111 protein-coding genes, 2 tRNA genes and 2 pseudogenes (2 of these 115 only partly in view) are annotated in these 115343 nt (G+C 29.8%); 42 read left to right on the top strand and 73 right to left on the bottom strand.

Annotated features, from left to right (window positions below; all coding sequences use genetic code 11):
• On the top strand, positions 1-152 hold the 3' portion of the coding sequence (gene mer / locus ABM4_RS07055; protein ID WP_016358989.1) for a 5,10-methylenetetrahydromethanopterin reductase. It extends 814 nt beyond the left edge of the window; the window shows 152 of its 966 coding nt (coding positions 815-966); its start codon lies beyond the left edge, outside the window; the stop codon is at positions 150-152.
• Positions 153-403: 251 nt separating this feature from the next.
• Here mer and ABM4_RS07060 read toward each other — a convergent pair whose 3' ends face one another.
• On the bottom strand, positions 404-1318 hold the full coding sequence (locus ABM4_RS07060) for a radical SAM protein (RefSeq protein ID WP_016358990.1): 915 nt from the start codon (positions 1316-1318) through the stop codon (positions 404-406).
• Between the two features lie 171 nt (positions 1319-1489).
• On the opposite strand from ABM4_RS07060, the gene ABM4_RS07065 reads away from it, so the two are divergent.
• Both ABM4_RS07065 and ABM4_RS07070 read left to right on the top strand, forming a co-directional pair.
• Complete coding sequence (locus ABM4_RS07065) at positions 1490-2584, top strand: archaeosine biosynthesis radical SAM protein RaSEA (RefSeq protein WP_016358991.1); 1095 nt, start codon at positions 1490-1492, stop codon at positions 2582-2584.
• A gap of 118 nt (positions 2585-2702) precedes the next feature.
• Positions 2703-3188, top strand: a complete 486-nt coding sequence (locus ABM4_RS07070; protein WP_016358992.1) for a DUF308 domain-containing protein — start codon at positions 2703-2705, stop codon at positions 3186-3188.
• Positions 3189-3360: 172 nt separating this feature from the next.
• On the opposite strand, the gene ABM4_RS07075 is transcribed toward ABM4_RS07070, so the two are convergent.
• From ABM4_RS07075 to ABM4_RS07100, 6 genes are all read right to left on the bottom strand, one after another.
• The gene (locus tag ABM4_RS07075; protein ID WP_016358993.1) at positions 3361-4200 is read right to left on the bottom strand and encodes an NAD(P)-binding domain-containing protein; all 840 of its coding nucleotides are present in this window, start codon (positions 4198-4200) and stop codon (positions 3361-3363) included.
• A 107-nt stretch (positions 4201-4307) separates the two neighbouring features.
• Positions 4308-5183 (bottom strand): DUF89 domain-containing protein, encoded by an 876-nt coding sequence (locus ABM4_RS07080; RefSeq protein ID WP_040682029.1) that lies wholly within the window; start codon positions 5181-5183, stop codon positions 4308-4310.
• A 161-nt stretch (positions 5184-5344) separates the two neighbouring features.
• Positions 5345-5545 carry a sulfur carrier protein ThiS gene (gene thiS, locus ABM4_RS07085; protein ID WP_016358995.1) on the bottom strand — a complete coding sequence of 67 codons (201 nt, stop codon included), beginning with the start codon at positions 5543-5545 and terminating at the stop codon, positions 5345-5347.
• A gap of 185 nt (positions 5546-5730) precedes the next feature.
• Positions 5731-6663 carry a TIGR00269 family protein gene (locus ABM4_RS07090; RefSeq protein ID WP_016358996.1) on the bottom strand — a complete coding sequence of 311 codons (933 nt, stop codon included), beginning with the start codon at positions 6661-6663 and terminating at the stop codon, positions 5731-5733.
• A 134-nt stretch (positions 6664-6797) separates the two neighbouring features.
• Positions 6798-7964: a VWA domain-containing protein gene (locus ABM4_RS07095; protein ID WP_016358997.1), complete on the bottom strand. Its 1167-nt coding sequence runs from the start codon at positions 7962-7964 to the stop codon at positions 6798-6800.
• A gap of 102 nt (positions 7965-8066) precedes the next feature.
• Positions 8067-8915 (bottom strand): MoxR family ATPase, encoded by an 849-nt coding sequence (locus ABM4_RS07100; RefSeq protein ID WP_016358998.1) that lies wholly within the window; start codon positions 8913-8915, stop codon positions 8067-8069.
• Between the two features lie 288 nt (positions 8916-9203).
• On the opposite strand from ABM4_RS07100, the gene ABM4_RS07105 reads away from it, so the two are divergent.
• Together ABM4_RS07105 and ABM4_RS07110 are read left to right on the top strand one after the other, a co-directional pair.
• Complete coding sequence (locus ABM4_RS07105; protein ID WP_016358999.1) at positions 9204-9725, top strand: hypothetical protein; 522 nt, start codon at positions 9204-9206, stop codon at positions 9723-9725.
• A gap of 142 nt (positions 9726-9867) precedes the next feature.
• On the top strand, positions 9868-10242 hold the full coding sequence (locus tag ABM4_RS07110) for a hypothetical protein (protein ID WP_016359000.1): 375 nt from the start codon (positions 9868-9870) through the stop codon (positions 10240-10242).
• A gap of 363 nt (positions 10243-10605) precedes the next feature.
• On the opposite strand, the gene ABM4_RS07115 is transcribed toward ABM4_RS07110, so the two are convergent.
• From ABM4_RS07115 to ABM4_RS07125, 3 genes are all read right to left on the bottom strand, one after another.
• Positions 10606-12243: a dihydropteroate synthase-like protein gene (locus tag ABM4_RS07115; protein WP_016359001.1), complete on the bottom strand. Its 1638-nt coding sequence runs from the start codon at positions 12241-12243 to the stop codon at positions 10606-10608.
• 260 nt (positions 12244-12503) lie between these two features.
• Positions 12504-14705 (bottom strand): polyphosphate kinase 1, encoded by a 2202-nt coding sequence (gene ppk1, locus ABM4_RS07120; RefSeq protein WP_016359002.1) that lies wholly within the window; start codon positions 14703-14705, stop codon positions 12504-12506.
• A gap of 194 nt (positions 14706-14899) precedes the next feature.
• A complete protein-coding gene (locus ABM4_RS07125) occupies positions 14900-15808 on the bottom strand; it encodes an exopolyphosphatase Ppx (protein WP_016359003.1) in 909 nt (302 codons plus the stop codon).
• 821 nt (positions 15809-16629) lie between these two features.
• On the opposite strand from ABM4_RS07125, the gene ABM4_RS07130 reads away from it, so the two are divergent.
• The 7 genes from ABM4_RS07130 to ABM4_RS07160 all read left to right on the top strand — a co-directional run bounded on the left by ABM4_RS07130 (position 16630) and on the right by ABM4_RS07160 (position 21469).
• Positions 16630-17151: a pyruvate ferredoxin oxidoreductase subunit gamma gene (locus ABM4_RS07130; RefSeq protein WP_016359004.1), complete on the top strand. Its 522-nt coding sequence runs from the start codon at positions 16630-16632 to the stop codon at positions 17149-17151.
• Between the two features lie 20 nt (positions 17152-17171).
• Entirely contained in the window at positions 17172-17417 is a 246-nt protein-coding gene (porD, locus tag ABM4_RS07135) for a pyruvate synthase subunit PorD (protein ID WP_040682039.1), read from the top strand.
• 21 nt (positions 17418-17438) lie between these two features.
• Positions 17439-18593 (top strand): pyruvate synthase subunit PorA, encoded by a 1155-nt coding sequence (gene porA, locus ABM4_RS07140; protein ID WP_016359006.1) that lies wholly within the window; start codon positions 17439-17441, stop codon positions 18591-18593.
• Between the two features lies 1 nt (position 18594).
• Positions 18595-19461: a pyruvate synthase subunit PorB gene (porB, locus tag ABM4_RS07145; protein ID WP_016359007.1), complete on the top strand. Its 867-nt coding sequence runs from the start codon at positions 18595-18597 to the stop codon at positions 19459-19461.
• Between the two features lies 1 nt (position 19462).
• Positions 19463-19966: a 4Fe-4S dicluster domain-containing protein gene (locus tag ABM4_RS07150; protein ID WP_369751277.1), complete on the top strand. Its 504-nt coding sequence runs from the start codon at positions 19463-19465 to the stop codon at positions 19964-19966.
• A gap of 8 nt (positions 19967-19974) precedes the next feature.
• Positions 19975-20409: a 4Fe-4S dicluster domain-containing protein gene (locus ABM4_RS07155; RefSeq protein ID WP_016359009.1), complete on the top strand. Its 435-nt coding sequence runs from the start codon at positions 19975-19977 to the stop codon at positions 20407-20409.
• Positions 20410-20626: 217 nt separating this feature from the next.
• Positions 20627-21469: a fumarate hydratase gene (locus ABM4_RS07160; protein WP_016359010.1), complete on the top strand. Its 843-nt coding sequence runs from the start codon at positions 20627-20629 to the stop codon at positions 21467-21469.
• Between the two features lie 521 nt (positions 21470-21990).
• Here ABM4_RS07160 and ABM4_RS07165 read toward each other — a convergent pair.
• The 9 genes from ABM4_RS07165 to ABM4_RS07205 form a co-directional block, all read right to left on the bottom strand.
• Positions 21991-22725 carry a phosphate uptake regulator PhoU gene (locus ABM4_RS07165; protein ID WP_016359011.1) on the bottom strand — a complete coding sequence of 245 codons (735 nt, stop codon included), beginning with the start codon at positions 22723-22725 and terminating at the stop codon, positions 21991-21993.
• Positions 22726-22794: 69 nt separating this feature from the next.
• Positions 22795-23550: a phosphate ABC transporter ATP-binding protein PstB gene (pstB, locus tag ABM4_RS07170; protein ID WP_016359012.1), complete on the bottom strand. Its 756-nt coding sequence runs from the start codon at positions 23548-23550 to the stop codon at positions 22795-22797.
• A 1-nt stretch (position 23551) separates the two neighbouring features.
• Positions 23552-24433 carry a phosphate ABC transporter permease PstA gene (gene pstA / locus ABM4_RS07175; protein ID WP_016359013.1) on the bottom strand — a complete coding sequence of 294 codons (882 nt, stop codon included), beginning with the start codon at positions 24431-24433 and terminating at the stop codon, positions 23552-23554.
• Complete coding sequence (gene pstC / locus ABM4_RS07180) at positions 24430-25308, bottom strand: phosphate ABC transporter permease subunit PstC (protein ID WP_016359014.1); 879 nt, start codon at positions 25306-25308, stop codon at positions 24430-24432. The genes pstA and pstC overlap by 4 nt, the downstream gene beginning before the upstream one ends.
• Positions 25309-25538: 230 nt before the next feature.
• Positions 25539-26372, bottom strand: coding sequence for a phosphate ABC transporter substrate-binding protein (locus ABM4_RS07185; protein ID WP_016359015.1), 834 nt, complete (start codon positions 26370-26372; stop codon positions 25539-25541).
• A gap of 472 nt (positions 26373-26844) precedes the next feature.
• On the bottom strand, positions 26845-27735 hold the full coding sequence (locus ABM4_RS07190) for a PhoU domain-containing protein (RefSeq protein ID WP_016359016.1): 891 nt from the start codon (positions 27733-27735) through the stop codon (positions 26845-26847).
• Positions 27736-28107: 372 nt separating this feature from the next.
• The gene (locus ABM4_RS07195; protein ID WP_016359017.1) at positions 28108-28992 is read right to left on the bottom strand and encodes a hypothetical protein; all 885 of its coding nucleotides are present in this window, start codon (positions 28990-28992) and stop codon (positions 28108-28110) included.
• A 192-nt stretch (positions 28993-29184) separates the two neighbouring features.
• Positions 29185-29257, bottom strand: a tRNA-Thr gene (locus tag ABM4_RS07200).
• Between the two features lie 31 nt (positions 29258-29288).
• Positions 29289-29371: transfer RNA gene (locus ABM4_RS07205), tRNA-Leu, on the bottom strand.
• A 269-nt stretch (positions 29372-29640) separates the two neighbouring features.
• On the opposite strand from ABM4_RS07205, the gene ABM4_RS07210 reads away from it, so the two are divergent.
• The 3 genes from ABM4_RS07210 to ABM4_RS07220 are packed head-to-tail and all read left to right on the top strand — an operon-like array spanning position 29641 to position 31952.
• On the top strand, positions 29641-29817 hold the full coding sequence (locus ABM4_RS07210) for a 4Fe-4S binding protein (protein ID WP_016359018.1): 177 nt from the start codon (positions 29641-29643) through the stop codon (positions 29815-29817).
• Positions 29818-29828: 11 nt separating this feature from the next.
• Positions 29829-30614, top strand: coding sequence for a hypothetical protein (locus ABM4_RS07215; RefSeq protein WP_016359019.1), 786 nt, complete (start codon positions 29829-29831; stop codon positions 30612-30614).
• Positions 30615-30665: 51 nt separating this feature from the next.
• Positions 30666-31952 carry an oligosaccharide repeat unit polymerase family protein gene (locus ABM4_RS07220; RefSeq protein WP_016359020.1) on the top strand — a complete coding sequence of 429 codons (1287 nt, stop codon included), beginning with the start codon at positions 30666-30668 and terminating at the stop codon, positions 31950-31952.
• A gap of 162 nt (positions 31953-32114) precedes the next feature.
• Here the strand turns inward: ABM4_RS07220 and ABM4_RS07225 are convergent, their stop codons facing one another.
• Positions 32115-33200, bottom strand: a complete 1086-nt coding sequence (locus ABM4_RS07225; protein ID WP_048200908.1) for a metallophosphoesterase — start codon at positions 33198-33200, stop codon at positions 32115-32117.
• Positions 33201-33455: 255 nt separating this feature from the next.
• On the opposite strand from ABM4_RS07225, the gene ABM4_RS07230 reads away from it, so the two are divergent.
• The 4 genes from ABM4_RS07230 to ABM4_RS07245 all read left to right on the top strand — a co-directional run bounded on the left by ABM4_RS07230 (position 33456) and on the right by ABM4_RS07245 (position 37258).
• Positions 33456-34649, top strand: coding sequence for a pyridoxal phosphate-dependent aminotransferase (locus ABM4_RS07230; protein WP_016359022.1), 1194 nt, complete (start codon positions 33456-33458; stop codon positions 34647-34649).
• 365 nt (positions 34650-35014) lie between these two features.
• A complete protein-coding gene (locus tag ABM4_RS07235; protein ID WP_016359023.1) occupies positions 35015-35545 on the top strand; it encodes a YIP1 family protein in 531 nt (176 codons plus the stop codon).
• Positions 35542-36288, top strand: coding sequence for a hypothetical protein (locus tag ABM4_RS07240; RefSeq protein ID WP_016359024.1), 747 nt, complete (start codon positions 35542-35544; stop codon positions 36286-36288). Before ABM4_RS07235 ends, ABM4_RS07240 begins: the two co-directional genes overlap by 4 nt.
• 235 nt (positions 36289-36523) lie before the next feature.
• Positions 36524-37258, top strand: coding sequence for a 4Fe-4S ferredoxin iron-sulfur-binding domain-containing protein (locus ABM4_RS07245; protein WP_016359025.1), 735 nt, complete (start codon positions 36524-36526; stop codon positions 37256-37258).
• 226 nt (positions 37259-37484) lie between these two features.
• Here the strand turns inward: ABM4_RS07245 and ABM4_RS07250 are convergent, their stop codons facing one another.
• Positions 37485-39260, bottom strand: a complete 1776-nt coding sequence (locus ABM4_RS07250) for a ribosome biogenesis/translation initiation ATPase RLI (RefSeq protein ID WP_016359026.1) — start codon at positions 39258-39260, stop codon at positions 37485-37487.
• Positions 39261-39536: 276 nt separating this feature from the next.
• Between ABM4_RS07250 and pth2 the strand changes: the two genes are divergently transcribed.
• The 5 genes from pth2 to ABM4_RS07275 all read left to right on the top strand — a co-directional run bounded on the left by pth2 (position 39537) and on the right by ABM4_RS07275 (position 42369).
• A complete protein-coding gene (gene pth2 / locus ABM4_RS07255; protein ID WP_016359027.1) occupies positions 39537-39875 on the top strand; it encodes an aminoacyl-tRNA hydrolase in 339 nt (112 codons plus the stop codon).
• 26 nt (positions 39876-39901) lie between these two features.
• Positions 39902-40573 carry an aspartate/glutamate/uridylate kinase gene (locus ABM4_RS07260; protein WP_016359028.1) on the top strand — a complete coding sequence of 224 codons (672 nt, stop codon included), beginning with the start codon at positions 39902-39904 and terminating at the stop codon, positions 40571-40573.
• A gap of 2 nt (positions 40574-40575) precedes the next feature.
• The gene (locus tag ABM4_RS07265; protein ID WP_016359029.1) at positions 40576-40737 is read left to right on the top strand and encodes a zinc finger domain-containing protein; all 162 of its coding nucleotides are present in this window, start codon (positions 40576-40578) and stop codon (positions 40735-40737) included.
• 60 nt (positions 40738-40797) lie between these two features.
• On the top strand, positions 40798-41064 hold the full coding sequence (locus ABM4_RS07270; protein WP_016359030.1) for an elongation factor 1-beta: 267 nt from the start codon (positions 40798-40800) through the stop codon (positions 41062-41064).
• Between the two features lie 516 nt (positions 41065-41580).
• On the top strand, positions 41581-42369 hold the full coding sequence (locus tag ABM4_RS07275) for a sulfide-dependent adenosine diphosphate thiazole synthase (protein ID WP_016359031.1): 789 nt from the start codon (positions 41581-41583) through the stop codon (positions 42367-42369).
• Between the two features lie 251 nt (positions 42370-42620).
• On the opposite strand, the gene ABM4_RS07280 is transcribed toward ABM4_RS07275, so the two are convergent.
• The 7 genes from ABM4_RS07280 to glp form a co-directional block, all read right to left on the bottom strand.
• Positions 42621-43376 carry a carboxymuconolactone decarboxylase family protein gene (locus ABM4_RS07280; RefSeq protein WP_016359032.1) on the bottom strand — a complete coding sequence of 252 codons (756 nt, stop codon included), beginning with the start codon at positions 43374-43376 and terminating at the stop codon, positions 42621-42623.
• Between the two features lie 21 nt (positions 43377-43397).
• Complete coding sequence (locus ABM4_RS07285; RefSeq protein ID WP_016359033.1) at positions 43398-43931, bottom strand: flavodoxin family protein; 534 nt, start codon at positions 43929-43931, stop codon at positions 43398-43400.
• Between the two features lie 124 nt (positions 43932-44055).
• On the bottom strand, positions 44056-44592 hold the full coding sequence (locus tag ABM4_RS07290; protein ID WP_016359034.1) for a flavodoxin family protein: 537 nt from the start codon (positions 44590-44592) through the stop codon (positions 44056-44058).
• Positions 44593-44762: 170 nt separating this feature from the next.
• Positions 44763-46148 carry an MFS transporter gene (locus ABM4_RS07295; protein WP_016359035.1) on the bottom strand — a complete coding sequence of 462 codons (1386 nt, stop codon included), beginning with the start codon at positions 46146-46148 and terminating at the stop codon, positions 44763-44765.
• A gap of 378 nt (positions 46149-46526) precedes the next feature.
• The gene (locus ABM4_RS08810; protein ID WP_016359036.1) at positions 46527-47456 is read right to left on the bottom strand and encodes a CPBP family intramembrane glutamic endopeptidase; all 930 of its coding nucleotides are present in this window, start codon (positions 47454-47456) and stop codon (positions 46527-46529) included.
• A 297-nt stretch (positions 47457-47753) separates the two neighbouring features.
• Complete coding sequence (locus ABM4_RS07305) at positions 47754-48209, bottom strand: GyrI-like domain-containing protein (RefSeq protein WP_016359037.1); 456 nt, start codon at positions 48207-48209, stop codon at positions 47754-47756.
• 18 nt (positions 48210-48227) lie between these two features.
• A complete protein-coding gene (gene glp / locus ABM4_RS07310; RefSeq protein WP_016359038.1) occupies positions 48228-49448 on the bottom strand; it encodes a gephyrin-like molybdotransferase Glp in 1221 nt (406 codons plus the stop codon).
• A 326-nt stretch (positions 49449-49774) separates the two neighbouring features.
• Between glp and eif1A the strand changes: the two genes are divergently transcribed.
• From eif1A to ABM4_RS07360, 10 genes and pseudogenes are all read left to right on the top strand, one after another.
• Positions 49775-50089, top strand: coding sequence for a translation initiation factor eIF-1A (gene eif1A / locus ABM4_RS07315; protein WP_016359039.1), 315 nt, complete (start codon positions 49775-49777; stop codon positions 50087-50089).
• A 70-nt stretch (positions 50090-50159) separates the two neighbouring features.
• The gene (locus ABM4_RS07320; protein ID WP_016359040.1) at positions 50160-50954 is read left to right on the top strand and encodes a serine protein kinase RIO; all 795 of its coding nucleotides are present in this window, start codon (positions 50160-50162) and stop codon (positions 50952-50954) included.
• Between the two features lie 265 nt (positions 50955-51219).
• Positions 51220-51819 carry a KH domain-containing protein gene (locus ABM4_RS07325; protein ID WP_016359041.1) on the top strand — a complete coding sequence of 200 codons (600 nt, stop codon included), beginning with the start codon at positions 51220-51222 and terminating at the stop codon, positions 51817-51819.
• Between the two features lie 555 nt (positions 51820-52374).
• Positions 52375-54171 carry a DNA topoisomerase VI subunit B gene (top6B, locus tag ABM4_RS07330; RefSeq protein ID WP_016359042.1) on the top strand — a complete coding sequence of 599 codons (1797 nt, stop codon included), beginning with the start codon at positions 52375-52377 and terminating at the stop codon, positions 54169-54171.
• Between the two features lie 2 nt (positions 54172-54173).
• Positions 54174-55289, top strand: a complete 1116-nt coding sequence (locus ABM4_RS07335; protein WP_016359043.1) for a DNA topoisomerase IV subunit A — start codon at positions 54174-54176, stop codon at positions 55287-55289.
• Positions 55290-55581: 292 nt separating this feature from the next.
• Positions 55582-57320, top strand: a pseudogene (top6B, locus tag ABM4_RS07340) (DNA topoisomerase VI subunit B).
• A gap of 89 nt (positions 57321-57409) precedes the next feature.
• Positions 57410-57666: pseudogene (locus tag ABM4_RS07345) on the top strand (DNA topoisomerase VI); the annotation flags it as partial.
• 292 nt (positions 57667-57958) lie between these two features.
• On the top strand, positions 57959-58972 hold the full coding sequence (locus tag ABM4_RS07350; RefSeq protein WP_016359044.1) for a phosphorylating glyceraldehyde-3-phosphate dehydrogenase: 1014 nt from the start codon (positions 57959-57961) through the stop codon (positions 58970-58972).
• Positions 58973-59038: 66 nt separating this feature from the next.
• On the top strand, positions 59039-59872 hold the full coding sequence (locus tag ABM4_RS07355; protein WP_016359045.1) for a TIM barrel protein: 834 nt from the start codon (positions 59039-59041) through the stop codon (positions 59870-59872).
• A gap of 316 nt (positions 59873-60188) precedes the next feature.
• The gene (locus ABM4_RS07360; protein WP_016359046.1) at positions 60189-61316 is read left to right on the top strand and encodes an AAA family ATPase; all 1128 of its coding nucleotides are present in this window, start codon (positions 60189-60191) and stop codon (positions 61314-61316) included.
• A gap of 287 nt (positions 61317-61603) precedes the next feature.
• Here ABM4_RS07360 and hemA read toward each other — a convergent pair whose 3' ends face one another.
• The 16 genes from hemA to ABM4_RS07440 all read right to left on the bottom strand — a co-directional run bounded on the left by hemA (position 61604) and on the right by ABM4_RS07440 (position 76492).
• Positions 61604-62842 (bottom strand): glutamyl-tRNA reductase, encoded by a 1239-nt coding sequence (gene hemA / locus ABM4_RS07365; RefSeq protein WP_016359047.1) that lies wholly within the window; start codon positions 62840-62842, stop codon positions 61604-61606.
• Between the two features lie 116 nt (positions 62843-62958).
• Entirely contained in the window at positions 62959-63630 is a 672-nt protein-coding gene (locus tag ABM4_RS07370) for a bifunctional precorrin-2 dehydrogenase/sirohydrochlorin ferrochelatase (protein WP_016359048.1), read from the bottom strand.
• A gap of 52 nt (positions 63631-63682) precedes the next feature.
• Positions 63683-64174 (bottom strand): methanogenesis marker 9 domain-containing protein, encoded by a 492-nt coding sequence (locus ABM4_RS07375; protein ID WP_016359049.1) that lies wholly within the window; start codon positions 64172-64174, stop codon positions 63683-63685.
• A gap of 318 nt (positions 64175-64492) precedes the next feature.
• Positions 64493-66103, bottom strand: a complete 1611-nt coding sequence (gene atwA / locus ABM4_RS07380; RefSeq protein WP_016359050.1) for a methyl coenzyme M reductase system, component A2 — start codon at positions 66101-66103, stop codon at positions 64493-64495.
• Between the two features lie 503 nt (positions 66104-66606).
• A complete protein-coding gene (locus ABM4_RS07385; RefSeq protein WP_016359051.1) occupies positions 66607-67317 on the bottom strand; it encodes an MJ0144 family RNA dihydrouridine synthase-like protein in 711 nt (236 codons plus the stop codon).
• Positions 67318-67446: 129 nt separating this feature from the next.
• Positions 67447-68208, bottom strand: coding sequence for a GTP cyclohydrolase III (locus ABM4_RS07390; RefSeq protein ID WP_016359052.1), 762 nt, complete (start codon positions 68206-68208; stop codon positions 67447-67449).
• Positions 68209-68374: 166 nt separating this feature from the next.
• A complete protein-coding gene (gene cofD, locus ABM4_RS07395) occupies positions 68375-69286 on the bottom strand; it encodes a 2-phospho-L-lactate transferase (RefSeq protein WP_016359053.1) in 912 nt (303 codons plus the stop codon).
• Positions 69287-69423: 137 nt separating this feature from the next.
• Positions 69424-69918: a hypothetical protein gene (locus ABM4_RS07400; RefSeq protein WP_016359054.1), complete on the bottom strand. Its 495-nt coding sequence runs from the start codon at positions 69916-69918 to the stop codon at positions 69424-69426.
• A gap of 27 nt (positions 69919-69945) precedes the next feature.
• Positions 69946-70416, bottom strand: coding sequence for a hypothetical protein (locus ABM4_RS07405; protein WP_016359055.1), 471 nt, complete (start codon positions 70414-70416; stop codon positions 69946-69948).
• Between the two features lie 146 nt (positions 70417-70562).
• Positions 70563-71327 (bottom strand): coenzyme F420-0:L-glutamate ligase, encoded by a 765-nt coding sequence (locus ABM4_RS07410; protein WP_016359056.1) that lies wholly within the window; start codon positions 71325-71327, stop codon positions 70563-70565.
• A 198-nt stretch (positions 71328-71525) separates the two neighbouring features.
• A complete protein-coding gene (locus tag ABM4_RS07415; RefSeq protein WP_016359057.1) occupies positions 71526-72158 on the bottom strand; it encodes an IMP cyclohydrolase in 633 nt (210 codons plus the stop codon).
• 270 nt (positions 72159-72428) lie between these two features.
• Positions 72429-72857, bottom strand: a complete 429-nt coding sequence (locus ABM4_RS07420) for a biopolymer transporter ExbD (RefSeq protein WP_016359058.1) — start codon at positions 72855-72857, stop codon at positions 72429-72431.
• Positions 72858-72884: 27 nt separating this feature from the next.
• Entirely contained in the window at positions 72885-73724 is an 840-nt protein-coding gene (locus tag ABM4_RS07425; RefSeq protein WP_016359059.1) for a MotA/TolQ/ExbB proton channel family protein, read from the bottom strand.
• Positions 73725-74019: 295 nt separating this feature from the next.
• Complete coding sequence (gene rnhB / locus ABM4_RS07430; RefSeq protein ID WP_016359060.1) at positions 74020-74643, bottom strand: ribonuclease HII; 624 nt, start codon at positions 74641-74643, stop codon at positions 74020-74022.
• Positions 74644-74766: 123 nt separating this feature from the next.
• Positions 74767-75840, bottom strand: coding sequence for a rod shape-determining protein (locus tag ABM4_RS07435; RefSeq protein WP_016359061.1), 1074 nt, complete (start codon positions 75838-75840; stop codon positions 74767-74769).
• A gap of 1 nt (position 75841) precedes the next feature.
• A complete protein-coding gene (locus ABM4_RS07440; protein ID WP_016359062.1) occupies positions 75842-76492 on the bottom strand; it encodes a hypothetical protein in 651 nt (216 codons plus the stop codon).
• Between the two features lie 560 nt (positions 76493-77052).
• Here ABM4_RS07440 and ABM4_RS07445 point away from each other — a divergent pair.
• The 4 genes from ABM4_RS07445 (at position 77053) to ABM4_RS07460 (ending at position 80557) form a co-directional block, all read left to right on the top strand.
• Positions 77053-77739: an archaetidylserine synthase gene (locus ABM4_RS07445; protein WP_016359063.1), complete on the top strand. Its 687-nt coding sequence runs from the start codon at positions 77053-77055 to the stop codon at positions 77737-77739.
• A 57-nt stretch (positions 77740-77796) separates the two neighbouring features.
• Complete coding sequence (locus ABM4_RS07450; protein ID WP_016359064.1) at positions 77797-79374, top strand: archaetidylserine decarboxylase; 1578 nt, start codon at positions 77797-77799, stop codon at positions 79372-79374.
• Positions 79375-79455: 81 nt separating this feature from the next.
• Positions 79456-80178: a class E sortase gene (locus ABM4_RS07455; RefSeq protein WP_016359065.1), complete on the top strand. Its 723-nt coding sequence runs from the start codon at positions 79456-79458 to the stop codon at positions 80176-80178.
• Positions 80179-80182: 4 nt separating this feature from the next.
• A complete protein-coding gene (locus ABM4_RS07460; RefSeq protein WP_016359066.1) occupies positions 80183-80557 on the top strand; it encodes a dihydroneopterin aldolase family protein in 375 nt (124 codons plus the stop codon).
• A 300-nt stretch (positions 80558-80857) separates the two neighbouring features.
• Here ABM4_RS07460 and mfnA read toward each other — a convergent pair whose 3' ends face one another.
• From mfnA to rplJ, 3 genes are all read right to left on the bottom strand, one after another.
• Positions 80858-82021, bottom strand: coding sequence for a tyrosine decarboxylase MfnA (gene mfnA, locus ABM4_RS07465; RefSeq protein ID WP_016359067.1), 1164 nt, complete (start codon positions 82019-82021; stop codon positions 80858-80860).
• Between the two features lie 210 nt (positions 82022-82231).
• Positions 82232-84514 (bottom strand): phosphoenolpyruvate synthase, encoded by a 2283-nt coding sequence (gene ppsA / locus ABM4_RS07470; protein WP_016359068.1) that lies wholly within the window; start codon positions 84512-84514, stop codon positions 82232-82234.
• A 170-nt stretch (positions 84515-84684) separates the two neighbouring features.
• Positions 84685-85173, bottom strand: a complete 489-nt coding sequence (gene rplJ, locus ABM4_RS07475; RefSeq protein WP_304412215.1) for a 50S ribosomal protein L16 — start codon at positions 85171-85173, stop codon at positions 84685-84687.
• A 428-nt stretch (positions 85174-85601) separates the two neighbouring features.
• On the opposite strand from rplJ, the gene ABM4_RS07480 reads away from it, so the two are divergent.
• Positions 85602-85835 (top strand): KEOPS complex subunit Pcc1, encoded by a 234-nt coding sequence (locus ABM4_RS07480; protein WP_016359070.1) that lies wholly within the window; start codon positions 85602-85604, stop codon positions 85833-85835.
• Positions 85836-86215: 380 nt separating this feature from the next.
• Positions 86216-87190 carry a hypothetical protein gene (locus ABM4_RS07485; protein ID WP_016359071.1) on the top strand — a complete coding sequence of 325 codons (975 nt, stop codon included), beginning with the start codon at positions 86216-86218 and terminating at the stop codon, positions 87188-87190.
• Positions 87191-87624: 434 nt separating this feature from the next.
• Here the strand turns inward: ABM4_RS07485 and ABM4_RS07490 are convergent, their stop codons facing one another.
• Entirely contained in the window at positions 87625-88362 is a 738-nt protein-coding gene (locus tag ABM4_RS07490; RefSeq protein ID WP_016359072.1) for a peptidylprolyl isomerase, read from the bottom strand.
• Positions 88353-89492 (bottom strand): nucleotidyltransferase family protein, encoded by a 1140-nt coding sequence (locus ABM4_RS07495; RefSeq protein ID WP_016359073.1) that lies wholly within the window; start codon positions 89490-89492, stop codon positions 88353-88355. The genes ABM4_RS07490 and ABM4_RS07495 overlap by 10 nt, the downstream gene beginning before the upstream one ends.
• A gap of 168 nt (positions 89493-89660) precedes the next feature.
• On the opposite strand from ABM4_RS07495, the gene pyrC reads away from it, so the two are divergent.
• Entirely contained in the window at positions 89661-90920 is a 1260-nt protein-coding gene (gene pyrC / locus ABM4_RS07500; protein ID WP_016359074.1) for a dihydroorotase, read from the top strand.
• Positions 90921-91543: 623 nt separating this feature from the next.
• Here the strand turns inward: pyrC and ABM4_RS07505 are convergent.
• The 22 genes from ABM4_RS07505 to mcrB form a co-directional block, all read right to left on the bottom strand.
• Positions 91544-92791, bottom strand: a complete 1248-nt coding sequence (locus ABM4_RS07505) for a 4Fe-4S binding protein (RefSeq protein ID WP_016359075.1) — start codon at positions 92789-92791, stop codon at positions 91544-91546.
• Positions 92792-92804: 13 nt separating this feature from the next.
• Complete coding sequence (locus ABM4_RS07510) at positions 92805-94229, bottom strand: Ni/Fe hydrogenase subunit alpha (RefSeq protein ID WP_016359076.1); 1425 nt, start codon at positions 94227-94229, stop codon at positions 92805-92807.
• Position 94230: 1 nt separating this feature from the next.
• Positions 94231-95160 carry a F420-non-reducing hydrogenase subunit MvhG gene (gene mvhG, locus ABM4_RS07515; protein ID WP_016359077.1) on the bottom strand — a complete coding sequence of 310 codons (930 nt, stop codon included), beginning with the start codon at positions 95158-95160 and terminating at the stop codon, positions 94231-94233.
• A 16-nt stretch (positions 95161-95176) separates the two neighbouring features.
• Positions 95177-95596: a hydrogenase iron-sulfur subunit gene (locus ABM4_RS07520; RefSeq protein ID WP_016359078.1), complete on the bottom strand. Its 420-nt coding sequence runs from the start codon at positions 95594-95596 to the stop codon at positions 95177-95179.
• Between the two features lie 656 nt (positions 95597-96252).
• The gene (locus ABM4_RS07525) at positions 96253-97521 is read right to left on the bottom strand and encodes a SufD family Fe-S cluster assembly protein (RefSeq protein ID WP_369751279.1); all 1269 of its coding nucleotides are present in this window, start codon (positions 97519-97521) and stop codon (positions 96253-96255) included.
• Positions 97469-98224 carry a Fe-S cluster assembly ATPase SufC gene (gene sufC, locus ABM4_RS07530; RefSeq protein ID WP_016359080.1) on the bottom strand — a complete coding sequence of 252 codons (756 nt, stop codon included), beginning with the start codon at positions 98222-98224 and terminating at the stop codon, positions 97469-97471. Before sufC ends, ABM4_RS07525 begins: the two co-directional genes overlap by 53 nt.
• A 363-nt stretch (positions 98225-98587) precedes the next feature.
• The gene (locus ABM4_RS07535; protein WP_016359081.1) at positions 98588-98857 is read right to left on the bottom strand and encodes a PRC-barrel domain-containing protein; all 270 of its coding nucleotides are present in this window, start codon (positions 98855-98857) and stop codon (positions 98588-98590) included.
• 141 nt (positions 98858-98998) lie between these two features.
• Positions 98999-99619 (bottom strand): NTP transferase domain-containing protein, encoded by a 621-nt coding sequence (locus ABM4_RS07540; protein WP_016359082.1) that lies wholly within the window; start codon positions 99617-99619, stop codon positions 98999-99001.
• Between the two features lie 38 nt (positions 99620-99657).
• On the bottom strand, positions 99658-101133 hold the full coding sequence (locus ABM4_RS07545; RefSeq protein ID WP_016359083.1) for a methanogenesis marker 14 protein: 1476 nt from the start codon (positions 101131-101133) through the stop codon (positions 99658-99660).
• Between the two features lie 397 nt (positions 101134-101530).
• The gene (gene mtrH, locus ABM4_RS07550; protein ID WP_016359084.1) at positions 101531-102472 is read right to left on the bottom strand and encodes a tetrahydromethanopterin S-methyltransferase subunit H; all 942 of its coding nucleotides are present in this window, start codon (positions 102470-102472) and stop codon (positions 101531-101533) included.
• 18 nt (positions 102473-102490) lie between these two features.
• On the bottom strand, positions 102491-102742 hold the full coding sequence (mtrG, locus tag ABM4_RS07555; protein ID WP_016359085.1) for a tetrahydromethanopterin S-methyltransferase subunit MtrG: 252 nt from the start codon (positions 102740-102742) through the stop codon (positions 102491-102493).
• Positions 102743-102753: 11 nt separating this feature from the next.
• On the bottom strand, positions 102754-102960 hold the full coding sequence (mtrF, locus tag ABM4_RS07560; RefSeq protein ID WP_016359086.1) for a tetrahydromethanopterin S-methyltransferase subunit F: 207 nt from the start codon (positions 102958-102960) through the stop codon (positions 102754-102756).
• Positions 102961-102977: 17 nt separating this feature from the next.
• Positions 102978-103703: a tetrahydromethanopterin S-methyltransferase subunit A gene (gene mtrA, locus ABM4_RS07565; protein ID WP_016359087.1), complete on the bottom strand. Its 726-nt coding sequence runs from the start codon at positions 103701-103703 to the stop codon at positions 102978-102980.
• Positions 103704-104030 (bottom strand): tetrahydromethanopterin S-methyltransferase subunit B, encoded by a 327-nt coding sequence (locus tag ABM4_RS07570; RefSeq protein ID WP_016359088.1) that lies wholly within the window; start codon positions 104028-104030, stop codon positions 103704-103706.
• Positions 104031-104041: 11 nt separating this feature from the next.
• Complete coding sequence (gene mtrC / locus ABM4_RS07575; protein ID WP_016359089.1) at positions 104042-104833, bottom strand: tetrahydromethanopterin S-methyltransferase subunit MtrC; 792 nt, start codon at positions 104831-104833, stop codon at positions 104042-104044.
• Entirely contained in the window at positions 104834-105535 is a 702-nt protein-coding gene (gene mtrD, locus ABM4_RS07580; protein ID WP_016359090.1) for a tetrahydromethanopterin S-methyltransferase subunit D, read from the bottom strand.
• Between the two features lie 12 nt (positions 105536-105547).
• Positions 105548-106429 carry a tetrahydromethanopterin S-methyltransferase subunit E gene (gene mtrE, locus ABM4_RS07585; RefSeq protein WP_016359091.1) on the bottom strand — a complete coding sequence of 294 codons (882 nt, stop codon included), beginning with the start codon at positions 106427-106429 and terminating at the stop codon, positions 105548-105550.
• A gap of 280 nt (positions 106430-106709) precedes the next feature.
• Positions 106710-108365 (bottom strand): coenzyme-B sulfoethylthiotransferase subunit alpha, encoded by a 1656-nt coding sequence (mcrA, locus tag ABM4_RS07590; RefSeq protein WP_016359092.1) that lies wholly within the window; start codon positions 108363-108365, stop codon positions 106710-106712.
• Between the two features lie 14 nt (positions 108366-108379).
• Positions 108380-109129: a coenzyme-B sulfoethylthiotransferase subunit gamma gene (gene mcrG / locus ABM4_RS07595; RefSeq protein WP_016359093.1), complete on the bottom strand. Its 750-nt coding sequence runs from the start codon at positions 109127-109129 to the stop codon at positions 108380-108382.
• A gap of 2 nt (positions 109130-109131) precedes the next feature.
• Complete coding sequence (mcrC, locus tag ABM4_RS07600) at positions 109132-109728, bottom strand: methyl-coenzyme M reductase I operon protein C (protein WP_016359094.1); 597 nt, start codon at positions 109726-109728, stop codon at positions 109132-109134.
• Positions 109729-109733: 5 nt separating this feature from the next.
• Positions 109734-110189 (bottom strand): methyl-coenzyme M reductase operon protein D, encoded by a 456-nt coding sequence (gene mcrD, locus ABM4_RS07605; RefSeq protein ID WP_016359095.1) that lies wholly within the window; start codon positions 110187-110189, stop codon positions 109734-109736.
• A 54-nt stretch (positions 110190-110243) separates the two neighbouring features.
• Entirely contained in the window at positions 110244-111575 is a 1332-nt protein-coding gene (gene mcrB, locus ABM4_RS07610) for a coenzyme-B sulfoethylthiotransferase subunit beta (protein ID WP_016359096.1), read from the bottom strand.
• 806 nt (positions 111576-112381) lie between these two features.
• On the opposite strand from mcrB, the gene mmp10 reads away from it, so the two are divergent.
• A complete protein-coding gene (gene mmp10, locus ABM4_RS07615; RefSeq protein WP_016359097.1) occupies positions 112382-113653 on the top strand; it encodes a methyl coenzyme M reductase-arginine methyltransferase Mmp10 in 1272 nt (423 codons plus the stop codon).
• Between the two features lie 65 nt (positions 113654-113718).
• Here the strand turns inward: mmp10 and ABM4_RS07620 are convergent, their stop codons facing one another.
• Both ABM4_RS07620 and ABM4_RS07625 read right to left on the bottom strand, forming a co-directional pair.
• Entirely contained in the window at positions 113719-114870 is a 1152-nt protein-coding gene (locus tag ABM4_RS07620; RefSeq protein ID WP_016359098.1) for a metallophosphoesterase, read from the bottom strand.
• A 182-nt stretch (positions 114871-115052) separates the two neighbouring features.
• A protein-coding gene (locus ABM4_RS07625; protein WP_016359099.1) for a methanogenesis marker 7 protein crosses the window boundary here: on the bottom strand, positions 115053-115343 show its final stretch. It continues 627 nt past the right edge of the window; 291 of the gene's 918 nt are visible here — the last part of the coding sequence; its start codon lies off the right edge, out of view — the gene reads right to left on this strand; its stop codon occupies positions 115053-115055.

Consider the following 115343-nt stretch of genomic DNA (forward strand, 5'->3'; position numbering starts at 1 on the left):
CATTCGCTGTAGCTGGTTCCCCAGAAGACTTTGTACCAAAAATTGAAAACTTAGCTGAAATGGGAGTAACCCAATACGTAGCTGGTTCACCTGTAGGTAAAGACGTAGAAGAATCTATTAAATTATTAGGAGACGTAATTAACAGTTTCTAAATTTAATTTATTCTTTTTTCTTTTTTTTACTTTTTTTAAATATTGCTTTTACAATTTAATAACTATCTAAACTATTTTTATAAATAACACATTATCTAGAATTAAATCTTATTTTAAACTAATTACTAAAATTCAGATTATTTAATAAAAATATAAAATCATTAAAAATTAATAAAAAAACCTTAAAAGATCCTGTTTTATATTTAAGTATTATTTAATCTAAAATTGAATTTTATCCAATTTTCAACCAATTAAGAAAACATTGAAGTTTTAATATTATACTCTTCAGCAATCTTTGAGATTCTTCTTAAAAGATTATTTTGATATGATGTTGGAGGGTAATTATTGTATTTAGAAGTTTTCTTATTAAAGAAAAGATCCTTAGTATCCTCATAATGTTCTGGATAATATCTCTTAATCAAATTAAAATATTTAACTCTTGAATCATTTAACCCGTTACCAAATAAGGACATTGAACCTGGAACAATATAATCAATTCCAATATCCGAAAAAATAGCCATAGTTTTGTTTAACTCATTATTAGAATCAGCTATAAACGGTAAAATGGGCATAAAGGATACACCTACCTTAAAATCATTATTTTTCAAAATCTTAATAGCATCTAATCGTCTTTTAATAGAAGGAGCACTTGATTCAAATATCTTTCTTTGATTTTCATCTAATGTAGAAAAAGAAAAGGAAACATAAACCTTAGTATCCAAGTCAAGGTCATCCGGTAAATTAGTTGATGGCTGGTTAATTTTTTTTAAGATATCAGTATCCCTCAATACCAAATCAGATTTTGTAAGAATATGTACAGGAAAATGAAATCTATTAACTAATTTTAATAAATCACGGGTGAGATATAGTTCACTTTCAATATCCTGATATGGATCCGTTGCAGAACCAAAACAAACAAATCCCTTTTTATTATTTTTAACCAATTTCTTTAACTCGGATTTTGTGAGTTCTATTGCATTAGATTTAACATAATAAGAATCAGTACTACCGGCATATTTACTGCCATTAATATAACAATAACTACAATTAAAAGAGCATCCCAAATATGGGTTAATTGTAAAATCTTCAAGAAACAATTTCCTTTCATTATTTCTTTTAGTAAAAATTGATTTTACCTCCCTGGATTTAAAACCATATTTTTTCAATACCTTTGATATATCATCAAAATAACCAATAATAATAACACTACCAATTTTGCTTAAAATTTAATATTTATTAAATACTAAATAAATTATATAACAATTAATATCTATAAATATATTATTTAATTATAAAAAATATAAAATTTATTTTGATTTATTATTTAAGTGGTTTATATGGAGATTCAACAATTAACTAAAGAGATAAGAGACAATGCTACAGCAAGAGCAAAACCTAAAGTACCTGAACAAGTATCTACCAGTTGGTATAATGAGGATTTATTATATTCAGGCCCTGGTAAAACTATATTTTTAATACTTGCAACGGAAGGATGTAGTTGGGCATTAGGTCCTAGTGGCGGATGTACAATGTGCAGTTATATTAATGATTGTACTTTAGAACCTGTTACAAGTGACAAGATTGTTGAATTATTTAAAAAAGAAATGGAAAAACACCCTTACAAAGAAGATTATAGAAATGGGGATAAAATAGCTATAAAGATTTTTGCATCAGGTAGTTTCTTAAACCCTAAAGAAGTTCCAAAAGAAGCACGTGATGAGATTCTCCAAATATTAAAGAACACTGATGAGATTAGCGAAATTGTTATTGAAACACGTCCGCAATATGTAACTGAAGAGGCCATTGATGAAGTATTTAATATTATTGGAGACAAATTATTTGAGGTAAGTATGGGTCTTGAAACCTATAATGACCATACAAGATTATACAATATCAATAAAGGTTTTACAAAAGCAGATTTTGAAAAAGCAGTAAACATTATTAAAAAAGCAAGGAAAGAGAAGAACTACAATATTAAAGCAAAACCTTATATCTTTGTAAAACCGATTCTTTTATCTGAAAAAGAGGCAATAGATGAGGCAATAGAAACTGGAATCTATGCTGAGAGCATTGGTGTTGACAGACTGTCATTTTGTCCTGCAACAATACATGGAGGAACATTAATTGAGAGATTGTGGAGAAAAGGATCATATCAACCACCATGGATTTGGTCTACTGTATACATAATCAACACAATAAGAGATGAAGTCTCCATACCTTCCTTAATGGACACATCAGCATTTGGTTCTAGAAGGGGACCATACAATTGTAAAAAATGTAGTAAAGACCTTAAAAATATGATTATAGAATCCAACATCGCCCAATCCAAGATTGAATATGATTGTGACTGTAAAAATCAATGGTTAGCAGAGGTTAAAACTGGAAATATTAATAGATCAGAAAATAGAATTAATCACTTACCATTATACTAATTTATAAAACTTATAAAAAAATTAGTAATAATTTTAAATTAATAAAAACAAATAAATAGTTTAAATCATTGAATTTAATCTCATAGATTATAATTTTTTAAAAGATTGGAGGAAAAAAATGAAGAATGAAATCATGAGTATTATAGCATTAATACTTGGGATTATTTTAATTGCCTTTCCAATACTTGGATATATTGGTGTAAATTCAATATGTGGCTTATCTATCCTTTTAATTGCAATATATTTACTTCTAAGTGGAGTAAATGAAGTAGATTATCAATTTGTAAAGAGCATACTTAATACAATAATCGGTTTAATATTATTAATTATAAGTATATTTATATTATTTAATCCAAATTTAATAAGTTCCTTTAATGGAATAATCCCATATCTTGTTGGAATATTCCTAATAATAATTGGATTGATAGGAATAATTAGTGATAGAGAAAGTAAATATGGATTTTATATAGGAATCCTTGGAATAGTATTAGGTTTAGTATATTTAATAATTGTATTATTCATGTCAAATCAAATTATTCTTGGTTCAATTGTTGGAATATGGTTAATTATTTGTGGATTATTAAAATTTATAGATAGATATTAATCTTTAAATTTTATAATCCTTCAATGATTATCATATATTAATTTACAGAATAGAAAAAACTCTTTTTAAAACTTTTATAAAATGTTGTTCAAAATTATAAAACTCATTTTACAGATCAAAATTAAAAAAAAATGATTTAAAAAAAATAGAAATTAAATTAATAGATTTTACATTATTTTACATCATTAAACTTATCCCTTGCTGCTTTTGTCATGAAATTCTTTTTGCCCTTAGGGGAAATTTTATCTAAAAACTCCAAAGCCTCATCCATCTCTTCCACCTTTCTATTGGAATTTTTATAGGAATTTCTAATTCTTGATTTTGATTTTTCCTCAAATGTCTCCCCCTCGGTTAAGGATAGAATTTCAAATAGCTGATCCACCATACCGATTTCCTTAGAAGCCTCATAAGCCTCCATTAAAACAGCAGAAACCCCTTTAGTATATAAGCTTCTTAAAGTTTTTAATGTAGAAACATCACCTGGTTTATTACTTACAATCATTATATTCAAACCATAATTATTTAGAATAGCTAAATCCCCACTACGTTGACCTGAGAAAAGTATAGTTGTAGAATCATTAGACACTTTGCCTATAATTGCACCGTCAACAAACATGTTTCTCATATCTACATCCTCTTGTTTTTTAAAAAAACTATGTTTCTCTTCTATTTTAGGCAATGTTTCCTGAGGTTTTTCAAATAATTGTGACATTTTCAATGTTGTATCTGGAGATACATTATTTAGATCAATATAAATTCCATTATCCATTAATTTAGAAACTTTTTTGGCAACATTCAATGCATTGGCAGGTGAATTAGCGGAAATGACTACATCAGAACCCTTCACTAAAGCATCATATGAATCTATAATCTGTACATCGGATTTAATAGCCCTAATATTAGTTTTCTCACTTCTACCTTTAACAACTGTTACTGTTTGAATGCCATTTCTTGAAAGTATATTGGATATTGTTGATGATACTTCACCAAAACCTATAAATCCAACAATCAATTTTAAACCTCCACAATCAATTTTAATCCTAATAAGTTAAATTTCCAATTAATCTTATTAAAGTTCAAGATATAAACAAATCAAACCATTAACCCCATAAAAACAGATTAAAGTTTAAGATAATCGGATTTAAGTAGAAACATCTCCCCTAAATTTATACCAATTAAGTTAGCGGATACGGGACATTTAGCACAGGCAAGATAAAATACATCTTTATCCTTTAAATCCAATTCAGTTAGACCCTCAAAATTTCCAAGACCTTTTGAAATAATAAAATCTGCATCATCAAAGATTTCTCTAAAATCATCTGAGAATTCATGATATACCACTCCAACTGTATCCTCACCGGTACTTACTATATCTGCATATTCATCTAAACCTGCACTAAGTGCATCTTCCATACATGCATCATTTACTATTGGTTTCTCCTTAACTGCAAGTGTAATATTCACCCCGTAAGATTTAATTTTCCAAAGTAATATCCTATCAAATACAATCTCACCTGCATTATCTACCAGATATAAAACATCATCATGTTTGTTTAATGCTTCCTCCAATAAATCTGTTTGATTAATCTTAAGGTCCTTCTTTAAACTTTCTTTAATTAATGATTCAAAATCGGTATCCAAGCCATATGCACCAAAATCAATTATATTTCCTACAATAGCTATCTTTACACAGGTCTCCAGTGAATCGTCTTTTTTTAAAATATTTTCCACATCATCCATGAAACTTAATGCCATTTCATTAGACTGCTTTTTCTGTAGTTTATAAGGGTCCTCACATCCTGTGAGTTCTTTAATTAATCTGTGAACTTTAGAACCGGTCCAGTTAGAATTAGCACCCCTTTTATATTCCTTTGCCAATAGTTTAAATACTTCAGAGATAATATCCAATTTAAAATCTTCATCATTAGTTATTACATCTAAGGCATCCTTAGATTGACGTAGAAAACAAGGCCCACATTCATAATTAACTTTAATATTATCACCATAATTTTAATTATGTTATATGGTATATTATTTAAAATATTAAAAGTTTAATAAAATGTGAAAAATTAGAGAATAATTAAGAATAAAATTAGATAAAAATAGCTAAATTATATGCATTTATAAAATCTAAGAAGATTAAAGATAATATGGAATTATCCCCCATAAATGATTTGGATAATCTTTATTTCATCACCATCATGAATCTCAGATTCTTCAACTACAATATCCCCATTTTGTTTTGGAACAATTGTTTCTGAAGAAATGTCTAAATCATCCAAAAGATTCTGAATTGTATATTTACCATTTAACTCTCTTTCTTCTTTTTTATCTTTATATATAACAGTATATGACATCTATTAATTTCTCCTTATAGATAATAATTCTAAATTATAATAACAATAGTTAATTTATTTTTCTTTTTATATAATAATTATTAGGCAGATTTCAGTTTAGGAATATTCAAGTAATAAAATAAGTTATTTAAAAACTTAAAAAAAAGGTTTAGATTATAAGATAATAATTAAAAAACTAAAAAATATTATAATTGAACCCTATGACCTAACTCTTTTAAAAAAGTACAAACCCTACAAAGTTCATTAGATGACGGCTCGCCACAAATGGCACAATCACCCTGATGAAATTCAGGAGGATAATTCTCCTTTACAAGGGGTTTAAGTTTATCATAACCTTTAATTACAGAATACATCATGGTCGGATGATCTTTAGTTAAGTCTTTTAAAATATTTCCGACTTCCATTCTAAAAGATTCCTGAGCATATGGACATCCTGCAAGATGAATATCCAAACCTTTCGCCAAAGCATACAAACCTACTTCCTTTTCCGGGATTTCCCTTAAAGGTTTAATCTTAGGTGTAAATTTAGGACTTTTAGAAGTGGTAAGAGCACCTAATGAAGATAAGTTATTAATGTTACCCTCCAAATAATTCATTAAAACGGCTTGGGACTCATCATCAAGATTATGACCTGTTGCTATTTTATCAGCCCCAAACTCCCTTGCAGTACGATTAATAATCCAACGTCTAAACACACCACAATAAGTACATGACCCCCTATGATTGTCGGTTTTCATTATCTCATCCAAATCAATACCAAAACAATCCTTAAATGAGACAACCTTATGTTCAATTCCTAAACGTTTGGCATGAGATATGGCAATGTCCACACCTTCATTCCTATAACCTTTAATCCCCTCATCAATAGTTACAGCACATAAATCAATAACATGTCTTTCCCTATAACTATTTAGAATATCCAAAGTTACCACACTATCCTTACCACCGGATAATGCAACCATAACTTTATCACCTTTATTAAGTAATTTTTCACGCCTAATTGTTTGTTGAACCTTTTTGTCCACACTTTTAATGAAACAATCAGCACATAAAGATTGGCCTGACTGTTTACGTGTAATTATAACATTAGGATTTCCACATTTTGTACATACACTCATAATTATCACAGAATTTTTAAATAATTTGATAAGTTAAAATGTTTCTATTAAATATAGATTTTTATATGTTTTAGTTTATTATTAAATATAGTTTTAGAAGATTAAACTTTAAAAAAAGTTAAAAAAGACCAATATTAATGCATATCCATTACAAAATCTGCCAATTGATTTAAAGTATTTACTTCATATACCTTAGCACCAGCATCCTCATATAATGATACACAACTATCTGCAATATCCCACTTATTTCTATCTTCTGGATTCAATATAATAACTTTCTTAGAAAGTTTAACCATTTGACGTACTAAATCGGTACTAGCTTGAACGCCATTTACCTTAGGACCTGCCCAATCACGACAATCAGATAATATAACAATATAAGTTTTGTTTGAAATATCAGCCTGTTTTATAAATGAATTAAAAGCCCTATACATATCTGATGTACCATGTACCATAGCATTTTTAATACGAATATCTTTAACCTTTACAAAGGCATCAAAAAGGTAATTTGATTTTAAAGCTTCAGTGGTTTCAACGGTTTTATTATCAAATTCAAATGTTCTTGAATCTTTAAATGCTGTTTGGCATGAATACATTAACATGAAAAACCAACTACTGATCCACTCACATGATCCACTAATGTCATCCAGGAAAAGATGCTGATTTTTATGAGGTCTTGGTTTAGCTTTTACTAAATCTATTGTTGTACCGCCATATTTTAGATTGGTCCTAATAGTTCTTCTAATATCAATCTTATTAGTTTTAGCCTGATTTTCTCGTCTTGAACGTTTATTAGCAATACGACGTCCTAATTCTTGACATAATTCCAACATACGTGGTTCAAATTGATTAATTTTTGTTAAGTCCTTATTAAGCAGTTCAGAATCACGTTCCAAATCGTCATCACTTTCATGAAGTGGAGGGGTACCCAGATACTCCGCCATTTCTAATTTATTTTTAAATTTACTATTTACATGAGCTTTTGGAGCTTTCTTATTCTTAACAACTCTCATTTTATTAGAGCCAGAACGATAATTCCTAGGCATTTTAGTGGATTCCTGCTCTACAGATTTTAAAGATTTCTTCTCTTTAAAGACTTCATCAAATTGTTTATTGAATTTAGGAATATCATATTTATTTTTAACATAAACAGATCTAAGAGCTTGTTTTAAAAGTTCCTTATTGTTTGTATCTAATAAATCACAGGTATCCATTGCTGTTTGAGTAGTACGAATACTTACAGCCATGCCCTCATCTCTTAAATTATTAGATAATTCAACAATTTGATCTACTTCTATCATAGCAACCACATTACAATAAATTCTAATCTCATTATAAAAAAAAATATTAAATAAAGAATTACTAGATTAACTTTCCTATTCTATACTAAGTTAAATAAAAAATTAATCTTTTAAGACTTCTTTTAATACCTTTTCCTTATCAGATTTATTTTTAACTACTGAACCAATACTCTGTTTAAGTGCTTCATCCTGACTGTCCATATTTAAATTAAGAACGGATCTTACCCAATCAACACTACCCCTTACAGAAGGTTTCTTTAAAAGATTTAATTTTCTAATTCTATGTACCAACTCTACAACCTTAGTGATTAAATCATCATCTGCTTCGGGGACTTTTCTTTTAACAATCTTAACTTCCCTTTCCACAGAAGGATATGAAATATATAAGAATAAACATCTGTCTTTTGTTTCATCAAGTAACATTCTTTGAGAGTTTGAAGTCAAAATAACTATTAAATCATTTTTAAGGGGAAATGTTCCCAAATCATTAACAGTGATCTCCTTTTCACCTAAAGCTTGAAGTAAAAAACTTTCAACTTCCTCGTCTGCTTTGTCTATCTCATCAATAAGTAAAACTGAATCCTTTTCAGTGGAAAAAGCAGAAAGTAAAGGTCTTTTTATAAAATATTCGTCCTGGAATATATCTGTAGAAATATCCTTGGATTTGCCCTTAATGGCTTCCAATTCTAACAATTGTTTCTGATAATTCCATTCACCAACAATCTGTTCAAAAGTTATACCTTCATAACATTGGATTCTGAAGAAGTTTCTGCCTAAAGATTTTGCAACGGTTTTTGCAAGTTCAGTTTTTCCAACACCTGGAGGTCCTTCAATTAATATAGGTTTATTTAAAGCCAATGATAAATAAACAGTGGTGGTTATCTCAGAATCTGAGACATAGTTGTTTTCCAATAAACCTTTGTTTATATCGTCAATGTTTATATTTTCCATAGAATAACCTTTAATAAAAATAAATTAATACAACAATAAATGATTTATAATTTCTATTTAATATAATATTATTAAAATAAAATTTTTAAATAAAATTAAAATCATATTTTATAATAATAATTATATTCTAAATCTTAAAAACTTAATGAAAAATTTAAAAGAAATTCAAAATATTAAGAAATGGATTTAATATTCCAATCCTAAAAACTTAATGAAAATTTGAAAAATAATCCGATGAAAGTTTTAAGAAAAATACAATTTACAAAAATAAATAATTAAAGGTATAATATGAATAGAAAGACATTGATGAGTGGAATTATTATCTTAATAATCATCATTGCAGGACTTATTGTATTTACAGTTAATAATAATGATCAAAGTGTAAGCAATAATAATACTGCAAATCTTACAGGTAAAAATACAACTATTAACGGTTACACTTGTATGATACCTGATAATTATCAGAACGGTTGTGTAACTAGTAAAACAGGTTATGATTTATATGGGACTAGTAATGACAGTCTATATATAACGGTTTACAATAATGATGGTGATGGAGATAATATGTATAATAATGACTATGCATATTTTGCAGAGGGAGAAAACAATCAGGATACTGGGTTAAGTACTGAAAACACGACAGTTAATGGTCACAATATATATTATGTAAGCTTACACTCCAATACAAGAGGGGATTATAGATTGGCATTCTTTTCAGTCAACAGCAAAAGAGTTATGATTGAATGGTTAGGCAATAATATAAACCCCGATATTCAAAATATAATCAACAGTTTTTATGCTTTAAATTAATTTAAATAATTTATTAATAAATTTAAAATCAATTAAAATTTTAAAAAAAGTAAAATTTCCAAATAAAAGATTAACAAAAGATTAATATTATATTATACATAAAAAATATAATAATAAAATAATAATTAAGGGAATGAAAAATATGGAAAATGAAGACATTATCATAATTGTTCTCGTAATTGCAATTATAGCTGTTGCTGGTGCTACAGTATTTGCTATGAACTCCCAAGGAGACATGGAAGTTAATAATACTACTAACAGCACAACAAGCAATTTAACCGTTAATAATACAACTAACACTACTCCTGACACAACTAGTGGTTCTAGTGATTCCGGTTCTGTATCAAGTGATAATGGTTACTATAGTACAGATAGTTCTAGTTCAGGTTATGAATCTGGAAGTAGTTACTCAGATTCCGAATCAAGTGATTACAGCCAAGACAGTGGTAGTCAATCTTCTGATTCAGGATATGAACATGGTCATGGAGATACCTACGACCAGCCATATACTGGTTAATTAAATTATTCATTTAGAGTAATCTTACTCTAAATTTTTTAACTATTTTTTAAAATTTTCTTTTTATATACAATAACAACTATTTTTAACATCTTTAAAATCAGTTTTAAATCTTAATGGATTTTCAATACTTAAAAAATATATTAAAAAATAAGTAATTTTAAGGTTTATCTAAATAAAGAACATCTTTAAATTTAAAACCTAAATAAAAAAAGTATATGAGATTTAAATAAAAGAAATTCCCAAAATATTGGTAACTATTTAAATTTCAATATATACCCCATAAGACAATTTAAAATATTCTAAAAATAAGTTATTTTGAACTAAATTGAATATATAGAGAAATAAATATGAATAAATCAATTAATCTTCATTAAAATTAATTGGTTTATCGAATAATTCGAAGTCCTGAACATACTCCTTTCCTGTAATCATTGCTATTTGGGCCTTCTGTAACTCAGAACCTAAATAAGCTGCATGATCCATTCTAGAAACCAAACCCTGTTTTACAAGCTCATCATAAATTTCTTTAGGATATTTACCTTCTACAACAATATCCGGAACTGTTTTCTTAAAATGAGTAACAATAATACTTCTATCTTCAAGATTTTCAGCATAATTAACCCTTATTTTAAAACTACCTGCACGGTCAAGTATAAAACGTTTAGATTCCTTAGCAATTATATGTTTAATATTTGATTGATCCTCATACATTTCTTCACCCAATATATCCGCTCTTTGTTTTTTATCTTTAAATCTTAATAGATTAATTCCTAAATCCTTAGGTATTGAAGACCTATGCTTTGCAAGAAACATCATCTTGCTTGCAATAGCTAACTCATATACACTACCCTCATTTTTACCACTCTCCTCAGGAGTGAACAAAACAGATGCACCTATTTCCATTGCAATACCTGCAAGTAATGCATTGGCTCCAGTTGAATCAGTATCCAATAACTCAGTTACATTTCCTACACCGAAAAATAAGGGATAGGGATTATTTTCCTTAAATTTTTTACATGCAATAAGTGAATCAGTAATACTGCTACTGTTTACAGGATCCAATATTAAGTCTGCAATGAAATCAATAGGTTCGTCTTCAGGGGAATATTTGCTACAATATCCAATTAACTCATCAATATATTCAAGTCTCTCATCAACTGTATGTGGAACCTTATTTACAGCAAAATTAGTTGGAAGAAGCACAGCCGGAACATCATATTTCTTAAGTAAAGGTACAAGTTCCTTAGCATGACCTAAATCCACACTTAAAACCAAATCAATACCATTTTCAACGGCAACCTTAATTTCATTAGGGTTTAAAGTATCTATACTTAAAGGTCTATCTCCAACAATAGGTCTTAAAGTTTTAATTAAATCAGGAATCATATCAGAATTATCTTCACCAGCGGCCATTCCAATGTCAATCATGTCGGAACCGCTTTCAACAAAGTGTTTTGCCTTTTTAATCAAACGTTCTTTTGGAAGAGATGGAGCATTTGCAATCTCGGATAACACCCTAATAGGAAAATCTTCACCTACAGCCAATTTACCTACCAATATGTTATTAGGCTTTTTAAGTAATTCCTCCCTTTTTTGAGAATCGCTTTCGAAATCTTTAATAAAATTAAATGCTCTTTTTCTTTTTTCCTCTTCAATTAAACGATCTGCAGGTTTATCAGTGGCGAGATTTAGATTATCTATTAAATCTATAACCACTCCTAAGTCAGCACAATCGGTAGGTCCTTTAAAAGTAGGAATATTCAATTCTTCAGCGATTTTATCGGTAGATCTTCTAATTAAACCTGGAACTAAAATCACATCAACAGTATCTAATTGATCTTGAATATTATTTTTTATTTCTTTAATAATTTGATTAGGTGTTAAAAAGGCCGCTATTTGAGTATTTGCTTTATGGACAATAACTTCTTTATTTGAATCTTTAACAATATCCAAAATTGCAGGATAAGCTAAATTTCCAGTTATAATGAGTATTTTCATAATATAACCCCTTAATAAATATAATATTATTATTTTAGATTACAAATTATATAACTTTTTTTAAATAAACCAACAATTTATGAATCTAATTAAAAAATTCTGGTTCTAATATTTTAATTTTTTCCAGATAAAAGAAAATAGAAAAATCTAATTTTAAAAATTAAAATAGACTTGAAAAATAAAAATAAAGATTATTAAAAATAGAATATTTAAATTTTAAAAAAAAAACAATAGAATTAAAAAAAAACAAAAACTAGTGATTAACTATTTCTTCTAAAGAGATTGTTAAAGAATCCTTTAATTTTATCTGATGTGGATAAAACCTCCTCAGGATGTACATCGTCATCAGCATGCTTCATAAAGTAATCTTGAGCTGAAAGTAATTCGACACCCCTCATTACTTTAGAATAATTGCCATTAGAGTCTATGTAACAAGCTTTAACATTATCCTGAAGATAAATATTTAAATCATTTAAAATTCTCTGTTTTATATTAGGATCATAGATTGGAAATGCAATTTCAACCCTTTTATTCATGTTCCTAGTCATTAAATCTGCACTTGATAAATAAATCTCAGTATTTTCAGGATCTCTGAAACAATAGATTCTTGAATGTTCTAAAAACCTACCTACAATACTAATAACCTCAATATTATCCGTTGAACCAGGAATTCCTGGAACAATACAACAGATACCACGAATAATCATTTTAATTTTTACACCTGCTTGAGAGGCCTCATGTAATTTATCGATCATCTGCCTATCTGTTAGGGAATTCATTTTCATAATAATGGTAGTGGGAACATTCTTATTTGCAAGTTCAATAGACCTATCAATTTTTTTAATTAGATTCTGTTTAAGTGATGTTGGAGCTACCAGGAAATGATCATATTTACCGTCTAAATTGGAAATAGCTAAATTCTTAAAGAATAAAACAGCATCCTTTCCAAATTCCTCATCGGCAGTAAGTAATGCATAATCGGTATAGATTTTACAGGTTTTCTCATTATAGTTACCTGTACCTAACTGAGTTATGTAATGGATTTTATTATCCTCATCTTTTCTGACAATAAGACAAATTTTTGAGTGTACCTTATATTTCTCATAACCATAGATAACCTTTGCACCTGCATTCTCTAAGAGCTCAGCATAATAAATATTATGGCTTTCATCAAAACGAGCTTTTAATTCCATCAAAACTGTAACATTTTTACCATTTTCAATAGCTTCAAGTAAATATTTTATAACCTTTGAATCATTAGCTAAACGATAGATAGTCATTTTAATGGATAATACATTTTCATCATTTGCAGCCTCTTTTAATAATTTTAAAAATATATCAAAAGATTGGTATGGATAATTAAGTAGAATATCCTTATGTTGGATAATATCCATTAAACGATTATTCTTATACAAAGAGTTAAATTTGGATTCATATGGGGGATAGGAAATTTGATCAAATATCTCAGGCTCCACATGTTCAAGCTTATCATAAACATCCCTTACATAAGTCATTTTAAGAGGTGACTGGGATATAAAAACCTGCTCCTTTGTAATGTTTAATTTTTTGATTAAAAATTTTTCCAGATCATCATCATGGTATCTATAAAATTCAAGTCTAATAGGTGCAAGACGATTCCTCTTTTTAAGAATCTTCTTCATATAACCCCTGTAATCTTCATCCTCATCAGGCTTATTTGTAGACAAGTTTATATCTGCGTTACGTGTTACACATACAACTGTCTTAAAATCAATCTGATAGGTTGAGAAGATTTCATTAGCATATTCATAGATTAAATCCTCAATCAACATATATCTCATAGAGGATTCCGGTGAGAATACAACATTAGGTAAACTATCAGGTATTGGTATAATACCATATACCTTATTTTTTTTACCATCAGTACTTGTCATTGCAATAATAATATTTAATGAATTATTGACTAAATGAGGAAAAGGATGTTGAGGATCTATTATCTGTGGAGACAATACGGGAAATACATAATCAAAGAAATATTTATTATAATAGGTAGTTTCTTTCTCATGTAAATCTGCAAATCTTAATAATTTAATATTGTTTTTCTCAATAAGCTTAGTTTCAACCTTATTAAAGATATCATCTTTTCTTTTATATAGTCTCCTAGTTTCTTCATAAATATGATCCAATTGTTCCTGTGGACTCATTCCTGACTTATTATCAATATCATTCTTCTTAACCAAGGTCAAATCGTAAAGTGAACCACACCTTATCATATAAAATTCATCTAAATTACTAACAAAGATAGAGATAAAATTTAATCTTTCAAATAAAGGAACAGTGTTATCGTCAGCCTCTTCTAAAACCCTTTCATCAAATTTAAGCCAGGATAATTCCCTGTTTTGGGTAAAACTGTAATCTCTCATTTTTTTACCTTTCTTTGAATGTTTTTTATTCTTTTTATTCTTCTTTTCATCTTTGGACATTTACATTCCTCTATAAATTATATATAAATAAATAAATCGAATTCAATAGAATTCTGTACGAAATATGACTAGTTGATATTCTCTAATCAAAGAATTATTAAATTGATATAACATTATATCATCATAACTAGTTCAGTGAAAATAAATCTCAGGATTTTTTATAGCATTACAATAATTAAGTCAATAATTAATAATTAATTATCTTGATATTTTTTAAAAACGTTTTCTATAAAGAATCCTTCCCTTACACCACATTTACTAACATGTATCTCTTTACAATTAAAATATTGAGTTAAAACTTTAAATATTAACAAACCTGGAACAACAGTATGAATCCTACTTGGTTTTGTATGTAAAATTATATCATAGGTAGACCTATCATTATAGGATAAATCCTCCTCCAAGCTAGGAAGTAGATTAACATCAATAGAATCCTTTTTATCCTTTAAATCCAAATCAATTAAAATATTGTTTATAGCCCTAATACTTCCACCTACACCACACATGCAAGGAATTTCTTTATCATATTTGATATTAAGTTTCTTGATTTCTTTTAATATTCTCTCTTCAATCTTAATTTTCTCATCTTTATTTGGAACAATCTGAGAAACATATTCATTAAACAGATTTAAAGAACCTATTGGCATACTGTATTCTTCGAGAACATCACCATGTTCAAATATAATAATCTCAGTACTGCCTCCTCCAGAATCAATCAGAACCCCATCCTTAAGATCATAATCCTGCTGGGCTCCAATATAACTTAATTCCGCTTCATCTTCAGAAGGCAGAATTTGTATTTCAATTCCTGTTTTATCCTTAACATATTTTACTATTTCCTCAGAATTCTTAACATTTCTAATTGAAGCCGTTGTAAATGCAGTGAAATCCGTAATGTTCAAAACATTTAAATCCTTTTGCATTCTTTCCAAAAGATGAACAAGCTTATTAATTGCATGTTTAGGTAACTTATTTTTTTTAACATAAGCAATTAAACCTAAAGTTTCCTTCTCAGAAAAGATTTTCTTAAAACGTTCCTTATTATAAGAATAAACATTCATCCGAACAGTATTTGAACCAATATCTATAACTCCATATAACATTCATACACCTAAAAATTATTTATATATAATATATTATTATATAAGAAAATTTCAATATTTAAAACTATACTTTTTGTGAATAAAATTTCAATTAATGAGAAATAAATGAAAGTCAATCCTAAAAAGCCACAAATCAATTTAATATATATTTCTATAAATTAAAAAAATTTACTAAATAATTAGAAAGATAACACACTAACTAAAAAGTGTATAAACATCATACAAAAGATTACTCAAAAAAAATATTATTTTCAAAAATATTAAAAAAATCACAATATTTGAAATTCTATTAAGTACATAATTAAATAAAGTTTCTAAAAATAATTAAATAATTAAAAAAATGCCATTAAAAATAAGTTCTCTTCATTAAAAATCATATCAGGACATATGAAAATTGCAGATTATTCTTCCCGAAATTGTAATGGAGAAAATTAAGAATCATCCTTTTAAATTAAATTATAATTATAGATTAAGTATTTAAATAAGGTAAAAATTAGATTATAAAAACTGAAATATTAATTAAACAGCAATAATATTTCTGAATAAAAACACATATAAATTCCAATTTTCAAATACTATTTTTATACAATATAGAAAAATTTTAGACACCCGACTTAGAAAAGATTTAAATAGAAAATTTAGAAATTTATATATTTATAACGATTATACATGATAAATCTAAATATTTATATACTTTGAATTTATAATGATTATACATGATAGATATACTAAGTTTATCATGAAAAAAATTATTTTTATATGAATTATCTTGTATTAGATAATTTTTATTCAATCATCATAAATAAAATGGAGGAAAGATAATGATTGAAATTCGCTTTCACGGACGTGGAGGTCAAGGTGCTGTAACTGCAGCTGAAATTTTAGCTAAAGCAGCATTTGAAGATGGTAAATATAGTCAAGCATTCCCATCATTTGGTGTAGAAAGAAGGGGTGCACCAGTATCTGCCTTCACAAGAATCGACGAAAAACCAATTGAACTTAGATACCAAATTTATAATCCAGATCATATTTTAGTTCTTGATGACGGATTAGCAAACGTAGTAGACATTTACTCAGGTATTAAGGAAAATAGTGATGTTGTAATCAACACACACAAGGATATTAGCAGTGATAAAATACCTGTACATAAGATAGATGCAACTAAAATTGCATTAGATGTTTTAGGAAGACCAATTGTAAATACAATTATTTTAGGTTACTTTGCTAAAAAATCTGGTGTTGTAAGTATTGAATCATTAGAAAAAGTAATTAAAGATGTTTTCCCAGGTAAAGTTGGAGAAAAAAACGTAAGAGCTGTAAGAGAAGCTTACGAAATGGATTAAATTTAAGGTGATTGAAAATGATGACCTCAGTAGGATGTACTAATAACCAACCTGGAAGTACAGTTAAAAATAAAACAGGTAGTTGGAGAACATTTAAACCAATATCTGACAGAGAAAAATGTGTTGAATGTTTCAATTGTTACATATTCTGTCCAGAAGGTTGTATTGATACAGAATTTAATATTGATTATGATTATTGTAAAGGCTGCGGCATATGTAAAAATGAATGTCCAGTTAATGCTATTGAAATGGAAATTGATGAATAAAAAAATTAAGGAGAATCATTAATGACTAAAAAAGTTATGACTGCAACAGCTGCAATTTCTAATGCAGTAAAATTAGCAAAACCAGCTGTTATTCCCGTTTATCCTATTACACCAATGACTACAGTAGCTGAGTATATTGCAGATTACGTAGCAAATGGTGAACTTGATACTGAATTTATTAGAGTAGAATCAGAACACAGTGCAATGAGTGCTGCTATAGGTGCAAGTAGTACAGGAGTTAGAACATTTACAGCTACTTCATCACAAGGATTAATGTATATGCATGAGGTTTTATTTGCAGCAGCAGGTATGAGAGCACCTATCGTTATGGGTGATGCAAATAGATCTATCTCAGCACCATTATGTATTATGAATGATCAACAAGATTCAATTGCTCAAAGGGATTCTGGTTGGATGCAAATTTATGCAAAAGACGGACAAGAAGCATTAGACATGACATTAATCTCATATAAAGTTGCAGAGAATGAAAATGTCCTATTACCATCCATGGTATGTATTGATGGATTTATTATTACACATACTAACGAGGCAGTAGATGTTCCGGAACAAGAACAAGTAGATAAATTCCTACCACCATATGTTCCAAAATACTCATACCTAGATCCAGAAGATCCTGTAACAGTCGGAAGTTTCACAGATTCAAACTATTATATTGAAGCAAGACATGCAATTCAAGTAGCTATGGACAAATCTGAAGAGGTATTTGAAGAGGCATTTAAAGAATTTGAAGAAATATTTGGAAGAAAACACGATTTAATTGAAACCTACAAAACCGAAGATGCAGATATAATATTTGTAAGTTTTGGTTCTGTATGCAGTACAATTAAAGTTATGATTGATGAAATGCGTGAAAAAGGAGAGAAAGTAGGGCTTGTAAGAGCAGTTACTTACAGACCATTCCCTGCTAAAAAAATCCAAGAGGCAATCAAGAATGCTAGTAAAGTAGCAGTTGTTGAGAAGGATATAAGCTTCGGAATTGGTGGAGCTTTATATGAAGACATGAAATCAACAATGGACTGTGATACTGAGATTTATGATTTCATTATTGGATTAGGTGGTAGAGATATTACTCCAGATACAATCTACGAGATTTTAGAGAAAACTAAAAATCCAACAGAAAAAGTTAATTGGATAGGATTAGAGGAGGATGAGTAAAATGGATATACCTAAAGAAGAACTCTTTGCACCAGGACACAGAGGTTGTGCAGGTTGTGGAGCAGCTATTGGTGCAAGACTTGCACTTAAAGCATCAGGTAAAAACACTGTAGCTATCTGTGCAACCGGATGTCTTGAAGTTATGACTACACCATATCCGGAAACAGCTTGGAGAGTACCATTTGTACATGTTGCATTTGAAAACGCAGGTGCAGTAGCAAGTGGTGTTGAAAGAGCACTTAAAAGCCAAGGAAAAGAAGACACTCATGTTATAGCATTTGGTGGAGATGGAGGAAGTGTAGATATTGGTTTACAATCCATTTCTGGAGCTATGGAAAGAGGACATAACATTACCTACATCTGTTATGATAATGAAGCATACATGAATACAGGTATTCAAAGAAGTGGAGCAACTCCATGGGGTGCATCAACCACTACCTCACCTGCAGGTAGTGAAAGTTTTGGTGAAGATAAACCTAAGAAGAATATGCCTATGATTATGGCTGCCCATGGAATTCCATATATTGCAACTGCCTCAATCGCATATCCTGAGGATTATATGAAAAAAGTTAAAAAAGCAGTTGAAACAAAAGGTCCTGCTTACATCCATTTAAACCAACCATGTACTACTGGTTGGGGATTTGATCCTTCAAAAACAATTGAATTAGGTAGATTAGGTGTAGAAACAGGATTCTGGCCATTATATGAAATTGAAAATGGAGAATTCAAAGTAACCTACAGACCAACAGAAAGAAAACCTGTTGTAGAATACTTAAAAGCTCAAAAAAGATTCAAACACTTAGACGAAGAACATGTCCAAATGATACAAGATTATGTTAACAACCAATGTGAAGAATTAGGAATCTGAGGTGAGAAAATTGCAGAAAATAATAGTACAAAGAGATTTATGTGATGGCTGCAAAGACTGTGAAAGGTCCTGTGAAGCATTACATGGTACTAGTAGAATCAATATTATAGAATTTGATGGTTCTTATTACCCAATCCTTTGTCAACAATGTCAAGACCCTGCTTGTGAAGTTATCTGTCCAACAGGTGCAATGACAAACACTGGAATTGACTCAGACAAATGTATTGCATGTGGTTTATGTAGTCTTGCATGTCCATTCGGATCAATTATAATCTATGATAAAAGCTCAGAAAAATGTAATAGATGTGCAGATCGTCCTGAAGGACCTGCATGTGTACAAGCATGTTCCAAAAGAGCAATATCATTAGTAGATACAGATAAACTTGTTGATAAAAAACGTGAAGAATACATTGCTAAAATTGCAGGTAAAAGCAACAAACAGAACAAGACCATGTTAAATGTATTAACAAGTGGCAGTAGAATTAGTAAAGCATTCGAGGACTAGGTGATAGAATGAGAGAATTAATATTGGATCCAAAGGAATGTGTTGATTGTGGTAGATGTGAACGCTCATGTCCAAATAATGCAATCCACGTATATGAAGGGGTACCTTTATTCTGTATGCATTGTAGTCCTGATAAAGCACCATGTCTTTTAAGTTGCCCTGAAGGTGCAATTGAATATCTTGGTGGAGCAATCACCATTAACCAAGAAAAATGTATCGGCTGCGGAATCTGCAGAGACGCTTGTCCAATAGGTGCAATAAATATGGATAACACACATGCAAAAAAGTGTGATTTGTGTATAAATAAGGATACACAGTATTGTATTGAAGCATGTCCTACTGGAGCTTTATCAAATAATTCACAAAACTTAATCAATAAGAAACAAGAAAAGGTAGCTAAAGAATTTAACTACTTGAAAAAAATATCAGAAAAACTCCACTGATATTAAAACGAGAATAATTAACTACTTAATTATTCTTTCCTCTATTTTTTTACAGCCTATTATACTTATATAAATATCAAATATTTTTTAAATGATTAAATTTATTTTTTCTAAAAAAGAAAAATTATTATATTAATTTTAATAAAAAACTTAATGAATAATTTTAGAAAATTAAGATAAATTTAATGATTTAATTAATTCTACTTTAGATGATAACATGATTAGTGAAAAAACTATTGAAGATACAGTTTACCAACTATATAAAAAAGCGGCAATAGACTTAAATGAAGATGTTGTTAAATCACTTGAAGATGCATTGGAAAACGAAGAGGATGAACTTGCAAAGTTAAACATCAACAACATATTAAAAAATATTGAATTAGCCCATAAAAACCAAATACCAATGTGTCAAGATACAGGTTTAGGAGTGATATTTGTAAAGCTAGGTAATGTTGAAGTGGAAAATTTAAAAGAGGGAATTGAAAAAGGTGTTAGAAAAGCAACCAAAGAAGTTCCACTTAGACCAAACATTGTAGATCCAATAACAAGAGAAAACTCTGGAGACAATACTGGTGTTTATATTCCCTATATTTCTATTGAACTTACAGACACTGATTACCTTGAAATTACAGTTCTTCCAAAGGGTTTTGGATCTGAAAACAATAACAAACTTAAAATGGCGCTTCCCGCAGAAGGAAAAGAGGGAATCAAAGATTTTGTAATTGAGTCAGCACTTGCTGCAGGTGGAAAACCTTGCCCACCAATGGTTGTTGGAGTTGGTATCGGTGGTACATCAGACCTCGCAATGAAACTAGCAAAAGAAGCTTTGATTGAAAAAGTAGGCCAACCAAATCCTGACGATGAATTAAATCAAATGGAAAACGAGATTTTAGAAAGAATCAACAAGAATGGTAAAGGTCCAATGGGTCTTGGTGGTAAGACCACAGCTTTAGATGTTAAGATTAAGAAAGCCTCAACACATACTGCAGGTTTACCTATAGGAGTATGTATTCAGTGCTGGGCAAACAGACATGCTACAAGCATATTAAAAGATGAATAAATTATATTTATATTTTAATATTTTTATTTTATTTAATTAATTCTAATTTTAATTTAAACTATAAAATTTTATTTTGAATTTTTAATTTTTTATCATCCAATACTGTTTTTATAACTATTTAAAAAACCAAAGTAAACTAAGTTAAATTCTATTTTTACACTTAAAAGATATGACTCGAGAATATAAGATCCCATTTAAAATATTTTTAGATTATAATCTAGATTAAATTCCATTCGACACCTAAAATAATACTTAACTAGTATTGAATACTTTTTTTATGAAAATCTACATGATTTTAGAAAGAACCTTTACAAAAATTAGTTACAATGTTTTTAAAATCATATTGGAAAAATTAGAAATCATATCTTTAGGATTTAGATAAGGATTATATAAGATTCAATGGATTATTATTAATTTATAGTTAAGAATTAAAATTAAAAAAAATAAAAAAGAAATCTTTAGATAAAGAATTTCAACTGATTATGAAAATAGATAAGAAGTGAAAATAATAGGATTTTTATTTACTTTTCCTCATCTAAAGAAAATGGTTCATCCTCATCACGGTGAGGTAAATTATCAGGTCTTTTTAAAGTGACCATAAATATTGTTCTGGAACCAATAGCTACAGCCCTATCAGCAATACGTTCAAGATGTCTTGCAATGAAAATGATTTCAATGAAACATTTTGTATCATAATCTGAATCATCGGAAGCAAGATATTTAACAGCGGAATCTAATATTTTATCAAATAAATCATCAATCTTATCATCATCTTCACTTAGTTGTGAAGCTAAATCAACATTAGCATCTAAAAATGCATGAATAGCTTTTTGAATCATTAATTGAACATAATCCGCCATATATGATAGATTTTTAAATAACTCCTCAGGAGCTTCAAAATCTTGTAAAGTTGCTATAGCCTCAGCGATATTAGCATCAAGATAACCCATTCTTTTAATGTGACTTATTACCCTAACAGTAGATTGAACATACAATAAATCACTTGCAACAGGCTGTTCAGAAGCTAAAAATTTAATACATTGCCTTTCTAAATCAAATACCTCTAAGTCTATTTCTTCACTATTGGCAAGTATTTCAGTTTTAATATTTTCATTATAATCTTCTAACAATTCCCTTGTTAAATTTGTGTTATCCAAAGTTAATTGGCCTATTTTTTTTGTTTCACTTTGGATTTCTTTAAATCTTTCTTCAAAGTTTATTGAAGGAAAATCTTTAATTTCATAATTTTCAGCCATTATTTAACCCCATTTTTAATAATATATTATAAATTAATTTGTAATTAAGATATTAATAATCTTATTAATCTAACCAAATCTTCCTGTAATATATTCTTTGGTTTGTTCTTCTTTAGGATTAATAAATAAGTCCTCTGTAGGTCCATTTTCTACAATGACTCCATTTAAGAAAAATTGAGTATAATCTGAAACCCTTGTTGCTTGTTGCATATTGTGAGTTACAATAACAATGGTATAATCTTTCTTAAGTTCCGTCATTAAATCTTCGATTTTAAGAGTGGAAATTGGATCAAGTGCAGAACAAGGTTCATCCATAAGAATTACTTCTGGTTCGATTGCAATGGTTCTTGCAATACATAATCTTTGTTGCTGTCCACCAGATAAACCAAGAGCAGATTCATCTAATTTATCTTTTACTTCATCATATATTGCTGCACCTTTAAGGGATTCAATAACCTTTTCCTTAATAAAGTCCTCGTCTTCTATACCATGAATCCTAAGACCATATGCAACATTTTCAAATATTGTTTTTGGAAATGGGTTAGCTTTCTGAAATACCATTCCAACTCTTTTTCTTAAATCAACAACATTTACATTATCATCATAGATTTCCTGACCGTCTAAATATACATCTCCATCATGATGAAATGTAGGAATTAAATCATTCATTCTGTTTAATGTTCTAAGGAAAGTAGATTTACCACAACCGGAAGGACCAATAAGTGCGGTAACTGCATTTTCTGGAACATTCATATTAATATTATGAAGGATGTGTGCTTCATCAAAGTACACATTTAAATTATTAACTGTAAATTTATCCGCCATTTTAACGTTCCCCCATCATTTTTGCTTGATATCTATTTACTAAGTAATTGGTTAATAAAGTAATTATTAAAATAATAAATACTAAAACTGCTGCAGTACCATATGCATTTTGTAATGAAACACCTTCAGTTGCAAGAACATACAAGTGTAATGGTAATGGCCTACCTGGATCCATAATGGATATAGGAGTGGTTACTGCAGAACCTACACAGAACATTACTGCTGCTGCTTCTGAAATAGCACGAGTTAAACCCAAGATAATACCGGTAATGATACCAGGTAATGCTGCAGGTAAAACAACACCAGTAATAGTTTGCCATTTAGTTGCACCTAAACCTAAACTACCTTCTTTGTATAAACTTGGAACAGAGGATACGGTTACTTCTGCAACTTGGAAAATAGTTGGAAGTGCCATGAATGCCAATATAATACCACCACAAAGGACAGAATATCCTAAGTTTAATGTAATAACTAACAATTGTAAACCAAATAAACCAAAAATAATTGATGGTATGGATGCTAATGTTTGAGCCCCGAATCTGATAACCTTTTTAATCTTTTCATTTTTAGCATATTCTGAAATATAAATTGCAGCCCCAACTGCAAGAGGACTTGCAATAATAAGTGCAATTGCTGTTACATATAAACTTGAGATAATCATTGGAAAGATTCCACCGGACCTACCTGAATCAATAGGATCTGAGGTTAAGAATGTCCAGTTTACAGCAGGTAAACCTTCAATTAAAATATATCCAATAATAACAACTAAAATCAAGATTGTGATTAATCCTGATAATAAGAAAATACCATTCATAATTTTTTGGGTAGTCAAGGAAGACATTTTATGACTGGATTTATCGATTTCTTCTTGAACACTATTCATAAAGTTCCTCCTCCAACATCCATTTTATATTTACTTTGTATGTAATTTGTAATGATTAATAAAATCATGATTATAATAAATAATACTACACCAGTTGCAAATAAAGCGTTGTAATGAAGACCCGTAGCATAACCCATTTCTAATGCAATGTTAGAAGTTAAGGTTCTTACTGGAGAAAATATTGAGTTTGGAATTTGACTTACATTACCTGCAACCATAATTACTGCTAAAGTTTCACCGATTGCTCTACCCATACCTAAAATAATACCTGTTACAATACCAGGTAAAGCAGCAGGGAAAACAATTTTTCTAATTGTTTGCCAATTTGTTGCACCTAATCCATATGATGCATACCTATATTCATTTGGAACAGCTTCAAGTGCATCCTGTGAAACAGATATAATTGTTGGTAGAATCATAATTGCAAGAATAATACCTGCACAGAATATACTGAATCCAGTACCTCCAAACCATGATCTGAATAATGGAACCAATACAGTTAAACCAAAGAAACCATATACTACAGATGGAATACCTGCTAAAGTTTCAATAACCGGTTTTAATGATTTAGCAACTTTTGTATTAGCTACCTCAGCCATATATATGGAACATAATAAGGATAATGGAACAGCTAAAAGTAATGCAAAGAAAGTTACACATAAAGAACCAACAATCATTGGTAAAACACCAAATACATTCTTAGTTGGATCCCATTTAAGACCAAATAAGAATTTGAAGAATCCATAATCTGCAAAAGCTGGCCATCCTTCAATAAAAATAAAAGCCATTATAAGAAAGATTATGAATATAGAGAACAAAGCAGCAACTAATAATATTGCTTGAATTCCAGTTTCTTCTGAATTTTGATTAGCCATATTTAACCTCTCTTTTAAAATCTAATCTATGATTAGATTATTAAAAAATCTTTAAGCTATGTAAGAATTAAAATATAAAAAAATAAGCAATATAATAATAATTTATTTAAAAAAATATAAAAATTAAAAATCTATAAAAAGATTATAGATTAAATTAACTGCCAAAAATTTCTTAAACATGACAGTTAATTGTTTAATAAACATTATTAAATGCTAATACTTTTAACTATCTATTGAGATGAATTAGTATTGTTACTAGCTTGAACAATTTTTTCATCTTTAAGAACTTTTTGACCTTCGCTACTGTTTACGAAGTTAAGGAAATCTTGAGTAGCTTGGTTTGGAGTACCTTTAACTAAGAATAAGAATGGTCTTTGTAATTTGTATGAACCATCTGCAATAGTATCATCTGAAGGTGATACTCCATCAATCTTAAGAGCTTTAACATCTGAGGACATATGTGCATAGGATACAAATCCAATAGCATTTTCATCAGTTTTTACAGATTGTTTTACAGCTTCAGTTGAAGATTGAACTACAGCGTCAGATTTAATTTTAGTATCTTTACCCATTACAATGGATTCAAATGCATCTAAAGTTCCAGAACCATCTTCACGACGAATTACATTAATTTTACCGTCTGAACCACCAACTTCTTTCCAGTTAGTAATTTTTCCAGAGAAGATATCCTTTAATTGTTCTGAGGTTACTCCATCAACACTGTTTTTGGTGTTAACAGCAATGACAATTCCATCCTGACCAAGAGGAATTTGGGTTAAACCTTGAGACTCATTATCCTTTAAAGCTTTAGAACTTGTACCAATATCAGCAGTTCCGTCTTGAGCACTTTTGATACCTACACTAGATCCTCCACCTTGAACGTTGATTTGTGTATCAGGGTGAGTTTCCTTGTATTTTTCTACTAATTTTTCTGCTACAGGTTGTACAGAAGTAGACCCTACAATTTCTACCTTACTGGATCCACTGTTAATTGCCAAATAAGCACCTGCAAGCACTAAAATTATAACAATAACTAAAATAATCCTTTTTGTATTTTTTTTCATTTTTTAACACCGAACATAAAATTAAAATGAAAGTTTAAGAGGTTTTAGAGGAATTTTCAACGAAAATATTTAAAATATAAAGTTAACATAAATTTAAATCTTAAACTTCATTTAGATTTTAAAAATGAGATTGGTTTTTTATTAAAAAAAAATTTTTTTCAACCTCAAATAAAGATTAGTTTACAGAGTATATAAAGGTTATCTTTTTGTGTATAAAAATTCTCATTATGTGAAAAAAATAAAAGATTAGTGGAAAAATTAGGAAATCTATTCTCATTTTAGGAAATTATGAACAAAATCCAAAAAATCATATTTGAACAAGATAAATTAAAAAATAATTAAAATAAAAAAAATATATAAAAAATAATAAAGAATGTATAAAAAATCTAAAATTAATGATAAAATTAAACATAAAAATAGCTAAAAAAAATATGCAAAAAGCATTAATAAAAAAAATAAAAAGAGAGAAATATTATTCCCTAAATGTACGTGGGGTAATAGAACGTGGAATATTATTGTGGAATTCACCTGCAGTATCAACAATCTCTACAGAAATATCTCCAATTCTCTCAAATGCTTTAATTACTCTGGAAATATAAATATAATAATTGGAACGCTCTTTATCATCAAAAGAAGTTTCAGCCATCTGAGTTGCAATAGTCCCCATGGATTTTTTCTGCATCTCATGCATTCTTTCTTCCAAATCCATTACTTCCCCTTTAAGCTCAATAGTACCATCTAAAAATGCAGTCATGGAATCTTCAATCATTTTGTCGCTGATTTTATACATTTTTTTAATGTTTACAACAATATCATCATCTGCCTCATAATAATCATTTACAACAAATTTAGCTATATGACCACAGTAATCACCTATCCTTTCAAGATCATAGGCAACTTCATTATAAATAACTGTTTTTGAGAAGTGTGATTGCTGATTAATGCTAACAACTGTTTCTACAGATGTTCTTACTTTTTCACACATATTATTTGTAGTATAATCCATTTTTAAAGCTTCTTCTGCCTTATTATCATCATTTTCTATAAGAGATTCAACTGAAAGTTTCAATTCATTTTTTACATGATTTTTCATACTAACTAACATACTGGTAATTAAAAGATTACTTGAATGTAATGGGGAATTAACATTTGACTCAAAGTCATCTGCTATTTTCTCATAATTCTCCATATCAATCATATAAGCCCTTTTAACTACACCTTCCTTAATCAATGGTTGTATCAATTGAGTAACATAACGACGTGTTATGCCCAATTTATCAGCAATCTCTTGTTGAGTAGCAGGATTTTCATATAAGATTATATCTAAAATATCTTTTAATGTTCTATTTCCTTTACTCGGCATTTAATCACCAATTTATAAAAATATAAAAATTTATAAAAATTTTTCTTGACTTCCTATTTTAGGAATAATAACATATATACTACTTTAGTTATCAAATCATTTAAAGTTTACCTAAAATTTATAAAAAAAATACCAAAAAACAAAAAATTAATATAAAAATTTACAAAAAACAATAAAAATTTTTAAAAATGAAAATTTTAAGACAAAAATTGAAAAAATAAAAAAAATGTATAAAATCAATAAAATTTCACATAAGGAAAAAAAGTTTAATTATTCTTTAATTTAAATTTAATAATTCAAATAAATTACCATATATAAAACAGCTTAAATCAAATTTTAAAAAAAAAATAAAAAATAAAAGAAAAGAGAAGATTATCTTCTTCGTCTTCTATTAGATACATATTTTAAAGAATCTGAAGAGGAATTTATACCACCATTACCTTCCCGTGGATTATTTTCTCTCATGTTCCTATTATCAAATTCCCTATCCGGTCTGTAATTATCATATCTTCCATAATTTTCATATTGATTATAACCATCATTTCCATAATTATAATTCCTTCTTTTAAATCTAGAAGCCCTATTAAAATCATCTGCTGGAGGATAATCATACTGTCTTTTATCATTATATTTAAACATCCTTCCTGTAGAATGTGGTTTTGTTGAAGTATTAGTGGATTTTCTTACAAGAATTGAGAAGATCACATATATTAAAATTAAACTAATAAATGCAGCTAAAAAGAAATCAACACGTTGTAATACATCTCCAAGAACATTTGATACCGGATTATTTAAATCTACAAATCCCCATCCTAGAAGAATTAAACCAATGAAGACAAGTAATGAACCATTGATTTTTTTAACAGTTTTTGAATCAAACATAGGATAAATACCCATAATAATTAAACCGAATCCCATGACTCTAAATAGATTATTACTGGTTACTCCCTCCAATCTAGAGAACAATAATGAGAAATCGGAGCTGAAGAATGTTAACATATAACAGAGTTCAATTAACAGGATTACAACTAAAGGGAATATGTAAAATAACTCAAGATCTAATCTTGGTTTGGATAAATTAATATCGATTCCGCCTCTTTCTTTCTTTCTCTCTTCTAAATAACCAGTAAGAGCACTATACATAACAGAGGAAAATACTGAACCAATAACAGTACCAGTTAAACCTAAAACTGATGTTAAAATAACAACGACAAAGGAAACTATCCCTGCTATAGCCACTTTGGAATATTCCACCATTAAATCACTTCCAATCTAATTTAAACAAGTCGAATAAAATTAACCTAACTAAAAACAAACCAAAATTTCTAAAAAATAAAAAATTAAAATAAACTAAGACAGATGTTAATAAAATTAAAATCTAACAATACTTTTAAAAATAGACAATATAAACTAAATTCTATAAAAAACAAGAAAAATAGTATAGAACAAAGCTTTAGGGGGGATTCGGACCCCCGACTTCCACCTTACCAAGGTGGCGCTCTACCAGCTGAGCCACTAAAGCATGAAAAAAAATAATAATATAAAATAGATAGTGCAGGGGAAGGGATTCGAACCCTCGAAGGCCTACACCAGAGGATCTTAAGTCCTCCCCCTTTGGCCACTCGGGCACCCCTGCATACAACATAATTATTTTTGTTTTCATAGTATATAAAGGTTACGGAAAAACTATGAAAAATTTTGAAAAAATTAAAAATTTTAAAAAATAATTCTTACAATAAAATATATTGTCAAAAACACTATATAAATTTAAAGATAATTTAATAAATATATTTTACAAATATTATATAATATATTATAATGTAATATTATTTAAAACTATAAGGAATAATAAAAACTCATTTTAAAAAGATTGATATGAGATTATGAATTAGTGGTAGTGTTAATTTGAAAATAGATTCTGAAGAGTGCGGAGTTTGCTTAGATTGTATTGATGTTTGCCCAAACGAGGCAATTGAAAAAATAGCATACACAATTAAAATCCATGAAGACTTATGTGATGATTGTGAAGAGTGTATGCTTGTATGCCCTACCGGTGCAATCTATAATGAAAAAGACGAATAAAGGTTATAAATATGAAAAAACCGGATTTTCTAAATAAGATAACTTGGATTGATATAATAATAATCATAGTTATTATATTAGTCGCATGTGTTGCAGTTCTACATATTTCACCAGGAACTAATCAGGAAGATTCCTCTTCATTTGATTCATCAACACTTGATAAGGTTTATCAAAAATATATTGATTTTTACAATGAAGGAGAAATTGTAAGTACTGACATACAAGGTACGAATGCTAGCACTGGAGAGAATGTAAGTATTTCAGGTAACGTTCTATGGTGTTATGATGATAATACTAAAAATCTGTTAGTGTTAGTTAATGATAGTGGAAATACACTACTTGCAGGAACATATAAAGACAATCCTAATGCAGAGATTTACATTGATCAAATGACCTTAAAAGTTGACGGACAAAAATATGGAAACGTTACAGAGATTACTATAGCCCCAATAGAGATTAATAGCTTCTCATCCCTCTATAAAGGTCTTGAAAAATACAATAATTACGAGGTTTCCACAATCATATCTTTAAATAGCCTCGACGGTATTTCCCTTGAAAACATTAATAACGATTTATTTAAAATCACAAAAAGACCATCTATAAAAATGGACGGAAATAAATTCCAAATTAAAGTTTCAAGATCAAAATATGAGGATTTAAAAATAGCTAATCAGGATTATAAATCTTTCAGTGGTAAAACAGAACCAATCAAAATAAGAATCTATAACTGTACCGATGATGAATTAAATATTATTAAGAACAATTACAATGTTACCAACATTAAACACATTAATTAAACAATATACAGAAGTAGTAATAAAGGATTATTTAAAGAATGAGGATTTGAAATGAGTTATATCTATTCTATAATATGTAAAATATGTAGAACAATTGAAAGAGAATTTAAAGAATCATTATTCTTTACAATTATCCATACCATTTTTTTATTTTTCGACAGACAATGGACCAATTCATATTTATTTAAATTCTATCCATCAAATCATAGGATTAATCTTAAAAGCAGAATCTTAAATGACGATTTATTTAATCCAATGATTATAATCCTTTTGTTCAGTCTATTTTTAATATTTGGACTTAAAGCAGCATCTAATTCCCTAGTTATAACCATCATCATTGGTTTGATCGCATTTACAATAGGCGCACTTTACCTTCCGAAATTCTTTTTAAACAATCAAAACAACAATAAGAGGATTATTGATTTTAATCCCAAGGACATTTATTCTGTAGGGTTCACACTATTTTTAATTGGATTAATATTCTTTTTTATAAATATAGGATATGTTAAAGGAATTCCTTTATTTACCCCCTCATTAAGATATAAATTAATAGCTGCACTTACAATGCCAGTGTTTTTAATGATACCTGGAATAGGAATTATGGAATCCTATTATGTTTGTTTAATGAAGGAAGGAAAATTAACAAGAAGCCAAGTAAGATTTAGATTCCTTTCATTAAGTTTAACTGGGATTGTTCTCTTATTGTTTTTAGCCTATAGAACTCCAATACTTGCAATATTACTTTTAATGATCATTATAGGTTATTATGGAGATAGTGTTTCTATTGGAGAGGTAATCGTCCTTGCGTTAATAGGTTTGGCAGGTATTATAGGAATCGGATATTTAAGATCAGTAAATGAGATGTTAATTACAACAAGTACAAATCCATTTTACACATTACAAAGTAGAGCGGATTTTACAATCCATGTTCTTGATTTATTAAATGCATTATCAGGAAATCTTGGATTAATGCATGGAGGATTTATACTTAAAAGTATTCCAGGTAGTGATTATGGTCCTAGAATGATGGTGGGAAAATTAATTTCATGGAGAAGCGGAGTTACAATTACACCGACAATAATCGGACCTATGTTAATAGACTTTGGAAGGATAGGTGTTGCAGTTGGCATGTGTTTAATTGGTTTTATTCTTGGGATCGGATATAAACTATTAAAAATCACTGAAAATTATTTCTACATAGGCCTTTACAGTTTACTTTTAACCTACACAATCTTAGGAATTGAAACTGGAATATTGGATATTCAAGTATTGATATATTTCTTTGTAGGGGTTTTGGTTTATCTTGCAAATATCGTATATACTAGAAAAAATAGCTAATGATTATTAAATATTATAAAAAACAATGAAAAACCCCATTTCTTTTTAAATCTTTAAAATAAATACAATCATAATTTATCTTACAGATATCATGTATAATAGAAAAAATAGCCAAAATTATTGAAATAGAAAAATATTGATTATTTCAAAAAAAAAAAAAAATTAATTAGAATTTCTCAATTTTAATACAACTATTTCCGAGTAGGTTCCCCATCTTCCAGGATAATCCATTACACCGACACCAGCACTAACTGACAGATAATGATTACCTTGGGGAGTTTCTTTTGTAAATAAACCTTTATTATATTTAAAAATCAATTCCGCAAAGAGGATTATTGGATAGAATTGACCCCCATGGGTATGACCAGATAGTTGAATATCGAAACCTAGATTAGAAAATTCCTCAAAATAATAAGGCGTATGATAAACAATTAAATTAAGCTTATTAGGATTAATCATATTATCCAATTCCTCAAAAGTTAAATTAGGAATATCACCAAAACTAAATGAATTGCCTACAATATTTAAATCACCAATTTCAATATTTTCATTATCTAAGACAATTAAGCCTGCCTTATTAGCTGCCTTGTATACATTCTCAATTCCAGGATAATAATCATGATTACCTGGTGTAAATATTATTGGAATATTAACATCCTTTAATGGTGAAAAGTCATCTTCCTCAATTAAACAGGATCCGTCTGCCAAATCACCAGAGATTATAACTAAATCACAGGTATTGGATAATTCTTTTAATTTGTCTGCAAGTTTATTTAAATATCCCTTATTATTTAAAAATCCAAAATGAATATCTGAAATATGTATAATATTTAAATCATGAGTTATTTTATTAACATTCAACTGATATTCTTTAACTTTAAGTTGATGGGCATGATAATAAGCATATATTCCAATCATTAGCACCAATAAAATTAGGATACATTTAATTGTATAGGGAACCCTAATAAAAACACCTAAGAAATAAATGATTATAATATCCATCAGTAGGAACAATGAACAAAACGCCCAAAAACCATAGAGTTTAGCCAATATCCTTACGGATTTTCTTGATTTTTTCTCCTCCAATAAAGTAGGCACACAAGCAAGCAAACCTAATATAACTGTAATAGACAATGTATAAAAGTCATTTAATCCACCAAATAGTAAAAATGTATATTTCAAAAGGAAAAAGTAAAATAACATGTAAAATGGTGTAAAAAACAACACTCTTCTAGTTCTAAAACTCAAAATATCACCATTTTCAAAAAGATATTAAAATTATCTCTGAGATTAATATAATATAAATACAGCTAAAAAAACAATAATTCCCAGATTTTTAATTTTAATTTTAATACTTTAAAAAACATAAGTTAATAAAAAAACCAATTTATAAATAATTTTATTAATAACTAAAGATAAATATTAAAAAGTTAATTATATACTTTATAATTATTATTAAATTTATTCATAATTATTATTTTAAAAAGCTAATTTTGTGGTAAAATGAGGAATAAAACAAAGATCAAAAAGGAACATAAGATTAATATTCCTGAGAAAAAATATAACAAGAGACCTAAAATCCCACCAAAAGGATTTAAATCATCTAATGATTTTTTTAACTACACCTTTGAAAATAAGGATCTTATTTGGATGGGTCAAAACACAAACCATTTACATGATGAGGACGACATTTCCGATGCAATGATAGAGTGTCTCAAGGAGAAAGAATATTGTAAATATCCTGCTCCAGATGGTTTTCCAGAATTAAAAGAACTTATTTTAAAAGATTTAGACCTTGAAGATATGTCTGTATATGTTACAGCAGGAGCAACTGAATCCTTACATTTATGTATGCACAGTATTTTAGAACCTAAAGACAATGTAATTACATGTGATCCTGGTTATTTAATCATTGGTTCATTTGCTGAAAGATTTGCAAAAGAAGTGAAATATGTTCCAATTTATAACAAAGAGTGTAACTATAAATTAACACCGGAACTTATTAGGGAAAACATCGATGAAAACACAAAAATCATTGTATTGATAGATCCGCTTAATCCACTTGGAACCGCATATACTGAAGAAGAAATTAAAGAAATTGCTCAAATTGCAATAGAAAATGATATCTATTTAATTCACGATGTAACTTATAAAGACTTTGCAAGAAAACACACACTTGTAGCTAAATATGCACCAAACAACACCTTAACAATATTTAGTTTCTCAAAAATATTTGGAATGGCAGGAGTTAGACTTGGGGCAGTAGTTGCACCGGAGCCACTTATTGCAACTATTAAAAATGTGGTTGTTAATGACTTAGGAGTAAACATTATTGCACAGAAAGGTGGAATAGCTGCACTTAAATCCAAACCAAAATGGATTAAGAAAATAAGAGAAACAACCTTCCATAATCAGGAATTAATTAAAGATATGGTTGATACTGTTGATGGTGTTTACCTACCTGTCTATCCTGTAGATGCGAATATGATGGTGATAGACTTAACCGGCGCAGGCATTAAAGCCAAGGACATGTCCAGTTATCTTCTAAAAAAGGACATATTCACAAGGGAGGGAAACTATACAAGTAAATTATATGGAGACGATTATTTACGTATAAGTTTCTCAATACCTACCGAAGAGATAGAAGTATTTTGCCAAGAGTTCCCAAAAGCGGTCGAAGCTTTAAGAACCAAATAAATACTTAAAACATACCAACAATAGGTGAAAACTTTTTATTCCTTTTTTTATACTTTTTTCAATTTTTAACATTTAATACCCTTTTTTTACAACAATCAAATATCAAAGACCAGATTTTAAAAAACAGCTATTTCTAAATCAATCAGATAATATATCTACAATATTTTATTTTCAAAATATGGAACAAGCTCCAAAACAGTTATAACTAACTAATAACAATTGAAAATTCTATTTTTCAACTTTACAGATATATTTATCTAGAAAAATTAAAAACAATCTCCCAATATTTGTTTGTTAATTTACTAATTAAGTTTAGCTAGAAAAAAATAGATAAACATAAATATAAAAGTGTTTAAAATAAGCATATGAAATCCAGAATTGAGAATTTTTTTATAAATTCTGCTAAAGTATTAATAGATCCAGATACTTTATTTAAAGAGAAGGATGGACAAAAAGATTATGAGGGAATTGTCTCTTTAATCTTTTATGTGGCTATCCTGGGACTATTAATAGGAATGGAAACACAAAGTGCAGTGATAACAATATTGCTTATCCTGGTTTCCATAATAGGTTTGATGGTTTTTAAATTAATTCATTGTGGATTAACATATCTATTTGCAATGATTTTTAAAGGAAAAGGGAAATTCAGCACATTATACAATTTAATGTGTTATGAATATGTGACAGACATAATCCTAATTATTGGAATAGGACTCTTTGCTGCTACAGGTAAATTTTTAATATTAATACCTATTTTATTACTTGTATTTTTAATGAAAACAATCATTACAGTCTCCGCAGTAAACAATGTTTATAAATTTGGTTATGGTAAATCATTCCTAAGCGCATATGGTATTCTTATTCTAATTGGAATTGTAGTGGGGTTATTATTATGAACAACTATAAAATATTAGGTATAATCATAGTAATTGGGATAATTCTATCTATCTGTGCAGTTACGATTAGCGCAAACATTTCAAGTAATGATAATGAGGACAATGAAAAATATAATATTGCCACATTAAATGCCAAAGATTTAAACCACAGTACAAACACCACACATATAGTGAATTTAAATATCAATCAAATCAGTGGTGGAACAAACATTAAATTTGCAAATACAGACAGTTATTACAACGTTTCAAGTAGCATGCAGAACAATACGAAAGTAAGTTATGACAACAACAATGATTCCGTTAATGTGAATGTTAGTTCAAACAACACCGATAACAGCATTGTGTTAAGTGACAAATACACTTATATCATTAACAGCAATATTACTGCAGGTGGAATTAATATTAATGCAACAGACGGAAACATTCTAAGATTTAATAATCACATAGTGGCTGGTGGAGCGAATATTGATTTAAGTAATGGAAGTGTTTACCTAATAAACAATACTATAAACACTGGTGGAATGAATGTTATAGGAACACCTTTAGTTATCACAGATATCGATTCAAATATTAATGTAGGTGGATTAAATATCCAATCAGACAGTCTCGAGGTAAAATCCAATAATATTGAATTAGGCGGAACTACTTTGAGAAATATAAGCTCCAATGACACACATAATAAGGTTAGATTAAATAGTGATATTCAAGTAGGTGGAGCAAATTTAATATCCGCCAATCATTAAACCATCCTTTTAGAATTAAACTTTCCTATTATATAATTTTTAATTATGCTTTTACTTTTTTTAACAGATTTAAAATACCCTTTATTGTTTTTACAAAACTAAATTTAAGTGGAAAATAACATCAGATAATATTTTAAATAAAAATAAATTATATGAAAGATATAGTAGTACTAATTGTGATAAGTAAATATTTAGATAATAAATTTTTTAAAAAAAAATTTAGAGATCTGAGATTATGTTTGGAAACTTGAATATTGAAGATAAATCAGAAGTGGAAAATCCCGAAGGGTTTAAAAGTGAAATAAGCGACGAACTATTTGAAAAGTTTGATGAATATAGAAAAGAGTTAAATTTCAATGGAATCAGTTATGGCCTTATTCACTATAGACTTAAAGACAAATTTCCCGAGAATGCAAAGGATATAATTCTACTTAGAACACCAATGGACCCTGAATTTTTAAGATTAAATCCGGAATATTATGAATCTGAAGGTCTACTTGACAAATTCGATGAAATTATTACAAGGGTTTACAAATTATCCGATTTTTTAAGAGAAAATGGTTTCTTTAGTGAAGTAGTGGATCCATTAGAACTTGAGGAAGAAATTAAAAAATGTGCAGAGGATTCAAAAACCGGAAGGATTGGAAGAAATAAAGCGGTAATTTTCAAGGAAGGACCTGCACCTAAAATCTTTGCAATAGCTACCTCAATTACCAATTTTCCTAAAGTAAGAGCTGATGATTTTAAATGGATTGTGGAATACTGTCTAACCTGTGGTAAATGTAATATGCATTGTCCTGAGAAAGCATTTGACCATAAAGGCAATCTTATTGAGGAAAAGTGTACCGGATACCATGAAGGCTGCGAAATATGTATTGAAAAATGTCCCTTCTTTAGTAAGGATTATTCAACCATTAAAAGAAAGTATGACTTAAAAATAGATAAGATGACTAGAAAATCCATTTTCTAAATAACCCTCATTTTCAATCTATAAATAAACCATAATATAAAAATAGAAAATCTATTTTTATTAATTATTTTACTAAAAAATTTATAAATTTATTTAAAAAATACATGATTTTTAAAATCAGATAAATTATAAGATCATTCAAAAAAATAATTATTATTCAAACACAAAATTAAAAGTTGAATTCTAATAAGTTTCAATAAATAAAAAAAGAAAAGATTAAAGGTAATTAATCTTTTAAGTAATAATATTCTCCAGCTTCTTTTTGTTCACGGTCAAGATAACTGTCCAACTTATTAACACGTGGACGTTTAGTTTCTTTATCACGTCTAAATGTAATATTTAAATCGGATAGGAAAGTATTCATTGAAGTTCTTAAATCCGCAGGGGATGTTGCATGACCTTCAATACCCGGTTTTCCTTTAAATACCATAGCCCTATCAGATATATAATCAATAAATACAATATCGTGATCTATTATCAAACTTGCAGCATTTCTACTTTCCACTATTTTCCTTATAACTTTACCTGCAACCAGTCTTTGCTCCACATCCAAAAATGCAGTAGGCTCATCGAAAAGGTATAACTCTGCATCCTGTGCTAAAGTAGTTGCAATAGCTAAACGTTGGAGTTCCCCACCACTTAAGTTTTTAACATCCTTATCAAGTAACTCCTTTAATTGTAAAGGTTCACCAATTTCGCTTTCAAAGATATTTGAGCCAAAGTTAGGGGCATTCATATATAGATAATCCTGAACCCTACCTTCAAAGTCGGTTACAATATACTGTGGTTTATATGCAATTTCCACCTCGGTATCCACTTGACCCTCGGTAGGCTTAATTTCACCTGCAAGCATCTTTGCAAAGGTTGTTTTACCAATACCATTAGAACCAAATGCAGTTACAATCTCATCATTAAATATTTCACCTGCCTCTGCCTCTACTTTAAAACCACCATAATCCTTTTTAATAGTTTCATATCCTGTCAATACATCACCGTCGTCCTCAGGAGTAGGCGGACGAATTGTAAATTCGATAGGTGTTTTTCTCATTCTGACATTTTCTTCTTTCAAGTAACCATTAATATAGGCATTTATTCCGACCCTTACACCTTTCATACCAGATACAACACCATATCCTCCAGGTTTACCATATAAGATGTGGATATTATCAGATAATGCATCAAGTGTTGCTAAATCGTGTTCAATTACAAGAACGGATTTGCCCTCCTCTGCAAGTGAACGGATAACCTTAACAGCATTTAATCTTTGTCTTACATCCAACCATGATGTAGGTTCATCGAAATAATAGAAATCCCCTTCACGGAGTATTGACGCTGCAATAGCTACTCTTTGAAGTTCACCACCACTTAATTTAGACATTTCCCTATCAATAACAGATTCTAAATTAAGATTTTCAATTGCATAATCTAGTTTACCCCTCTCATCAACATTAGTAAGCAAATCGCGAACATTTCCCTTCACAACTTTAGGAAGTACATCTACGGCCTGAGGTTTATGGATAACCTTTATATCACCTGCAGCCAACTTCTTAAAATAGGATTGAAGTGCAGAACCACTATAATAATCAATGACCTTATCCCAACTTGCTTCACTTTCCCAGTCACCAAGGTTAGGAATAAGTTCACCAGATAGAATTCTCATTATTGTGGATTTTCCAATACCATTCTGTCCAAGTAAACCAACCACACTACCTTCCTTCAAGGTTGGAAGATGGAATAATTCGAACATGTTCTGACCATATCTGTGAATAGGATCATCTAATTTCTCAGGTAAATTGATTACTGAAATAGCATCAAATGGACATCTATTGGTACAAATTCCACATCCTTCACATAATTCCTCTGAAATAAGTGGTTTTTTAGTATCCTCATCAATAATTATAGTATCCTCTTCCATTCTTACTCCAGGACAATAATCAATACAAACATAATTACATTTTTTAGGTTGACATTTCTCCTTATCTAATATAGAAATACGGCTCATACTATCTCCTTAATATAAAAATAATTCTAAATAAAATAATAATCATTTAATCAAATAATTATAATTAGATTAATAAAAAAGATTTTAATAAATTAAAATTTTTTAAAATAATTTAAGAAACAACTTAAATATAATATATTATTTATATCAATCATCATATAAAAAATTTATAAAAGATAAATTAAAAGCACATTAAAAATTCATAAGATTAATTAAATAATAATTAAGATATATTATAATAACTATTTTTCAAATATAAGAATTGGACGAATATAAATGAAACAAGCAATTGTAGTTAGAAATGATTTAAAAATGGGAAAAGGAAAGATTGCCGCACAATGTTGCCATGCAGCAATTGGGTCCTATAAAAAAACAGACAAAGAAAAGATTAGAAAATGGGAAAATTCCGGTAGTGCCAAGGTAGTTTTAAAGGTTCAATCCCTTGAGGAATTATATGAACTTAAGGAAATAGCTAAAAGAAACAATATCTCAAATTGTTTAATTACCGATGCTGGAAGAACACAGATACCCTCCTCAACAATTACCTGTTTAGGCATCGGTCCTGATGAGGATGAGATAATTGATAAAATAACTGGAGATTTAAAACTACTTTAGATTTGCTAATAAAATCAAAAAACAAGATGGGTGATATTATTATTGAATGGGTAGTGAAGATTGGGGGTAGCCTTTTTCCAACTGATGCCATAAAGGTTGCAGAAAAAATAAAGGGTACTAAATCACTTATTGTTACAGGTGGGGGAGAATTTGCCAATTTAATTCGAAGATATGATAAAAATAAAGGATTTTCTGCCGATGTAACCGATGAAACAGCTATAGAATGTATGACAATAATATCAAAATTATTAAACGATAAAATAGAACATACAGAAATTGCATACACTCTTGAGGAAGCTAACAAAATATCAGATTTAGGAAAAATCCCCATATTAATATGTAGTGAAATATTAAAAGAAAATGAACCATTCAAACACTCATGGGAAGTAACCTCCGACTCAATTTCAGCATACATATCACACCTTCTAAATGCAAAGCTTTTAATAGTTACAAATGTAAATGGTATATATACCCGAAAACCAAATACGAAAGGTTCAAAATTTATTAATGAAATTGATGCAAAAAAACTACTAACTTTTGATGAAACATCAGTTGACTTAATGCTGCCTTCGTTGCTTATAAAATTCGGGACTGATTGTTTTATTGTAAATGGGAAATATCCTAATAGAGTATACTCTATAATTCAAGATAAAGACCATAATTACAATTTTAAATATACATTAATTAAAGGTGTTTAAAGATGGAAAAAGTAATATGTCAATCTTGTAAACAAGAAATTCCACTTACTGAACCATATGTACAATTCAAATGTCCAGTATGTGGTAAAGTAATCGCAAGATGCGAAAAATGTCGTACCTTTGGTCACACTTACACATGTGATTGTGGTTTCCAAGGACCATAAGATTAAAATATTAAAAAATCAATACTAAAATTAAAATTTATTATTAAAGAGGAGATTATAATGGGAGAAGTTTTAGCAACTTTAAAAGTAATGCCTGAAAGTCCGGAAGTAGATTTAGAAGAATTAAAAACCAACATCACTAATGTTATTCCTAAAGAAGCAAAATTACATGCTATTGAAGAAGAACCAATTGCTTTTGGATTAGTAGCATTAAATGTAAAATTTATTGTTGACGATAGCGAAGGTGGAACTGAACCTACCGAAGAAGCTATCAGAAACCTTGACAATATTAACAGTGCTGAAATTACAGATGTTGGATTAATTTAAATTCCTTAACTGGAATTTAATTACTCTTTTTTAAATTTTATTTTTATTTTTAAAAGCTTTATACTGCTTTTCAATGACATAATCTATTAAAATACTGTTTTTTAAAAAAATACCTTGTTTTAAAAAAAAACTTATAGTTTATTGAACTAATTTAAGACTTGTTTTCTGGGATTTTATCAATCAATAACAAAATTATTTTGAATTTTGATAAATGATAATTTAAACTTTATTTTTAAAATAATCAGTTTCAAACTAATTTAAAGTTAATTATAATAAATTAAATTCGTTTTTTAAAAATCAATTTCTAAAAACATTTCAAAAAAACCATTAAACAAAATAGAATTAATTGTTAAAATTAAATTAATTAAAAAAATTAAGGTTATTTTAGAGCGTAGATTTAAATTATTAAATAAATTCTAAGATAAAAAGGGAATAATAGAAAAAAGCTTTAACTATTAAAATTAAATAACTATTGTGAAGCAATTGATTCACAAAAATTTTAAAGGTTTTAAAAAAATGGTAAAACTAGATGATATAACAGTTACAAAAGGAATTGTTAAAGAATATATGGAAGATCTATTAGACTATACAGATATGGACGTAGCTATTGGTGGAGGAGGTCCATCAGGAATTGTAGCAGGATATTATCTTGCAAAAGCAGGATATAAAGTAGCATTATTCGAACGTAAACTCAGCATTGGTGGCGGAATGTGGGGTGGCGGAATGATGTTCAACAAAGTCGTCGTTCAAGAAGAAGGAAAAAGAATCCTTGATGAATTTGGAATCAGATCCAAAGAATATGAGGAAGGATATTATATAGTAGATTCCATTGAATCAACCTCAACCCTAACATCAAAAGCTACACAAGCAGGTCTTAAAATATTTAACTTAATGTCTATTGAAGATGTTTTAATTAGAGAAAACGGAATCAATGGAGTAGTATTAAACTGGAGTTCTGTTGAAATGGCAGGATTACATATTGACCCATTGACCATGAGATCAAAAGCTTTAATTGATGCTACAGGACATCCAACCGAAGTAACTAAAATCGTTACCGAAAAATTAGGTAGGAAAATTAAAACCCAGACTGGAACCGTCATGGGAGAAGGTTCTATGTGGGCTGACCGTGCTGAGGGTAATATTTTAAAGAATGTTACTGAAATTTACCCTGGATTATATGTTACAGGAATGGCTGCAAATGCTGTACATGGTTCTCCACGTATGGGTCCAATATTTGGTGGAATGTTACTTTCAGGAGAATATGTAGCTAAAAAAGTTGCGGAGGATCTTGAAAATAGAGAATAGATAATAATATAGTTAAAGATAATCTCTTTAACTATTCTAAAATATCTATTAAAAAAAGAAAAAATATACCAATTTTTAAAATATACTATTTTAAGCCATTAAAAATAAAAAATAGTCAATAATAAAACTTATAAAATAAACTACTTTTAAAACAATTAATTAAAAATAAAAAAAGTATCATAAGATTTAATAAAATTAAGAATGTAAAAAAGAACTTTAAAAGCATACTTTTTTTATTAATCCGGAAAAGATTAATCTGAGCAAATCTCATTGACAATAGCTACAGCATTTAAAGTTCTTGGAAAACCTATAAATGGTAACATAATTGTTATAGCCGAAATTAATTTATCCTTATCATTACCAACAGCCAAATTACCAGCAGTATGACCTCTCAATTGATTTTCACAACCACGTAAATTGGCAATGAAAGTGAAGGTTATTAATTCCCTATCCTGATCTGATAAACCTTTACGGGTATAGAAATCTCCAAAACAGTAATCTGCTAAAAATTCATTAAAATGTTCTTGACCTTCAACAGCATTATTAAACATAGCATCAATGTTTTCCTTTCCAAAATAATCACATTGAATCCTATAACCTTCATCTCTTCTGTTTTCAAAATTAGTTGTTGATTGACTTTCTAAGGGCAAGCTAATATTTTCATCTTTAAATATTTTATTGGTCAAATCTAAAAAATCATAGACTTTTGACATACCTATATACGCGGTGGATTGATATAACACTTCTTTAATTTCAACAGGTTTAATTCCATTATTCAATGCTGTTTTAACTACTTTCAAATAAAGTTTATATGATTGGTTTGTAATAAGTGTAGCAAGTATTACAAGAAATTTACTTCTTTTATCCAATTTACTTTCAACATTAGCCTCACCAAATAAAAAATTTCTAAAAAGTTCAATGAATTCCTGATCTGTGGTTTCCAGTTCTAAATTAAAATCAGGATTTAACTCTTTAATGCTTTCCAAAGCCTTTTCATTATAATCCATATAATTACCTCCAAACAATATTTATAAATTTTTTCCTAACTCATAAGCCTGATTAGGATAATCAGTCATCTCAATATCACTTCTTACATTACATCCTGTTGCAAGAATAATTCCCCTATTTTCATATCCCAGATATTTACATATAGTCTCATAATGATACTCAAGTGAACTCATGGTCCAGTCAAGATTATCTGCCGCAGTTGCTAATAAAACAGCTTTTTTATCATTCATTAGTTTTAAATTATTAGCATAAAATCTATCTATGACCATTTTAATCTGTGCAGTCATTCCAAAATAGTATAACGGAGTACAGAATACAATCAAATCTGCCTCTATAAGTTTCGGGTTAAGTTCCCTCATATCATCCTCATGTATACATATAGAGTTATGGCGTAAACAATGATTACAACCAAGACAAGGATTTAAATCTTTAAATGCTGAATCAAATCTATAAACCTCATGACCAGATTCCTCTGCACCCTCAATGAATTTATCTGCAAGAAGAAAACTTGTACCATTTTTATGTGGACTACCTGTTAACACAACTATCTTCATGTACTCACCTCAAAGATATTATATTTTTTAAAATTATAAAGACTATAACGATTTTCTCAAATAAGTTGATGATTAAATTATTTAATAAAGTTATTTAAATTCTTTAACTTTTTAACTTTTTAAACTACACCTTTTTGCCAATTTCATAAATCTCATCATATACAGGACTATTTAACACAGCACCTTTCTCGGTAATGCCAGTTGCTGCGATTTTATCCTTAGGGATTGAACCAGGCAAACAATCAGTAAATGCCCTAAGGGGCCTAAATGTATTTTTTAAATATTTCTCATCCTCAATAGATGCAGTTACAATATAGTAAAATTCTTTATTAGTGATTTCATCATATCTTGTAATTGTTCTATCAATCAATGTCTTCATAATGCTATTCATACTAAAGAAATAAACCGGAGTTGAAAGTACAATTACATCTGATGCAATCATTCTATCTAATATCTTAGATACATCATCGTCTATTATACATTCCCCATTTTTTACACACTCCATACAACCACGACAATAACCCATATTTTTATCTACAAGATATAATTTGTCTACAGTATTACCAGATTCCTCCGCACCTTTTATAAATTGATCTGCCAATAAATCCGAATTTCCTCCTTTACGAGGACTTGATATAATATATAAAATATCCTTTCCCATATCTACACCACACTTAAGCCATTAATTATAATTATGTAATAAATATATATAAATTTTTATTTATTTTAATATATATATTAAGTTTTGTAAAAAAAATAGAAAACCCCACTAGGATTTTCCACATCTAAAGAAACCCATACTTCCCCATAAAAAAAATAGAAAAGATCCCGTTAAGGATTTTTCATATTTAAAGAATATTTATATCCGATTAAAGATGCAAACAAAGCAAATATACAAAGGATAGTACCTATTATACATGTCCAGTGAATACTTAAAGATAATAAACCATAGTATTTAGGAATAATCTCCACACTTCCCATTATCATAGTAAATATAATAATTAGCAGTGAAGAACTTGTTGATTGACCTATAACCCTAATAATCGTTACTGAAACAGATGCTGTTGGAGTATCCTCCGGTTTTACAGAACTCATTATCACATTCGTATTAGGTGATGTGTAAACTCCCATACCTACACCTAAAAAGATCATGGATAAAACTATAATAACAAGTGAATCAGGCAATCGTATTAGGAGGTCAAGTGTTACTAATGAGAATACTATTAATATTATACCTAATGATGCAATTTTTAAAGGATTTGCTTTATCAGAAAGTCTACCCATGTATGGGGAAATAACGATCTGTATAATTGGAGTAACCATTAGCAACAATCCTGCCATCTCCGAATTCCATCCTAAGATATACTGTAGATGATAACTTAAAACATAGGTTACAAAGTATGAACCGATATAAATTAGAAATGAGGATAAATTTGCATATTTAAATCTTTTATCTTCAAAAACTTTTACATCATATACTGGATTTTTAACACGTAATTCTAAATAATTCCATAGAACTAAAAGAAAGATACCTGAAATTAACATTACAATTCCATCAATATGGTTAATTGAAGTAAATCCATAGATTAAAAGAAATATTGTAATCATCCAAAGGATTCCGCCCCTAACATCAAATTTATCATTTTCCCCTATTTTCCACTCTTCGGAAATAAGAAGGTAAGTTATAGGAATGATTAATAAAAGAAATGGAACTGTAAATAAGAATATACTTTCCCAGCCTAAGTTATAAGTTAATATACCGCCTAAAGTTGGAGCAAGCACCAAACCTAAATTAACACCAGCAACAACAATACCAATTGCCTTTCCCCTATTTTCCTCAGGAATGGCTACAGCAACAATATTCATAACGGTATTATAAATAAGTGCTGCACCAACACCTTGAAAAGCCCTAAATAAAATCAATGACATTGGTGAAAATGCAAAGGACGTGATTACAGCACCAATTAAGAAAATGATGTTTCCCAATAAAAATGATTTTTTAAGACCCCACTTTCCAGCCAAATTACCTGTCGGAACTGCAAAAATAGCTACAGAAAATAAAAACGCATTAATTACCCAGTTTTGCATAAAGTTATTTAAATTAAATGCCTTTGCAATTGAAGGTAACGCAAGTGCTGGAACAACTGAGGTATAAGCCACAATAAATGAAGCCATGGTAGTAGTTAAAACCACAGTTATAAACTTTCTGGATTCCATTTTAAACCCCTTTAAAAATTATAATCTTAATTAAATATAAGTAATATTAATAATTAATACTTTCTATCATAAAAATAAAACCATATACCCTAAATTGATTGAGAAATTATTTTTTTAAATAAAAGGGAATTAAAAGTGAAATGGGACAATAAAAACCAAACATTAAAAAATATCCTCAAATAAAAACTATAACCCATGTTTTAAATTTGATTAATACTTAATAAAATTAAAAAAAAGAAAAAATAAGATATTAAAATCTTATTTTGATAGAAAATATTCCAAAATTAGTTAAAATTTAATAGGAATGTTAAAATCTTATAAAAGTTTTATCAAACCTTAGGATCTAGAATGTTTACTATAAATTATAAGAATTTGAAATTAGGCAAAAACGCCTAAATTCAAAACTCCTATAAACAACCCAAATATAATAAAAGCACATACAGATGCATTTTTAAAGAAAAACCCAAATGTTTTATTTTCAGGTATCTCGATATCCCCAGAATCATATTTAACTGTTAAAATTAAATATGCAGATAATATAACAGCTAAAAACATTATAGCAATACAGAAATAATTAAATATTCCTGCATAAACACTTGTTCCAATTAACATCGGAACAAACAATCCGAAGAAGTTAGCTAATTGGTGTAAAGTAATTGTATACTCAATCTTTCTAGTTTTAACATAAACATGTCCTAAAACTACCCCCATTAAGAACACGCCAATAAACTGATAGAAATTCATATGGTAGATCATAAACATAAATGCAGATACTAAAACTGCAAACAATTCCCCATATCTACTTATTTTGTCAATTAAAACCTTTCTAAAGAAATATTCTTCAAATATCGGTCCAAGCAATATTGCATATAAAAAGGTTACAATCATATTTGAAGATTCGAAAGTTTGAATTGGATTAAAGGCATTATTAATAAACAATCCTTGAATAAAGCTTGAAATACTATACCCCAAAATCATTAATCCATAACCCATAATAAAATATGCAATATACTTTAATAGACTTAAATCATGCTTTTTAGAATTTTTTGAATTAGGAATACCTTTACTTGAATAATGTAAAACAATTGCCCCTACAACAAAACCGATGAAATTGTAAGCTAAAACTAAATCATTGCTTGGATTATATGTAAAAGACAATAATATTGATGGAATAAAGAACATTATCAAAAGCAAGAAGAAATAACTAAATCCAACTTTTGATAATATCCCCTTTTCCACATTATAATCAAAATTTTCTTGATTATCATTTTCAGTAAAGACATTATCTAAATTCGAGTCATTTATCAAAATAATCCTCCTTCAATCTAATGTAAAAAATATCTTACAACTAATTTAGATTCTTATCATATATAATATTTATTAGAAAATTTATAATAATGAAATCTTAAAACCTGATTAAAAAGCATATTTCCAATAAAAATATAAACAAAATATCAATCTATAGAATTGAGGTTTAAAAAACCAATAAGAAAAAATGAGAGCGAAGATTAGAAATCCGTGAATCAAAAAAATGTATGTTGAAATAAAAATAAGTTTAAAAAGGCAATAAAAACTAAAAAAGGAAAAAAGATATTTGAAATAAATTTACATTTTAATTACTGGAAGCTGAATTTCAGTAAGTTTATCATCAGTTTTTTCAAGAAAACCCTTAATATAAACTTCTTTAGGTGAACCAATAATATCATAATTATTATCCACCGCATATTGAGCTAAAGCAGTATATGTTTCCTTGATATTCTCCCTTCCACCTTTATGGATAGTAGTTAATACCTTATGACCAATCATATTTGCAGTATTTATTAAATCATTACCTTTAACCAATTCCTTAATAGGTACTCCAACATCATATACAACCTTATCAGGTTCCGTATTTTCAGGAAGTTTATAGAATATCATGAAAGGATCTCCGGCAGTTTCAACTTCCTCTTCCTCTAACCATCCTGCTAATTTTGCAAATAATACTTCCGCAGCCTCAAGTGTTCCTTTATTACTGATTACTGCTATAAATTGATCGTCAATTGTCTTTTCCTCAAATTCCATAGTTTATTCTCCATTGATTTAATTAAATAAATTTACCTCAACTATTTCTCCTTCTTCAACAAGTTCAGTATTTTTAGATACATTTACATATCCATCTGCACGGGCAAGAGAGAAAATAGCTCCAGAATCTTTAAATATAGGTTCTACTTTACCATCATCATATTTAACTAATTGATATTGTTCCCTTCCAATGGCAGAGTGGATTCTTTTAGTAAGTTTGCCTTCCACCTTTTTAAGAGAGGATTCTTTTAAACCCAATAAAGAACGAATCGCAGGTGCAACAAATACATTGAATATTACAAGTGAAGATACCGGATTTCCCGGAAGTCCAATAACCAGTTTCTCACCTATAACCCCTAATATAGTAGGCTTACCTGGCTGAACTGCAATACCGTGAAGTTTAACCTCACCAATCTCATCTAAAACATGTTTTAAAACATCCCCAACACCTGCAGATGTTCCTCCAGAACATATTAAAATATCATATTCCTCTAAACATTCCAAGATTTTAGATTTTAACTGATTGTAATCATCTTTTACAATACCTTTAATGGTTCCACTAGCACCAATAGATTCAGCAGCATTTTTAATCATATAACTGTTAACATCATATATTTTAGAAGGTTTTAATTCCTCCCCTAATTCAGTTAATTCATTTCCTGTTGAAATGATTGAAATATTAGGTTTCTTATAAACCTTAACAGTTGTAAATCCCTGAGCTGCTAAAACCCCAATTTTACTAGCGGAAAGAACAGTGCCTTTTTTAATAAGTAAATTACCTTCTTTAACATCAGACCCTTTCTTACCAACATCCTGGGTAGGTGTTACACTAGTATACAACTCTACCTCATCACCATTTTTTAGTGAATATTCAAACATCAGAACAGAATCTGCACCTTCCGGTAAAGGTGATCCTGTACTTATCTCTACAGCCAAACCATTTTCAACAGTTTTTTTAGAATAAGAACCTGCCTCAAGAGCATCTATTACCTTGAGTACCTTAGGATTTTCCTCAGAAGCACCGAAACTATCCTCTGATTTAATTGCAAACCCGTCTTTTAATGCCCTGTCAAATGGAGGAAAGTCAATTTTAGCATAGATATCCTCAAATACCACACGGCCATTACTATCTTCAATAGGAATTTCCTCGCCTTCTGGTTCATAATACTTATTAAAATACTCTTGAATCAAATTTTTAGCATCTACTGAATCTTTAATATTTAAAAACTCAGTTCCCATTATCACACCTCTAAAATATTATCCAAAATAATTAATAGATTTATTATTTAATATAGACTTATAAAAATAAAACTTCTAAATAAATTATTTACACTACATACATATTATTAAGAATTAATTAATAAATTTTTATATATAAAAATAAATTCAAAACATGATTAAATTTCAATTAATTGAATATTTTAATTAATTATTAAGATTAATATTATTTAATATAGTAACTTTTTATAATATAAAGAACATAATATTAATACTATATATTTAAAATTAAATTGATTTTTATATGAATTATTAGGAAAAATTATATTTGAAATGGAGGAAAATACTTGGCAAATAAAAAGAACAATAACAATAATCAGCAACAAAGTTACAGAAGGGTTAGAACACCTAAAAATGGAGAAATAGCTGGTGTTGTTGAACAGATTATGGGGCATGGAAAACTTAAAGTTAGATGTGCAGACGGTTTTATACGTACCACACGTATTCCTGGAAAAATGAAAAAAAGAATATGGATTCGTGAAGGTGACGTTATCCTTGTAAAACCATGGGATTTCCAAAGTGAAGAAAAAGCTGATGTTATTTGGAGATATACCAAAACCGAATCCAATTGGCTTGAAAGAAAAGGATATTTAAAAATGTAAATATCTCTTTTACTCTTTTTTATAAAAATATTTTTCAAACTACCTAACTATTTTTAAATTATGTGATTATATGAAAGATAAAATAGCCAAAGCAGACGATGACGTCCAGAAAATCATCTCCAGAAAACGTAGAAAAGGAGATGAAGATCGAAAAGTAGGTAGTGACATATTTGATAAAAGAACCCTTGAGACCTTATATAAACTAGCCAATCAAAATTATCTTGATATTTTAAATGGTGAGATAAGCACAGGAAAGGAGGCTAATGTATTAAAAGGCATTAAGGGTGACGAATATTATGCTGTAAAAATCTATCGTATTGCAACTTCTGATTTTAAAAAAATGAATTTCTATGTAGATGGAGATCCTAGGTTTAAAATAAGACTTAATAATAAACATCAATTAATCACAGCATGGGTAAATAAAGAATATAAGAACCTTGAAAGATTATACAAGGCAAAGGTCAATGTTCCAAAACCGATAACTTCCTTAAATAATGTGCTTATTTTAGAATTTATTGGAGATGAGGAAGGAAATCCCGCTAAAACTGTAAAATACCAAAAACCTAAAGATGTAGATAGATTTCTAGATGACCTGCTTAAAGAAACCTACAAATTTATCAATGATGCGAAACTAGTACATGGAGATTTATCTGTATACAATGTAATGAACTTTAATGAAAAACCAGTTATAATAGATGTTTCACAGTCTGTGACATCAGACAATCCTATAGCAAATGAACTATTAAAAAGGGATATTGGAAATCTATATAATGATTTTAGGAAACTAGGTTCACAGATGAGCAAGGAAGAGATTGAAACTGCCATTGGAGTTGAAGATGGTAAAATACTATCCCTAAAAAAATGATTTTTTTAAACTATAAAATATTATCATTGAAGATGTTTTTTTACTTAAGTTACTTATTTTCAATAATTTGGAATCATATTTAAAATTAAAATCCGATTAAAGAATTTTAAAATTCCAAATATGATCAGCATTTTAAAAATGAAACTTTAAACCCATATTAGATTGATAAATTTAATAGATGGATTTTGAAACAATTAGAAATTAATAAATATAACAATAAATAAATCTAGATTTGATTAATTTTATATTAGAAGAGGTGTATTAAATGGCAGAAACTGATTATTTAAAAATCCCGCAGGAACGTGTTGGAGTTTTAATTGGAAAAGACGGTTCTGTTAAAAAAACAATCGAAGATACATTAAACACAATACTCGATATCAATAGTGAAGAAGGTACAGTGACCATATATCCTCAGGAAAGTATGGAAGATCCTTTAGGTGTTTGGAAAACCAACTACGTTGTTAAAGCTATTGGACGTGGTTTTAACCCAGAAACAGCATTAAAACTTAAAGAAGATGACATGTATTTAGAAGTCTTAAAATTAACTGAGGCTGTTGGAAAAAATAAGAAGGCATTGGCAAGACAAAAAGGAAGAATAATTGGTAGAGGGGGAGTTACCAAAGATATTATTGTTGATATGGCTGATGTTGATATGGCTGTTTATGGCAAGACCGTTTCACTAATCGGTAAACTTGAAAATATTATGATTGCAAAAGAAGCGATCGAAATGATATTAAACGGTTCAAGACATAAGTCCGTTTACAGTTTCCTTGAAAATAAGAAACGTGAAAGAAAAGTCAAAGAGTTCAAGGAATCAATAGGCATTAGCCAAGATAAAATTGAACTTAGAGACGATTTAGACTGAATATAATATTCTTATATTCACTATTTTTTTAAAATTAATCAACAAGAATTAGATTTTTTAAATTAAAACAAATAAACCTACTATTTTTAAAAACAGCGAAATCTCAACTCTAAAAACAATTTTAACAGGAATTATCGATTTAAATATTAGTTTTCATATACTCTTGGAAATATTCTTTATATATAAAAGTTGATAGAATATTTTATCTAAAAACTAATAAAAAAAATCTAAACATACACAAGAGTAATAATTTTTATTATAAATAAATTCGATACCATAATTAAAATAGTAATAGTAATATCATCTATTATTTATAATAATTATAAAACTAAAAATATTAAAAATATATGAAAAATATTATATATAAAAATCAATATATGTATATGTAAGAGTAAAATAACACAATTTTTCATAATTTTTTAATGATTTTTTTTAGATTTTATTTAAATTTAATTTTTTTAAATAAAAAGATTACTTTTTTATTGGATTTTATGACTTATCGAAAAATTAGATACTCTTTTGTTTAGATAAATAATTTTTAAAAGGAGGTTCAATTTGTCTCAACAAGCATCAGAACTCTTTGAAAACTTTCAAGAATTAACTCCATCAGAGTTCTTTAGGAAAAATAAACAGATGTTAGGATTTTCTGGAAAAATCAGATCTTTAACCATAGTTTTCCACGAATTAATTACTAACAGTTTTGACGCAGCTGAGGAAGCAGGTATATTACCTGAAATCAATATTGACTTAAAAAGAGTCAGCAAAGAACATTATATTTTAAGACATGCAGATAATGGTCCAGGTATTCCGGAACCATTTATTATGAAGGTATATTGTACCATGTTTGCAGGTTCTAAATTCAGAAACATCCAATCCAGAGGTCAGCAAGGTTTAGGATGTAGTGGTTGTGTACTTTTATCACAAATGACTACAGGTAAACCTGCAAGAGTTATCTCAGGATATATGGAAGACGGTGAACTTAAAGGGGTTAAACTTAAATTTAAAATGGATGTTAAAAAGAACGTTGGTCTTTTAATGGACAGGGAAGAAGTGAAATTAGATCATACTGGTGTATGTATTGAACTTCAATTTAAGGATGTTTCCTATTCCATGGCCGAACAAGGAGCATTTGAATATATTCGTAGAACAATGATTGCAAACCCACATGCAAAGATTACATTTAGGGATCCATCTGGACACAAATACATATTCAATAGGGCAGCAGATGTTGTTCCTGTACTTCCAAAAGAGGTATTACCACATCCAAAAGGAGTAACTGCAGATGATATTCATTTCATGGCAAAACATACCGACAAAAGAAGTTACAAAAGTATGTTAACCAGTTCCCTTTCAAGAATGTCAAGTAAAAGAGTTAAAGAAATTGAAGAAATGACTGGAATTGACATGAAAAAACGTCCGAAAGATATGAAATGGGAAGAAGCAGAGGCTATTGTAAAATGCTTTGATAAAATGAAATTCATGGCTCCTCCAAGCAATGGACTTATACCTATTGGAAGTGAACAAATTGAAAAGGGTATTAGACAAATCTTAAAGCCGGAATTTGTAGAAACCATTACAAGAAAACCTGTAACTTATAAGGGTGGCGTAGCATTCATCATTGAAGCAGGTATTGCTTATGGTGGAGAAGCCGGACGTCTAGTTAATGATCAGAGAAAATCCGAAATTATGAGATTTGCAAATAGAGTACCTTTAACCTTTGATCAGGGAAGCTGTGCTATTACAGAAGCATTAAAAAGTATTGATTGGAAACGTTACGGAATTAAGGATTTTGAAAATTCACCAATTACATTATTTGTAAACATGATTTCCACACAGATTCCATACCTATCAACTGGAAAACAAAGTATTGCCCCTGAGCCAGAAATTTTACACGAGGTAAGACAGGCTACAATGACTCTTGCACGTAAGTTACAAAAACATATTAAACGTAAAAAGGCAGATAAGGAAAAAGCAATGCGTTCAAAAATATTTGAAGAGATTGTACCGGTTATCATTGAAGAATCTGCGGCACTTGGTGAGGTTGAGGTTCCAGACTACACCAAGGTTCTATCAAAAGTTACTAAAAGGGCTATTGCAGAGTTACTTGGTGAAGTTCCTGAAGAGGAAGAAGAGGAAGAGGAAGACGAAGCTCTTATCATGGAGGAACTTGATGAATACGGATATGCAGTAGATGAAGAGCAATCAAACCTCAAAAAAGAAAAATCTTCCCAAAGATTTGCAGTTTCAGAAGATGATCTGATCTATGAAGAAAGAATGAGAGAACAGGAAGAAGCTAAAGAAGCAGCAAAACAAGCTAAAAAAGCTAAAAAAGCTAAAGAAGAAGGTGAATAAATATGGCTGATGAGGAAAGACAACCACTAAAGAAACATATGCCTAAGGAAAAACGTAAAGAATACACCTATAACAAACTCAAATATCTTGGTCAGGATATTATCGATGATGTTACAAAGGATAAGATTCCTACATTAAAAGTACCTTCTAGGGGAACTGGTAATATCCACTATGACCCGGATAAAAGATACTATGTATTAGGTGATAGATACAGTAAAAGATCTATGGGTAATGTTAAGCAACTTAGAAAATTAGGCCAGATGGTTTGTACTGCTAACTTCTGTAAAGATCTTGTTCAAAGGGAAAAGACCGCTACCATCAGGGAAATGTATTATATTAGTGAAGGTTGGGGTGTTGAATTTAACACACAACAAGAATCCAACACCGTTGGAGAAGATTTGGAAGTTATGTTAGGTACCACCCGTGAAGAGTTAGGGCTTATGCCAGAAGAGGACGGTGCATCAGTTTATGGAGACATTACCTTAGAAGATGATGGCGTAGAGATTAACGCACTTAGAGCTGGAAAATCCGGTTATACAATTTCACCTACCATTGATGAAGTTGAATTTACAGCTTTAGGAGACAATGTGAAAAGGGTAATGGCTGTAGAAACCATGGGAATGTTCCACCGTATGGTCCAGGAACATGCATATGATAAATTTGATACATTAATCATAGGACTTAAAGGTCAAGCGGCTCGTGCTACAAGAAGATTCATTAAAAGGGTTAATGAGGAATTAGGTCTTCCAGTCTATATTTGTAACGATGGAGATCCGTGGGGTTTCCACATTGGACAGGTAATTATCTCAGGTAGTGCTAAGCTTGCACATGTAAACCATGAACTTGCAACACCTAATGCTAAATTCATGGGAGTAACTGCCAGTGATATTATTAAATATGATCTTCCAAGTGATCCTTTAAAAGATGTGGATGTAATGAGACTTAAGGAACTAGCAAAAGATCCGAGATATCAAACTGATTTCTGGCAGACTGAAATCAAAAAAATGCTTAAAATCGGGAAAAAAGCAGAGCAGCAATCTTTCTCCAAGTATGGTCTTGAATATGTTATTGATGAGTATTTCCCAACAAAACTTAGAGAAATGGGTGCAGATTTATAATTGTAGGATTACAGCATAAATACAATATTAAACCCAACTAATAAGTTTATAATTTAGCAAATAGCTAAAGAACAAATAAAAACACGATTTTTAAATCCATAATAATTTATATTATTATGGAATACTATTTTTTAAAGATGACAATCTTCATTTAAAAGCAATCTAATTTTTCTACAATATTATCAAAAAATATTTTAATTAATTTATTAATAAAATATAATATTATTAATTAATTTTTAAAGCTTTTTTAATACAATATTAAAAATAGTTTATAATTTAGGACTGATAAAAAATGGAATTAACTCCAGCAGAGTTCTTTAGGAAAAATAAACAGATGTTAGGATTTTCTGGAAAAATCAGATCTTTAACCATAATTTTCCACGAATTAATTACTAACAGTTTTGACGCAGCTGAGGAAGCAGGTATATTACCTGAAATCAATATTGATTTAAAAAGGGTCAGCAAAGAACATTATATTCTAAGATATGCAGATAATGGTCCAGGTATTCCAGAACCATTTATTATGAAAGTATATTGTACCATGTTCGCAGGTTCTAAATTCAGAAACATCCAATCCAGAACTCAACAAGGTTTAGGATGTAGTATTTGTGTACTCTTATCACAAATAACTACAGGTAAACCTACAAGAGTTATCTCCGGATATATGGAAGACGGTAAACTTAAAGGAGTTAAACTTAAATTCAAAATAGATGTTAAAAAGAACGTTGGTCTTTTAATGGACAGGAAAGAAGTAAAATTAGATCATACTGGTGTATGTATCGAACTTCAATTTAAGGATGTTTCCTATTCCATGACAGAACAAGGAGCATTCGAATATATCCGTAGAACAATGATTGCAAACCCACATGCAAAGATCACATTTAGAGATCCGTCTGAACACAAATACATATTCAATAGAGCAGTAGATGTTGTTCCTGTACTCCCAAAAGAGGTATTACCACATCCAAAAGGAGTAACTGCAGACTATATTCATTTCATGGCAAAACATACCGACAAAAGAAGTTACAAAAGCATGTTAACCAGTTCCCTTTCAAGAATGTCAAGTAAAAGAGTTAAAGAAATTGAAGAAATGACTGGAATTGACATGAAAAAACGTCCTAAAGACATGAAATGGGAAGAAGCAGAAGCTATTGTAAAATGCTTCGATAAAATGAAATTCATGGCCCCTCCAAGTAACGGACTCATACCTATTGGAAGTGAACAAATTGAAAAGGGTATTAAACAAATCTTAAAACCAGAATTTGTAGAAACCATTACAAGAAAACCTGTAACATATAATGATGGTGTAGCATTCATCATTGAAGCAGGTATCGCTTATGGTGGAGAAGCCGGACGTTTAGTCAATGATCAAAGAAAACCCGAAATTATGAGATTTGCAAACAGAGTACCATTAACCTTTGATCAGGAAAGCTGTGCTATTACAGAAGCATTAAAAAGTATTGATTGGAAACGTTACGGAATTAAGGATTTCGAAAATTCACCAATTACATTATTTGTAAACATGATTTCCACAGAGATCCCATACCTATCAACTGGAAAACAAAGTATTGCCCCTAAGCCAGAAATTTTACACGAAGTAAGAGAAGCTACAATGACCCTTACACGTAAATTACAAAAACATATTAAACATAAAAAGGCAGAAAAAAAGCAATGCATTCAAAAATATTCGAAGAAATTGTACCTGTAATCATCGAAGAATCTGCAGCACTTGGTGAGGTCGAGGTTCCAGACTACACCAAGATCCTATCAAAAATTACTAAAAGAGCTATTACAGAGTTACTTAGTGAAGTTCCTGAAGAGGAAGAAGAGGAAGAGGAAGACGAAGCTCTTATCATTGAAGAACTTGACGAATACAGATATGCAGTAGATGAAGATCAAACAAACCTCAAAAAAGAAAAATCCCCCCAAAAATTTACAGTTTCAGAAGATGATCTAATCTATGAAGAAAAAATGAGAGAACAGGAAGAAGCTAAAGAAGCAGCAAAACAAGCTAAAAAAGCTAAAGAATAAGATAAATAAATATAGATGATGAGGAAAGACAACCACTAAAAAAACATATGCATAAAGAGAAACGTAAAGAATACACCTATAACAAACTCAAATTCATAGGAATAACTGCTAGTGATATTATTAAATATGACCTCCCAGTAATCCTTTAAAAGATATGGATGTAATGAGACTTAAGGAACTAGCAAAAGATCCGAGATATCAAACTGATTTCTGGCAGACTGAAATCAAAAAAATGCTTAAAATCGGGAAAAAAGCAGAGCAGCAATCTTTCTCCAAGTATGGTCTTGAATATGTTATTGATGAGTATTTCCCAACAAAACTTAGAGAAATGGGTGCAGATTTATAATTGTAGGATTACAGCATAAATACAATATTAAACCCAACTAATAAGTTTATAATTTAGCAAATAGCTAAAGAACAAATAAAAACACGATTTTTAAATCCATAATAATTTATATTATTATGGAATACTATTTTTTAAAGATGACAATCTTCATTTAAAAGCAATCTAATTTTTCTACAATATTATCAAAAAATATTTTAATTAATTTATTAATAAAATATAATATTATTAATTAATTTTTAAAGCTTTTTTAATACAATATTAAAAATAGTTTATAATTTAGGACTGATAAAAAATGAAATCAATTGCTGTAAATGGAATTGGAACAATTGGAAAAAGAGTAGCTGATGCAGTTTCAGCTCAAGATGATATGAAAATTGTCGGTGTATGTAAAACAAAACCTGATTTTGAAGCTCATGCTGCTATAGAAAAAGGTTATGATTTATATATGGCCATACCTGAAAGAGAACAATTATTTAAAGATGCAGGAATAGAAGTTGCAGGTACTGTTGATGATATGATTGAGGAAGCAGATCTTGTAGTTGACTGTACACCAGGTAAGGTCGGAAGAACCAATCTTGAAAAATATAAGAAAGCAGGTACAAAGGCAATATATCAAGGTGGAGAAGACCATGATCTAACTGGAATATCATTTAATTCATTCTCTAATTATGAGGAGTCATATGGTGCAGATTACTCACGTGTTGTATCTTGTAACACCACCGGTCTCACACGTACATTATATCCGATAAGCCAAATTGCAGATATTAAAAAGGTTAGAGCAGTTATGGTAAGGCGTGGAGCAGATCCAAATGAAGTTAAAAAAGGACCTATTAATTCCATAGTACCAAACCCACCTAAAGTTCCTTCACACCATGGCCCTGATGTTGGAACTGTAATGAAAGGCATCGATATTACCACCATGGCCCTTCTTGTACCAACAACATTAATGCATGAACATAATATTATGGTGGAGTTGAATAATGAGGTTTCCACCGATGATATTATTGATGTTCTTGATAAAAGATCAAGGGTTATTCTTGCAGAGGCAAGTATGGGACTTGGCTCCACTGCAGAATTAATGGAATATGCAAAAGAACTTGGAAGAAGTAGAAATGATTTATATGAGATTCCAGTATGGAAAGAATCAATTAATGTAGTTGATAACGAGCTTTACTATATGCAAGCAGTACACCAAGAATCAGATGTTGTTCCTGAGAATGTTGATTGTATACGTGCAATGCTTGAGATGGAATCCGATAATGAAAAATCTATTAAGAAAACCAATGAAGCTATGGGAATTCTATAGATTTTTTAGTTTTTCAATTTTTAATTAATTCTTTTTTTTCAATTTTTAAACAATTTAGTGATTTTTATGGATAAAGTAATATTTGGACCTGCAGGAAAACCTAAAGGATATAAAGGCAAGGCATATGAGCCATGCGGATATCTTAATGAGCGAAGACTATATGCATATGAATATCAATCAGGCCGTGGACTTAGAATTGGCGAGGAGAGTTCTAAAAAACTTAAAGCAGACTCTAAAAGAAATAAAGTAAAAATCTCAATGCATTGTCCTTATTACATAAACATGTGTGCTAAAGAGGATGAGAAAATCCAAAAATCCATTGAAAGTCTATTTAAATGCGGACAAGTTGGGGAATGGATGGGAGCATATAGATTAGTTTTTCATCCAGGATACTATACAAAACAAAGTCCTAGTTTAGCTCTTGAAAAGGCAGAAAATGGGTATAAAAGATTACTTAAAAAATGCGAAGAGGAAGGACTTGAAGATTACACATTTGCTCCAGAAACAACTGGAAAGAAATCACAGCTTGGAAATGTTGATGAGATAATCCACATGTGTGAAAATCTCGAGCATTTCGAACCAACTATAGACTTTGCACATATTCATGCAAGAGGTGAAGGAATATTAAACAAAAAAGAGGATTATAATTCAATCTTCTCAAAACTAGAGGACCACCTCAATATTGAAAGATTACATTGTCATTTTACAACAATTGAATATACTAATAAGGGAGAAAAAAGACACCACACTCTAGAGGAGAATGACAAATATGGTCCTAATATTGAGGATTTACTTCAAAACCTAATTGACTATGGATGGAAAGCTACAATAATATGTGAAACACCAAAATTAGATGAAGATGCAATTAAAATGAGAGAAATCTATGAAAGTTTACTATAAACTTTCCATATCCCTATTTAAATATAAACCCCATAATTAATAACAAATAGCTAAAATAATAGATAATTCAAATTTTTTAATTTTAAATAACCTGATAAACAATCTATTTAATATAAATATTTTAATAAACCCCTAATTTTTCAAATTTAATCCTTTTTATAGATTATTAAAAAAAAATTTAAGAATACTAAACCATTAAGTTTAATAGATAAATAGCATAAATAATAATTTTTATAAAAATATTTTAAATCATACAGAAATTAAAATAGAATTTTTTGATTTAAAATTTAAAAATAGAAATTAGTAGGTGTATTTTTTGAAATCAAAAAGTAAATCACAAGAAATAAAGGTTACTAATGTTAAAAAAGTTAACACTCCTACATTAGATGAAATTGAAGCGGAAAAAATTAAAATACAACCTGTAGGATACCCATTTAACTTTAATTTACTTGATGCTACACCACTTGAAATTTCTGATGAAAAATTATTTGAAGAATACGCTAAAGAACAGTGGTTAGGTTTAGAAGTTAAAAAGAATTCATATTTATTTGATCAAAAAATAATACCAGATTATGGATTTAAAATTATAGAGGCTCAGCCAGATAATTCAATTATTACTGAGAAAACACATATTAAAGTAATTGATGAGATAAAAACCTCACAGGAAATTAAACCTCAGAAATATCATATAAATTTTGATGACATCATAGGCCAGGAAAATGCCAAAAACAAGGTGAAGATTATTAAGAAATATGTCGAGGAACCTGAAAAATTTGGTCAATGGGCACCAAGAAACATATTATTTTATGGACTTCCAGGTACTGGTAAAACAATGCTTGCAAAGGCACTTGCATCAAATCTTAATATTCCATTATATCTAGTTAAAGCAACAAGTTTAATTGGTGATCATGTTGGAGATGGTGCACATCAAATACATGATTTATTTGAAAATGCTTCAAAACATGCTCCTTCATTAATATTTATTGATGAAATAGATGCAATAGCACTTCACAGACAATACCAATCACTAAGAGGAGATGTTTCCGAGATTGTTAATTCATTGCTTACTGAATTAGATGGAATTAATCCAAATACTGGCGTAGTTACAATTGGTGCCACCAACAATATTCAATTTATTGATAATGCGGTAAGAAGTAGATTTGAAGAGGAAATCGAATTTAAATTACCTAATCTAAATGAAAGGAAAAGAATTCTGGAAAACAATATTACAAGCATTCCCATCAACATAGATATTGACATTGACAAAGTTGCCAAAATGAGTAAAGGAATGTCCGGAAGAGATTTGAAACAAAAAATCTTAAAAACCGCATTACACCATGCAATTGCAAATGACAAAACCACAATTGACATGAGGGATATTGAATATGCATTTAAACAATCAAAAATAAAAACAGTAAATGAAGTTAAGAATATGTATGAATAAATACATATCTCATCCTTTTTTTAATAATATCCATTAAATTAAAAACGTTAACAATTAACTCATCTTTTTTTTAACTTATAGTATTCTAATAATAGGAATCTTTTAGAATTATGATAGTATCCTAGAAGTAAATTTATGCTTTTTTTAAAATATAAAATTTAATGATAATAAATAAAATTTAAAAATAGAAGTTTTATAATAAATACAATTATTTTAGAATTAATAAAAAAGGATTAATCACTATTGATTCCCTTTTAAGAAGAATATTCCTGCAGCAATATTAATAACTACTGATTCTCTTTTAAAAAGAATATTTCCGCAGCCCTTATTAGATCCTCATCACCATTACGGGCAGCCTGTTTAATACTCTTTGAAATATCAAAAAATATTTTATTAACTATTGAATTTGTTAAATTATCAATGATTTTTACACTACCATCTACATCAGCTAACTTAACAATAGCCTTTTCAGATTCACGTTGACGTATCTCTTCCATAGATGACCTTAAATCAGCAAGAATATTGTCAACTTCCATTAACTTAAATGAATTTTTAAGTAAATCAAATTCATAATCGATTATTTTTTCTGCCTCTTCAACTTCTTTCTTCCTCTCAAGTTTAGTCCTTTCAGCAATTCCCCTTAAGTCATCAATATTAAACAATTTAACTCCAATATCTTTCACATCCTCTGAAACATCACGAGGATTAGCAATGTCAATAATTACCGTTTTATGATTAGAATAATCCTTACCAGTATCCTCTTTAATCTTGTTTGTAGCATCAACAATTCTTTTCTTATCAATCAAGGTATGTGGAGAACCTGTTGCACTTATAATTACATCGGAAATAGGAAGATACTGATATAAATCATCAAAGAAAATAGCGTTTCCACCTAATTCTTTAGCTAGTTTAGTAGCACTGTAATAAGTCCTGTTTGCAACAACAATAGCTTTTAGGTTCTTTTCTGCCAATGCCTTAGCTACAAGTGAACCCATTTTACCTGCACCAATTATAAGAACAATTTTATCCTGAAGATCTCCTAGATTTTCCTCTGCAAGATCAACTGCAGCTGAACCCATTGAGATATGGCCTTTATTGATGTTCGTCTTCTGCCTTACCTCCTGACCTACATGTATTGCCTTTGTAAACAAGGTATCTAAAACCTTGCCCAAGTGACCTTCCTTCTCTGCTTTCTTTTTAGAATCTTTGATTTGGCCTAAAATCTGATCTTCACCAACAATCATAGATTCTAAAGAGGAACTTAACCTAAATAAATGAAAAACTGAATCCTCACCAGTTTCAATTATAAGATTACTATCTACAGAGTTTGAATCAATTATATCTTCAATGCCAAAAGCATCAGAGTGTATATAAAATTCATGCCTATTACAAGTAGAGATTTCAACATATTCTGTAATAACAAATCTGTCTTTGAATTTATTGAAAAGTTCTTTTAAATCGGTATAAACACTTTCCATTGTTTGAATATCTGTTAACTTATAATCTACACGAATATTAATAATCAATAAAATTCCCCATAAAATTGATTTTAGAATAAAATAAAAAAAATATAATTCTATTTTTGAAAAAATATATTAAAAAACTTTATTATTTTAGTTTATAAATAAAAAGGATAAAAATATTATAAACCATCTATAAAAGATTCAACCTCAATTTTAGCCTTATCCAATTCTTTATTCTTTAATAAATCCCTGATTTTAGGATTATCTAGAATTTCATATAGGATTTTTCTACGTTTTTTTGAATCGCTTACCTTGGATTTGAGAAGCCTTCTTGCGAAATCCTGGAGTTCAATCTCCATTATATCCTCGTCACTGACAATAGATTGAATCTTTTTACGTAATGTTTTAGCCATGAGAGGACTTTTACCACCAGTATAGATAGAAAATTCAATATCCCCAATGAAAAAACTAGTGGGAACTATAACATTTCCAGAACTTGGATTGTCTGCCCTATTAAGAAGTTTATTCTGTGATATTGAGGAGGTATAATCTGCAAGAGCATAATCACCAGTTGCTATAATTACAAAATCAGCTTTATTAACCTCAGACAGTACAATATTCTTATTTTCTAAAAAATATCTATCATAATCCTCGTCATCATCAATATTTGTATGAATCTTAACAAGTCGAGCCCCTTTATCAAGAATTTCAGAATTTAAACTGTCACCTGCCAAAACAACATTAGCATTATTATCCAAAAAACTATTGGCTCTACGGCAAGCCACCTCACCAGTTCCTAAAATAAAAACATTCTTATCAGAAACATCAAAATAAAGACTCAAATAAGCCATAACAAACACTTAATATAAAATTTTTTTAAAAAGTAAAAAAAAATTAATATAATTAATCTTCAACTTCATCCTTTAATTCTTTAACCCTTAAAACTTTAACGGCCATTCTTAAATCATTGTTACAATCATTTAATACTTTTTCAGCCTGATTAGAATCTATGTTAAAAGCATGAACGAGAGCTTCCACATTTTCATTATCATTGGATTTATTGCCTTTTCCAACAATTTCCTCCGCCATCTGTTTTTTCAATGTAAGATATTCATCTACACTCATGTCAATGCTACGCATAGACATATCCCTTAAAGGACATGGTTTGGAAGGTTTACAACACCAGACTAAAGAACCGAAACAGGTTCCCGGTCCTTCCCCCAATCTAGTTTCCTTTGCATATTTATTTTTTATCTCAATATATTCCTGTGGTGTAATACCTACCTCATTTAATGCATTTAAAATTGGGCATGGTTTAACTGGAGGACAACAAAAAGCTAATCCTCTTACATCTCCTCCCCTACAAATATGTGACGGTGCATTTTCCCAAGTCATTTAATTCCTCCAAAAAACTATTAACAATCATTAAGATAAGATTTATTTAATTAATTTAAATTAATTCATCATATAATTTATAATTTATTAAAACAATAAACAATCCACTAAAAGATTACCTAGATAAACTCTATTTATCTTTATTAAAATTTCTAATAAATAATCTACCAAGCAATCATTCATAATATTAAAAACATAATTAATTATATTTTAAACTTATTTATAAAATTATTGTTAAATTTCAAGTTATTAATTAATTTCAAAAGAATATAAAAAATAGTAATAAATTAAAAAAGTAAAAGTTAAAAATTAAACATTCTATTCTTGATTTCTTAACATGTCCTCTTTTTCAGATGAAGTAAGTTCTCCGACAATTTCTTTAGGAGTTCCTTCACTTATTATTTGACCATTTCTCATTAAAACCGCACGGTCACATACATCTAAAACAAAGTCCATATCGTGAGAAACAATTACAAATGTTTGTTTAAGTTCATCTCTTGCTTTTAATATAGAATCAGTTACAATAACCCTTGTAATTGGATCCATAGTACCTGTAGGCTCATCAAGAATAATTATATTAGGTTCTTTAATAAGTACTTGAGCAATTGCTACCCTGTGCTTTTCACCAGCACTTAATTCATCTGGATATTTATTTAATATTTCTGCAGATTGCTCTTGTGAAAATCCTACAGATTCAAGTACATGAAGTGCTTGCATCTTAGCAAACTCTGCAGGCAATTCTAAACTAATAGCATCGGACAAGTTTCCAAGAACATCCCTATAAGGATATAATGAAAATTCCTGATGTAATAGACCGATATATGGAACAGCACGACCTCTAGCCATTGGACCTGGTTGACTCATATCTACCCAATCATCACCAACTTTGATTTCAACTTTACCAGAACTTGGATCAGTTAAACCAGCAATCATTTTGGTCAAAGTAGTTTTTCCAGAACCACTTAATCCTACAATACCCATAATTTCTTCCTGGTTAACTTCCAAAGTCACTCCGTCAACAGATTTAACTATACCCCTATCAATTGAATAATAATGTTTTTTAATATCATCAATCTTTATAATTGGACCGCCAATTTCATGATCCTCGACTTTTTGAGGTAAAGGCACAATCTTTAAGAATTCCTCAACAATTTCTGTAGGTTCTCCGGATTTATAGATTTCTCCGTTTTCTAGCCAGATAACTTTATCTGCTAATTTTTCCATAACTTCCGGCCAGTGAGAAGTAATTACCATAGTAATTCCATTTTCTTTAACGGATTCCTTTAAGTTTTCATGGAGTGTTTCTGCTGTTTGTGGATCAAGAGTACCTGTAGGTTCATCAGCCAAGAACAACATAGGATTTTTAGCAATCTGTCTTGATAATACTACCCTTTGTTTTTCTCCACCACTTAAATCACGTGCAATATGGGTGATTCTGTGACTCATTTCAACTTTATCTAAGATATCTATAGCCCTGTATAAATTCTCCTCATAATGTTCATTGTCATCATCATCCATAGCCTTAAGTACATTTTCGATAACTGTTGCCTCATCATATAAAGCAAAGTTTCTTTGTAACATAATAGCTATACGTCTTTTAAGGGCATGATATTGTAACCTATCAGTATCCCACATATTAATGTCTTTTGATTCAAGTGTTTTTCCACATTTAGGACATTTTTCACCTGCTTTTGAAGGGGATTCGACATGTAAACAATCAGGACATACTGCAACATGGAAGATTACATCTCCATCATCTGGAGCATATTCTTTGGTACCACGTAACATATTAATTAAAACAGATTTACCTGAACCACTACGTCCCAAAATTCCAAGTGTTTCACCTTCATCTATTTCAACATTAATATTTTTAAGAACTTGAACACCATTAAAGGATTTGTTTATATTTTTAAGAGTAATAAACTTCATTGATTCACCTTTTAATACCTATAATTATTAAAATAATCATCACTAGAAAAAAATATATATAATCTATAATAATTTCTCTTACATATACTTTAAATATTCTTATTTATAAAAATTTCTAAAAATCGAAAAAATTAAAATTTCTAAAAATTGAAAAAAATAGGAAATACAAAATATACATCAAGATATAATTAAATTAAAGAATTTAAAATATCTTATAAAAGATTTACAATAGTATTATTAAAATTTAAAAAAATCAATTTAATATAACCCCGTTATAAAATTTTGAAAATTGACAAATTAATAAAAATTTTAATTATTTTTTAAAAAAAAGTTCGTTAAATATCAAATAAATAAATTTAAAATAATAAATCAAAGATTAAATAAAAACAATAATTCTTAAGAAAAATAAACAAAACAAAGCAAATAAAAAGATATCAAAATAAAATAGAGTCGAATTTATAAAAAGATGTTAAAGTTAGAATATAATAGTGAATCGAAAAACCTTAAAGATCTTTTAGATTAAAATCCATTTTACCATTAATAGCTGCACGAGCAATGGAAAAACCATCGGCACCTGCATTTAACATTTCCCTTGCTTTTTCTAGACTATCAATAGAATTATTTCCAATCAAATAAATATTAGTATTTTCTGATATATCTTTAACCAAATCTAAATCTGCCTTGAAAACACCATTTTTCATAGCATCCAAATGAAGATAATCCGCACCTGCATCCTCTATTAACTGAGCAATTTCTAGATTATTTACCCCATCAACATTTCCCCTCATTTTTACAGAGACTTCTGATTTACTTTTAGATGAGATCTCTTTAATATAATCCTTTAAATCTGGTCTTTTAAGCATTGCTTGACCACAGGAAATATTCTGCAATTCTTCTTGTCTGCAATGACAATTTATTTCCACTATATCAACAGAAGGTATTTTACTAATATCTATAATATTCTTGGTCTGGGTAGATCTTAGATTAACGGAAACCTTGATGTTATCATCATATTCTTTAATTTTTAAACTCTCTTTTTCAATGTACTGATAAACCTGATTAAGAGGTATATTAAATTCAGCCCTTCCCCTTTGAATTATTTTATAACCTGCATCAATCGTTTTCTCGTCAACATTAAATCCGCCTAATGTTACCGTATCAAATCCATAGGGGATTAATTTTAATGCAAAGTCACCATCATTAATTCCTGCCATCGGTGCTAGAACCTTAATAAATAAAACGCTCCTAAAAAAAATTAGTTTATTAATTGAATTTAAAAATTATTTAAAAAAAGCCATATGAAAAAAATAATAATATAATGGAATAATATGACATAGGTTTAATTAGCAACCTTTTTCAATAACTTCAGTCCATTTTGCATTATTACCTTTTCTAATTTTTCTTAAACCTAAATCAGCCATATATGCTGCATCTTCAGCATTTTTACCTCGACCAATTCCTGCTTTAAGTGTAATTCCTATTTCCTCATCAATCTCTTTTAATATATCAATGATATCTTGTTCAGATAATCCATTACATGGAGCCATAAAATTATCTCCACCAATGAAGAACAATAAAGATCCCCTTTTAATTAACTTAGTCATTAAATAATGTTGTGCTTTATTTACCATAAAGTTAGTGTCAAAAGCAGATTCCTTATCTGTTAAGGTTTCAGTGACACTATTAATATCAACATGTGCAACTTGAACATAACCCTCATCCTCATTAGCAAGGGAATCGATAGCCAATATCTCTTTTCTATCGGAAGACTGTGCCCCACCTTCTTTTTGTAAAGCCATAGTTGCTAATCTTTGTGCTTCATGAGGTGTTTTTGCTGCACCAACACCCATACTAATTGTTATAGGATATCTATTTCTAATAGATCTTTGGATTCTTAAATGGTCTTCTTTATTAATACCATTTGTAATAGCCAACATATTGTCAAACCTTGTAAAGAATACAAGACCTTTTTTAGTTGCAAATTGTCTTTGTACATCTGCAAATAACTCTGACTGTAAAATTTGAAGGTCAGATTCATTACGAGGTCTTGGAGTTACTGTCCAAGGACCATAATTATCAATTTGTATCAATGTCATTTGAATCATATTATTCACCGTTAATAATTATATAATATTTATAGTATATAATTATTTTAGTTAAAGCTAAATTCATAAAGTTTATATTTAATAAATGATTTTGTAAAATCTAGAAATGTTATTAATAAAAATAAAATATTTTTAAATAAAGTCAAAATTTTATAAGGTCTTTGATTTAATCATTTCTAGATTTTAATATAAAATTAGCCAAATCCTTTTTAATATCTAAAGATTTCATCATAGTGTTAGTTACTCCAACATCCCCCACAATATCTTTAATTTTTAAAGACAAGTCCTTATCCTCATTATCTATGATTAATTTATCTACAAAGTCCTTATACATCTCCGCAACACCAATTGCAGATACATCATAACCTAATGCATTCATAAATTTACCTGCAGGACCACTGACAGGTTCAGTGCCTACAATAGGAGATACTGCCACAACATATTTGTCCCTTAAGGCCTCCCTAACACCATCAATAGATACAATAGGCATGATTGAAGTAATTGGATTAGATGGTCCAATAATAACCATCTCAGATTTTTCAATAGTTTCAATAAGTTCCGGAGCAGGAGGAACATCAGAGTAAACCACATCCTTAACTGTCGGTTTACATTGTTTCTCTATTAAGAACTCATGAAAATCAAGTTGACCAATATCTGTTTCAATAACAATGTCAGAATCAACATCACTCATAGGAATGACCTTAGATTCAATACCCAAGTATTTTCTTTGAATATCGACTATCTCAGATAAGCTATAACCCTCTTCCAACATTAATGTTTTCTGAATCATAGTAGCCCTATCTCTATCACCTATCCTAATCTTCTCAGGAGTTCCCATTTTCTCAAGATATTCACTTGTAATATAGGTATCTCCCTTAATGCCATACCAGAATTCCTCGTCAATCATGTCTTTTAAAGTATAAAGAACAACATCAATGTCACCACTTACATATACTCCTGAGAAATAATTATTCTCCACAGTATTTACAATAATACTTAAATCTTTTAAATCTACAACTTCTTTTAAACCTTGAATCAATTTTGGAGTTCCGGTTCCTCCAGACAATACACAAATCATAATTTCACTTTTTATTTAATTTAAACACAAAATTAAAAATTTATTAAATATAAACTATAATAAAATAAAATCCATACAATCCCAGTAATTCAAATTTTAATGAAAAACATTTACTAAACTATTTAAATAACAAAGCTTTAGTCAAAAAGCATTGAGGATCTTATTATAAAATCTTTACTTCCACATTTTGGACAGTTTTTAAATCTTGAAAAGGAACTAGGGATATTTTTACCACAATTAGGGCATTCAATAAGATTACCATATTTTTTAGATTTTAATTGACCATTCAAATTATCAGAAATTTGATATTCTTCAAAAAAATCACCATTTATGAAAGACACTGTTATAAGCTCATTTCCCTCATAGTTATCTAAAATAAAATTAGCTATTTTCTCTTCATTTATTCCGAACTCATTTTTATAGAGAACAAATCTTTTAATCATAGATTGACAGTCACTACAATAAGTAGTATAAACATACCCATTTACCTTACCTGCAATAAAATTAGAGGCTAACCTACCCAAAGACATTTCCTCTACTTTCCTAGACTCAAAATCTAAACAGAATACAGTACTAGTTTCTGTTACTTCAAATCCACAATCCTCACAAAAATAGACAGTAGATTGACCCATTCCATCACCTTCTTGGAAAATCAATAATTAGTCTTTAAAAAGACATGGCATAAATTTATCCAAAGTATTACTTCCGCATTTGGGACAATGTTCCAGTTGAGATATTCTTATTGGAATTTCTCTATTACATTTAGGACATTCTATTTTAGAATCCTTATCATAAACTTCCTTAAAAAATCCATATTCATTAGTTTTTATAAAGGGATTGTTTTCTATTGTAAAAACCTTAGAAGGTTTATCTGATAAATCATTGATTAAACTGAGTAGATCATCTAAATCTTTATCGTATTTTTCAGGAATATAAAGTTTAACAATACTTTTACAGCTATTACAATAAGATGTGAAAACCCTTCCATGAATTTCATATTTTAGGATATTAGGATAGAAATTAATGCTTGTTTCTACAAGTTTATCGGGATTATTTTCTATATAGAAAATTTTATCGGAATCATTAATCCTATATCCACAATCGTTACATGTAATCTGAACATTGCTCACAAGAATACCCCAAGTTATATTTGATAGATAAAAATAGACATTTAACAGAATAATAAAAAAAATTCCTTTCACTCGATAAATAAGAAAAGTTAAATTGAATTGGATTAATAAAATTAAAAAGTATTTGAGAAAATCAAATACCTATCTTAATTTCTAAATACATCGAATTCCTTTGGACGAAGTAATGGATGAATGTCACTATCCTCATTTCTTAAGGTATCAAATGCGCTAAAACCTCTAATTATAACAACAGGTAAACCCTCATCGGCTTGACCTTGGATTAGAGATGCTGAGGCAGCAAGTTCATCGGCTGTAGCAACCTCGGTTGTTTGAAGTTCACGACCATAAAGATCCTTTTCACCTTTTCTTTTCCATAATGGATCTATTCCTGAGCATCCGAGAGCCACTCCAACAGCACCTACCCTAAATGCCCTACCTTGAGTATCGGTGACTATCACAGCTAACTCTTCACCAGTAGCCCTTTCCAATTGTTCCCTAATTTTTTTTGCAGACAAATCGGCATTTTCAGGAACAGGGGTTGCAAGACCGTCACCAACATTTGATTCATCAATACCGGAATTTGCACATACAAAACCCTGTTTTGTTTCGGTTATAACAAAGTCAGGACCTACTTCAACTACCTCTCTTGCTTCCTGTATAATTGCCTCAACCAATTTAGAATCTTTTTTAGATTTTTTAGCAATCAATATCGCATCTTCAGATGGTAGGATATCACCTAATTTAATAACGTTACCTTCGGATTTAGAGACCAATGTTTCAGCAACTAAAATAATATCCCCATGTTGAAGTGTTTCACCTTGTTCTTTTAAAGCATTTAAGATTAAATCCGCAATATTATCTCCTTCTTTAACTAAAGGAATTCCTTTTAAACCAAATAATTCTATGCTCATAATATCATCACTTTAAAATTAATAGATTATTTATAAATTCCATTTTTTAAAAGTTTCTATTTATTCTGATTTATAAAATAGCCAGAATCAACTATTAATAAAATGTTATTTTAAAAAAAATAGTTTAAATATAAAATTATAAAAAACAAGGGAAAAATAAAAATAAGTTTTATTCATTTGCTAAGCAAACAAATCAGTCTAAAGTTTAGGTGACAATGCAACAGTATCCCATTTACCATCATAGACAGAGGCAACAGAACTTACCGGATGTTCAAAGTCAGCGAATATTCCTTGATTGAAAATGTATTGTGCAGCCTCCTTACTTGTAGATGCATCATATTCAACCATATGAGGTTCTTGATGTTCATAGACAGAAATATATGCTGCCTTACCATATTCCAATTTTTCAACACTGATTTTAGAATCAGTGACAATTCCAATATATGCCTCATACTTATCCTCATCTGTAGTGTTTTTTACGACACCAGCAATTCTTGGAGTATGATAATCATCCTTTTCATAGTCCATAGTTAAAAGGGAATATGCAAGGCTATCGCGGATATTCATACCTAAAGCCAATTTGTCTGCAATTACATCTGTCTGTGAACCATTTGAGACAATAGCCAAATCGTCTACAATTCTAATACAATTATATGTTATATAGGGATTTTCAAAAATATCCTTCTCAAAACCTTCCTTTGGAACAATAGCTGCTTCCTGACCAAATACCTTAGCCTCCCTATTCGGAAAATGGCGGCTTGATAATCTATATGCAACAAAAGGTTTTCCATCAACATTCATACCTAAAGATAAGATTCTTCCTAAATACATTAAATACCTCCAGATTAAAAAGTAATAATCAAAGTTAGATTTATTCTATAAAATATTTATTATTTTCTTTAAAGAAATCTGATTTAATAAAGTTAAAAATATTTTTATATGATAGAGTAATTGATTTTAAAAATAGGTAAATTAAAGTTAAAAAAAATTCAATTTCTAAAAATTATACATTAAACTTAAAATCGATTAAAAATAGTTTATTTCTAAAAAAAATATAATAAAAAATTAAAAAAAAGATAAAAATAATTGATTAATAATTAATCAACCTGATTTCTGCTCTGAAGGGTTTCTTACAGCTTTATCAGGAGAAAAACCTGCAGGAGTAGTAATGTAAATTGTTTTAGCCTTGTTATCTACATTAATATTTCCTTCATCGATTACCTTCGCGTGAATAGCAATCGAATCATCCTGAATATCTGCAGACATATCCTGACCATTAACCACTACCTTTTGAAGTCCATTAACTGGAAAAATATAATATTCGGAATTTCCACTTGTATCTGTTACATTTGGTTTACCAGTAGCATCGGAAGCTTGTTGGGAATCTGATACATCAGCTGTACCTGCAAAACTACTGGTAACAATCACAAATATTAAAATGGTAAATAAAATATCAATAAAAGGAACTAAGTTAATATTAAGTTTATCTTCTTTTAATCTTTCCTTCCTTGATTTAATATCCAAACTCATCTTATCACGACTTTTAAGTCCAATCAATTATTGTTTAAGTTTACTTTCAACTATCTCAGAACCAACATTACACATCTCTAAGATAATATTACTAATACTTTTCTCTAACATACTTGGTTTAAAGGAGATTTGAATGTTAGCATCAGGTTCAGATATTTCACGGACATTAACAATACCTTCACCTTCCTGTAATGATTGAATTACACAAGGTAAATTCTCGGTTACCCTGATTTTTGCTACGGCATAATTCCAATTAGTCATTTTAGTAGCCAATTCAATCTTATCCATTTCCCTTTCAATCAATATTTTAATATAAGTATATAAAGGAGTTAAAACAATAGCTACAGTCAAACCTGCAATAGTAGTAATCAGTGCAGTATAGATACCTCTAGCCATAGCAGTTGGATCAGGATTTACCCCCAATGATCCAAATGTCATCCAAATACCGATAACAGTACCTATTAAACCTAAAAATGGAGCAAGTTCAATAATAGTCTTTATAGTATCTAACCCTTTAGTCATTTTACTGGTTTCTACAATAAAAATCTGTTCCATACTTTCTTCAACTTCGGTTTTGTTTTTATAACCAATCTTCAAAGCTTCAGAAATAATTCTAGAAACAGGGTTTTTGTAGGGACTAATTTCCTTTAAAGCTTCAATAGCTCCTCCTCTTTCCATAGCAACAGACACTACCCCCATAATTTCAGTAGCATCTATATCACTAATCTTCCTAAGATAATTGACCTTTTGGAGTGAAGTGATAAATCCCCAAATTCCTATAAAAGTAATAATATAGGTAATGATACCTCCTTGTTGGAAGAAATCAACAAAACCAGATATTAAACCAGTAATTGCTTCTATTATCATTATTTTCCTCTCTAAAATTAAATGTTATAATTTAAATTCTTAAATTAAATTAAATTAATTAAAAAAATATAATACAGATATAAATATCTCATTATTTATTTAAATAGATTTTCTTTACATTCAATAGAACAACAAATAGAATAAAATAAATAAATTTAAATATTCAAAGACTTGGACAAAATTCAATCTTTAGATTTGAAGAAACACTTAAAATATTAAATCAATTATTATCATTTATAAAAACATAATTTCATCCAAATCCCGTCAAAATAAAAAAAACATGTTAAAAAATTTATTACTCTTTCATTTTTCTAACAGTATTCCAGGATCTTCTTACAAAATCTGGAAGATTATCATATTCAAAATTAGATAAAAATTTCTTTGTATTAGAATCACTTGGATAACCAGAGCCAATTCCCCCTATATCAACATAATCCCTATTGATTTCTTCAATAATCTGATCCCTTTTAAATTTAGCAATTATTGACGCTGCTGCAACCTGAATATGATTGGTATCTGCCTTATGCTCCGCAATAACCTTCGTATCCTCTCCAACTTTCTCTTGAACTTCCCTTTGAAAACGCAATGGTTTTACATCAACCGCATCTATGATAACCTCTTCGGGTTTTAATCTTTCAATAAGCTTTATCATTCCAATTTTTTCAATTTCATTAAGATTTACATCCTTAGCCCTTAAATTATCAATATCACTAGCACTTATAACCACAGTATCATATTCAAACATTTTAGATAGTTTACGAGCCAATACTTGCCTTCTTTTAGGTGTAAGCTTTTTAGAATCCTTGACACCCATTCTTTCAAGTACATGGTTCATTTTTTCAGGAACTATAACCCCTGCAATTACCATAGGCCCTAATACCGGACCTCTTCCTGCTTCATCAACACCCATTATATCCATATAAATACCTTAATACATGATAGAAAATTAATTAAAAAAATAAAAAATCTAGTTAAAACTAGTTAAAATAAAATAAAAAGTAGAATTAAAAAAAATAAAGAATAAGAAAAATAGATAAAAAATCTATTTCATAGCTCGAAGACGTACTTCAGGTTCTAATGCTAATGGTTCTGCTGCAACAATAGCTGTACCTTTAGCAACTACTGTCATTGGATCATCTGAAATGGTAATAGGTACTCCAACTTCATCATAAATCCTTTCTTTAAGACCACGTAATCTTGAAGTTCCCCCAACAGCTACTGAATTTTTATAAACACCCATAATTAATTCTGGAGATAATCTTTCAAAGATTAAATTTAATCCGTCAACAATATTTTGAATTACAGGTTCTACAGCATCTGCAACAAGCATGGAATCAATAACGATTTTTTTAGGTCTGTTTGTTTCTAATGATTTACCTACAACCTCAACAGATAAGTTTTCTAAGGTTTCACTACAGTGAATCATACCAACTTCCATTTTAGCAGCTTCTGCATCATGAATACCAATAGCGACATTGTATTTTTCAGCAATTAAATCCACGATTCTGTTATCAATATCATCTCCACCAAACCTTACGGTTTCAATATCTGTAATTCCACCAAGTGAAATTACTACTAAATCAGTGGATCCTGCACCAATATCAATAATCATAATACCATTAGGCTCAGCAATAGGTAATCCTGCACCAATAGCTGCTGCTAATCCTTCACTAATAACAATAACTTCATCAGCACCAGCTTTTCTTCCAATTTCTTCTGCTGCGTTTTTTTCTACTTCTGAGGAATCCCCTGGAATACCAATAACAATTCTTCCAACATTTTCTCCCTCATTAATACCTATTTCAATTGCTTTAATAAGTAAAGATTGAGCTTGAACAATATTTTCAATAACTCCTTTTTTAAGAGGTCTTACTGCAACAATATCCCCTGGTGTTCTTCCTAACATCCTTTTAGCTTCTTCCCCAACAGCTAAAACTGATGTATTATCATCTTTTTTAACAGCGACAACAGATGGAATTTGATATAAATCAAATTTATCGCCAGCAGGTTTTGCAATTACAGTATTTAATGTACCTAAATCTATACCTAAACAATTATTAACGGTTGATTCAACTGGGGAATCTTTAACATCATCATTATTTCCAAAAATGCTCATATTAAGCCTCCATGTCAATATCTTTAAAATCTATTACAAATATTTTATTTGAAGTGGCAATATCTTGAACTGTATCTACATCTTTATCTTTATCAACAGATATAAGAATTGTTTTTAAAACAACTTCACTTACATTAAACAGTGGGTTAAATGCCTCCTTTAGGAACTTAGGTAATTTAACTTTGGAATTTATATCTGTTTCAATAAAACCAGTAGTTTGATCATCTAATAATATACCAAATTGAACTCTAGCTCTTTCTATCTTAGCTACAGATTGACGGACAGTATCCTCAGGACCTACCATGACCATAAGGTTAGGCTTTTGCTTAACATATTCTGGAGTAATTTTAATATATGCCCCTCCACCTTCTTTACAATCTGCAGAAAGCTTTTCTATAATATAAGAATTACCATACAACATGATAAAATCAAATTTTTTGTTGACTCTCTCATCTTCTAAAGTTACATGCTCTCTAAATAGAATCTTAACTCGATCCCTAGAAGATATAGCATCATATGCAATGTCATCTATTAACTTATCATTACCAGCCATTACACACCATAACTTTTCGGAAGCAACTTTTTCCTCTGATTCCTCCTCATTGGTTATTCTTGCAGCTCTTCTTAAGGCTTGAATACTATCTTCAATCATCGTATACACACAGAAAACTATTTTTTCAGTAATTATATTGTAAATCTAATAATTAAACATTAAAACTTACTTAAATTCATTTTCCTGCAATTTAAACAAAATATAAAAACTACAAAAAAATAAAAAATCATTTATTAATAGACTATTATATTATTATAATGTTAATACATTATATATATTTAATGATTTAAAAAATTAATCAAATAAATATATATTATTAATCCTTATAAACTAAAATTTAAATCTAGAAAATACTAAAAAATAGAAAAAATAAAAGGGATATTTCAGTAAATAACCTACTGATTTTTATAAAACTAAGAAAATAAATATAAATCAAGTATTTTATCCATTTTTTATAATTTTGCAATAAAGAAAATCAAGATTTTAAAAAAAAATTAATTAAATAATTTAAAAATGGATAAAAAAATTATAAAAATAAAATAGAAATTAAATTGAACATAAATCAAATATTTATCATAAATTTAAAACATGACAAACATTTTAAAATTTAATAAAAAAGATTAATAACCGATTTTTAAAATATTTAAGAAGGAGTCATAATGAAAACTAATGAAACAGGAATGAGACATTTTATTTCGATACCTGATTTTATTTCATTATTAAATATGTCATCAGGTTTTCTATCTATAATTTGTGCATTAAATAATAATTTAACCTTGTCAGGATTATTAATTATTTTAGCAATGTTTTTTGACTCAATAGATGGTTGGATAGCTAGAAAAATAGGTAGAAATGATAGTTATGGATTTGGAAAAAACATTGATTCCTTGTCCGATGCTATTTCATTTGGTGCAGCTCCTGCAATATTATTCTATTCAATAAACTCAAATATCAACCTGGAATTATCCGTCATTACAATATGTATAAGTTTATTTATGGTAATCTGTGGAGTTCTTAGACTAACCAGATATAATGTAATAGCAGATAAAACAGACTTTAAAGGATTTGTAGGTTTTCCTATCCCCGGAATAGGATTCATTTTAGCTACACTCTATTTAAGTGGATTATACAATATTTACATTGGAATGGTCCTAATGATTATTGTATCAGTTCTTATGATCAGTAATGTAAGATATCCTAAATTTGGAAACAAACCGGTTTTATCAATTGCATTAATATTAATCATATTAATGATATTTAAATTACCAATGATTTATGGAATAAATATACCTGCATTGATTTTACTTTTAATAACATTGTTCTATCTTATTAGAAATATTTTCTAAATCTAATATTTTTTATATTTACCTATGAAATGTTTCATTCCCTAAGGGTTTGGTAATATGGGTAAATTAAATAAACAGCAATCATTAAAACCATTAAAGAAAAAGAAAAAGAAAGGTTTACTTAATAGGATTACTGATTTTATAAATGATTTTTTCTCAATAAATAATGATGAAAATCTGGAAAAATCACATGAAAATTCAAACTATGATACTTTTTTTGAATATAGTGACTTTAACAATAGATTAAGTTATGAGGAATATTTAGAAAATGAATTTCTTAGAAAATATAATGATAAAACTAAAAGGCATAAAAATAAAGAAGTCCCAACAAGAAGCACCACTGAAAAAAATGATATGGAATATCTAAATAAACCTAAAAATAGAGAAGTCCCCACATTAAACACTACTGAAAAAAATGATATGGAATATCTAAATAAACCTCAAAAGAAAAGTCAAAAGTCGAAAAGTTTTAAGGATTCCCTAATGTCAAGGATTAATGAATATGAAAAAACAGGACATTTCGGATTCGATCTAAAAAATGATGAGAAAAAAATCATCGGAATACTAATTTTTACAATAATCTTCTGTGTAATCCTAGGTGGGGCATACTATTTCTTCATATTTGAACCAATGAACGAAGAGCTGAATAATGAGAAAATTGCCAAAATAGATCAAATTCACTCATTATTTAAAGGGCCCCTAGCAGATGCAAAAGAGGTGGAAGTTTTAGAGGACAGTATAAATAATTGTAATACCAGTTACCAGGTAAAGAATGTTGATGTTTTAAGGCCAGCTACTGCCCTGTGGAGAGATTATCAATATAAGAATATTAATGAAAGCAAAGATGTTGCAAATAGAGTAATTTTAAGTTATGAAAATAATAAAACAGAACATAGTATAATTAGTGCAGATGAAGCCATTAAAATAGTTCAAGACAATGACGGAACCGTTCTATCCAATATCAAATTTAAAAAACCGGATACAGTTGCAGTGCCTATTGAAATTTCAAGGCTCCAGGCAGGAAACGGTTTGATAAAAACAGGTAGTAAAATTGATATTTATTCAATAAATTCAAGTGACTATTCAAATAATGAGGGATATAATGAAAGCTATAATGAAAATACAAATAGCAGCCCTAATTTGACAGATGAAAATACAAATCAATCTACCACTATTACTACAGATAATATAAATTCAGAAAATAGTGAAATTTCAGATAAAAATCCTAAAATAAGCGGTTGTACAGTACTTGCAATAATGAGGTCCAAAGATAGTGGTACAATAAATAGGAAGAATGAGGAATTAAAGACCATCAATACAAATAACAAAAATTTATCTAATGAAAGATCATACACATACACCCAAGATGTAGAGGAAACTTTAAAAGAAGAGGCAAGTGGAGAGTATAGTGATGAGGAAACAGATTATGCATTAAATAATTACGGACTTAAATTATCAGATTATGAGAGAATATCAAATATTGGGGAATTAGACTGCCAATACTTAATATTAGTTGAAGTCCCACGTGAAGATGTGCAATTCATATTAGATAATATGGACCATTTGGTTTTAACAATCCCAGTAGATAACGGACCAAATTGGATGATTGAAGAGATTAAACAATCCGACAATTAAATAAAAAATATAGAAATAAATTAGAAATGTTTATAAAAAAAATAAGATATAAATTAATTTAAAAATTCAGGATTAAATAATATGAAAAAAACAACAATTATAGTGATAATTGCTTTATTGATTATTGGATTATATGCTGCAACTGAGACCACATATTATTCCAGTAAAGTTATATTAGAATCTAACGTAGATTCTCCTGTTATTCTAATCCCCAAAATAGGTGTAAATGAAAAGATTAATAATCATTCAATTTCTGAAGGGGTTTATCATGAAAATCTTTCAAGTGATCCGACATATGGTGATGTATTGCTATTTGGTCATAGAACATTGTTAGGTTCCCCATTTTTACGTTTAAATGAACTTAAAAAAGGAGACATTGTTACATTAGAGTGGCCGGGAATTGGTGAGGCGAATTATACCATCTATAATCAAACAATAGTTCCTGCCGATGCAAAGATAGACATTAGCAATAATACTCAAAGGATAATCCTCGTAACATGTAACCCAATTGGTTCTACATCAGAAAGATTAATCTGTGAAGGTAATTTAACAAGTAAAGGCCCACTAAAAGAAGAGATTATAAAAGATAACCCCCATAAAGATTATGGAATCTATATTACACTCGGATTTTTACTATTTGGTTTATTAATATCATTTGTATATAAAGATGATAGAAAGTACATATTAACTACTGTGTTAATCATAACTGCATTTTTAGTTTATTGTATTATACAGCCACAATCTGTAAATATATTTACCTCACAGATTGAATTTATTAATCAGATATTTACATTAGGAGTTTAATAATATGGACGTTAATGAAAAGTATTTCTCAAATATTACTTCAAGAGAAAGAGCTATATTTGAGGGAGCAATTACAATGGGTGCATTGTTTCATCAATTTGTAGGAACACCAGTTAACAAAGATTCCAAAGAAAGCTTAGAGAATGCAATCAAAGAATCTTTAGAACTACAACCTGCAATAGAAAAGGTTGATGCAAAAATTGATTTAAATAGATTAAATGACGCGTTAAGTGATTTTGAATATACCTCATTAAGTGGGGATATGTTAGATATTAGAATACATACCAGAGTGGACAATGTCAAAGCAATCATTAGAATAGAGTTTATTGAAGAGTTAAATTATCCATTAATGTATGTTGAGGATATTGAAGAATTATAATAAATATCAATTTATTTAATTCTTTACCATTATCCATTAAATCATAGATTGTAAAATATCATATTTCCAATTAATTCTAACTTTAAATAACACTTGTTTTATTTCCTAACTATTTTATAAAAAATGTAAATACTTATTTTTTAAAATTAGATAAAATTAGATCAAATAAACTTATTTTTAATATAAAATATTTTAATAAGAAGATTTGAAATTTTTTCAATAAAAATAGAAACAATAGAAAATATTAATAAGACTTATTTTCAAAAAAGTGAAAAAAAATTTAATAAAAAGCAAAAATAGTTAGATATTAGAGGAGATAGCTTTTAAATCAACAAGCAAATCCCTAATATTATCACGGCTAATATGTTTCATTACAATAACACGAATAGCTTTAGGATAGGATGAAGTTGAAACTCTCCAACCCCTTTGTTCAAGTAAATCTGCCAAATAGTCAGTGTCAATATCTTTATGATAAAAAGCAACAATATTTAACTGAGGTTCAACTACAACATCATAGCCAATATCTTCAAGACCTTCTTTTAACATCATAGTTTTATCCATGACATCCAATGCTAATTTTCTATAACCTTCACGACCTAAAGATTCCATTACTGCAAGTGTTGCAGCGGAAGATGCTCCACTACGAGTTCCCACAATAGTGGATTGCTCTTTTTTAGTAAGATATGGGGCTTTTACAGCCATAACATCCAAATATTTTTTATCCCTAAATAGAATACATCCAGAAGGAATTACAGAAAGACCCATTTTATGTGGATCAATAGTCATAGAACAGACAGCATCTAAAGAGAAATCAAATTTAGGAAAATCGTATCCCTCTTCTCTTAAAAATGGAATTACAAAGCCACCAAACGCTGCATCAACATGTAAATATATATCATGTTTCTTAGCAATTTTAGCAATCTCTTCAACATTATCTATTAAACCTAATTCGGTAGTACCTGCAATAGCTACAATAACTGTGGTATTCTTATTGATCTTGTTCTCTAAAGAATTAACATCAATCAAATAACCATCCATATCTGCTTCAACTACTTTCATACCAAACATGTCTGCGGCTTTTTTAAATGAAAAATGAGCAGATTTAGGCACTATCATTTCTGGTTCTGTAATATTTTTATAACGTCTTGCATAATTACGGGCAGCCCTCATAGCCATAAGATTTGCTTCGGTACCACCAGTAACTATATGACCATATGGATTATCAATAGAAACTAATGAACCAATCATTTTTATAGCTTTATCTTCAATAGCTTTTGTACCTGGAAATAGACCAGGATCACCTAAATTAGAATTAATAAATTTATAAAATACTTCTTTAGCAATAGGTTCAGCCTCAGTACACATTGAACCAAGAATTCTGCCATCTGAATATTTCATATCCTTTTTTTGATATTGTTCTAATTCTTCAAATATTTCCTCTTTAGATTTAGGTTTTCCATCCATAAAATTACCTTAAAAATAATTAATTAAAAAAAGTTAAGATGAGCCCTACAAAAATCCCATACCACTAAAGGTAGACCCAAATTGAATAAATAACTAATTTTTACAAAATTAAATAAAAAAAATAAATAATTGTTTAAGATAATTAAAAAAATTAAGATAAATAATTATTATTTAAATAAAAAAAATAAGAATCAAATGATTCTTACCAAATTATAGTTTTTTTCTTGCAGCATCAAGAATGATTTTTTTCTCAGCTTTAGCAACAGTACGTCTTACATCAGCAATAGCATCGGTATTAGATGAAACACTAGTAATTCCGAATCCTACTAATTTTTCAACTATATGAGGTACACTACCAGCTTGACCGCAAATACTACAAGTTACACCGTTTTCAACACAGATTTTAATTGTTCTTTCAATTAATTTCATTACTGCAGGATGCTCTTCAGTATAGTTTTTAGCAACAAATTCATTGTTACGATCAATAGCTAAAGTATATTGAGTTAAGTCATTAGTTCCTAAACTTACAAAGTCAATTCCTTCTTCAATATAATCTTCAATAGTTAATGCTGCTGCAGGGGTTTCAACCATCATTCCAAATGCAACATCCTTCTGAGGAATAAGACCTACTTCAGCACATAATTCCTTAGCCTTTCTAAGTTCTGAAACACTTTGTGACAATGGAATCATAATACCTAGATTAGTGTAACCCTTTTCATGAAGTTTTTTAATAGCCTTAAACTCACATTTAATAATCTCAGGTTCATCTAATTCTCTTCTAATTCCTCTCCAACCTAACATTGGGTTATGTTCCACTGGTTCGTTTTCTCCACCTTCTAAGGTTACAAACTCATCAGTAGGTGCATCCATGGTCCTATACCAAACCGGCTTAGGATAAAACTCATCAGCTACTTTAACAATATCATTTACTAGTTTATCAACAAGTTCATCCTCTTTTCCATCAGTAATGAATTTTTTAGGATGGACTCCAAGACCTAACATCATATGTTCAGCTCTAAGCAAACCTACACCATCTGCGCCGGTAGCTGCAGCTCTTTTAGCAGCTTCAGGCATACTTACATTTACTTTTACATCAGTAACAGTAATTATTGGAGCAGTTACATTTTGAACTGTTTGGTTTGATACATTTGAGGATGCCTCTTCCTCTGCCTCAAGAAGTCCTTCATAAACTAAACCTTTTTTACCGTCTATAGTGACTTCCTGTTTATCATTTAATACATTGGTAGCTTCACCTGTACCTACTACACAAGGAATTCCAAGTTCCCTTGATATGATGGATGCATGGCATGTTACTCCTCCCTCATCAGTAATAATTCCAGAGGATTTTCTCATTGCAGGAACCATATCAGGAGTGGTCATGGTAGTTACCATTATGTCTCCATCTTCAATTTTATCTAATTCATCTAAATCAAGAATGATCTTTACAGAACCAGATGCCATTCCAGGACTTGCACCTAATCCCTTAATAATAACATCTAAATCAGCAGTAGAATCTGATTTTTCAATGTTATTATCTAATGTTGTAATAGGACGAGCTTGTAATAAGTAAAGTCTTCCTTTTTCAATTGCCCATTCGGTATCCATAGGTTGACCATAATGGTTTTCAATTGTTTTACCCATTTCAACTAGATTGTTTAAATCTTCATCGGATAAAACTCTTTCATTACGTTTTTCTTCAGGAACATTTACTCTAATACTTGTACCATTCTCATCATTTGTATACATGTATTTCTTATCACTAACAATGAGATTTTCAATCTTGTTATTAGCCTTATTTACATCATAATGATCAGGGGTGACATCACCAGATACAACTGCCTCACCAAGTCCCCATGAACTTTCAATCATAGCGACTTGTTCACCGGTAGATGGATTTACAGTAAACATGACTCCGGATTTCTCTGCTTGAACCATTTGTTGGACGCATACTGCAATATATACCTTATCATGGTCAAAATTATTTTCTTCTCTGTAAAAAATAGCTCTTGCTTCAAATAAAGAAGCCCATACTTTTTGAACATATTCCACTACTTCATCTACACCTTTAACATGTAAATAAGTATCTTGTTGACCTGCAAAAGAAGCATCAGGTAAATCCTCTGCAGTAGCAGATGAACGTACAGCAACATCTGCCTCTTCCTCACCAACACTTTCAGATAATTGATTATAAGCTTCAATAATTAAAGTTTTAATATCCATAGGCATTGGAGTATTAACAATGATAGATTTAATTTCATCAGCAGCTTCTTGAAGGGCTTTAGTATCATTAACATCTACATTATCAAGTATATCCATAATAGTTGTATTAATTTCAGTGTCATTCATAAATTTTTCATAAGTTTCAGATGTGATAACAAAACCCGGTGGTACTGGAATACCTGCTTGGGTTAATTCACCTAAGTTTGCACCTTTCCCTCCAGCAATATCAATGTCATCTTTACTTATTTTTTCAAACTTTGCAACATAAACCATCTTTTTGCCTCAAATTGTATTATTATATGAAAATAATATATAAATATTCAATAAAGTTTAAAAATTGTAAAATAACAAGAATTAAGTGGAAATAGGCTTGAATTCTTAATCTCTGAAATTATACAAATTTTAACTGAATGAATAATACTAAATTAAGAATCTTAATAAATTTATAAAACTAACTCTTGACCTTTATCAACAGTAATTCTAGTTCTTGCAGGTAATTTCATAGAAGCCCTTTTTAAAGCTTTTTTAGCAGCTACAAAATTAGCTTTGTTACAGTCAATAGTAATGATTTTTTGACCACGTTTAACAATAGCTTCAACACTAACTGCTTTACCAAATGCATTTCTCATACCACTTTGTACCCTATCTGCACCTGCACCAGTTGCCATAGGATTTTCTCTTACAATTTGATGTGGGTATGTTCTAATTTTTAAGTGGTAACCGAATCTACCAGCTTCTCTAATCATTAATCTGTTAGCTGCAATCCTAGCAGCTTCTAATGAATTATGTGTAATTTCAGCACCTTCTTTAACAGATAAAGTTACTGAAATTGGGAATTCGTCAGTTAAGTTACCCATATCATATTGAACAATTCTTGAATTTGGGGTTTTTCTAATATATTCTCTTCTTGTATAAGCGCGAACCATAATAATCCTCCGATAAAAAATTTGTTAAAAATAACTTCTAATTATTAATGATAAATAGCTAAAAATAAGCTATATAAAATTTAGTAAAATTATAAAAAAATAACATTTACCTTCATTAATTAGATAAGATAATTATTTATATTTACATAACCATTAATAAATGTTATCATAAAATAAGATTATAAGGAAATTTTAATATAAATTTCTACAATATAGATTATTATATTTTATAGTATATTAAGATTTTTACTAATAGGAAATATTTAAAATAATTCTAAAATAATAAAAATTATAAAACAAAAACCAATTAAATTAAAATGATAATAAAAAATATTAAAAATTATCTAAGCTTGTACAATCTTAATTAAAAAATATTAAATTTATTAAAATTAAACTCATAAAAAAGACGATAACAATAAAACATAAGTGATAATATGGAAATTAACTCAGAGTTAACAATCAAATATAAGGATAAAGAATCAGCCAAAATATCATTTGAAAGTTTAAAAGTTGATAATGAGGGATTTGTCAAATCTAAATTGAATAATGATACTGTTGAATTTGAAATAAACAGTGATTCATTAGGATCTTTTTTAAACACAAGTGATGATTTGATTGCATCTGAAATAGTTGTGGAAAAAATAATTACTACTTCTAAAAAAGATTAATTTGTTGCATGTCAAGAATTAGGTTTAATAAATACTTAATCCCTTAAAGATCAATCTTTAAAAATACCATTAAACAAGGGATTGCTTATTAAAATTTTAGATAATGATTAAAAAATAGGGATATTCAACAATATCTGATAACCTTAAACAAGATAAATGGTTTTTAATTAATAATAAAAATAACAGGACATGACAATTTTATTAAAAAAGGAATTATTTTTAAACAAACAATATAAAATTTAGATATTTTACAATAATTTTTTAAATAAAATAAAAAACATAATATTATATATTATCATTTATAAATTTATATAAACACTAAACATATTTATTAAAATATTATTTTTATTGAGCCTTAAAAAAATTAATGGAGATATATTATGAATTGTCATTATCATCCAGATAGAGAAAGTACAAATAAATGTTCTATCTGTGGAAAACCAATCTGTGCCGAATGTGGTATGGAAGTTGGGGGAAATATTCTTTGTAAAGACTGTGTTAACGATTTAATCATGGATAGTTTATCATCAAAAGCATCTGATAAAGTAAATCAGAAAAAGATTGAAGAAGAACCAAATGAAGTCGAAACAATTAAAGAAGAACCTGTAATTAACGAGGAAGTTTCTGAAGTAGAAACAGAACCTATCCAGGAGGATACTCCTATTGAAGAGACCACACCACAAGTAGAATCTGACAATGAGGAGGAAATTATTACAAAAAATAATACAGAAGAGGTAAAAACCGATAATTTACAACAGGCTCAAATTAAAAAGGACAATACCATCCATCAAGAATCTCCATCAATGTTCAATAATGATGTAAATTATGAAAATACTGTTTCTTCACATCAGGAAAATTCCGAAAAACAAAAAGCATTAGAAGACAAATATGAGAAGTATCTAGATGATCTTTATTTTGATGAACCTGAAAAACACGAATTAAGTTTAAAAGAACAACTTGCACAGGATAAAGAACTTGAAGAAATAGCTCCAATTGAAAAGGAAGAAAATAATTATGATAATGAGTTCAATTATTATGACGAGGAGCCATATGATGAGGAACCTGTATATGCACCAAAACCTAAAGTATCTAAAACCCATAATGATTGGGTTCCTGAGAAAGAAAGAAAACCAAGATCATATAAAAGAAATGACTTCCACAGATTACCTAAGAATAAAACTAAAGAACCCTACTCAGTTTTAGATATTCTATTAACCATAATATTAATTATCCTAATATTGTTCGTTGTATTCTATTTAGTTTACTTATTCCTATTATCTAGTACCTATCCAACATTTTTAGATGCATTGATTGGATTAGTTACTAACCCTGGAGAACTATTAGGAAGTTTATAAAAATCAATTCTTTTTTTATTTTTAATTAACTACTATTTTTTATACTATTTTTTAACCAAATCAAATCAAATTTTTAAATAATTATTTTATTGGCTTATCCATTGAGATTCAGATTTATATTAAAATCAATGATTAATGACTTATTTTAGGATTACAATTTAATAAATTTAAGATTAAAAACAATAAAATCAGACATAATCGGATATAATTAAAAAAAACTTTAAAAACGGCTTTTTATGTGATTTAATTTAAGAAAAAGATATTTAAATAAAATTTATAAAAGAATCAGGTTAATTATTAAAATAAAACTTAAAAAGTAACCAGTAAAACATTAAACAATAATAAAACAGGTAGATGAAAAAATAGTAACCAAAATAAACATGAAAAAATAGCTGATAAAATAAGTGAATAAAAAAAGAAATTAAAGAATAGATCTATTCTTCAGCTTCTTCTTCCTCTTCGGAATCATTGGTCCTTTTTTCAAAGGTATCAACAAATTGAACTTTGTCTACATCCATGTTATCCCAGATATCTTTTGCTATTCTGAATCTAGCAAGGGTAACATCCATGTAAGATTTTTGATCAAATCTGGTAATTTCATCTAATTTTATGTTAACGGTTTTATCATCAAAGTCAACTTCGGTTTTATCAATATCCATGTTAGGATATGCATAGTGTAATTGAACCATACTTTTTACTTTATCCTCATCATCTTCAATAAGTTCTTCAACTTTAATGTTGTAGTCAAGATGTTTACCTGCTAATTCGTGATTGAAATCAACTTTTACTCTTCCACCACTTACAGTTAAGATTTTTCCGTTTTGACCTTCAGCGGTAATTCTCATACCAGGTACAGGATTCATACCTTGTTTTTTAAATTCCCTCATTGGAACTAATTGAACTAAACTAGGATCTCTTTGACCGAAACCGTTTTCAGGATCAACTTTTACTTCTTTTTCATCTCCAACTTCCATACCTACAACTGCTTCATCAATAGCAGGTAATAAATGATTTCCACCGACAACTATTGGAATTGGAGTGTATTCTTTATTTTGTTGAGCAATTCCTGCTTTTTCTGCAACTTCTTCATAAGTTGTATCAAAAACGTCTCCGGTTTCTTCTATTTTTCCAGTAAAGTTAACTTTAATAAAATCTCCATTTTCTATTGCCATAACTCGATTCTCCTATTAGTAATTTTATTTTTAAATTGATCTAACACATCTTCATTCTTATAGTCTAAGATGCGTATAGTATAAGGATATTTTTCAATATAATTATAAATCATATCTTTATTTATTTTAGTTTCCAATATACTTAAAACCCTATGTTTATAATTTGATGAGAAGCCATAAAGTAAAGAATTTTCCAATTGCTCTAAGGTTTCAAAAGGATTTTTTTCACGGGTTTCAATTAATTTAGAAGCTAATTTTTCATTAAATAAGTTTAAAGAAGATAAATCATCAAATGACAAATTATTTGCATTATCTAAAATAGTCTCCCAATCACGAAGATTATGTAAAGGAGCATGACCTAACTTAACCTCTCTCTGTAATACAGAGATCGTTTCCTTAGGCATCATATTCTGAACTTTATCAAAATTATTCTCTTCAACGGATTGACGAATCAAGGTTCCACTTACACCCTCAATACGTTTTACAAAAATAAATTTATTTTTAAAGTCAAAACCTATTTTTTTTAATGATTTAGAAAAGGACACTATAACATAATTATCCTCTTCCAATTTATCATGCATTATAACTTCGTTAGTATCCATATCAATAATTTTATAAGGTTTAGGTGAAATTCCATGACCTAAACTAATACGATTTAATATATCATCTATACCGTCAAATGGTTTATATCCCCTTGGAATATAATCTGTATTTAAAGCCTGAAACATTTTACATAAACATAAAGAGTATTGTCCGGAACCCATTATACCCATTGGGGGACCTTCCACCACAATATCCGCACCAACATCTACAGCAATCTCTGCCCTTGAACGTCGATGCAATATATAAGGTAAACCTCTACCGCTTCTCTCAAACAATCCAGGTACAACTGCAACAAAGATTCCGTCAGGAACATGTTTTTTTGCAACTTTTAAACAATGGAAATGTCCATTATGTAAGGGATTATATTCAGTAAAATCGGATATTAAAGGTTTTAAAGACTTTTTATTATAATCATCACTATTATCATCATATAAACTAGTTTTCTTTGATTGTGATAATTTATAATCATTAAAAAAGGTCTTTCTATCCTTCCTAATAATTTTTTTTACAAAGTCATTTGAAGGCATAATAATATATTAATATACTATATTTATAAAATATTCTATTAAAAGATTACTATGAGTTTTTAGATAAATTCACAATATTCCAGAAAATAGATTATCTAAAAAATATTAAGAATATGAAGACAATAATAAAAAATAGGAACAATTAAAAAAGATAGAGGAATAGTTTTTATGAATGATTTAATCTTAGAGAATTGTAAACTCATTGGAAAAAAAGGGGAATACACCATTGGAATTGATAATGGAAAGATATCCAAGATTTCAAAACTTCCACAGGATTCAGACAATACAATAGATATCAAGGGACAGATTGTATTGCCTGGACTTATAGATCCCCATGTACATTTTAGAGATCCTGGATTAACATATAAAGAGGATATGAAAAGCGGATCCATGGCTGCGGCAAATGGTGGTTTTACAACTGTAATAGATATGCCAAATACAAAACCTAAAACAAATACATTAAAAGCATATAAGGACAAGGAAAAAATTATCAAGAAGAAATCTATTATCAATACACTCATACATGCAGGTATAGGCGATTTGGATGAGATGAGAAAAATCGAAAAATTAAACCCAGTATCCTTTAAGATATTCATGGATTTAGAGGAGGACAGTGAACTTGAGGAAGATTTCTTAAATATATCAAAATTAGATACAAATCCCATCATAACATTACATTGTGAAAATAGAAAATCTGTAATTGAAAATACGGAAAAAATTAAGGATAGGAAAACTAATTTACCAATAGACCATATTTATGCAAGGCCAAGTGAGGCAGAGGATATAGCAGTGAAACAAGCAATCAATCTAGCTAGAAAATACGATGTTAAAATTCATATCTGCCATTTAAGTAGTAGAAGATCTTTAAAGATGGTTAGAGATAATCTATCAAATATAGATATTAGCTATGAATTTACTCCACATCACCTACTGCTTGAAGGAAATTCATTTAACAAATTTGGAAACATAGTTAAAACAAATCCCCCACTAAGATTATATGGGGAGAACATAACAATTAATGATTTAAGTAAAGATTCCATTATCGGAACCGATCATGCGCCACACAGCATTAAGGAAAAGGAGAATATGGTATGGGATTGTCCGTCAGGTATGCCGAATCTTGAAACCGTTTTAGGTTTAATGTTGACAGAGGTTAACCGTGGAAATATACCTCTAGATTATATTCCAAGGATTTTATCTGAGAATGCAGCTGAAAGATTTAATTTAAAAGGCAAAGGAAAAATCGAAGAAGGTTATGATGGAGATTTTACTATAATTGACTTAAATAAAGAGGGAAAATTTGATCTTGATAAGTTTTATACAAAAGCCAAATTTACACCATTTAACCAAATGCCATATAAAGGACAGGCAACTATGACAATATTAAATGGTGAGGTTGTAATGGAGGATAATATAATATTTGAATAAACTTTAAATATTATTTCTACTTTTTTTAAATTTATTTATACATATATAAAAAATCAATAGAATCTGTTTTAAAACATTGATTGACTCTTAAATCTAATTTTATCTGAAAAAATAACATATGGGATTACACCTATTAAAAATTAATAATGATTTAAATTAATTCTTATATTTTAACCTCATATTAGAAATAAAAAGAACCCTTATAATTTAAAAAGTAAATCCAAAGATCAATCGTTTTGAAAATAAACATGTAAAAAATCAATCAAAATCAACTTCCAGTTGATTACTACTTTTATTTAAATAAGATTTAAAGAAATCCCATATTAAAATTCCTTATTCTAAAAAAATATGGGATTTATTTTATGACATATAGATTAACAAAGTTAAAAACTATATCCGAAAAATTTCCGTTGATTAAATTTATTTGGCGTTAAATAAAATAAGAAAGAATAAATTCACTTTAAAATAAAGATAGGAAATTTCAAAAATATTAATAAAAAACTTTGATGAAAAAAAAGGATACAATTATAAAACAAACCTAATTGTTAATAAAAATTATAAAAAAAGTATTATCTAACCAGTAAAAAAAATGAATAGATGGAAAGAATCCACCTAATTCAAATCTATTTCATGCATAAAGCGTCTTCAGGACATGCTTCCATACATTTACCACAAAGGGTACAGAATCCAGCAATAGGTAAATTACCTTCATCTTTAACATGTAACATATCATAAGGACAAGCTTCTACACAATCTCCACATTTATCACATTTAGATGGGTTAGCTTGGATCCTGTTTCTTAAAACTGTTTCTCCATCAATTTCAACTTCAAACTCATCAAAGATTAAAGCGTCATTAGGACAAGCAGCTGCACAAGCACCACATCTAGCACATACAGCAAATGAAGGTTCCTCATCACTTGCAACTTGTTCTGGTAATTTCATACCAGTTTTGGTAACTACACGAATTGCTTCGGTAGGACAAGCTATTGCACATGCACCAACGAAAGTACATTTTTCAACATCTCTTGAAACACCTAAAGCTTCTGCAGGTGTAGCTTCTCCATATTCAACATCTAAGGATATCGCATCAACAGGACATAATTGTTCACATAAAGTACATGCTGCACAAACTTCAGGAAGTTTGACAGATAAAGTTGCACCTTTAGCTTCAATAAAGTCCCCAGGACAAGCTTCTACACAAGTATTACATCCAATACATTTACTTGCATCAAGAGTGAATTCTTTAATTTCTTTGGAACGTTTAACTGGATTTGCATTTTCTGAAATAAAGACTGCATTCCAAGGACAGGTTTGGGAACAAACTCCACATTTGAGACATTTAGTCTCATCAATAGTAATAGATTCACCAACAGCAGGTAAAGTAATTGCTTCTGCAGGACATTCATCGACACATGTTCCACATCCAACACAATCTTGGATATAGATAGGTCCATCAATGCTAATTTCTCTACTAGCTGGTTCAATAACTCCAGGGATTCCAATAATACCCATAGGACAGATATCTACACATTGTTTACACATTACACAGAAACCATCAATAGGCATTTTAGCAGAATCATTTAATTCAAGTGTTTTTGGAGGGCAAACATCTACACATTTTGGACTTCCACCACATTGATCACAACGTGCTGGATTATATGAAATTCTTACTTGAGTATGACCTTCTTTATCAACTTCTACTTCATCAATAGTAAGTGCACCATTTGGACAAACTTCAGCACATTTAGGTTCGCCACCACAGGTATCACAAAATATGATTTGTTTATCACCTACTTGAATTGCAGATGAAGGACAAGTACCTTCACAAGCCCCACATTTAATACAGTCCTCTTGGTTAACTATTATCATTTATAATTACCCCTTAGAGTTTTTTAACTGTATTTCCATCACTATCAATAATTTCTAAAGAGGAAAGTCTCATTTGACTGTCCATAGTATGGGTAGCACAAGATAAACAAGGATCGTATGCTCTGATAACCATTTCCATTAAGTTGAAGATAGAATCATCTACTTCTACACCAGGTTTGATGTATTTTTTAGCAACTTGGTCAATACCCATTTCCATAGCAGGGTTGTTTTGAATAGTTGCAACAACAATGTTTGCTTTGGTTACTAATCCATTATCATCGGTTTTGTAATGGTGGATTAAAGTACCACGAGGTGCTTCTACAATACCTGCACCTTCACCAGCAGTTCTTTCGAGTTCATCTGGGAATTTCTTACCGGATAAATCTTCACCTAAAGCTACTTCAGCACATTCAGCACAAGCTAAAATTTCTATTAATCTAGCCCAGTGGAATAATAAAGGTTGTTGAGCATATCCGAATTTTTCACGGAACTCGTTTAATCTTTCTTGAGCAAGAGGTGCTTCTTTAGGCATGGAATCACAAACATTAATCCTTGATAAAGGAGCAACTCTGTAAATACCTTCAGGATATCCTAATTCTTTAATGTAAGGGAATTTTAACCAGGAGTAAGGTTTTACATGTTCTGCAACAATGTCTTGGTATTCTAAATTGTTGTATTCATATTCAACTTTACGACTGTCTTTAGCAGTAATCCTTACATTACCGTCGTATACATCCCATTTACCGTCTTTAACTAAACCGCAGTGACGGGTAGCACCGAAATTACCTAAATCATTAACTAAATCCATTTTCTCTTCAAAAATAGGAATAGCTAAATCTAAAGTTTTTTGAGCTAAGTCTACATTTTCTTTTGCTCTTTCGAGTAATTCTTTTTGTTTGTCTTCAGATAATTCAGTGGAAATACCACCAGGGGTAGATGAGGTAGGGTGAATTGGACGACCACCAATAGCTCTTACCATTTCAAGACCGTTTCTTCTCATATTAATAGCTTGTAAAGCTACTTCAGGTTGATCCTTAATAATTTGGAAAACATTTCTAGTTTTTCTATTTCCATTAGGAATTATTAAATCTGGAGCGGATAAGAAGTAGAAAGATAATGCGTGGGAATGCATAAATGAACCCCAGTTCATGATTTCTCTCATTCTGTAAGCGGTTGGTAAGATATCGTCTCCAAATCCGTAAATTTGATCAACTGCTTTTGCAGCTGCAAAGTGGTGTTGTACATCACAAATACCACAGATTCTAGGAACTAAACGAGGTAATTCTTCTGCAGGTCTACCTTGTAAGAACTTTTCAAATCCTCTGAATTCCATAACATGTAATCTTGTTTCTTCAACATTTCCTGCGTCATCTAAAAGAACAGTAATTTTAGCGTGACCTTCAATACGAGTAACAGGTTCCATAGTTAGTTTTGCCATTCTATTCTCCTCCTTTTTGCATTTTCATTGGGATTAATGCAGCTGGTAAAGTGTATGTGTAAAAAGTACCAACTAAATCATCTAATTGATTAGCAACTTCTTCAGGATCAACAGTCTTATCCTCTTCAACACGGTAATCAGAAGCGATTGCACTAATCATTTTAGCACCAGCATCAATGATTTTAGCAGTAGGTCCATAACATCCTCTACATGGAATTGCAATAGAAGGACATTCAGCACCACATAAGGATACTGTAGCAGGTCCTAAACATACTAAACCTTGAGCAATTAAACATAAATCATCTTCAGGTTTACCAATTTCCATTTGTCTTTTAACAAAGTCCATAGCTAAACCTTCAGGTGGTTTTTCTCTAGGACAAACTTCACATAAGTTTGTGGTAGGTAATTCAATTGTTTCACCTTTAAGTAAAGCAAGAACAGCTTCAGCAACAACATCGGATCTTGGTGGGCAACCAGGAATAATTAAGTCTACATCAATTACTTCAGGTAATGGTCTTACTCTGTTTTCTAAATGAGGAACATCTTCAGAAGGAATAATTCCATCAGGGTTTGGAGTAGTGATAGAGTTAATATAAGCTTCTTCTTCTAACTCTTCAGTAGTCCATAAGTTACCAAGTCCAGGAATACCTCCGTATACTGCACAGGTTCCGTAAGCCATGACTGCTTTAGATTTTTCTCTTAAAAGTTCAGCCATTTCTCTGTTTTCATCGTTTCTAATTCCACCTTCAATAATACAGATATCTAATTCAGGAATTTCATCATATTTAGTATCCATTAAAACAGGACAGAATTCGAAATCAGCTAATTCTAAAACATCAATTAAAGATTCGTGGAAATCAGCAATGGATAAGTGACATCCAGAACATCCGCCTAACCACATGGTTCCAATTTTTACTTTTTCATCAGCCATAATTTATCCTCCATTATTAAGCATTAATTTGTTCTTTTAAAGGTGAAGGTCCTAAATCTTTAATTCTAGCAACCATCATTCTTACTGTATTTGCGAATTTTTCACCTTCAGAAGCGGAAATCCAATCGTGGTATAATCTTTCTCTTTCAATACCTAATTCTTCGATTAAATTATAAACGATTCTCATTCTTCTGTCTAATTTATAGTTACCTGCATCATAGTGGCAATCTCCCATGTGACAACCAGTTACAAGTACACCATCAGCACCTTCTCTGAATGCTTTTAATACGAATTGTGGATCAATTCTACCAGAACACATTACACGAATAACTCTTATATTAGGTGGGTATTGCATCCTAGCTGTACCAGCAGTATCTGCTCCACCATAGGAACACCAGTTACAACAAAACATTACAATTTTTATATCATCTGCCATAGAGTTTAACCTCCTCTATTAAAAAATTTACCAATCTTTTCAAAAACTTAAGTTTTTAAAAATATTGATTTCTCTCTTATAAAATCAACCTATTCAATTAAATATAGAAAACCTGAAAATGCAGAAACTAATTTTCAAGAAATATATTTTCATGAATAAATCTCCGTACCTCAATGAGCTAGCTCAGCATTACATTAATGTACTATTACAATATTACTTCTAACTTTAATATAAATGTTACACGGAAATTAAAATCGAAACATTTAAATAATATAAAAAGATTTTATGAATTTTTAAATTAGAATATGTTTAATAAAAAATGAGAAAAAATTGATAAAATTATAAAAAAAATTATAGATAACTAAACATAACCCCATAAATTTATAAAAATGAATTTAATTTAACAAATATAGTTTGTTATACTACGAATGAATTAAAAATTATTTATTTTAATTGTTCCAATATATAAAATTTAATAAAAAAAATTATTTTAACATTGAAATAATAAATAAAATAATAAAAAAATTAAAAAATGCTAGACAAAATTAAAATAAAACAAGTAATAACCATATAAAATATTGTATTACATAAAACAGGTATGAAAAGTTAATCCCACATATAGAAAATATAAAAAAAATAAAAGAAGTGAAAGAAAATTACATTCCCTTTACACTCATATCTATCATTTTTTTAGTATACTCTGCAAGAGCAGGAGGTAATCCTGTAATGTCCATATTTAAAAATCCTCTTACAATCATAGATGCAGCCTCTTCCTCGGTAAATCCACGGGAAGTAAGATAGTAAATTTCATCCTCATCAATCTTACCTACAGCAGCCTCGTGAGATAATTCAAGACCTGATGAATTAGCCTCAAGGATAGGTACCGCATATATAGATGCATCATCTGACAATACAAGACCATTACATTCAAGGTGACCTTTTACTTCAGGTTTTTCACCTATTAAATGACCTCTTGCATAGATTTTAGACTGATCATTTGCAACAGTACGTGAAATTACTTCGGCAGAACTGTTTTGACCATATAGATATGCCCTTGAACCAACATCAATATATGAATTTTTTTGACCAGATAAAACACTTTGGAAAAGAGCCCTTGAATTATTACCCTCACAATAGGTTGTAGGGTAAGACTGTACAGAGTGAACCGGACTGGTCAAAATATAATTATTTATAAATGTTGTATTATCCGCCTGTTTAATTCCAGTTCTCGGACGAACTTCTACCTGTTCAGCCCAGTTATGAACCATGGTAAATGTTAGTTTTGCACCAGGTTTAAGGTAAATCTCACTTACACCTACATGAAGTGCTGATGATACATCATCACCAGTTGCACAACCAGTAATTAGATGCAATTCTGAATTCTCCTCAGCAATAATAACATTATGTGCTGTTTGCATAATATCCTTATCTGCAATAAACATACAAGCTTGTACAGGGAAGAATTCCTTAGTTCCTGGAAGTGATCTTACAAAATATCCATTGTATTCTCCTTCCTCCTTTTCCCTTAAAGCTGCCTCGGCAGTGTATTTATCCTGATCTGATTTAACGGCATTCCAAAGATAATCTTTAACCCAAGGATATTTATCAAGTGCAACACCTGTATTCATTACCTCCACATCACTAGATAATTGTGCTGTGAAAATGTTACTTTGATCCATCTGTACAAATGAACCTGCCCTATCTTCCTGACTTGTATCAACACCTACAGACAATAAAGTATCTTGGTCTTTTTTAGCTAAATCATCCAAATCATCTATAACATCAAAAGCTGAAATATTATCATTTGTATAATTTTCAATAGTAATATCAGTACCTAATGGTGCTTTTTTATTTTTAGCCCTTTCAGCATCTTCATAAACATTGCGCACAATTAACACATCCTGTAAATCCATTTTCTCTAACATCAGCTAAAATCTCTTCAGGGTTACCTGAGCAAGCTATCTCACCATTCATTAAAATATGAGCTTTATCTGCTTTTACAAAGTTTAAAATATAACCTAAGTGAGTAATAAGTAAACCTGATCTTTTACGTTCACTCAATTTCTTTTGTTTATCCAAGATTACATTTAATTCCTCTGCAATCAATTCGACATTCTCAATATCCACACCTGAATCCGGTTCATCGAACATTGTGAAGTCAGGTTGTTGAGCTAAAAGTTGTAAAATCTCAGATCTCTTAACTTCTCCACCAGAAAATCCAAGATTAACATCCCTATTTAAGAAATTTTCATTGAACTTTAATTTATCTGCAAGTTCTTTCATTCTAGGATTTAAATCTTCATCTTCTTCCTGACCAGATTCATATTTTAATAAATCTTTTACAGTAATTCCTCGAATTGCAGGAGGATTTTGGAAGCTAACTCCCATTCCTAAAGCAACTCTTTCAGAGGTAGGCATATTAGTTATGTCCTTACCTTTAAATTTTATAGTACCATTAGTAACTTTATATTTAGGAAATCCTAATATTGTCATGAATAAAGTACTTTTACCGGCTCCATTGGGGCCTAAAAGTACATGGGTTTCTCCTTCCCCAATTGAAAGGTTAACATTTTTTAAAACTTGTTTACCTTCAACTTCAACTGCCAAGTTGCTTATTTCAAGTAACATAATCTATCACCTTAAACTTTATAAGATTAATATTATTATAAACAGAATTTATAAAAAATATAAATAGTGTTATATTACTAAAATATTTTATTTTCATTAATATAAAACTATGTATAACAATTGCTATAAATTAAAGAGAATAGTTTAAATTAAAAAATAATAGATATATAAAAAATATGAATAAAAACAAGCAAAAAAATACCATTAAAAATAATTATTAGATAAAAATCCCTATTAAAAATATGTAAAATATCTAAAAATAATAGAATAAAAAAATTATAATCAAATATTAACTAAAAGATATTTAAAAAATTAGAGATATGAAAAAAAGCTATAAAAAAATAGATAATGAAAGTTGAAAATTTATTCAGTTACAATGATAAATTCTCCAACCTTTTCAACCTTTGAGAAAGGAACAAGTAATAAATCTCCTTTTCTTTTTGCTCCTTTGACATGAACATTACGTCCGTCTTCAACTTTGATTGCAATATCTACAATTTTACCGGTTTTATCATTAATAATAAGTTCATCAAGAACACCTAAAATACGAGCATTGTTTGTTGCTACCTGGTAATTCTTAACTTCACTCCATAATTTTTCTTCTCTTTTTTGAACACTTTTCTTACTTTCCATGATTCCACCATGATAAAATATTCTTAATCATTAAAATATATGTTATTTTATATTATTTAAAATGATTGTTATTTAACAATAAAATTCTATTTTAATAAACTAAAATAAAAAAAGAATAATAAAAATAGGAATAGTTAAAAATTATTTCTCAATAGAATCTAAAATATTATATGCTATGGAAATATCATCAATAGAATTCAAATTAAAAGCAAGTTCGATATTCTCCATGACAATATTAGTTTCATCTTGAATAGAATTATTAGATTTTAGAATATTTAAACCAGAAGGAACCAAACCATTAAATTCATATTCATAAGATACATTGTATTTATCATAAACCTTAGTTGGTATCAATACAGATAATGCAGATTTGTCTTGATTTAAATATATCTCTAAAACATTATCAATAATATTGGAGCTAACAAATGGCAAATCTGAATTTAACATCAATAAAGTATTATCTTTTGATATTTCCTGAAGAATATCTAAAACATATGATAAATCGCTAAGATAATCCTTACCAGGACTATCTAGAAAATATTTGTCATAAGTATCAAAAGAATCCCTAAGTTCAATAAAATCAGATTCTATTAAATAATCTTTAGTATTCTGTGTATGTGGACTAACAATGACCAAAACCTTGGCAATTAACTTTGATTGATACATATTATCCAATACATAGTCAATTAAAAATTTATTATTAAATTTATATAGAGGCTTTTCAGATTCGGATTTTAATCTGGTACCCTTTCCCCCAGCCATAATTAGTCCAATGATCATAAAAATCCAAAAATAAAAAATTATTTAGGTATTCTACCTTGAAGTTTCATTCTTTTACCTAAAATACATTTACCACCTTGATGACCACCAATAGGATTTTTCTGTGTACCCATTGAATTCATACAACGAGCCATAATCGCAGAACCTAATGCAAGACCATCTTCAACAAATACAGTATCAACAAACTTATCTTTGGAATATTCTAAAATTAATTCTGGTTTACGTCCTGTAATACCTGCCCTACCAGTAATTCCTAAAACAGATCCCCCAGTTATAACATTTTCTTTAAATGCAATATCCAAAGTTCTATGAACAATCATAGCAGACACATAATCCATTGTTGAGATAAGTGTTGGAAGACCATCATTTTCATAGATTTCATGACCAAAATCAGTTAAGTCAGGTAGTTTATCACCATTTTCTCCAACATCACAACCTATTAAACAAGTACCTGATTCCTCAGCAGCCTCAGGATTAATTGGAACGGTACCAAACCTGGTTATTCCGGTAGGAACCTTTCTAATATCAATAAATTTACTGTGAACCTTTTCAGCATTAGCCTTAGCTTTTTTCTTATCTCCCTTTTTATCCAATTTAGGAGTATAAATATCTAATGCAGCACCATATTTTGGATCCACCTGACCTGAACCCTTTGCAAGTGAATCTGAAACTACACCTGCAAGACCTAAAAAGTTACCAACAGTATTCGCATAAGGTACATTATCATTTACAATACGGCCTGCCAAGGTTGAACCGAAATCAAGTGAAACACAAGGATTTCTATAATCAACATCAGTCCATTTTGCACCTAACTTAATACCCGCAGTTACAAGCTCACCTTCCATCTCATTTGCAGTAGATTGAGGTCCTTTAGGAGGAACCACACTTACAACAGCACCATCAAACTGAATATTATCAAGTAAAGTATATTTTCTAAGTCTTTCAGGAAGTTGTTTAGAGCTCATTGCTGGAGCCATTTTTCTTGGAGGTATACCTGCATCAAGACAACCGTCTGCTAATGCTTTAATTAATTCACCAGCTTCTTCAGCAGTTGAGAATCCTGCGGTAACACCGGTTGATCTTACAACAAAATCCAAATCATCTTCTTTATCAACACCTGCTTTTTTAAGAGATTCTAAAACAGTGTCTCTAATCATTTCAGCAACTGCCTCTTTAGATAATTCTATTCCCCAAACGGTTTTACCGAAAACCTTTTCGTTAGGTTTAGGTGGACGAATATCTCTAGTCATTTTAACTGTTTTATCCAGTAAATAAGATTTACTGTTATTTAAATTTGTGGCTGCTAGAATACACTTTGTTGTAGTGTTACCAAGTTCCACTGATGCTGTAACATAATAAACATCCTGTTTAGTTTGATACATAGCACCACTTTGAGGTCGATTATTACTAGCTTTTAGTGAAGCTAAACTTACTGGTTGGCTGTGTGCAATTATTGGTTTTGGCCCCTTATTAAATAAATTCCCAAATAATGACATTTAACTATCCCCTACTTTAATATATCTAATTTATTTTTTTAAAAAATAATTAATAATATTTCTTAAATTTTAATAATATAAATTTTTTTAAATGATTTTACTAAAAAATGCAAAAAATAATAAAGTAATGACGTCTCTCATAAAATAAATAAAATTCAATAAACTAAGAAAAATATTAAAATATATTGAAAGAAAAAAAGCAGAAAAATAGTATTTTATAAAATATATCAATAAAAATCTTAAAAATAAGTATAACAATAAAGTATCAAAAATCAATTTTTAAAAAAAAATGTATAGAAAAAAGAAGATTAGATGAATAATCATCTAATCAGTAAAGTACCTATACTAATTTAGTATAAGGTGACCTTCAACACATCAAACAATATACCTATGAAAATCAATAATTTAATACTAATTTATTATATGGGTGATCTTCAACAGGTTCAGTTCCAATTTCAGCAACTGCTTCAGCAATGAAACAATCTGCCATAGCAACAGCAGGGAATACTTTTTGACTGTTTTCAATAGGACCATATAAACAGAAGTCTCCACCAACTAGTACTTGAACAATATCTGAACCAATATCACATACAGGCCATGCTTCTTTGTGTTCTTTTTTCCATCCTTTTAACCAATCCCAAGCGGAAGGTACATTGTGAATACCTGAACCTACAGGGTAACCCCATTTGGATTTTTCTGCAAAGGTAGTTCTGGTAGCAGGACCTCCACCTTGACCTAAAGGAGTAACAGCTACATCCATGAAATATTTGGTAATTCCACAGTCTTCAGCCATTTCTAAAATACCTTGATCAATTACAGATCCACCATTTTCCCATATGTTTAATTTACCTTGAACACCAGGTTCCATAGGGTTGAATCCTAAAATAATAGAAGCTTCAATGTCTGAATCTTTTACAGCTTGAATTTCATCAGCTTCACAAGACATGTTTAAAGAGTTGTAAATTGCTCTGTCAGCAAGACCAGCTTCATCACAGTATTTAATACCTGCGATTTTAGCATCTGCACCGGTAGAATCTATAAGGAAAGGTTTATCGGAAATATCTCCTATAAACTCTAAGTAATTTACCATAGCTTCTGGTGTAGCACCGAAGTTTTGTATAATACAAGGGTTTCCGGTTACATCAGACATTTCTTCCATTTCTTTAACTAATCCTTCAGCAGCATCTTTATCAAAAATACCTGCTTTTTCATCTGAAATAATTTTGTGACCACCGTAGAAAATAGTACCACAAAGAACTGTTGGATATTCTCCAGGTTGTCCTCCACATTTGACTCCTGCAACATCTACGACGGTTTGTTCTTTATCAAATTTAAACATTAATAAAACCTCCAATCTCTAAATTAAACCTGATATTAATGAGGTCATTAAAGATGCAAGATTGAATTTAATAAATACAACCATAACTGCAAGACCTATCATCATACCATATAATATACCTAAATCTCTTCCTGTTTGTTGGCCTAAACGTTGAGAATATTCTCCTAAAGCAAATTCAACTTTTTCTTGAGCATCGTCTAATTTTACCATTGCTTTATTAAATTCTTCTGAATCGACCATTACAGAAGGTGTTGTTTCTTTATCAGCCATATTTTACACCTCTATAATCCACATAATTTTGCTATATAAGGAAGGAGAATTAATAATACAAAAGCAATAGTAACTCCTATACCAATACCTTTAGTTCTAGTAAAAGATAAAGCAGCATAAGCTCTTCCTTCCCTTCCGATAAGTTTTGATGAATATTCAATATCATCAGCTGTATTTTTAAGTCCACGGACATTTGGTTTGTTTGAAATTTGTACCATAATAACTTACCTCCAGTTTAGAAGAATAAGAATAGACCCATAATTACAATCATAAATACAAGACCAATCATAATACCTTGTACTTTACCAGCATAATTACCAGTCATATTCTTTTGTATAGCACCAATCATTTTGATTTCGGTGTCTATATCTCTAATTCGTGCTTCGAGTAATGCAGTCTCTCCAGAAACTACTCTTACTGCCTCTCCTTCATCTTCTTCTGCTTCTCCACCTTCGGAAACATCGATAACCATAGCTTCTTCTTCAATAGCACCAGGATCTTTTTCGATACATTCTTTGACCTTAGCAGTTATAGCACCAACATCCTCGTTATCAATCATAGAGATAAGTTCAACTTGATTTTGGAATCTTTCTACAGCTTCTAAAGGAAGGTTATCTACAAAAGGAATTGCTCCAATTGCACCATTAACTTTTTTCTTCTCAGGATCACATCCATTTGCATGTAATGCTTCAAAACATTGACCAGTAATATGTCCTTGTACCTCAGCACCACAAACAATTAAGAATCTAATGTTAGGATTAGAAATTGTATTAGCAACTACTTTTTCTACACCAAGATTTTCTGTGTGACAGGTACCAGCAATAGCTGCACCAGCACCAACAATATCTCCAGCAAGTTCTGAAGCTAAGGTAGTAGCAGCAACAGGGCTTTCCGGATCTCCTACTTCATATTCACCACTAATTAATGGCCATCCGTCTGCAGGTGATTTTTTATCTGCCATCTATAAAACCCCCAATTTAGTTAATACAGGAATCATAGCAATAATAATAAATACTGCTATTAAAAATCCATAAACCATATTTGTTAAAGTACCTGCAATAACATAGTTTCCTTCCCTATTAGGATAGGAACCTTCAGGAGCAGTGGTAGGATCTAAAGAGTTAGATAATTCATCAGCAGCAGCGCAAACTTTGTCTATTTCTGCGTTAATATCGTCCATTGATAAAATAACTAAGTCTCCACCACCAGCACCTAAGACACCAGATATAGGATCTAAGTTAACATTCATTTCAGGTACTACTTGTATTAAAGGTAACATATCTGCCATATTTGTACCTCCTAATCTTCTGTTTTAGGCCATAATCCTGACCATTTGACAGATGCAGCTGCTTCGTATGAAGCTTGAACAAAGCTTCTGAAAGCAATAATCCATCCGATTAATCCGACAACAACAACAAGTAACCAAGCAGAGTGACCTAAAGGAATAGTACAGATACCAACAATAATCATTGATAAGAATGCTGTAGAAGCAGCACATTTAAGAGTTCTTACTTGATCTTCGTTAGGTCCTAAACAAGCGTTGTAAGGGTGTTGGATTGCCATAGTGTTTAAGATAAATAATAAAGCAATGAAACCAGTTGCAACTACATTATTTAAGATTGGGGTAAAATCAATAGAACCAGCAATAGCTGCAGAGAAAGCTACAACAGATAATGCAGCAGCACCAGCAAGTTCAGTAGTACATCTTTCTAATACAGGGATTTTCATACCGACAATTTTTTTAGCAACAACAGCAATGATTAAACCAATAATACAACCAAATACTAAAGCTAAAACAGGTCCAGCAATAACAAGGTTGAATTGAGCACCAACAGCAAGTCCTGTTAAAGCAGCAACACAACCTGCACCTAAAGACATATATCCAATGGAAGGTACACCGGTACCTAAACCATAACTTGCAACTCTACGAATAGCATCTGATCCCCATAAAATAGCACAAACTCCACCTAAGCATGCGAATAAAGGTCCAATGGTAGCATTAACAGTTGATAAATAAACTAAAATTAATCCACCAATAACACCTAATATTAATAAATTTGTTGAACTAACAGCTTGTCCTTCGTCAGCCATTTAAATACCTCCAACAATAAGTGCAATAAAAATAGCAATTACTAAAGATGCAATAATACTAGCTAAAGCTCCGTTACCAATTCTTTTAAATTTAGGATCGTGGAAACCTTCAATAGTACCTCCAATATTGTATGAAGCAACTACAGAGTTTACAAAGAATAAACCAATTGAACAAATAGCAGCAACACCAATAATAACTGGCATATTACCAGCGAATAAGGTAGAATTTTTAGCCATTTCTTGAACAGCATAGAAAGCCATTCCTCCACCAATACCACCTAAAGCAGAACCGATGATACCACTAACAAAGGATACAGTAGGAACACCGTGACCTTCGGTACCAGGAGTTTTATAAGCAGCTTGTGGTAATCCAGTAATTGGATCTTTTTCAACTTTACCTGAACTTGGTACTACACCTACACCAAATACATAAATAAAGTTACCAAAGAGCATAGTAATACCCATCATCATCATAGAACCAATAGCACCTGCAAGAAGAATTAATCCAAGACCAGCACCTTCTAATGAAGCTGCAGTGATTAATCCAGTCATTCCTGCACCAGCTGCTAACATAGCAGTACCAGTACCTACACCAGTAGCGGTAGACATAGCTGCAGGAGCTCCACCTACAGGAATAAAGTGTACACCAGCACCCATACAGACACCAGCAATGATAATTAATAACATCATAATTAAATCCATTGTAAAACCTCCTTATTCCTCTTCATATGGACCAAATTTATTTCTAGCATAGGTTTCAACTTTGTAATTTAAGTAAATTAAAAGTAAAACAATAATAATACCAGCAATTTGTCCACCAATAGTTCCGAAAACAATAGTAATCCAGAAGCTTAAAAATACGATTAAACCGAAACATAATCCAGTAATAGGTCCACCAAATCTAGAACAGAAACCTACTACATCAATAGAGTTTTTAGCTCCGATAGCTTCTTTAGTTACAATATCCCCTTGAATAGCTACAGGAGTACCAGCACCGTAAGCGAATTTTTGGTATTCACTTTCGGATCCATAGTATACATCACCAGTAGATGATCCGATAGCACCAATAGTTATACCCCAAAGTACAGCTAAGATTGGTAATGGGAATATGTGTAAAGCACTTCCATTAATAGGAATAATCATTAAATAAGACATACCAACAATACAAAAAGTAGCAATAAATCCATGACCAGCAATTGGTCCTAAACATTCAGTCAATACATCCATAAACAATGGTTGTCCAAATTGAGATTGACCTACAATACGTCCCATATGAGAAGTTACTGTATAAATAGAATGAACGAAAGCACCAACAACTGCACCTAATACAATTGCTACAATAGGCATTACGTTTAAGTATGACATAAATACAAATGCAACAGCACCAGCAACACCACACCATACACCGTATGCTACAGGTTCACCGGAAGTTGCCTTATTTATAATTCTATGTAAATGTCCCATTTGAGGAGCTAACTGAACTTGTGAGTTAGGGTTACTTTGTGAACCTACATCAGATTCTAAATCTTCTGCAGCTCCACCGATAGTTGCAGCAGCACCCATCAATGCGACAACACCTAAAGTTATAGGGTCCATAAATTTTTTCCTCCTTAGTTTTTATTAAATTAATAATTTAATAAACGTGAAATGTAGATTTTTTATTTAAATTGTCAAATCAAACAATTAAAATTTATTTCTGATAATAAATTTTACTTATAATATTAATCCAAATATTAATCTCTTCATTTATTTGATACATCAGTAAAACTAAAAAACCAATGTATTAATAATAATATTTTAACTTTTATATAAAAACTTTTCTAAATTCCTTCACAGAATAAAAAAAATTAAAAAGAAAAAATAGGTGTTAATACACCTATTTAGCTGGAATGATTAAAGATCTTTCACCAGCAGGTGAGAATTCTCTTAAAGCACCTTTAGCAATTTCAGCACGTGGTTGAGTGAAGTCGAAGCATAAGTTCTTATCAGCAAATGCAATTTTAATTAATGGGTTAAATGAAAATGCATCTTTACGTGCAGCGTGAGGAGCTTGTGCAATACCTGCGTATTCACCTTGGTGACCTACGTTCATTGCATAGTTAGGATAGTTAGGACCTCTCATTTCAAGTGGTAAACCTTCATCGTTTCTTATAGAGAATACGTTAGCAGCACCACATTGATCTTGTAAATCGTAACCATAGAATCCTAATCTGGAGTGTTGTTCTTTGTGTAAGTATTGTGATAAGTACCATGCACTTAAACCAGTTTGAGAGTTACCAGTTGCAAATGCAGTACAACAACCGGAAGCAGCTGCAGTAACAGCAGCTCTTTGAGATCCACCGAATTGGGTTTCAAGTAAAGCTGGGTATTCATCATATTGTTCTAATGCATAGAATGTTACTTCAGAACCTACATCAAGAACAGTATCCATGTTGTTAGGAGCTTCGGTTAATCCGCCATATTTATCTTCTACGTAATCTTTACCATAGTAAGCAAAGTCATCAAGGATGTTATCAGTATATGCTGCAGTAGCATATTGGGTGAATCCTACACCACCAGACATGTATGAACCTAACCAGATTTGATCGTATAATGCAGCACCAGCAGCTACAACATCTAAGGTTACTCTTACTGGGTCATCCATGTTAACTCTGGAGGATTGTACAATATCTGCCATGTAACCGAATGGTACACCACCAGGTTCGTTAGCTGCTCTTGCTCTTCTTTGTGGTAATGGAGCACCCATTTGAATAACTTCTGCGTGTTTTGTAGCGAATGCGAAATCACCAGTTGCACCTTCACCAGCACATTGGTTGTATGCGGAAATCATTGACATACCAATTTGCATAGCAGACCATCTTGAGGTAGTACCTCCATCACAAACTCTTCCTACTAAAGAAGGAACTCTAACAACTTGCCAGATTTTATCTCCAACTTCAGCTTTAAGTTGAGCTGCTTGGTCATCAGGGAACTCTTTGTTAATATCTAATACATAACATTGATCGATTTCATCTGCTAACTCATCGTCACCAGTGAAAATTTTAACATAACTGTCTGATACTAAGTATGGGTTAGTTTCTACCATGTGTTCTTGTACAACTGCTGCACCAGGCATTGCGTGGTTTACAGTTTCTAAGTAATTAGTAATGGTTTCAGGAGTTACTTCCATACCTAATCTTCTTTGAAGTACGTTATGAGCAGTGTTTAATCCTACAAGTACAGTTCTCCTAATATCATCCCATAATTGTTGGATAGCTGCATTGTTAATAAAGTGTAAATCATCCCCTTCTACAAAGGTATCAGTAGTAGATAATTGGTAAGGCATTAAAGTTCTTTGACCTAATGGACTTCCAATATCAGGGTTGTACATAGGAATACCTCTTTCTTCAGCTATTTCTTTACCAGCTTCGTAAAATTGGGTTTTCCTTTCTGATTGTTTCCATCCACCTAAATTGTAGAAAGTAGTGGTTTTATCTTCTGGAGATTCTTTAAATTTTTTATTTAATGCTTCATAAAATTTCTTATCAGCCATAATAATAACCTCCCCTATTCAGGGTTATATCCTCCTTGAGTTCTTGTAAGGTGGATTTTATGTAATACTTCTACAGCGTCTTTGTCATCTCTGTATTTGTCACCATCTACTCTGTAAATAGTAGTGATAGATTTTAATTTCTCTTCATCTAAAGGTTCACCAATATCAATTGGTTCATCTAAAGGAATAGCAATTTGGTTTTTAACCATTTCGATATGTCCAGTTTCTTTGTTTTTAAGTTGTCTTCTTAACATATCAAACATGATACCGTCTTCATCTAATCTTAAAGAGTGACCGTGTACAGATTTACCTCTAATTCCGGTTCTTGCTGGGTCAAAGTATTCGGTTTCTAATAATTCTTTAGAAAGTTTTTCTAAATCTCTTTCCCTTGCTTCAATAACTTGTCTTCCTGATAAAGTACCAGTATCAATTCCTCTGTATCTGTTCATGTAAGATCTTGCTCTTACATAAGGTTGAACTGGAGCAAAGTACATGGAATCAGCGAATTGAATATATCTTACTCTGTCTCCTGCTTTTGCACCGTCAATAGGTGTAACAAGTTCTCTTACAATGTCATCAGGCTCATCCATTTCATCTAAAGGAGGGTGAACATGTTTATATTCTTCACCTGGAGCTCTGTGACCTAATATTTTTACTACATCTTCGTCTGAAATTTCTCGTAATTTTTCTAACTTTTGTTCTGGGTCAGCAAAATGTCTTCTGTTTTCAGAAACTTGAGATGTTCCTGGATAATATTGTGCCATAATCATGCATCTCCTAATGCTAATTTAACTTTTCTAATAATTTCGTCTAATTGTTCTTGAGAAACTGTTTGTCCTCTAATAACACCACTAATTATATTAATAATGGTTCCTTTTGTTTTAACTTCATCAGGCATAACCTTAGAAGTTTTAACCCCAATCTTTGCAAAATCCTCAAAATCAACAGGATATTCACAAATAATTACACAAGGTTTATTAACATTTCTTAATATTAATCTTGCTTTGTAAATAATATGGTTTCTAACACCACCTAAGTGAATAACTAATAACTTATATTGTTTTAATTGTTCAATCTCATCAGGAGTTAAACCAAATAAACTTGAAGCACCTGCACCTGGCGCATCTCCTGGAAGACCTGCACCACCATTCAATACCATGGTACTTGTAAGTAAATTAGCTTCACGTAAAGCAAATGTAATCTCACATACCGGTTTAGTAATATGTCTTTTACCTGGAGACATAGCTACTGCTATTACATCACTTCCACATTTAGCGAAAGTACCTCTTTGAGCAATACCTCCTCCTTCACCAAGACCCATAGTTTCTCGGCAATCAACTACATGAGTTGTTCTTCCTATCATATTACCTATTCCATATCATCATTAATAAAATTAAGATCATCTGCCATTTGTCTTCTAGCATCAGTCATACCGACTAATTCATCTGGAAGATTGTCATCAGGACCATATTTAATAGCATCGGACACGGTCCTTTGCTTTCTAATATATTCACGTCTACTTGTGTTAATATCATATCCAAAAGGAAGATATTCACTGCAAATTTTATCAATTTCATTGATTGTAGACTCGGAAGTTAATTCAACCAATATACGACCTGTTTTAACTTTAAGGGTTATAGGTTGACCTTTAACAACTATTTCTCTTCTCTCTTTATACTGAGGAAGAAGATCAGGATCATCTGGGGGGAGTCTAGGTCCATGAATAATTGTCCTATTTACATCCTCTAAACTTTCAATATCATTTAAGATTTTCTCGGTTGTATCAGGACCAAGCATCCTATGTGGAAAAATTTCAATATCCATTATATCAACCCCGTTATTAGACTTATTATTAAAAAATAATTAGTTTTTATAAATTTATATATCTCCTTTTATGTCTGAAGCTGCTTCAGCAACATATTTGAGAGGTTCTCTGAATTCATCAATACTACTGTATACTTCTTTAATTAATCCAGAAGTTGCTTCTGGAGAGAATAATTGAGTACCAGCATCTAAAGACATACCTGCAGCTACACAAGGAATAGTGTAACCTTTACTGTGTCTAGTTACAACGTGGTTTCCGTTGAATAAACCAGGACCTCCTCCACCATAGATAGAGTGACTGAAGAAACTGAATCCTACAGCTACACCTTCACCTCTACCAAAGTCGAGACCAGGTAAACCAGTTGCAAATTCAATTGAATCGTTGAAGTATAAAAGTGTGGATGGAATACCTTGAGCAGCACGAGCAGCACCAACGTTTACCATAGTTGCAGCAACAGAACCTGCAGCTACATATGCGTTCCATTTTGCGAAATCGTCGGTTTGGTATAAATTAAATCCATGTAAATCTTTTTCAACAGAAATTACATTATCGTCAATTGCTCTTTGAATAGTATCATTCATAATGTCACCAACGGAAGAGTCAGTAGCATTATCTTGTACTAAACTTAAGACCATGTTATCAGCATTCATACCTTGGTAAGCTAAACCTAATAAGTGAGTTCTTTCGAATGCACCAATTGCATCTCCCATTTCAAACATAGCAGTTTGTTCTAAGATACTAGCTAAAGCAGTAGCTTGGAAACTGTTTTTAAGGGTAGTTGCAACCATATCGTTAGCTTTAATGTTCCTGAATGAGTAACCAGGACCTTCTAATTTTTGAGGTACATCTAACATAGTTTTAATATTAGATCCGTCATAACTTACGGTTTGAGGATACATACCTAAGATAGCAGCTTTAACCATGTTAGCATCATACATACTTACATCACATGTTTCAACAATAGCTTGGGTTAATGCAGTAGAAGTTGCTAAGGTTGCAACAGAGTATTCTGCAGCTACATCAATTCTTCTTGTAGGTACTTGTACTAAAAGTCTTTTACCTCCGGAAAGAGGTTCAACTACAGTATCATCATCTTCAGTTACTTGAATCATTTTTTTTACAGAAGCTGCAATCGCATCTACATTTGCTACAATATCAAGATCTAATTCTCTTCCTAATATTTTAGAAGCTTTTGTTCCAACAGCAGCATTACGTAATGAATTTTCAATACCTTCTAAGTTTACAGCAACGGTTCTTTTAATACCAGCAGTAATTTCTTTAATAGCCGGATTACGTACTGGACTTAGAGCTTCAATAGGTACATCACTATCAATTAATGTACCTCTATCGTCGTATAAATCGACTTTATCATCAAACTTCGCCAATTTTTTCCCTCCTAAATAAATAGAGTTACAAATATACCACTTAACATAAACTTTAGTTTTTGTTTGATTATGTCAAGTTAGCTACAAAGCAAGTATTTTGCATAGAAGCATATGGTATACAAATTTTAATATCTTAAAGATATAATATAAATATTACCTTTTTTTACAATCAGTAAAATTTATAAGTAATAATAAATCCCTTTTGATTAGTAAAAAAAGAATAAAAAGTAATACTTTTTTAAAAGACGAAACAGGAAAATTAAGGCGAATAAAGAAAATAAACCGATTGTAAAATAAAAAAAATAACTAAATGTTTTTTTAGTTTAATCAAAATAATTTAAAATCCGTTTAAGATAAATTAAAAAAGAAATAAAAAGAACTTAAAATTCAATAATTTGGCGTTAAATTAATAAATTTAAAAAAGGTATTACTTCAAATATGAAAAGATAATAAAAAAATTTCAAAAAATTTGAAATCCTTGAGAAATAAATTAAACTAAAAGAGGTTAACTTTAAAATAAAGGAATATATCATATTAAAAAAATCTTTAAAATAAAATAGTTAAAATTAAATATAAAACAATAGTAATTTATACATTAATTAAAAAAACAAATCCCTTAAAAACTGTTTTAGATTTTTCTAAAAAACGATTTTTCAAATAAATATTAAAAATATAAAGGAAATTGCTGAAAATAGTAAAAACTAATATTATAAAAAAGAGATATAGTTACATAATATTAAATATTTACAATAATTAATATATCAAATAATATATAAGAATAAAAAATTATAAACCGAAGGATTAAAATGCAAATATTAGCAGATGTTGGCGGTATTCCAGGAAAGGATTGTAGGGGTTTTTGTAAATACTGCTACTTTAAGAAAGTCAAGGACTTAAAACCATTAGGATGCAAATACTGTCCACCTAATCAAATAGGATGTGAAAGATGTTCCATAGGAATTCAAGATGCGGAATCTGAATTTAAACCGTTTTATCTAGTTGCTAACGAGGTTCAAACCACATTAATGTTGAACCCACCTAGAGACAATAATCTAAAAATAAATATTAGTGGTGGAGGAGACGTAAGCTGTTATCCCCAGATTAAAGATTTAGCAGCCACATTGCACCAATTCCAGATACCGATACATTTAGGATATACAAGTGGTAAAGGTATTGACGATGAGAAATGGGTTACGGATTTAATTAATCTTGGAGTTGATGAGGTTACCTACACATTGTTTGCGGCAGATGCTAAATTAAGACATCAATGGATGGGAGATCCGAATCCGGAAGTTTCCCTTAAGGCGGCCAAAATATTCTCAGAAAACACGGAATTACATGCCGCAATGGTAATTATTCCAGGGGTAAACGACGGAGATGTTTTAAGAAACACCTGTGAAAAGCTGGAAGAGTGGGGAGCCAAAGCAGGTATCCTTATGAGATTTGCAAATACAACGGAAGGTGGATTAATATTAGGTAACGGACCTATTGTCAATGGTATTGAAAGCCAGTCTGTTGAAAGTTTCGGGCAACTTGTAAAGGACATCAACTCAGAATTTCCAAAACTTAGAATCACTGGAACACCTGTATGCGATCCAGAAACAGGTGCACCATTTGCACTTGCAAACAAAGGTAATGAACCATACCTAGATTTTATTCCGGAGGTTACAGGTTATGCGACAATCATATCATCTGCTGTTGCAGGACCAAAAATAGCTAGGATATTTGAAAAGATTGGAGCAAGTGATCATGTAAATGTAATATCTACTAAGAAGGATATTGCATGTTTAATTACAAAATACGATCTTGAGGATATTGATTTAACCAATGTTCAAGATACGGTATTCATTCCAGGAAGAGCCTATATCCATGAACTAGATGCAAATAGAATATTTAGTGCAGACGGCATTGAAAGGCTTGTAACACGTGGACCGGATACTTTAAGTGTTGACGGTGAATTAAGTGGAACGTTGACTGAAGAGGATGTAATAGAACAAGAGTTAATACAATTTAGAGAGCTTGTTGGAGAGATAAACTTCTATGGAAGAGATTTTAATGGAAGACATGAAAACATTTAATAAAATAGAAAATTATTACAAATTTTCATTTAATCCATATAATTAAAAAGCTTTAAAAAAAAAAGCTATTTCTTAAAATCTTTATTATTTAATGTTAAAACCACTATTTCTGAATCAGTACCTATTCTAATAGGGGGACCCATAGTACCTAAACCTGTACTTACTGATAAATAAAACCTATCTGAAACACCATCCCTACTAAAAGCATAAAGTCCTTTTAATTTATGATAAACAGCCCTAACCCATAGATTTGCAGGATAAAACTGTCCCCCATGAGTATGACCAGACAATTGTAAATCCACACCCAATTTTTTAAAATATTCATAGAAGACAGGCAAATGGAATATTAATATATTTGTTTCAGATTTATTTACAGGTAGATTAAAATGGTATTCCTCCCATTTACTTTCCATATCCTCATACTTAAAATTTAAACCTATAATATTTAATCCTAAATCTTTCATATCCAAACTATCATCGTTTAAGACAATGACACCCAATTCTTCTAAATCATTTAATAAACCATTTATATCCTGATAATGGTCATGATTACCTGGAGTAAAAATAACCTTAGGTTTTATATCTTTTAAAGGTTCCAAATCCTTAATATCAACGGGAGAGGAACCGTCTACAAGGTCTCCTGAAATAATAACAACAATATGTTCCATACCCCCTTGTTTTAAGTCAAGATAAACCTGATTGATTTTGTTTTTTAGATTTACCAGGATTGACTCTCTTCTAATGGAACCAAAGTGCACATCCGAAATATGTAAGATAGCTATTGATTCATTATTATCCTCTTTTAAAATAGGCAAATTATGGTATTTTACTTTAATGTGATGGGCATTATAATAGCCATAGACTCCAAGAACAATCACCAATGAATATAATATTAGAACCAATTCCCGTGGAATTTTTATAAAGAGGCCTAAGACATATAATAGGATTAGCTCAAATAAAAACATCAATGAGGCCCATTTCCAAAGCTCCGAAATCTCCATAAATATTCTTGTAATTTTATGGGAGGCGTTCATCTCAACGGTAATGGATATTATATTTACTAAGGCTAAGAATAAGCAGATAGACAAAAGAACCACAGGATTTAATTGATAGTCAATATACCTAAATAAAATATCTATTAGAAAATAATTATAAATAAAAAGAAAGACTGTTCCAATTGGTCCATTGATTAGATATCTTCTTTTGAAATATTCCATAGTATCCCATTATAAAAAAAATTATATAAAAACTATTGGCCAATAAGATATTTAAAAATTTTGAATTGAAAAAAAGTGCTTACATAAAAAAACAATAGGAATAAGTTTTAAAGACATTCGGAAATTCAAGATTGAAAAAAGTAGTCAAATAAAAAAGGATAATTAAAAAAATTTAAAATAGATTAATTATCCACAATAGAACTTTCACTATATAATTTTACTAGGGTATAATTATACATGTGTGATCTATTGATATCCGCTATGTCTGATAAATATTGGTCGTTTACAACAACCTGACCTATTTTATCATGATATTTGTCATAATCTAGTTTCACCCTTAAACCGTCTAATTGTGTTGTAATAGGAGTTGGAGTGTGAACATCTTTGATTTCTGGCAATTGTCTTTCAATAGCGTTTTTAACCATTACAGGAGGTGCCAAAGGAGCATCTTCAGCCATGTATTTTTTCTTACG

Origin of the sequence: Methanobrevibacter sp. AbM4 (genome assembly GCF_000404165.1) — an archaeon.
Classification (GTDB): Archaea; Methanobacteriota; Methanobacteria; order Methanobacteriales; family Methanobacteriaceae; genus Methanarmilla; species Methanarmilla boviskoreani.

Bases quoted from the DNA above. Each gene is read 5' to 3' on its own strand.
- ABM4_RS07065 (WP_016358991.1), top strand. From the start codon at position 1,490: ATGGAGATTCAACAATTAACTAAAGAGATAAGAGACAATGCTACAGCA.
- ABM4_RS07070 (WP_016358992.1), top strand. From the start codon at position 2,703: ATGAAGAATGAAATCATGAGTATTATAGCATTAATACTTGGGATTATT.
- thiS (WP_016358995.1), bottom strand. From the start codon at position 5,545: ATGTCATATACTGTTATATATAAAGATAAAAAAGAAGAAAGAGAGTTA.
- ABM4_RS07090 (WP_016358996.1), bottom strand. From the start codon at position 6,663: ATGAGTGTATGTACAAAATGTGGAAATCCTAATGTTATAATTACACGT.
- ABM4_RS07095 (WP_016358997.1), bottom strand. From the start codon at position 7,964: ATGATAGAAGTAGATCAAATTGTTGAATTATCTAATAATTTAAGAGAT.
- ABM4_RS07100 (WP_016358998.1), bottom strand. From the start codon at position 8,915: ATGGAAAATATAAACATTGACGATATAAACAAAGGTTTATTGGAAAAC.
- ABM4_RS07105 (WP_016358999.1), top strand. From the start codon at position 9,204: ATGAATAGAAAGACATTGATGAGTGGAATTATTATCTTAATAATCATC.
- ABM4_RS07110 (WP_016359000.1), top strand. From the start codon at position 9,868: ATGGAAAATGAAGACATTATCATAATTGTTCTCGTAATTGCAATTATA.
- ABM4_RS07115 (WP_016359001.1), bottom strand. From the start codon at position 12,243: ATGAAAATACTCATTATAACTGGAAATTTAGCTTATCCTGCAATTTTG.
- ppk1 (WP_016359002.1), bottom strand. From the start codon at position 14,705: ATGTCCAAAGATGAAAAGAAGAATAAAAAGAATAAAAAACATTCAAAG.
- ABM4_RS07125 (WP_016359003.1), bottom strand. From the start codon at position 15,808: ATGTTATATGGAGTTATAGATATTGGTTCAAATACTGTTCGGATGAAT.
- ABM4_RS07130 (WP_016359004.1), top strand. From the start codon at position 16,630: ATGATTGAAATTCGCTTTCACGGACGTGGAGGTCAAGGTGCTGTAACT.
- porD (WP_040682039.1), top strand. From the start codon at position 17,172: ATGACCTCAGTAGGATGTACTAATAACCAACCTGGAAGTACAGTTAAA.
- porA (WP_016359006.1), top strand. From the start codon at position 17,439: ATGACTAAAAAAGTTATGACTGCAACAGCTGCAATTTCTAATGCAGTA.
- porB (WP_016359007.1), top strand. From the start codon at position 18,595: ATGGATATACCTAAAGAAGAACTCTTTGCACCAGGACACAGAGGTTGT.
- ABM4_RS07155 (WP_016359009.1), top strand. From the start codon at position 19,975: ATGAGAGAATTAATATTGGATCCAAAGGAATGTGTTGATTGTGGTAGA.
- ABM4_RS07160 (WP_016359010.1), top strand. From the start codon at position 20,627: ATGATTAGTGAAAAAACTATTGAAGATACAGTTTACCAACTATATAAA.
- ABM4_RS07165 (WP_016359011.1), bottom strand. From the start codon at position 22,725: ATGGCTGAAAATTATGAAATTAAAGATTTTCCTTCAATAAACTTTGAA.
- pstB (WP_016359012.1), bottom strand. From the start codon at position 23,550: ATGGCGGATAAATTTACAGTTAATAATTTAAATGTGTACTTTGATGAA.
- pstA (WP_016359013.1), bottom strand. From the start codon at position 24,433: ATGAATAGTGTTCAAGAAGAAATCGATAAATCCAGTCATAAAATGTCT.
- pstC (WP_016359014.1), bottom strand. From the start codon at position 25,308: ATGGCTAATCAAAATTCAGAAGAAACTGGAATTCAAGCAATATTATTA.
- ABM4_RS07185 (WP_016359015.1), bottom strand. From the start codon at position 26,372: ATGAAAAAAAATACAAAAAGGATTATTTTAGTTATTGTTATAATTTTA.
- ABM4_RS07190 (WP_016359016.1), bottom strand. From the start codon at position 27,735: ATGCCGAGTAAAGGAAATAGAACATTAAAAGATATTTTAGATATAATC.
- ABM4_RS07195 (WP_016359017.1), bottom strand. From the start codon at position 28,992: ATGGTGGAATATTCCAAAGTGGCTATAGCAGGGATAGTTTCCTTTGTC.
- ABM4_RS07215 (WP_016359019.1), top strand. From the start codon at position 29,829: ATGAAAAAACCGGATTTTCTAAATAAGATAACTTGGATTGATATAATA.
- ABM4_RS07220 (WP_016359020.1), top strand. From the start codon at position 30,666: ATGAGTTATATCTATTCTATAATATGTAAAATATGTAGAACAATTGAA.
- ABM4_RS07230 (WP_016359022.1), top strand. From the start codon at position 33,456: ATGAGGAATAAAACAAAGATCAAAAAGGAACATAAGATTAATATTCCT.
- ABM4_RS07235 (WP_016359023.1), top strand. From the start codon at position 35,015: ATGAAATCCAGAATTGAGAATTTTTTTATAAATTCTGCTAAAGTATTA.
- ABM4_RS07240 (WP_016359024.1), top strand. From the start codon at position 35,542: ATGAACAACTATAAAATATTAGGTATAATCATAGTAATTGGGATAATT.
- ABM4_RS07245 (WP_016359025.1), top strand. From the start codon at position 36,524: ATGTTTGGAAACTTGAATATTGAAGATAAATCAGAAGTGGAAAATCCC.
- ABM4_RS07250 (WP_016359026.1), bottom strand. From the start codon at position 39,260: ATGAGCCGTATTTCTATATTAGATAAGGAGAAATGTCAACCTAAAAAA.
- pth2 (WP_016359027.1), top strand. From the start codon at position 39,537: ATGAAACAAGCAATTGTAGTTAGAAATGATTTAAAAATGGGAAAAGGA.
- ABM4_RS07260 (WP_016359028.1), top strand. From the start codon at position 39,902: ATGGGTGATATTATTATTGAATGGGTAGTGAAGATTGGGGGTAGCCTT.
- ABM4_RS07265 (WP_016359029.1), top strand. From the start codon at position 40,576: ATGGAAAAAGTAATATGTCAATCTTGTAAACAAGAAATTCCACTTACT.
- ABM4_RS07270 (WP_016359030.1), top strand. From the start codon at position 40,798: ATGGGAGAAGTTTTAGCAACTTTAAAAGTAATGCCTGAAAGTCCGGAA.
- ABM4_RS07275 (WP_016359031.1), top strand. From the start codon at position 41,581: ATGGTAAAACTAGATGATATAACAGTTACAAAAGGAATTGTTAAAGAA.
- ABM4_RS07280 (WP_016359032.1), bottom strand. From the start codon at position 43,376: ATGGATTATAATGAAAAGGCTTTGGAAAGCATTAAAGAGTTAAATCCT.
- ABM4_RS07285 (WP_016359033.1), bottom strand. From the start codon at position 43,931: ATGAAGATAGTTGTGTTAACAGGTAGTCCACATAAAAATGGTACAAGT.
- ABM4_RS07290 (WP_016359034.1), bottom strand. From the start codon at position 44,592: ATGGGAAAGGATATTTTATATATTATATCAAGTCCTCGTAAAGGAGGA.
- ABM4_RS07295 (WP_016359035.1), bottom strand. From the start codon at position 46,148: ATGGAATCCAGAAAGTTTATAACTGTGGTTTTAACTACTACCATGGCT.
- ABM4_RS07305 (WP_016359037.1), bottom strand. From the start codon at position 48,209: ATGGAATTTGAGGAAAAGACAATTGACGATCAATTTATAGCAGTAATC.
- glp (WP_016359038.1), bottom strand. From the start codon at position 49,448: ATGGGAACTGAGTTTTTAAATATTAAAGATTCAGTAGATGCTAAAAAT.
- ABM4_RS07320 (WP_016359040.1), top strand. From the start codon at position 50,160: ATGAAAGATAAAATAGCCAAAGCAGACGATGACGTCCAGAAAATCATC.
- ABM4_RS07325 (WP_016359041.1), top strand. From the start codon at position 51,220: ATGGCAGAAACTGATTATTTAAAAATCCCGCAGGAACGTGTTGGAGTT.
- ABM4_RS07335 (WP_016359043.1), top strand. From the start codon at position 54,174: ATGGCTGATGAGGAAAGACAACCACTAAAGAAACATATGCCTAAGGAA.
- ABM4_RS07350 (WP_016359044.1), top strand. From the start codon at position 57,959: ATGAAATCAATTGCTGTAAATGGAATTGGAACAATTGGAAAAAGAGTA.
- ABM4_RS07355 (WP_016359045.1), top strand. From the start codon at position 59,039: ATGGATAAAGTAATATTTGGACCTGCAGGAAAACCTAAAGGATATAAA.
- ABM4_RS07370 (WP_016359048.1), bottom strand. From the start codon at position 63,630: ATGGCTTATTTGAGTCTTTATTTTGATGTTTCTGATAAGAATGTTTTT.
- ABM4_RS07375 (WP_016359049.1), bottom strand. From the start codon at position 64,174: ATGACTTGGGAAAATGCACCGTCACATATTTGTAGGGGAGGAGATGTA.
- atwA (WP_016359050.1), bottom strand. From the start codon at position 66,103: ATGAAGTTTATTACTCTTAAAAATATAAACAAATCCTTTAATGGTGTT.
- ABM4_RS07385 (WP_016359051.1), bottom strand. From the start codon at position 67,317: ATGGCAGGAATTAATGATGGTGACTTTGCATTAAAATTAATCCCCTAT.
- ABM4_RS07390 (WP_016359052.1), bottom strand. From the start codon at position 68,208: ATGATTCAAATGACATTGATACAAATTGATAATTATGGTCCTTGGACA.
- cofD (WP_016359053.1), bottom strand. From the start codon at position 69,286: ATGATTTGTGTATTGTCTGGAGGAACCGGAACTCCAAAATTGATTCAA.
- ABM4_RS07400 (WP_016359054.1), bottom strand. From the start codon at position 69,918: ATGGGTCAATCTACTGTCTATTTTTGTGAGGATTGTGGATTTGAAGTA.
- ABM4_RS07410 (WP_016359056.1), bottom strand. From the start codon at position 71,327: ATGAGCATAGAATTATTTGGTTTAAAAGGAATTCCTTTAGTTAAAGAA.
- ABM4_RS07415 (WP_016359057.1), bottom strand. From the start codon at position 72,158: ATGTATTTAGGAAGAATCTTATCTTTAGGTATGAATGTTGATGGAAAA.
- ABM4_RS07420 (WP_016359058.1), bottom strand. From the start codon at position 72,857: ATGAGTTTGGATATTAAATCAAGGAAGGAAAGATTAAAAGAAGATAAA.
- ABM4_RS07425 (WP_016359059.1), bottom strand. From the start codon at position 73,724: ATGATAATAGAAGCAATTACTGGTTTAATATCTGGTTTTGTTGATTTC.
- rnhB (WP_016359060.1), bottom strand. From the start codon at position 74,643: ATGGATATAATGGGTGTTGATGAAGCAGGAAGAGGTCCGGTATTAGGG.
- ABM4_RS07435 (WP_016359061.1), bottom strand. From the start codon at position 75,840: ATGAGCATTTTTGGAAATAATGATGATGTTAAAGATTCCCCAGTTGAA.
- ABM4_RS07440 (WP_016359062.1), bottom strand. From the start codon at position 76,492: ATGATTGAAGATAGTATTCAAGCCTTAAGAAGAGCTGCAAGAATAACC.
- ABM4_RS07445 (WP_016359063.1), top strand. From the start codon at position 77,053: ATGAAAACTAATGAAACAGGAATGAGACATTTTATTTCGATACCTGAT.
- ABM4_RS07450 (WP_016359064.1), top strand. From the start codon at position 77,797: ATGGGTAAATTAAATAAACAGCAATCATTAAAACCATTAAAGAAAAAG.
- ABM4_RS07455 (WP_016359065.1), top strand. From the start codon at position 79,456: ATGAAAAAAACAACAATTATAGTGATAATTGCTTTATTGATTATTGGA.
- ABM4_RS07460 (WP_016359066.1), top strand. From the start codon at position 80,183: ATGGACGTTAATGAAAAGTATTTCTCAAATATTACTTCAAGAGAAAGA.
- mfnA (WP_016359067.1), bottom strand. From the start codon at position 82,021: ATGGATGGAAAACCTAAATCTAAAGAGGAAATATTTGAAGAATTAGAA.
- ppsA (WP_016359068.1), bottom strand. From the start codon at position 84,514: ATGGTTTATGTTGCAAAGTTTGAAAAAATAAGTAAAGATGACATTGAT.
- ABM4_RS07480 (WP_016359070.1), top strand. From the start codon at position 85,602: ATGGAAATTAACTCAGAGTTAACAATCAAATATAAGGATAAAGAATCA.
- ABM4_RS07485 (WP_016359071.1), top strand. From the start codon at position 86,216: ATGAATTGTCATTATCATCCAGATAGAGAAAGTACAAATAAATGTTCT.
- ABM4_RS07490 (WP_016359072.1), bottom strand. From the start codon at position 88,362: ATGGCAATAGAAAATGGAGATTTTATTAAAGTTAACTTTACTGGAAAA.
- ABM4_RS07495 (WP_016359073.1), bottom strand. From the start codon at position 89,492: ATGCCTTCAAATGACTTTGTAAAAAAAATTATTAGGAAGGATAGAAAG.
- pyrC (WP_016359074.1), top strand. From the start codon at position 89,661: ATGAATGATTTAATCTTAGAGAATTGTAAACTCATTGGAAAAAAAGGG.
- ABM4_RS07505 (WP_016359075.1), bottom strand. From the start codon at position 92,791: ATGATAATAGTTAACCAAGAGGACTGTATTAAATGTGGGGCTTGTGAA.
- ABM4_RS07510 (WP_016359076.1), bottom strand. From the start codon at position 94,229: ATGGCAAAACTAACTATGGAACCTGTTACTCGTATTGAAGGTCACGCT.
- mvhG (WP_016359077.1), bottom strand. From the start codon at position 95,160: ATGGCTGATGAAAAAGTAAAAATTGGAACCATGTGGTTAGGCGGATGT.
- ABM4_RS07520 (WP_016359078.1), bottom strand. From the start codon at position 95,596: ATGGCAGATGATATAAAAATTGTAATGTTTTGTTGTAACTGGTGTTCC.
- ABM4_RS07525 (WP_369751279.1), bottom strand. From the start codon at position 97,521: ATGTTAGAGAAAATGGATTTACAGGATGTGTTAATTGTGCGCAATGTT.
- sufC (WP_016359080.1), bottom strand. From the start codon at position 98,224: ATGTTACTTGAAATAAGCAACTTGGCAGTTGAAGTTGAAGGTAAACAA.
- ABM4_RS07535 (WP_016359081.1), bottom strand. From the start codon at position 98,857: ATGGAAAGTAAGAAAAGTGTTCAAAAAAGAGAAGAAAAATTATGGAGT.
- ABM4_RS07540 (WP_016359082.1), bottom strand. From the start codon at position 99,619: ATGGCTGGGGGAAAGGGTACCAGATTAAAATCCGAATCTGAAAAGCCT.
- ABM4_RS07545 (WP_016359083.1), bottom strand. From the start codon at position 101,133: ATGTCATTATTTGGGAATTTATTTAATAAGGGGCCAAAACCAATAATT.
- mtrH (WP_016359084.1), bottom strand. From the start codon at position 102,472: ATGTTTAAATTTGATAAAGAACAAACCGTCGTAGATGTTGCAGGAGTC.
- mtrG (WP_016359085.1), bottom strand. From the start codon at position 102,742: ATGGCTGATAAAGAAACAACACCTTCTGTAATGGTCGATTCAGAAGAA.
- mtrF (WP_016359086.1), bottom strand. From the start codon at position 102,960: ATGGTACAAATTTCAAACAAACCAAATGTCCGTGGACTTAAAAATACA.
- mtrA (WP_016359087.1), bottom strand. From the start codon at position 103,703: ATGGCAGATAAAAAATCACCTGCAGACGGATGGCCATTAATTAGTGGT.
- ABM4_RS07570 (WP_016359088.1), bottom strand. From the start codon at position 104,030: ATGGCAGATATGTTACCTTTAATACAAGTAGTACCTGAAATGAATGTT.
- mtrC (WP_016359089.1), bottom strand. From the start codon at position 104,833: ATGGCTGACGAAGGACAAGCTGTTAGTTCAACAAATTTATTAATATTA.
- mtrD (WP_016359090.1), bottom strand. From the start codon at position 105,535: ATGGATTTAATTATGATGTTATTAATTATCATTGCTGGTGTCTGTATG.
- mtrE (WP_016359091.1), bottom strand. From the start codon at position 106,429: ATGGACCCTATAACTTTAGGTGTTGTCGCATTGATGGGTGCTGCTGCA.
- mcrA (WP_016359092.1), bottom strand. From the start codon at position 108,365: ATGGCTGATAAGAAATTTTATGAAGCATTAAATAAAAAATTTAAAGAA.
- mcrG (WP_016359093.1), bottom strand. From the start codon at position 109,129: ATGGCACAATATTATCCAGGAACATCTCAAGTTTCTGAAAACAGAAGA.
- mcrC (WP_016359094.1), bottom strand. From the start codon at position 109,728: ATGATAGGAAGAACAACTCATGTAGTTGATTGCCGAGAAACTATGGGT.
- mcrD (WP_016359095.1), bottom strand. From the start codon at position 110,189: ATGGATATTGAAATTTTTCCACATAGGATGCTTGGTCCTGATACAACC.
- mmp10 (WP_016359097.1), top strand. From the start codon at position 112,382: ATGCAAATATTAGCAGATGTTGGCGGTATTCCAGGAAAGGATTGTAGG.
- ABM4_RS07620 (WP_016359098.1), bottom strand. From the start codon at position 114,870: ATGGAATATTTCAAAAGAAGATATCTAATCAATGGACCAATTGGAACA.